Origin of the sequence: Roseovarius sp. M141, from assembly GCF_024355225.1 — a bacterium.
GTDB lineage: Bacteria > Pseudomonadota > Alphaproteobacteria > Rhodobacterales > Rhodobacteraceae > Roseovarius.
This window is the reverse complement of record NZ_VCNH01000008.1, coordinates 2,453,841-2,567,877: the sequence shown is the minus strand read 5'-3', so window position 1 is coordinate 2,567,877 and position 114,037 is coordinate 2,453,841. Positions and strand designations below refer to the sequence as shown.

Below are 114,037 nucleotides of genomic sequence, written 5' to 3'. Positions count from 1 at the left end.
GCATGAACAACGGGTCACCGACTGGCGACGCCCCGAATTCGAAAGAGACGCAGAAACGGGCGCGCAGCACGATGAAGATTGCCCGCCGTATGGGGCGGATGTAACGCAGGTATCGCGTTACTTTCGGGCTACAATGATTTGAAGTGTTTGGATAATTTCAGGCCTTGGCCTTGATAGTTCGAGCTGAGGTCGGCGCCGTATAGCGTGTCTGGAACAGTATCCATGCGCTCGTAGATCAGCCGCCCGACGATCTGGCCATGTTCCAACACAAAAGGCGCCTCGTGGCAGCGGACCTCCAGCACCCCGCGCGAGCCTGTACCGCCAGCGGCGCTGTGTCCGAATCCGGGATCGAAGAAACCGGCGTAATGCACGCGAAATTCGCCCACCATCGCCAGATAGGGCGCCATTTCCGCCGCATATTGCGGGGGGATATGAACCGATTCGCGGCTGACCAGAATGTAGAATGCGCCGGGATCGAGGATGATCCGCCCCTCGCGTGTATGCACTTCCTCCCAGAAATCTGCCTGGTCGTAATGGTCGATATTGTCCAGATCAATCACACCTGCATGCGGTTTGGCGCGGTAGCCGACCAGCGTGCCTGTGGCTGGCCGCAGATCGACGGAAAAGCCCAGCCCGTCGCTGATGACAGGGCTGCAGTCGACAAGCCGGTCAGAGGCATGCAGCGCGACCAGATCGGCGTCATTCAGCACCGCGTCGCCGGTGCTGAACCGGATTTGGTTCAGCCGCATACCGGGCCTTACCAGCACCGAAAAAGAGCGCGGGCAAATCTCGGCGTATAGCGGGCCGCTGTAGCCCGCCGGGATACGGTCGAACTCCGCGCCGCCATCGGTGACAGCGCGCGTCAACAGGTCCAGCCGCCCGGTGGAGGATTTGGCATTGGCCGTTGCCTGAACAGACGCGGGCAGGGCCAGCGATTCCATCAGCGGAACAACATAGACGCAGCCCTTTTCCAGCACCGCCCCGGCGGTCAGATCGATGCGGTGCATCTCAAATTCGCGCAGGCGTTCGGCCACGCTGCGCCCTTCGCCGGCCAGAAACGAGGCCCGAACCCGGTAGGCGATATGGCCCAGACGTAAATCGAGGCTGGCAGGCTGGATCTGAGCGGGCGTGACGGCGGGCTCGGCGGCAATGGCGCCGCTGTCGATCATGCCTTGGATCTGCTGGCTGGAGAGAACCCCGGTCATCGCTGCGCCCCTATGAAAGTCGCGCTGGTTTACCCGCCTTGGCCAGTCTTTGCAATTGCGGGAGAAAACGATGCTGGCAGTGCGATTTTTGGATGTTGGGGAAGGTGTTAATGGTCGGGCTAGCAGGACTCGAACCTGCGACCTTCCGTCCCCCAGACGGACGCGCTACCAGACTGCGCCATAGCCCGACGATTTGGTCGTCATACCTGTTTTTCGGGCAGGGACAAGAGGTAAAACCTTTTTTCAGGCTTGATATCACGAAGATTCCGCGCCCCCGGCCATACGCGCGCGCAGGTCTGCCATGCGCCCGGCAAGATCGGACAGGGCAGGGTGCTGCGCAACCAGAATGGCCGGATCCGGTGTGCCAAAATTGGTAAGGGCGGACGCGGCGGCGGGCACGTTGTCGTCCAGGTCCTCCGGTACAGAGACTTCCGCGACGCGGGGCGAGGGCGGCACAGTCGTGGCGGCGTCGCTGTCTTGCAGGGTCGGCGCGTCGTCCTGCGAGGGGGGCGAAGCGATTTCGACCGCGTCCTCGGCGGCGCTACTTGGGTCAGCGCTGGCAGAAGGCGCAGGCGGGCGCGGCAGATCAGCCTGGGCCGGTGCTGTTGTGTCTTCGGTGTCGGCTGGCTCCGGTTGGACCGTGGTGGCTGCGGTGCTATCCGGCGCCTGCTCGTCCTGACGTTCGGCAGGGGTATCAGCTGCGGTTGTTGCCTCTGGCGCTGTGTCGGGGGACGCGGGGGGCGTATCTGCGTTGGGCACGGGTTTCTGCACATCTTTGGGTGTCGCATCATCTGCAGGAACGCTGGCCTGCGCGCCGCCCCTGGACCGGTCAAAGCTCAGGACAGCGCCGCGCGCCTCTTCGACCTCGGGCACATTCAGTGCGATGCCGGCAATGGTCTCTTTGATATCGTCATCAAGGGGGGGCGACATGGCGGCGACGTGGCGCACGCCATGCTCGCGCATCACCTTTTGTACGCCCTTGATGGTCATGCCCTCGTCATGCAGCAGCTTGCGAATACCGCCCAGCAATTGCATGTCCGCAGGGCGGTAATAGCGCCGCCCGCCGGCGCGTTTGACCGGCTTCACCTGAGTGAACTTGCTCTCCCAGAAGCGCAGGACATGGGCGGGAACCCCCAGCCAGTCTGCGACTTCGCTGATGGTGCGAAAGGCGTCTGCGGATTTCGACATGGTCTGCCTAGCGTTTGTTGCCCGCGGCCACGCGATCCTTCATCAGATGCGAGGGGCGAAAGGTCAGGACGCGGCGCGGATTGATAGGGACCTCTTCGCCGGTCTTTGGGTTGCGGCCCACACGTGCCGATTTTTCGCGTACCGAAAACGTGCCGAAAGACGATATTTTCACCTGCTCGCCGCGGACCAGCGCATCAGACATATATTCAAGAACGCTTTCGACCAGTTGGGACGAATCGTTCCGCGACAGTCCGACCTCGCGAAAAATCGCTTCGCTCAAATCCATGCGCGTCAATGTCTTGTCACTCATTTTCATCCCCCGATTGCGTTTTCCTAACCATAGTGGGGAAGAAATTTGCGAGTCAATTACAATGACTTGGAAAGGGCAGTTTAAGCGGATTGGTGGGCACGGTTACACGGATTTACCAGCGAATCGCGACAGACCCCCACGCCAGGCCTCCGCCGATTGCCTCGCTCAACACCAGATCGCCACGCTTGATCCGCCCATCAGCGACGCCCACGGACAACGCCAGCGGAATCGATGCAGCGGATGTATTGCCGTGATCCTGCACCGTCAGAATGACGCGATCCATCGGAACCCCCATCTTTTTGGCGGTGCCTTGAATGATGCGGATATTGGCCTGGTGCGGGACGATCCATGCGACGTCATCGGCGCTCAGCCCGGCCCGGGCCAGCGTGGTATCTGCGGTTTGCGTCAGTTTTTCCACCGCCTGGCGGAACAGCGGGTTGCCCTGCATGCGCAACTTCCCGACCGTGCCGGTAGAGGACACACCGCCATCGACATACAGCATATCGCGATAACGCCCGTCCGAATTCAGGTCTGTCGCCAGAATGCCGCGATCCTGCGATGTGCCGACGCCGTCCTCGACGCCCAGAATCAGTGCGCCAGCGCCGTCACCGAACAGCACGCAGGTGCTGCGGTCTGTCCAGTCCATGATCCGGCTGAACGTTTCGGCGCCAATGACCAGCAGGCGATCGGCCTGACCCGAAACGATCATCGCATTCGCGTTGCACAGACCAAAGACGAAGCCCGCGCAAACCGCCTGAACGTCAAAGCCGAAGCCGCGCGTCATGCCCAGATTGGCCTGCACAATGGTGCCGACCGACGGAAACGTCAGGTCCGGGGTCGATGTGGCGACGATGATTCCGTCGATGTCGTCCGCTGTCAGCCCGGCATTGTCCAGTGCCGCACGCGCCGCGCGTGTCGCCAGATCGGATGTGGTCTGGCCGTCTGCCGCGAAGTGGCGTTGTTCGATGCCAGAGCGGGTGCGAATCCATTCATCGCTCGTGTCGACCAGCGTCTCGAAATAGGCGTTGGGCACGATGCGGTCGGGCAGGTAGTGGCCGATACCGAGGGGAACGGCGCGTCTGGTCATGTCTTGGCTCCATTGGGCGCGTCGCTCTGGCCGGGTGCGTCATCGTCCGGACCGCCATCCTGCGCCATCAAGGTAGCTTTGGCCACGCGTTCGGCCAGTTTCTCTGAAAAACCCGTCTGGGCCAATTTGAATGCCAATTTGACGGCTGCCGATACACCTGTGGCATCCGCTGCGCCGTGCGATTTGACGACCGTGCCGTTGAGGCCGAGGAAGACGCCGCCATTGACGCGGCGCGGGTCGATCCGCTTTTTCAGGCGGCGAAGGGACGGGTAGGCCAGCAATGCCGCGATACGGGACAGGATGGAATACTGGAACGCCTCGCGAAGAAGATCCGCGATCAGAGTCGCGGTACCTTCGCCGGTTTTCAGCGCGACATTGCCGGTGAATCCGTCTGTGACGATCACGTCCACGGTATCACCGGGCAGATCGCGCCCTTCCACGAAGCCGACGAAATCAAAATCGGCGCCGCGTGCGTGAGCCGAGATCAGATCATGCGCCTCGCGCAATTCAGAGCGGCCCTTATGCTCTTCGGTGCCGACATTCATCAGGCCGATGCGGGGGCGCGAAACGCCCAATCCGCTGCGCGCATAAGAGGCGCCCATCAATGCGTATTGCATCAGATCCTTGGCATCGGCGCTGATGTCTGCGCCGCCATCCATCAGCAGGTTGAACCCCTGAGGATTGCGCGATGGCCACATCACGGCGATGGCAGGGCGGTAGATGCCCGGCAGGCGGCGCAGGCGCAGAACCGACATCAGCATCAGTGCGCCGGTATTGCCGCAGGAGACACACACAGTCGCCTCGCCTGCGCGCACCGATTCCAGCGCGGACCACATCGAGGTATCCTTGCCGTGGCGGGCCACATGGGCGGGCTTGTCCTGCATTGTGACGATGCCGGGGGCATCGCGCAGCTCGCAACATCCCGCAAGTTCCCTGTGACGGGCGACCAGCGGCGCCAGCTCGGCCTTGGGGCCGTGCAGGATGAAGGCAATGTCAGGATTTTTCTGTGCGCTGGCAGCAATGCCTGCAACAACGCTGGCAGGCCCCGCGTCACCACCCATTGCGTCGACGGATATGACCGTCCTGCGGTTGGCGGCAGCAGCACCAGACCCATCAGCGGATGGGCCGGGATGGGCTGCATCCGCCGGTGTGATATCTGGACGCGCGGTCATGCGGGCGGTCTGTCCTTGATTGTGGTCCGGGCCGTGATTCTGGTCCGGACCGAGGGAGGTCAGGCCGCGTCGTCGTCCAGATCAACCTCGTCAGCCATCGCGACGATCTCGCGATCTGCGTAGTGGCCGCACGCCGAGCAGACGTGATGCGGGCGCTTCAGCTCGCCGCAATTGGGGCATTCGTTGGGGTTGGCGCCACTGAGGGCGTCATGTGCGCGGCGATTGTTGCGACGCGATTTCGATACTTTGTTCTGCTGGACGGCCATGTCGCGATCCCGATTCCTGTGGGGCCGGACTGGCCCAGTTTCCATGAGGTTGTGCGGCTCTTAGTCCGCCTTGCGGCGCCGGTTCAACCCCAAATTCCGTGAAAGCGCGAAAATACAGTGAAATACCGGCGCCGCAAGCGATATTTCGCGCTAAATGTGCGCGGCTGCAACGACCGTGCACATAGGTGGGGGCGGGCAGGAGGTGTCAGCCGTCGCTTTCCAATTTGGCTTTCAGCCCGGCTAGCCCGGCAAAGGGTTTCAGATCCTCATCCCGCAGCGGGGCGCTGCCCGGCGGTGCGGCCTGTGCGGCCATGATGCCTGCGCCATCGGCGCGCGGATAGTCCGGCAGCGCCAGCGCCAGCGCCTCGTGCAGGATGCGCGCCAGATCGATGAGGTCGCCCAGCGGCTCTTCGCTGTCGTCCTGGGGTATCTCGATCCCGTCCTCGGGCGTCGCCTCCAGCTCGGCCGGGGCGGGCATGTCCGACAGGAACCGCCGCTCGATGCGGGTATCGATGCGCGTGGTCACAGGCGCCAGCGTGGCGACGCAGGCCTGCACGGCGGTCGCGCCCAGTTCGGCGGTCAGCCGCCAGTCATGACGTCCCAGCGGCGCCAGCGTGCCGCGAAAGGTCAGCTTGCGCAGGGCCACTATTCCCAGTGCATCGGCCAGGGCGGCGCGCGCATCTGCGTCCGGCACGATATCGAAGGGTTGCGTGCGCCCCTTTGGTAGGTCGGCCACGCGCAATGTGGCGGCGTCAGTCAGCAGCTTTGCCATGGGCGGGCGCATCCTTTCTTGAACAAGGGGGTTGGCTTGATATAAGCGGGATAAAAGGCCCGGTGGGCCGATATCAAGAGGACAGTCATGTTCGGGACCGAATATTCGCTTAAAATCGCCTGCATGGCAATCGTCCTTGCCCTGATGACCGCATTGGCCGGTTGTACGGCACTGTACCAGAATCATGGATATGTGCCGCCGGAGGAGGACCTGCTACAGTTGGTTCCGGGCGTCGATACCCGTGCGACGGTTGATGAAGTGATCGGCGCGCCCTCGGTTGCGGGCATGTTGAGCGGGGGCGACTATTATTATGTGCGCAGCCGCTTCAAGGCTTACGGCATGATGCGCCCCGAGGAAATCGACCGGCAGGTGCTGGCCATCAGCTTTGACAGCCGGGGCGTCATCGCGAATATCGAACGATTCGACCTGCAAGCTGGCCGGATGGTGACATTGTCGCGCCGCGTCACCGATAGCACGGTCGCGGGCAAAGGGTTCTTGCAGCAGATGATGGGCAACTTCGGCAACCTCAATCCGGCCGACTTCTTCTAGGGCCTCGGCGGCAGCGCGGGTGTCTGCGGCGGGCACGCAGCCAGCGAACGGACCGCGCTACCTTGCGCGGCGAGCGCGCGGCGCCGACGATCTGGAGGCCGCTTGCGCGATCCGCGCGGCGGCCTTTGGTCTGGGCGCCCCCGACCGTGATCCGTTCGACGACGCCTGCATTCAAATCGTGATCGAGGACCGCCGCGCCAGTTGTCTGGTCGGCTGCTTTCGCATGTTGCCGCTGGCCAGCGGCGCGGACATCGCACGCAGCTATTCGGCGCGGTTCTATGATCTGGCGCGCCTTGCGCTCCACATGGGGCCGATGACCGAGCTAGGGCGATTCTGCGTCCGCCCCGGCTTGCGCGATCCCGATATCCTGCGCGCTGCGTGGGGCGCGGTGACCGCGCATGTCGACACGCAAGGCGTGGGAATGCTGTTTGGCTGCACGTCGTTTCGCGGCATTGATCCTGCACCCTATGCGGCGGCTTTTGCCCTGCTGGCGCAACGTCACCTTGCGCCGCCCGACTGGGCGCCGCTGCCCCGCGCGCCGCAAACCGTGCCGCTGATGCGGCAGCAGGACGCCCCCGATGCGCGCCGCGCGGTGCAGGCGATGCCGCCGTTGCTGCGCACGTATCTGGCAATGGGGGGCAAGGTCAGCGACCATGCGGTGATCGACGCGCAGATGAATACGCTGCACGTCTTTACCGGTCTGGAAATCGCGGCGATCCCGGTTGCGCGCAAGCGGTTGCTGCGCGCGGATGCCAGAGTGCCTGACGGGGGCGCTTGACGGCAGGCGTGCGGCGGGATAGCCCGCGCCCATGGCAGCACGTCCCCCCCTTTTGCAACTCAATGATATCTCCCTCACCTTTGGGGGCGATCCGATATTTTCTGACCTGTCGCTGGTCGTTCAGCCGGGCGACCGTGTCGCGCTGGTTGGCCGTAACGGGTCGGGCAAGTCCACACTGATGAAGGTGATGGCCGGGCTGGTCGAGGCCGACAGCGGCGCCCGCACTCTGGCCCCCGCCGCATCGGTCGGCTACATGGAGCAGGACCCCGACATGGCCGGTTTTGCCACGTTGGGCGATTTCGCGTCCAGCCAATTGGATCCGGCCGAGACATACCGCGTGGAAATGGCGGGCGAGGGGCTGAAATTCGACCCCGCGCGCCCGGTCGAAACCGCCTCGGGGGGCGAACGTCGCCGCGCTGCGCTGGCCAAGCTGATGGCCGAGGCCCCCGAACTGATGCTACTGGACGAGCCGACGAATCATCTGGACATCGAGGCGATCGCCTGGCTGGAGGCCACGCTGAAAGAGACGCGCAGCGCCTATGTTCTGATCAGCCACGACCGCGCGTTCTTGCGTGAACTGACGCGCGCAACCCTCTGGATAGACAGGGGAATGACGCGACGCCAAGAAAAGGGTTTCACCCATTTTGAGGAATGGCGTGACAAGGTCTGGGAAGACGAGGATCAGGCCCGTCACAAGCTGAACCGCAAGATCAAGTCCGAGGCCCGCTGGGCCGTCGAGGGTATCAGCGCCCGACGCAAGCGCAATCAAGGCCGCGTGCGTGCGCTTCAGGAATTGCGCGCCGAGCGGTCGAGTCAGATTCAGCGGCAGGGTGCGGCGGCCATGGCGCTGGATTCCGGGCCGAAATCAGGCAAGAAAGTCATTGAAGCCACAAGCATTTCAAAAGCTTACGGCGACAAGGTTCTTCTGTCGGATTTTTCGATCAAGATCCAGCGCGGCGACCGCGTGGCGCTGGTCGGTCCCAATGGCGTGGGCAAGACGACGCTCCTGAACATGCTCATGGGCACCGAGGCGCCCGATAGCGGCACGGTCAGCCTGGGCACGAACCTGCTGCCGGCGATTTTCGATCAGGCGCGCGCGCAGTTGGACCCGAATATGAGCCTGTGGGACAGCCTGACCGGTGATCCGGAGATGCGTGTGTCGGGCAAGGCGGATCAGATTCTGGTGCGCGGAATGCCGCGCCATGTGATCGGTTACCTCAAGGAGTTCCTTTTTGATGAGGCGCAAGCGCGCGCGCCCGTTCGGTCCCTGTCGGGTGGCGAAAAGGCCCGGCTGCTGCTGGCCAAGCTGATGGCGCGCGAATCGAATATTCTAGTGCTGGACGAGCCGACGAACGATCTGGATATCGAAACGCTGGATCTGCTTCAGGAGCTTCTGGACGATTACGACGGCACGATCATTCTGGTCAGCCATGACCGCGATTTTCTGGACCGCGTCGCCGCCACCACCATCGCGATGGAGGGGGATGGCCGCGCGACCGTCTATGCCGGCGGCTGGACCGATTATCGCTCGCAGCGCCAATCGACGGCGGAATGGGCGGATGCCGGTCGCAAGTCGGCCTCAAAATCCAAGACCAGTAGCGCGTCTAAAAAGGGCAAATCTGGCGCGCTCAGCTTTACCGAAAGGCATCGTCTTGCCGAACTGCCTGAGGTGATCGCCCGGCTTGAGGCCGAAATCACCAAGCTGGAAGGCCTGATGGCCGACCCCGAGCTGTTTACGCGCGAGCCGGTCAAATTCCGCAAGGCGATGGAGGCGCTGACCCATCGGCAAAAGGGACTCGCTGACGCTGAAGGGGAATGGCTGACGTTGGAGGAGAAGGCCGGCAACTGAACGCAGACGGAACCTGCGTGCCGGGGTCAGTATCACAGCCGTATTTGATACGCCTCGCGCTGCCTGCACCCGCACGGCCTGTCCCGCGCTCTGATTAGAGCGCGGACCCGACCCGGAATTGCTGGTCTAGTTGTAGGATTCGAGTGAGGTGATTATCTTTTTCAGGGCCAGTTTGCGCTTTTTGAGTTCCGCTGTTTTCAGTTGATTGGCTCCGGGGCTGCGCTGGCGGGAGGAGATCTGCGCATCAAGTGCTGCGTGCTTTTCCTTCAGGGAATTCAGATGAGCTTGCATGATAGGTAATCCTCTCTGTTAGTGCCGTACCTTCAATCTGTTTGCGGTTCAGAGCGGATTCAAGATCAACCACTGAAGATAAGCAGATACCAGCTATCGATGGGCCCGATTCCGCCGGAGAGCCGCCGCAAGGCGTTGGGGTGCCGAAGCCGACCGCATCGGGAGCGTAGTCGTGACGGGCAGGGCGGAACTGGCAGGCCTGCGCAGAAAGTCAAACCGACCCAACATGTTTTGTCTCCACCGCTTACGACGTCTGGGGGAATGTCTGGGACTCAAGCTCTCCAATGCCCCAGAGGTTTCCGATTCTTCCCAAAGCCGTTTCTTGATCGGCAATATGCAAGATTCTCATTTTCTTAAAAGAAAACGGGTATTTACGTTATAGACCTGATTTTGATTTCTGGAGCGGGTAACGGGAATTGAACCCGTAACTAAAGCTTGGGAAGCTGCCGTGATACCTTTTCACCATACCCGCCGCGACGGTCTGAATAGCATCCGCCGCGCGCCGGGTTCAAGGTGGAATCGCCACCACATGGGCGCGGGCAATGAAAAACCCGCCGAAAAAGGCGGGTCTGTCAGGCGTTGCGGATGCAGCGCTGATTTCAGCCGCCCCAGGAGCGCACCACGCCGCAATCCATATGCACGAAATTAGAGCGGGAGTATCTGCCAACACCGCCTGCACGGCATGCGATTGCCGCCTTGCTTATCTGCCCGACCGAGCGCGAGCCCAGCCGCAGATCTGCGGCCTGACCGTTCAGGTGTAGCGAATGTTTCGCCACCCCCTTGGACCGGCTGCGCAGCATCGCATTGGTCTGCGGCGACCGATATCCGGACAGCAGCGTGTAAGGCTCTGTCGTGCCCATCAGGTTATGAGCCGCGGCCATGATATCGATGGTGCGGGTGTCGATATTCTTGGCCTCGTTCCGGCGCCAATCGCGCATGAACATCGATATTTCCCGAACAGCCTCGGCGATGTATTCGCCCTCGATCCAGTAGATCGTGTCCAATTTTTCGCCCGTCCGGGGGGAAATCATGCGCAGTCGGCGAACATCACCGGCACCGCGCAAGAGGCTGAATGCGTTAGCATATGAGGGGGCCGCCACTACAGCGGTTGCCGCGAATGCGCCTAGCAGCGCACGCCGCGACAGGCCTGCCGGTTTAGATTGGGTCATAGGTTTTTTGCCTGTCCGTCGCTTCAGTTTCTTTCCCGCACAAGGCGGGCGTTCATCTCATCCCCGGATGCAGGTGTACCTATGACATATTAAGAATCGCTAACCAAGACGCGGGTTCCCGAGAAACCTTTGTTCAACAGATTTCGGCATAAATCCGCGCAATCACCGCGAGCTGTGGCATTTTTGCAGTGGCGTGATGCGAAATCGCCGCAGCTTATCCAGCGACCCGTCGCTCGCGCAAAATTCAATGGACATCGGGCCGTGGGGCGGGCTGATTGCGCAAAATTGCGATATGATTGTTCAGGTTACATGAAGCGCGCGATCAGATTACGGGGTATCCGATGAACTTTGCCGCCACTTTGACGTCCAGACTATGCGCGGCGACCGCCGGTAGACTGACCAAGCGCATGCTGATGCCTGCGGCCATCGCCCTGCTGACGTTGGGCGGTCCGCAGGGCGCCGCGGCCGGGGTGACGGCGTTTAAACAGGCGGTCGCCGAGGGTGCTGCGCGCGACGATGATCTGTCGGCCTACTATCGCGCCAACGGTTACGGTGCCATCTGGACCGGAGCGGGCGAGGCGGACCGTGCGCGCCGCCAGGCACTGCTTCAGGCGATTGACGCGGCGGGCGCGCATGGCCTGCCTGCGCGGCGTTATGATGCGGCGGGCCTGATGCAGATGATGCAAGGCGCGCGCACGCCGCGTGATCTGGGCGCGGTCGAGATCGCGATGTCGCGTACGTTCTTGCGGCTGGCACATGATATGCAGACCGGCATGCTGACCCCCGCAAGTATCGACAAGGGGATGGTGCGCAAGGTGCCGACCCGGTCGGCGGATGATCTGCTGAACAGCTTTGCTGCGTCCAACCCTCGGGGCTTCTTCCGCGGGCTTGTGCCCAAGTCGGGCGAATATGCGCGCCTGATGCGCGAAAAGACCCGGCTTGAGGGCTTGCTGGCCACCGGCGGCTGGGGACCGACAGTGCCCGCATTGTCGCTGGCGCCGGGCCAGACGGGGGCGGACGTCGTTGCGCTGCGCAACCGCCTGATGCGCATGGGCTATCTGCCGCGCACGGCGTCGGGCAGCTACGATATTGCGATGCAGCAGGCCGTTCAGCAGTTTCAGGAGGCGCATGGTCTTGTCCCCGACGGGACAGCCGGCGAATCTACGATGGTCGCAATCAACGCTCCGATTTCTCAGCGCCTGCCGATGATTCTGGTCGCGATGGAGCGGGAACGCTGGCTGAGTGGTCCGCGCGGCAAGCGCCACATTCTGGTCAACCTGACGGATTTCAGCGCCCGCATCATGGATGACGACCGCCTGACCTTTGAAACCCGCGCCGTGATCGGCAAGAATCTCAGCACCCATCAAAGCCCCGAATTTTCGGACGAGATGGAGTATCTGGAAATCAATCCGGTCTGGAACGTCCCGCGCTCGATCGCAGTCAGCGAATACCTGCCGCAAATGCAGCGCAATCGTGGCGCGGCGCGGCACCTGAAGCTGTATAATTCACGCGGCCAAGAGGTGAGCCGTGCCAATGTCAACTTCAACGCCTACAACGCGCGCACCTTTCCGTTCGCTCTGAAACAGCCACCGTCGACGCGCAATGCGCTGGGGCTGGTCAAGTTCATGTTCCCGAACAAATATAACATCTACCTGCACGACACGCCGTCCAAAAGCCTGTTTCAGCGCAATGTGCGCGCGTTCAGCCACGGCTGCATCCGTCTGCAGGAACCCTTTGATTTCGCCTATGAACTCCTGTCGCGGCAGGAGGATAACCCCAAGGCGTATTTCGACCGCATCCGGAACTCGGGTCGCCAGACGCGCGTCAACCTGGAGCAGAAGGTGCCGGTGCATATTATCTACCGCACGGCGACCGTTCCCGCCAAGGGGCCGACCCAGTATCGTGACGATATCTATGGCCGGGACGCCAAGGTATGGGATGCCCTGCAAAAGGCAGGGGTTTCGCTGCCTGCGCATCAGGGCTAGATATCGCACCGTCACAAGAGGGTGCAGCATGTCCTACACGATTGATCAGATTGCCAAGGCGCTTGGGGTCGAGGCCCTCGGTGCGACAGATATACGGGTTACGGCCCTGGCCGAGCCTGCCGATTCCGGGCCAGACCATCTGGCGCTGGCCACCCGGCCCGACTATGCCGCTGCGCTGCCGCAGGGCGCCGCCCGCGCGGCCCTAGTGTGGGAGGGCGCGGACTGGCAGGCGCTGGGGCTGGAGGCCGCGATCATCGCGCCGCGTCCGCGCTATGCCATGTCGGGCCTGACCGCGATGATGGATCCGGGCGAAGGATGGGGCGACGGTATCCATCCCAGCGCCGTGATCGACGACACCGCGCAGCTGGGGATCGGCGTGCATGTCGGCCCGCTGACGGTGATCGGCCCGCGCGCACAGATCGGTGCAGGCTGCCGGATCGGCCCGCAGGTCACGATCGGGGCCGATGCGGTGATCGGCGAGAATGGCCTGATCCGTGAAGGTGTGCGCATCGCCGCCCGCGTGCGGATCGGGGCACGCGTCATTCTCAACCCCGGCGCAGTGGTGGGGGGCGACGGCTTCAGCTTTGTCACCCCCGAGAAAAGCAGCGTTGAATCCGTGCGTGAAACCCTTGGCGATCAGGGCGGCGCGGGGGCGCAGTCTTATGTGAGGATTCACAGTCTGGGATCGGTACGGTTGGGCGACGATGTCGAAGTGGGTGCGAATGCGGCCATCGACCGTGGCACGGTGCGCGACACGGTGATCGGTGACCGTACCAAGATTGATACGCTGGTGATGGTCGCCCATAACGTGGTGGTTGGCACCGATACGCTGCTGTGCGGTCTGGTGGGCGTCGCCGGATCGTCACGGATTGGTAACAATGTCGTGCTAGCAGGGCAGGTGGGCGTAGGTGATAACCTGTTCGTCGGGGACAATGTGATCGCCGGCGGCGGCACCAAGATCCTCAGCAACGTGCCCGCCGGGCGCGTCGTACTGGGCTATCCCGCGATGAAGATGGACAACCACATCGACATGTACAAACATATGCGCCGTCTGGGCCGCATGGTTGCCGATGTCGCAGCCCTGAAGAAAGCTGTTTTCAAGCCTGACCAGAGTGACTAAAGCCATGCCGTTATCCCAAGGAGCCACGCCATGACCATACCCGAGCGTGTGATTGCCATCATCGCAAATCAGGCCATGCTGGAGCCGTCCGACGTGACGCTGGACAGCAGCCTTGAGGATCTGGGTATCGATTCCCTTGGTCTTGTCGAAAGCATCTTTGCGATTGAGGAGGCGTTCGACATTACCATTCCCTTCAACGCGAACGAGCCGTCGGCAGGCGATTTCGAAATCTCGACGGTTGGTGCCATTGCGGCCGGCGTTCAACGGCTGGTCGCCGAACAGTCGTGAAACGTGTCGTCATAACCGGCGCGGGTACGATCAACGCGCTTGGCAAAGACGTCGTTACCACGCTAGAGGCGATGCGCGAGGGGCGCTGCGGGATCAGCAATCTGGAGTTCCGCGATGTCGAGCGCCTGTCAATCCGCATTGGCGGTCAGGTCAAGGAATATGACCCCGAGTCTGCTTTCACCCGCCAGCAATTGGCGCTTTATGACCGGTTCACGCAGTTCACCATGGTTGCCGCGCGGCAGGCCGTCGCGCAATCGGGCCTCGAATTCAACGATGAACTGTCGCTGCGGGCGGGCGTCATTCTGGGCAATTCCGGCGGTGGGATGACCACGCTGGATGAAAACTACCGCACCGTTTACGAGGACGGCAAAAACCGCGTGCACCCGTTCGTGGTGCCCAAGCTGATGAACAATGCCGCAGCCAGCCATGTGTCGATGGAGTGGGGGCTGCATGGTCCGTCCTACACCGTGTCGACGGCCTGCGCATCGTCAAACCACGCGATGGCGCAGGCGTTTCAGATGGTGCATGGCGGGCAGTCCCCCGTGATGCTGACCGGCGGATCGGAATCGATGCTGTGCTTTGGCGGGGTCAAGGCGTGGGAAGGTCTGCGCGTCATGTCCAAAGACGGCTGTAGACCGTTCTCGGCCAACCGTAACGGCATGGTGCAGGGCGAGGGGGCCGGCATCTTCGTCTTTGAGGAATATGAACACGCCCGCGCGCGCGGCGCCGACATCATGGCCGAAATCGTCGGCTATGCCATGTCCTCGGACGCGTCGGACATCGTCATGCCCTCCAAGGAGGGCGCGGCGCGCACCATCACCGGGACGCTGCGCGATGCGCGGCTGAATCCCGAGGATGTGGGCTATATCAACGCGCATGGCACGGGCACGGCGGCCAATGACAAGACGGAATGTGCCGCCGTGGCGGCCGTATTTGGGCGCCACGCGGACAAGTTGATGATGTCGTCCACCAAATCCATGCATGGCCATCTGATCGGCGGCACCGGCGCGGTCGAACTGCTGGCCTGCATCATGGCCGTGCGCGACGGAATCATCGCGCCCACGATCAACTACGACGAGCCGGACCCCGAATGCGCGCTGGACGTCGTCCCGAATGAGGCGCGCGAGGCGCATGTCGATGTGGCGCTCAGCAATGCCTTTGCCTTTGGCGGGCTAAACGCCGTTCTGGCGCTGCGCCGGGCGGAGTAGGCGCGGCCCGTTTTCCCAAAGATTGTGTAAATTCGTGGCGCCTTCGGCTGTTCTGGTCGAAATCGACCTCTGGTGCCGAAGCCCTTTTGCAGTGGGTGAGGAGGCGTGCGAAGTTGCGCGACTCTGCCGGTTTGGTGTAATTTCGAGGGACATCAGACCGAAAGGGGCGCGCATGAAACTCATGACACTGATTATGGCGCTTTCGCTGACCTCAGTCGCTGCCGGCGCGCAGCAACTGGATGTGGAGTTCCAAATTGTCGAGGATGGCCACGCGGCCGGATGTCTGGGGGCCATGGTTGTGGGGCTGAATCCGAACGGGGACGGTTTCCTGTCGGTGCGGACCGGGCCGGGGACGAATTACCGCAAGATTGACGAACTGTATAACGGGAACTCGGTTCGGCCCTGCGCCAAGGAAGGGGCATGGTGGGGTGTCTACTATGGCCAGCCACGCCGCAAAGGCTGGGTGCACGGAAACTGGCTTGGAAACTGGGCGGGCTGACATGCCTCTGGGCACGTCTGTCCGTCGACGGCCTCATTCGGTCAGCCATATCGCGCGCGTCGCGCAAACGTCAGGTGCCATAAGTTAGTAAAAAGGGCAGGCCCTTCAGCCCACCCTCCTTGTTAGTTGCGATCGTGATTTTCGATCACTCGGTGAACGTACCGACCGCGTCATACCCGGCGGTGAACCCGTTTAGCGAGATGTTGATCTTGACCTTTTGGTCGGGTGCCTGCGCGGGCACCAACACCATCTGCGCCTTGGCTCCTTTTTTGAAGACGGCGATGTCCTGCTCGGTCATGCCGATCTGCGCGACGCAGCCGGCCTCGGTGCAGACACGGTAGGGATAGCTTTTGGCGGTGCCGCCATCGACGGAGATCTTCAGCTCTTCGGTCAGCAGGGTAATCAGCGGCACGATCGCTGTGGCGCCTGCCACGGCGGGCGCCTGACCCGAGATGCGGAAGATACTGAATTCGGCGACGGGATTGCCGCCCTCTTCGCGCAGCAGCTGATACAGCTGGCAAGGATCGTCCCCATCGGCATTGCGGAAGCAGCGCAGGCTCCAGTCGCCGAACTTTTCCTTGATGTAGACGGGAGGTTCTTTTTCAGCGACTTCGGTTCCGGTCGCAAAGGCCTCGCCCTCGGTGGCAGGCGCATCTGCCGGAGTGTCTGTCGGCGCGTCGGCAGGCGCAGCGGCTGCATCCGTGCCGGTTGCGTCCGTGCCAGCCGCATCCGCAGCACCGGTGTCGGGCGCCGTCTCTTCGGTCGCGGCGGCAGCACCCTCGGCGGCCGCAGCATCGCCCGTGGCAGTGTCTTGTGCGAAGGCCGCGCCGGCCAAGCCAAGCGCTGCTGCCAAGGACAGAATGGAAAGTGAGTTTTGCATGATTTCCCCGTCGTCATTGTAGGTTACAAGGCGACCTAACATGCCGCGCCGCAACTGTCAGGATCAAATCGCAAATCCAGCCACGGCGCATGGCGGAATTCCGCGTGGCCCAGGCACCCGCCAACATATGGGATCGGACGTAGAAAAGGGGCCTTGCGGCCCCCTTTCGCGTCTCCCCGCCGGACTTGGCCGACTTAATAATTGAGGCCGACGCTACGGCAGCAATGAATCATCGTCAACAGTCAAAATGAACGCAAATTCGATGTGAAAATGGCCGCACCCGAAGGCGCGGCCACACTGACAGGAAGGAAGTCACCCCGGCGCCGGAAGGACATGCAGCACCGGGCTGAATTTGATAGTGGCACGAAGAGGTTAAGAATGTATGGTCGCGTGGCACGCAGCAGCATCGGCACAATCGGGGGCGGCATTTTGGGCAACGGCATTTTCATCGGCGGCGGCGGGCCGGACTATTCACAGGGGCAGACCCTCAGCCTGAAATACGCCAACCGGCACGGGCTGATCGCGGGCGCCACTGGCACCGGCAAGACGGTAACGCTCCAGATCCTGGCCGAGGGGTTTTCAAACGCGGGCGTGCCGGTCTTTCTGTCGGACGTGAAGGGCGATCTGTCGGGCCTTGCCAAGGCGGGCAGCGCTGATTTCAAATTGCACGAGGCGTTCACCAATCGGGCGGCCACAATTGGGCTGAAGGATTACAGCTACGCTGCCTTTCCCGTCACGTTCTGGGATCTTTTCGGCGCACAAGGCCACCCGGTGCGCACTACGCTGGCCGAAATGGGGCCGCTGCTGCTGAGCCGTCTGATGGAACTGAGCGAGGCGCAGGAGGGGATCATGAACATCGCCTTTCGCGTCGCGGACGAAGAGGGGATGCCGCTGCTCGACCTCAAGGATTTACAGGCGTTGCTTGTCTGGGTGGGCGAAAACCGCGCCGCGCTGTCGCTGCGCTATGGCAACGTGTCGGTGCAGTCGGTCGGTGCGATCCAGCGTCAGCTGATGGTGCTGGAAAATCAGGGTGGCACGCAGCTGTTCGGCGAGCCTGCACTGGATCTGGCGGATCTCATGCATATCGGCGCGGATGGGCGCGGGCGGATCAACATTCTGGCGGCAGACAAGCTGATGGGATCGCCGCGCCTTTATGCGACCTTCCTGTTGTGGTTGTTGTCCGAACTGTTCGAGACGCTTCCCGAAATTGGCGATCCCGACAAGCCCAAGCTGGTGTTCTTCTTTGACGAGGCGCATCTGCTGTTCGACGACGCCCCCAAGGCGCTGGTCGACAAGGTCGAGCAGGTCGCGCGCCTGATCCGCTCCAAAGGGGTTGGCGTCTATTTCATCACCCAGAACCCCGATGACGTGCCCGAGGATATTCTGGGCCAGTTGGGCAACCGGGTACAGCACGCGCTGCGTGCCTTCACCGCGCGCGATCAAAAGGCGCTGAGCCGCGCAGCAGAGACCTACCGCCCGAATGACCGGTTCAGCACCATCGATGCCATTCGCGATGTCGGCGTTGGCGAGGCCGTGACATCCATGCTGGAGGACAAGGGCGTGCCCGGCATCGTCGAACGCACGCTGATCCGCCCGCCATCGTCGAAACTGGGGCCGATCGATGAGACCGCGCGCCGCGCCGCGATGCAGGCCTCGCCGGTGGTGGGGAAATACGAGACGCTGATCGATCGCGAATCCGCCTATGAGATACTCAAGGCCCGCGCCGAATCTGCCGCCCACGACGCGGCCGAGGCCGAAGAGGCCGCGCAGGAGCAATCGTCCGCCCAGCGGGACTTCAATGCCGGGCGCCGCTACACTGGTGCCCGCGTCGGCCGCTCGACCGCGCAGCCGCGCCGGGGAGGCATCGGCAACGAGCTGGGCAAAGCCGTCGGCAATGCGGTCCTGCGCGAGCTAAAGGGCACGACCGGACGGCGCATTGTGCGTGGTATCCTTGGTGGGCTGTTCAAGGGCCGCTGAAGGCCGCGTTGACGGGGGCGGCTGCCCATCAGGCTACTGGCGTATTCCACGGCAGGCGTCTAATCTGTTGCCAAGTGGGAAAAATTCAGGAGTTCGCCGTCATGGTAAGCCGCAAACCAACAGTCAGCAAACCAAAGCCCAAGGGCACAAAACCCGCCCGCGCCAGCGCAGTGCCGCCCCAGACGTCGGCCACCCGTCGCCCACTAGCGGACGCAGCCCCGGCGACGCCCAAATCGGGCCGCGCGCAACAGTTTGAAGTTGCGGATGACGGCACCGTCCCCCTTAAAAAGCAGGAATTGATCGCCACGGTTGTCGAGCGGTCGGATGTGCCCAAGAAATATGCCAAACCCGTTGTCGAGGCGATGCTGGCCGTCCTGGGCGAAGCGCTGGGCGAGGGGCGCGATTTGAACCTGCAACCCATGGGCAAGATCAAGCGCAAGCGCATGAAGGACACCGGCAAGGCGCGCGTGATCGTCGCCAATATCCGCCAGCCGAATGCGCCCGGGGCAGGCGATGACGCGCTCGTCCGTCCGGCAGCGGCGGTGCATCCGCAAGGGGGCAAGGATCAGGCGAAGAAGCGCGGAAAAGAAGCGGTTGCAGACGACGCCGAGTGACGCTAAAAACCGGCGAAAGGGTGATTAGCTCAGTGGTAGAGCGCTTCGTTCACATCGAAGATGTCAGGGGTTCAAGTCCCTTATCACCCACCATTTTCCATTCGTTTCAGGTGCTTGAAGTATGAGTGTATCGCTGCGCCATGACTGGCCGGATCTGTGGTTCCTGCGGCATGGGCAAACCGAATGGAATGCGGCCGGCCGCATTCAGGGGCGGCTGGATTCTCCGCTGACAGCCATGGGTAGGCTGCAAGCGCAGATGCAGGCAGGTCTGGTTGGCGACGCGCTCGGCGAAGTAGCGGCAGGGCGTGGTGGCATCTACGTCTCGCCACTGGGCCGGGCCCGTCAGACGGCGGCGATCGCGCTGGCAGGGCATCCCGTCATCATTGACCCGCGTCTGGCCGAGATCGGCGCAGGCGCGTGGGAGGGTCGGCAGAAGGCCGACCTGCCGCAGCGCGACAATGATCTGCTGACCTATACATCCGCCCCGCAGGGCGAAACGCTGGAACAATTGATCGCCCGCGTTCAGGGCTTTGCCGACAGCCTTGCCGGGCCTGGCATCGTGGTTGCCCATGGCCTGTGGGGGCAGGTGCTGCGCGGCTTGACCAAAGGGCTGGAGCCGGGCGACATGGGCGCGCAGGATAACGGGCAGGGCTGTATCTATCATCTTAGCCAAGGGCGCGAGACGCGGCTGGATGCGCCTGACTAGAGGTAAGCGGCGTTTGTTCTACGGATCAAGGGGGTCACGGCACGCAATGCCGATACAGACCGCACTTTGCCGGGCGCAGATGTCAAACCACCCTTGCCAGACGCAGCGCTTGACGCTAGAGGGGTCGCGCGGGTGATTAGCTCAGTTGGTAGAGCGTTTCGTTTACACCGAAAATGTCGGGGGTTCGAGCCCCTCATCACCCACCATCCCCGACTCGCCCTGCCACGCCGCGCCGGTCGGTGTCGGCTTTGCATCAAAGGCGCCCTCAAACGATGAGTTCCGGCGCCCGGTTTTCCCCTTCCCCGCAGCATTGCACTAGGTTACACCCGCGCTACTTCGGTCCCGGCTGTCATACGTCTGGATAATAGGGAACTACGATGCGGCGCCCCGGCGCCAATGTCGTGACTGCCCCCGCAACTGTAGGCGGTAAGCGAAGCCGGACACATGTCACTGCCGCACGAAGCGGCGGGAAGGCCCGGCCAAGCGTTGACCCGCAAGTCAGGAGACCTGCCGAAGTGCTCACCCTGTCCGGACGCGGGGCGCGTCGTGGACAACGGAGTCTTCCGGTGTGGTGGCATTTCGCCGCCTGCGGAGGGGCCGTCGTGTCATTCCGCATGCAACTCTTACGACCTGCATCGCCGTATTCCGGCGGCCCGGAGACATATATGAAACGCTCTTTTCTCACTTCCACCGTCCTGACCGCCACGGGCCTGAGCTTTACCGGCGCGCTGATCGCCGCCGCCGCCGCAGCGCAACAGACCTATGATCTGGGCACCATCGTGCTATCGTCCAGCCTCACCCCCGTAGAACTGGGCCGCACCGGCGCCACTGTTGAGGTGCTTGAGGGGGATCAGGTAGGCAAGAATGACATCTCGGTCATCAACCGGCTGGACCGTTTGCCGGGTGTCAGTTCCACCTCGGACGGTGGGCTTGGTGCCAGGGGCGGCATCCAGATCCGCGGACTGCCCGCGCGCTATGTGGGCGTTCGGATCAACGGCATCGACGTGGCTGATCCGGCGAGCACCCAGAATCAGTTCAATTTCGGCGGGTACACCTCGTCAGGCGTTCAGCGTATCGAGGTGCTGAAGGGGTCGCAATCGGCGCTCTACGGCTCCGAGGCGATAGCCGGTGTTGTGAATATCTTGACATATGTACCCGAAGATCTTGGGTTTTCCGGCCAGGCCAATGTCGAGGCGGGTACGTATAATACCTATTCCGGCGCGCTCAGCGTGGGCTATAGATCAGAGCGCGGGTTTGTCGCGCTTAGCTATGGTCGGGTCAAAACTGATGGGTTTTCTTCTCAGAGCTTCAACACCGAAGATGACGGGTTCGAGCAGACAACCATAGATCTGACCGCCGAATATAACGTGACCGCCGCGTTCACCATTGGTGCTGCCCTGCATTACCGTGACAGCACGCTGGATATCGACCGCAGCAGATTTTCCGATGATGCGACCGGCATCAACTATTTCACCGAAAAGGGCGCGCGGTTTTTTGCGACGCTTGAAACCGGCGCAATCACCCACACGCTAAGCTATAGCTATTTCGAGGTCGACCGCGACGATCCGGGCGGATTTACCACCACTTTCACGGGCGAGCGTCAGAATGTGTCCTACTTGGGCAGTGCCGAACTGAGCGCGCGCGCGATTTTGAACTTTGGCGCCGAGTATACGGAGGAAAAATTCACCTCGGGCGCGTCGCGTGGGTCCGAGGATGACACTGCCGTCAATGGCGAGCTGCTGTTCAGCCCGGCGGACAACATCGATATATCTGCCGCCCTGCGACATGACGACGATTCAAGCTTTGGCGGCCAGACGACCGGTAGGCTTGCGGCAGTCTGGCGCCCGATCGAGGATCTGGCATTCCGCGCCGTCTATGGCACCGGCTATCGCGCGCCGTCGCTGTACGAGAGGTTCGGACCATACGGTGTCGCCTCGCTCCAGCCTGAGGAGAGCAGCAGCTATGAGTTGGGCGTCGAGAAAACCTTTGGCGCGGTCGGTTACGTCAAGGCGACATTGTTTTACACCGACATTGATGATCTGATCGACTACGATCCGAACTCCACCGCTTGCGGCAACATGTTCCCCGGCTGTTACAGTCAGGTGCCGGGCACGACGACGTCCAAGGGCATCGAGCTGTCGGGTGAATATGCCCTGACGTCCGGCCTGACCCTGTTTGGCGCCTATACATACACTGACGCCAAGAACGACGGCGCGCGCCTGGAGCGCACGCCCAAGCATGACGTCACGCTGGGTCTGTCGAACGATTTCACCGATCGGTTCTCCGGCTATGTGGACCTGCGCCATGTCGCCGATGTGGTGCCTAGCGCATTCGCCCCTGCGGGTCACAAGGTCGGCGACTACACTTTGGTCGGCGCCGGAGTCTCCTATGACGTCACGGACGACGCCGCGCTGTACCTGCGTGTCGAGAACCTCTTTGACGAGGATTACGAGACGGCGGGCGGCTACAACCAACCGGGTCGCGCGGCCTACGTTGGGCTTCGTGCGAGCTTCTGATCGTATAAGCCGGATCGCTGCGCGCGCCGTATTGGCGGGCGCGGCGGTGCTGTTTTCGGTGCCGCTGTCGGCGGCGCCGCAGCGGGTCGTGTCGATCAACCTGTGCACCGACCAGTTGGCAATGCTGCTGGCCGCCCCCGGCCAATTGATATCGGTCAGCCGCATTGCGCTGGATCCGCGCGTTTCGTCCATGGCTGCCGAGGCTGCGCAGTATCCCATCAACGCCAGCCGCGCCGAAGAGGTGCACGGCATGCGGCCCGATCTGGTCGTGGCGGGCGAATACACCAGCCGCGATACGGTGGCGCTGCTGCGACGGTTGGAAATCGACGTGGTACAGTTCGGCATTGTCCGTTCGCTGGACGAGGTGCGCGCGCGTATCCGGCAGATGGGCGCGGCGCTGGGCCGCGAGGCGGCGGCGCGCGCGATGATCGCGCAGTTCGACGCCGATCTTGCACATCTGCGGGCGGATCTGGACGGTGGGCTTGCACCCGGCCCGGACGCGCCGCGCGCTGCGATGTATTCGGCCAACGGATACACGTCTGGCGACAAAACCCTGTCGGGTGAGATTCTAGCCGCTGCCGGGCTGCGGAACGCGCCGGGCGAAGAGGGCTATGGCTATGGCAAGCTGCCTCTGGAAATGCTGGCGATGCTTCAGCCCGACCTTGTCATCACCGCGCGGCGCTATCCGCGCGGCTCGCGGGCAGAGGAGATCATGGACCACCCCGTCGTCGAAATGCTAAGCGGGCAGGCCGCCCGCGCTGTGATGAGCGATCAGGACTGGGTCTGTGGCACCCCCTTCGTACTGCGCGCGATTGCCGACATGGCCGCCGCCCGCCGCAAGGCAGTGGCTGATTTGAAAACCGGCGTGGAGGCAGACAAATGAACCGTGTGATGATCGCCCTTGCACTGCTGGCCGCGGCACTGTTCTCCGCATCGCTGCTGGTCGGCCCTGCGGGCCTGCCGGTGGGTGATAGTCTGGTCGCGCTCTGGCAGGGGGGCGACGGGCCTGTGGCGATGGTCATGCGCCAGATTCGCCTGCCGCGCGCCATCCTTGCGCTGATGATCGGCGCCAGCCTTGGGCTTGCCGGGGCGGCGATGCAGGGCTATCTGCGCAATCCGCTGGCCGAGCCGGGGCTGATCGGGGTGTCGGGCTCTTCCGCGCTTGGGGCGGTGCTGGCGATCCATACAGGCGCGGCGGCGATGTGGTCGCTGGGCCTGCCTCTGGCGGCGCTTGGCGGGGCACTGGCCGGTGTCGCGCTGGTCATGGGGTTGGCCGGGCCACGTGGTGGATCGCTGACGCTGATCCTGGCGGGGATCGCGATTTCGGCGCTGGCCGGCGCGCTGACGTCGCTCGTGCTGAACCTGTCGCCGAATCCCTTTGCCGCAAATGAGATCGTGTTCTGGATGATGGGGTCGCTGGCGGATCGTTCGATGACGCATGTCTGGCTGGCGGCGCCGCTGATGGCGGTAGGCTGGGTGTTGATCGGCACGTTGGGCAGGGGCCTTGACGCGCTGACGCTGGGCGAGGATGCGGCGGGCGCCATGGGGGTAAACCTGCCCCGGATGCGAATCGTTCTGGTGCTGGGCACGGCTTGCGTCGTTGGGGCGTCCACGGCGGTTGCCGGGGCCATCGGCTTTGTCGGGCTGGTGGTGCCGCATATCCTGCGGCCCTTTGTTGGCGCGCGGCCCTCGCGTCTGCTGTGGGCGTCGGCGCTGGGGGGCGCGGTGATGCTGCTGGTTGCCGACATCGCCGTGCGGATCATCCTGCCGACGCAGGATTTGAAACTGGGCGTGCTGACTGCACTGGTCGGCGCGCCGGTCTTCCTGCACCTGATCTACAAGACGCGGAGGGACGGGATATGAGCCTGCTGTCGCTGTCGGAGTTGGGCGTCATATTGCGCGGGCGCCCGGTGATTTCGGGCGTTACGCTGGACATTGCGCCCGGTGAATTTGTTGGCCTGATCGGTCCCAATGGTGCGGGCAAGACGACACTGATGCGAGCGGCGCTCGGCCTGATCCCGGCGGCGGGGCACAGCGCGCTTGGCGCGCTGCCGCCCGCGCAGCGCGCCAAACTGGCCGCATGGATGCCGCAATCGCGCGAGATCGCGTGGCCCGTGACCGTCGAGACACTAGTCATGCTGGGCCGGGTGCCTCACCTGGGCGCAGGCCAGCGCACGACACCGGCTGATCGCGCCGCCGTCGAATCTGCCATCGCGCAGATGGGGCTGGGGCCGCTGCGCCATCGCGCCGCGACCCGCCTGTCGGGCGGCGAGGCGGCGCGCGCCCTGATCGCGCGCGCATTGGCGCAGGAAACCCCACTGCTGATGGCGGACGAGCCGACCGCCGGGCTTGACCCCGCGCACCAGATTTCCACGATGGAAACATTCGCCGCGCTTGCCGCGCAGGGCAAATCCTGTCTTGTGTCCCTGCACGATCTGGGGCTTGCAGTGCGCCATTGCACGCGTCTGATCCTGCTGGGAAAGCGCGGCGGGCAGGGCTGCGTGGTGGCCGACGGCCCGCCCGCCGACGTGCTGACGCCTGAGCGGTTAGAGGAGGTGTTCGGTATCACCGCAGCCTATCTGCACACTGCCGACGGTCCCCTGTTTCAGCCGCTCCGGATTACGCGATGAGCGCGCTTGTTCTGGATGCGCCTTGGCTGGAGTTTGATCTGGGGGGGCAGATGCGGGTGCTCAGCTGGGCAGTCAATCGCCCCGGTCTGGTGACAGCGCGCCGCATCCTGTGGCGCGAGGTGCGCAATGCGGACCTGCCGCGGGATCTGGACGTGTTGGAGTGGCTGCATGGCCAGCTTACCGCGCGCGGCGCGCTGGACGCGGTGACCTTCCTGACCTCCCGCGACATCCGCTATCACCATATGGCCGAGGCCGAGGTTGGCACCGTGCGCGCCACTGCTATCGCGACTGTGGGTCTGTCGAACGCCGAGCGGATCGGCCAGCGCATGGATCGCGGCGGGCGCGATTGGGGTACGATAAACGTTGCCTTGCAGCTGGACGCCGGGCCGGGCGTGGGCCCGACCGATGCGGCCCTGATCGAGACGCTCAGCATCGCCGCCTCCGCGCGCACGGCTGCGGTGATGGAGGCCGGGCTGGACCTGCCCTCGGGCCGCGCCACCGGAACCGGGACCGACTGTATCGCCGTTGCGGCGCGCGCCGGGGGCATCGCCTATGCGGGCATGCACACCGAACTGGGCGAAGCCGCGGGCAGGGCGGTGCATGACGCCGTCACGGCCGGCGCGCGTGCGTGGATGCAGCAAACGCGCCCGAATCTGGGTATCGACGTTGCCCCGGCAGATTGATGCTATTTTGCGCCAACTGCCGCTTGACGCCCCTGATCTTGCCGACTAAAGACGTGCAACGCTTGGCGGGCAACGGCCCACGGGCGCGCAGTGGGCGGTTGTAGCTCAGTTGGTTAGAGTACCGGCCTGTCACGCCGGGGGTCGCGGGTTCGAGCCCCGTCAACCGCGCCATCACTGCATTTTTCCAGACTGATCGTTGTGCAAATCACTCTCAATCCGGACCCCTGCGGGGCTGTTGGTTGCGGGGAGGAAAATCTTGCAGGCCATGCCGGAAACCGGTCATTTCACCATTGACGGCCCCGGGTGGCTCGACTAATCCAAACCCCACGCGCGGTTGTAGCTCAGTTGGTTAGAGTACCGGCCTGTCACGCCGGGGGTCGCGGGTTCGAGCCCCGTCAACCGCGCCATTTTTTCCTTTACCCGCATTTTTCCCACTCAGGGGCGATACCCACGGTGCAGGGATTTTTCTGGCGTCAGGGCATCGGGCCAGCCGATGAACCGCTCGACCGCATACAGCCCGATACAGACCGCAATGATCGCCAGCACGAATTTCACCCGGCCGGCACTGGGAGGGTTCTGTGCCCAGCGTGTGGCACGAAGTAGCCAGCGGGTGTTCATAGCGGGGCGCCCGAACACTGCATGAAGTTCGGCGCGCAGTGATCTGATTGTAAATCTGAAATACTGCCAATCATAGTGATGCCTCCACAGCCCCGGCGTCAGTAATGCCCTGCGCCCCTTGTCTTTTGCGTGCCAGTCTATGACATAGGGCGTACCTGTCACGTGAAAACACCGGAGCGGTCCTTGCCTATCCATTCCGAAACCCGCCACATGCCCTACACCGCTCAGCAGATGTACGATCTGGTCGCCGATGTCGGGAACTATCCGGAATTTTTACCGTGGAATTCAGCGGCCCGCGTCAAAAGCCGCACCGCGCAGCCGGATGGCAGCGAGGTGATGGAGGCCGATCTTGTCATCAGTTTCAAGGTCTTTCGCGAGAAGTTCGCCAGCCGGGTCGTACTATGGCCTGCAGACCGAAAGATTGATACGAAATATCTGGATGGTCCGTTCAAGCACATGATTTCCAACTGGAAATTTACTGATACCAAAGACGGTTGCGCGGTGGATTTCCACGTCGATTTCGAATTTCGCAATCGTCTGCTGCAATCGGCGGCGGGGCTGTTTTTCTACGAGGCGATGCAACGTATCGTCCGCGCGTTTGAGCGGCGCGCGCACGCGTTATATGGCTGAGCCGTCTTTGAGCGCCGCCATCAGCAGCGCGAGCGCGTGATCACAGGCGGCGCGGCGCACGCCCGAGCGCCCCAATGCGCCGAAATCCTGCATCTCTACGCGAGCCTGAGCGCCTGCGCGCGCGATGCCAAAACAGACGCGCCCTTCCGGCTTTGACTCCGATCCGCCGGGCCCGGCGATGCCGGTGATCGACACTGCCAGTTGCGCCTTGGAATTGCGCAGCGCACCTGCGGCCATTTCCCGCGCGACCTCGGTACTGACCGCGCCATGTGCGCGCAGCGTTTCGGGTACCACACCTAACATTTGGATTTTCGCGTCATTCGAATAGGTTACAAATCCACGTTCAACCACGTCCGAACTACCCGGCACGCTTGTGAGCGCGGCCATCACCATGCCGCCGGTGCAGCTTTCGGCGGCGGCGATCATCACGCCTGCCGCCCGCGCGCGCGCCAGCAGATCGGCGACATTCATATCGCCAAAACCAAATGCGACAGCGCCGCCAGCACGATTACGCAAATGGCGGCGAACACGCCTGCGATCACATCGTCCAGCATGACGCCCAGCGGCGTATGCCGCCGATCTGCCCACCCGATTGGGCCGGGCTTGAATATGTCGAACAGGCGAAACAGAACGAACGCCGCGATCCAGCCGGGCCAGAGCCCAAAGATCGACGCGCCCACATGCCAAGCGCCAAAGGACAGTGGCAGCAGGGCGACCCACTGGCCGACCACCTCGTCAACGACCACGTAGGACGGGTCAGGATCGTCCTGCCAGCGCGTGATCTGCGTGGTCGCCCACAGCCCTTCAAAGAAAATCGCGATGATCGCGATGATCAGCAACCAGGGCCCACCAATCAGATGCAGCAGCGCCGCCATCGGCAGCGCCACCAGCGACCCCCAGGTGCCCGGGGCAGGGCGCAGATACCCGACGCCGCCGATTGTCGCGACAAGGCGCGCGACCCTCATGATTGCACCAGCAGGGCGGTGGCCAAGGCGGCGATGCCCTCCTCGCGGCCGGTGAACCCCAGACGCTCGGACGTCGTCGCCTTGATTGAGATGCGGCCCGGCGCCAGCCCGGTGATTTGCGCAACCGCGGCCTGCATGGCACCGGCATGCGGCCCGATCTTGGGGTGTTCGCACACGAGAGTGAGGTCCATGTTGCTGATCTGAAAACCTTTCTCGGAGGCCAACGCAACGGCGTGGCGCAGGAACACATGGCTTGCGGCGCCTTTCCACTGCGGATCGGAGGGTGGGAAATGCCGTCCGATATCGCCCTCGGCCAGCGCGCCATAGATGGCATCTGATAGCGCGTGCAGGCCGACATCGGCGTCCGAATGGCCTTGCAGCCCGCGCCCGTGCGGGACGGCGACGCCGCACAGCATCACATGATCGCCCGGGCCAAAGCGGTGGACGTCATAGCCATTGCCGATGCGTAAATCCATGGTGCCTCTCACGGTGTCTGTCAGGCGGGCCGCGGCCCGCGCGAAATCGGATGGATGCGTGATCTTGAGGTTATCCTCATCGCCCGGCACGATCATCACGTCAAGCCCGGCCGTCCGGGCCACCGCCACATCATCGGGCGCGTCGCCTGAATGATTGCGGTGGGCGACAAGAATAGACATAAAATCAAATCCTTGCGGCGTCTGCGCGCGGTATAGCCCGTTACGGTCGCGGGTGCCTGTCACGCGGCCCTCCCCCCCCGTCCACAAGGCATCCGTCACCGGCAGTGCCGGCGCGGCGGCGGCGGCGGTATCCAGCGCGCGCAAGACGCGGCGGATCAGTGCCGCGCTGACGCAGGGGCGCGCGACATCGTGGATTAGCACGCGGGAACAGCCCGCACCTGTCAGCGCCTCAAGCCCCGCGCGAACCGAGGCGGCGCGCGTGGTGCCACCCGCCGCGATGCGCACGCCGTCTGGCGCGATAAATCCTGCTATATCATCAGGATGCAGCACAATCATGATGTGCGATACTTCTGGCAAATTCAGAAATGCGCGCAGCGTCCAGTCGATCACGCGCGCGCCTGCCAGCGGCTGCCATTGCTTGGGCCGGTCTCCTCCGGCGCGGGTGCCGCGTCCGGCGGCGACAATCAGTGCGGCGCATGTCATGGGTGCAGCCTAGCGCGGCGCGTGGCGCCCCGCAATTCATTGCGCGCACGCAGCTTGGCGGATAGAAGGATCGCGTGGATTTAGGAACCGACCCATGCCCCTGTCTTTGACCGATGAACCGCTATCGTCGTCCGTCCTTCTGGCGCCCTTGGCGGGTGTCACCGATTTGCCATTTCGCAATCTGGTGTCCCGGTTTGGCGCGGGCCTTGTGGTTAGCGAAATGATCGCCAGCCAGGAAATGGTCGAGGCAAAGCCTGCCATGCGCGACAAGGCCGAGCTGGGATTCGGTGCCGCGGCAACGGCAGTACAACTGGCCGGCTGCGAGGCGCATTGGATGGCCGAGGCCGCCCGCATCGCCGAGGCGAATGGCGCGCGCATCATCGACATCAACATGGGTTGCCCTGCGAAAAAGGTGACGCGCGCGCGCGGATCGGGCGCCGCCGGATCGGCACTGATGCGCGACCCCGACCATGCGCTGCGCCTGATCGAGGCTGTCGTGACTGCCGTTTCCGTGCCTGTGACGTTGAAAATGCGGCTGGGATGGGACGATGCGCTGCGCAACGCGCCCGATATCGCCCGCCGAGCTGAGGCGGTCGGCATCCGCATGGTCACAATTCACGGGCGCACGCGCTGTCAGTTCTACAAGGGCAGCGCCGATTGGTCCGCCATAGCGGCGGTCAAGGAGGTCGTGCGCATCCCCGTCATTGCCAATGGTGACATCACGGATTCAGCCAGTGCACGCCGCGCGCTGGCGCTATCGGGCGCCGACGGCGTGATGATCGGGCGGGGCGCGCAGGGGCGGCCATGGGCGCTGGCCGAGGTGGCGCATCGCCTCTATGGCGTGGCTGCGCCGGATGTGCCGGAGGGCGCAGTGCTGGTCGATATGATCGGCGCACATTACGAGGCGATGCTGGGCTTTTACGGCACCACCGTGGGCGTGCGCGTCGCGCGAAAGCATCTGGGCTGGTATCTGGAGGCCAGCGATCCGGGGGTGCGGCGCCGGGTTTTGACCGCAGCACAGCCGGCGGAGGTCCTGCACCTGCTGCCGGACGCGGTCTGCTCGCAATCGACGCTTGCAGCATGAGCGGGCCGGGCGGCGATAGCGGGCTGGATCGCGCGGTCTGGGGCGCGCTGCCGCTGCCCGCGCTGGTGCTGGATCGTGCAGGATGCGTGACGCGGATAAATCCGGCGGCGGAGGGGTTTCTGAACGTGTCGGCGCGCGCTGCGCAATCCATGGGCCTGTGGGATCTGCTGCGCGTGGGTGCGCCGCCCGATGCGGCGCTGCGGCGCGCCCGTGCCAGCGGTGCGCCGCTTTTTATCAACGATGTCGATATCGGCGCCGGGCGGCACGCGCCCGTGCGGTGCAGCCTGTCCATCGCCCCTCTGGGGAGTGATGAGGACGCCACGCTGGTCGTCGTCACCCCGCGCGAGATGGCCGGCCAGATGATGCAGGACGCGTCGGCCCGCATTGCCACGCGCACGGCCATCGGCATGACCGAAATGCTGGCGCATGAGATCAAGAATCCACTGGCCGGCATCACCGGCGCGGCGCAGCTGCTGTCGACGACACTGGGCGCTGCGGACCGCGAGCTGACCGATCTGATCGTCAGCGAAAGCCGACGGATCGCAGCGCTGCTGGATCAGGTCGAGCGGTTCGGAAACCCTGCGCGCCCCGATCTGCGCGCGATCAACATCCACGACGTTCTGGCGCGCGCCCGGCGCAGCGCGCAGCTGGGCTTTGCGTCCGACATGCGCATCATCGAGGAGTACGATCCGTCGCTGCCCGAGGCGCTGGGTGACCCTGATATGTTGCAACAGGTACTGCAGAATCTGATGAAAAACGCGGCCGAGGCAGCAGGCCCGCAGGGTGGTACCATCCGCCTGCGCAGTTGGTTCGAGCATGGCGCGCATCTGCGCGGCGATGGCGGCGCCGGGGCGCGGCTGCCGTTGCAGATCGAGGTGGTCGATGACGGCCCCGGCGTGCCGGATACCGTGCGCGATGCCCTGTTCGAGCCGTTCGTGTCGGGCCGCGAGAATGGCACCGGGCTGGGCCTTGCGATTGCGGCGCGCATCATGGCCGATCATGGCGGCTGGATTGCTGTCGCTTCGCGGTCGGGGCACACCGTGTTCCGTTTGTCGCTGCCGTTGGCCACCGCTGCGGAGGCGCGCTGATGGACGGTACGGTTCTGGTCGCCGATGACGACCGCAGCATTCGCACGGTTCTGACGCAGGCGCTGACGCGGGCGGGATGCAAGGTGCATGCCACGTCCAGCCTGACGACGCTGATGCGCTGGATCGGCGAGGGGCTGGGCGATGCGGTGATCACCGATGTGATGATGCCCGATGGGAACGGGCTGGAGATGCTGCCGAAAATCGCGCGCGACCGGCCCGGCCTGCCGGTAATCGTGATCTCGGCCCGCAGCACGGTGATGACCGCCATCCGTGCCGCCGAGGCCGAGGCGTGGGATTACCTGCCCAAGCCGTTTGATCTGCCCGATTTGATGGCGCGCACGGCCCGCGCGCTGGACAGCCGCCGCGCGGCGCAAGCCGACCGGCCATCGGCGCAAGTGCAACAGACCGATCTGCCTCTGGTGGGACAAAGCGCTCCGATGCAGGCATTGTTTCGGGTGCTGGCGCAGGTCGTCCAGTCAGATTTGCCGGTCTGGATCGCGGGCGAGCAGGGCGCCGGAAAATCAATGATTGCGCGGGCGGTTCATGACCTATCGGCGCGCCAGGCGCAGCCTTTCGTTATCGTGGCGCCGGGTGATCTGGCGCAGGACGGCGCGCCAGCCGCGATTCTGGCACAGGCCGGGGCGGGTACGATCCTGCTGGACGGGTTGCACGACATGGACGGCGCGACGCAGGCGCGTGCGCTCTATCTGGTTGATGCCGTTGCCGCGCAGCAGACCGGCGCGCGTCCCCGCGTGATCGCCACTGCGCAGCCCGGGCAGGGCGGGCATGAATTGCGCGCCGATCTCTACTATCGTCTGGTAGGCGCGGTGATCGACGTGCCGCCGCTGCGCGCGCGGCGCGAGGATGTGGCGCTGCTTGCCACTCATTTCCTCTATCTGGCCGAAGAGGCGGGCGCGCCGCCCCGTCGGCTGAGCCCCGACGCGCTGGACATTCTGCGCGCGCATGACTGGCCCGGCAATGTGCGCGAACTGCGCCATACTGCCGAGCGGATGGCATGGGCGGGCCGCGCGCCGCTGGTGCCCGCATCCGAGGCGGCAGCGGCGCTGCAATCGGCCCGTGTGCCCGACCGGGCGATCCCGGCCTCCGACACGCTTCCCGATGCGGTGGCGCAGCATGTGCAGCGGTATTTCGACCTGCATGGGCAGGATCTGCCGCCCGATGGGCTGTATCACCGGCTGCTGACCGAATTCGAGGCGCCGCTGCTGCGCATTGCGCTGGACTCGGTCGCCGGAAATCAGGCGCGCTGCGCGGCTCTTCTGGGGATCAACCGGAATACCTTGCGCAAAAAATTGACGACGCTGGATATTGAGGTGACACGTCGCGGCAAGTTGATGTAAAAGCGCAACAGACCTGTGGCGTTTTGGGGCATTGCCCTGATAGGGGCACAGAATATTGTGGGCGCGCAGCCAGTCGCGCCAAGGCGTTGGGGGATGTCAGTGGCCGCAAGGACACGCACAGCGGGCTGGGAGCGCATTTTGCGCCTGCGTCGCGCGAAGCGGTTTCAGAACTTTGCCACCTTCGGGCTGGTCGTGCTGGGTCCGGTGCTGGCACTGGTGACATTCCTCGTCATGGGGCCGCTGGATCAGGGGGCGCAGTCGGACGTGCTGCGGCTCGTCCTGCTGTGCGATCTGGTCTATGTCATCGCCGTGGCCGCGCTGGTGATGCAGCGCGTCGTTCAAATGATCTCGGCGCGCAGGTCACGGTCGGCCGGATCGCGGCTGCACCTGCGGCTGACGGGCGTATTTGCGATCATGGCGCTGCTGCCGACCATCACCGTCGCAGTTTTTGCGACGCTGTCGGTCAATATGGGGCTTGAGGCGTGGTTTTCCGACCGCGTCGGGCGCGTCGTCAGCAATTCGGTCGCCGCCGCCGAGGCCTATGAGGAAGAGCATCGCCGCGATCTGGTGATTGACGCGCGTGCGGTGGCGCAGTTTCTGGAAGCGGTCAAGCAACGCAGCGTGTTCATGGATGATGGCGACATCCGGCAGGTCTTGACCGAAGGCCAGCGCGAAATCCAGCGTGGCCTGCGCGAGGCCTTCGTGATCGACAGCTCCGGCGAAATCCGTGCGCGCGGAGAAAGCTCGTATCTGTTCGATTATGAGGAGCCGACGCCTGCGCAGATCGCCGATGCGCGCAGCGACGGTCTGCTGATCATTCAGGATTGGGACAACAACGAATTTCGCGCCCTGATCCCGCTGGAGGGCTTTGCCGATCGGTTGCTCTATGTGACGCGCAACGTGGATGGTGACATCCTGTCCCTGCTGGACGAGACCAAGGAAACCGCCAATTTCTATCAGCAACGTGAAAGCGAACGGGGCCGCGTCCTGTTTGAATTCGGCCTGCTGTACCTGGGCTTTGCCGTCATCCTGATCCTTGCCGCCGTATGGCTGGGCCTGTGGTTTGCCGAACGCCTTGCGCGCCCGGTGGGGCGCCTGACCAGCGCCGCGCAGCGCATCGGTGCGGGCGATCTGGATGTGCAGGTCCGCGAGGAGGAAGGCGACGACGAGATCGCGCAGCTCAGCACGTTTTTCAACCAGATGACCCGCCAGCTGAAGGGGCAGCGTGCTGCCCTGCTGTCGAACACCGAACAGATCGAGCGCCGCCGCCGCCTGTTTGATTCGGTGCTGGGGTCGGTGTCGTCGGGGGTTGTCGGGCTTGATGCGAAGGGGCGCATCGCCTTTGTGAACCGCGCCGCCGAAAAGCTGCTGGACTGGCAGGAGGACCGCCAGTCGGTTGACCTTATCGTCGCCGTCCCCGAATTTGCCGGGCTGTTCAATCGTCTGCGCAAAAGCGCCGGCGGTTTTGTTCAGGACGAGATTCGCGTCACGCGCGGCGGCGATCAGGAGAGCCTGCTGGTGCGGATGTCGACCCGCCGAACAGATAGCGGAAGGCGTGAGGGGTATGTCGTGGCCTTTGACGATGTAACCGATCTGGTATCGGCGCAGCGCATGGCGGCATGGGGTGACGTCGCGCAGCGCATCGCACATGAAATCAAGAACCCGCTGACCCCGATCAAGCTGTCGGCCGAGCGCACACAGCGCAAGTTCTCCAAGCTGCTGGGTGAAAAGGACGCCGCCGATCTGACGCAGCTGACCAATGTGATCGTGCGCCAGACCGACGATCTGCGGCGCATCGTCGATGAATTTTCGAAATTTGCCCGCATGCCCGAACCGCAGCGCAAGCCCGAAAGCCTGACGCGCCTGGTGCGCGAGGCGGTACTGCTGCAGGAGGCCGGTCAGCCCGATGTGCGCATTGAGGCCGACCTGGACGACGCCCCGCTCTGGGCTGATGTGGACGCGACGATGATCTCTCAGGCGCTGACGAACCTTATCAAGAACGCAGGCGAAGCCACTGAAACCCTTCTGGAAAAGGGCCTTGCGCCCGAAGGGTTCCAGCCCACGATCCGGGTGTCCAGCCAGTTCACGGACGGGCGCGCCGAACTGCGCATCGCCGACAATGGCATCGGCCTGCCCGAGGACCGCTCGCGTCTGTTTGAGCCCTATGTTACGACGCGCGACAAGGGCACCGGGCTGGGTCTGCCGATCGTCAAGAAAATCATCGAAGAGCATGGCGGCACGTTGGCGCTGACCCCTGCCGACCCCTTTGACGAGGGCGCGCATATGGGCGCGATGGCCGTGATCCGGCTGGATCTGACTGCCATAAATATTGACCAAGAAGACGCCGACAAGGCGACGGGAGCACAGGTATGAGCGATATTCTGATTGTGGACGACGAGCGCGACATTCGCGAGTTGATCTCGGATATTCTGGGCGACGAGGGGTACAAGACGCGGATGGCCGGTAATTCTGACGGTGCCATGGCCGCCATAGCGGCCGACCCGCCGGCGCTGCTGATCCTCGATATCTGGCTGAAAGACAGCAATATGGATGGCATCGATATCCTCAAGGCGGTCAAACGCGACTATCCCGAGGTGCCGGTGGTTATCATCTCGGGGCATGGCAACATTGAAATCGCCGTCGCCGCGATCAAGCAGGGCGCGTATGACTTCATCGAAAAGCCTTTCAATATCGACCAGTTGATGGTGGTCATCCGGCGCGGAATGGAAACCAGCCGCCTGCGCCGTGAAAACACCAGCCTCAAGCGGCGCGAGACGACGCCCGCCGAAATGCTGGGGGAAAGCGCCCTGTTTCGCGCGCTGCTGGGGCAGCTCGACAAGGTCACGCGCTCGAACGGGCGGGTGATGCTGTCGGGCCCCGCAGGCAGCGGCAAGGAACTGGCGGCGCGGTATATCCACGTCAATTCGAACCGCGCCGCTGCACCATTCGTCACCGTCGGCTGCGCGTCCATTGACGCGGAGCGCATGGAAGAGGTGCTGTTCGGTCGCGAGAGCAAGGAAAAGGGCGTGGAGCCGGGCCTGCTGGAAGAAGCCGACGGCGGCGTGATCTACTTTGACGAGGTCGCGGACATGCCGCAGGGGACCCAAGGCAAGATTCTGCGCGTGCTGGTCGATCAGCAGTTTCTGCGTGTTGGCGGATCAAACAAGGTGCAGGTGGATCTGCGCGTCATATCCTCCACCTCGCGCGATCTGGAGCAGGAAATCGCCGAAGGCCGGTTCCGCCGCGAGCTGTATCACCGCCTGAATGTTGTGCCGATCTCCGTGCCCTCGCTGGAGGAGCGGCGCGACGATATCCCGCTGCTGGCCGAGTATTTCATCGACATGCTGAACAAGGCCCAGGGCCTGCCGCAGCGCGCGATCGGCAGCGAGGCGCGCGCCCAGCTTCAGACGATGGCGTGGCCGGGCAATGTGCGCCAGCTGCGCAACCTGATCGAACGGGTGCTGATCCTGGGGGATGGCGCGGGCGAGATCGAGGCGCGCGAACTGCCTGACGAGGCAGACAGGGCCTCGGGCGACGGGCGCGTGGTGCTGTCGGGATCGCTGGCCACGATGCCCCTGCGCGAGGCGCGCGAGGCGTTCGAGCGCGAGTATCTGCTGACTCAGATCAACCGCTATGGCGGCAATATCAGTCGCACCGCCGAATTTGTCGGAATGGAGCGCAGTGCGCTGCACCGCAAGCTGAAATCGCTGGGGGTTGCGACATCCGGGAAAACGCCCGCACGGGCAGGGTGATCGGCGCGGCGGGCGGGGACGCAGGCCGGTCGGCGGCGCTCACGTACCCACCTACCATCAGACCATTTGACCGCCCGGTGTTTGTCAGGCACATCAATGCAGCAGCTTTGAAAGGCACGCCATGAAGGTCATCATTTGCGGCGCGGGCCAGGTTGGTTGGCAGATTGCACGCCACCTGTCGGGCGAAAAGAACGACGTCACGGTGGTCGACAATAATCCCGATCTGGTGCGCCGCGCCACCGATACGCTTGACGTGCAGGGCCTGCACGGCTTTGCCAGCTATCCCGATGTTCTGGATCGTGCCGGCGCGCGCGACGCCGACATGATCATCGCCGCGACCCATTCGGACGAGGTGAACATGGTCACCTGCCAGGTCGCGCATTCGGTCTTTGCCATCTCGCGCAAGATCGCGCGCCTGCGCAGCCAGTCCTATCTGGATGCGATCTATTCCGATCTTTACCGGCGCGACCACATGCCCATCGACGTGGTTATCAGCCCCGAAAAGGAGGTGGCCGAGGCCGCGCTGCAACGCCTCGCCGTGCCTGCCGCCTTTGATACCGAGACGTTCATGGGCGGCAAGGCCCAGTTGATGGGCCTGCGGCTGGACGAGGATTGCCCGGTCGTCAACACGCCGCTGCGCCAGCTGTCGGATCTGTTCTCGACGCTGCGGGTGGTGGTGCTCGCGGTGCGCCGGGGCGGCCATTTGTTTGCGCCCGAGGCCGGCGATCAGCTGTTTGTCGGCGACGAATGCTACGTCTTTGCCCCGAACGAGGATATCCCCCGCACGCTGGAGGTGTTCGGCAAGAAGGTGCACAAGCAGGAACGGGTGGTGATCCTGGGCGGCGGCAATGTCGGCCTCGCCGTTGCCAAGGCGCTTGAGGCGAAGGGCCGCGGCCTTCGTGCCAAGATGATCGAGCGGGATCGCGGCAGTGCCGAGCGCGCTGCCGACGCGTTGGAACGTACCATTGTGCTGAACGGCGATGCGTTGAATCGCTCGATCCTGCACGAGGCCGGCATATCACGCGCCGATGCGGTGCTCGCCGTCACCGATGACGACAAGACGAACCTGCTGGCTGCGGTGCGCGCCAAATCCGAAGGCTGCCCCTTTGCCATCGCGCTGATCAACGACCCCACGCTGATACCGCTGCTGGAGCCGATCGGCGTCGACGCCTACATCAACCCGCGCGCCACCACCGTCAGCAGTATTCTGCGCCATATCCGCCACGGACGGGTCCGCGGCGTCTATTCGATCGGCGACGCCGAGGCCGAGGTGATCGAGGCGCAGGTCATGTCGACCTCTTCGATCGCGGGCAGCATGATCCGCGACATCGATTTTCCCGAAGGGGTGCTGGTCGGCGCGGTGCAGAAAGGCGACACGATCCTGAAACCCACCGGCGCCATGCGCGTCGATGAGGGGGATGTGATCGTGATCTTTGCCATGGCATCGGACGTGGAGCGGGTGGAACAGCTGCTTCAGGTCTCGATCGACTTTTTCTAGGCATGGCCGTGCGCACCCAGATTGCGTTGACCGCACCGCTGGCCCGCCTGCCGCTGATCCTGCTGCTGGCCGGGATCGCGTCGCTGGCGATGTTCGTGCCGGCGCTGCACGCGCTGATGCAAGGCGAACACACCGTGTCGCGCAGTTTTGCCTATACCGGCGCGCTGGGGCTGGTGCTGATCGGTCTGATCGCGCTGGCGATGGGCGGCAACGCCCGGCGTGAGGCCAGCGATCTGGACAACCTCCTGTCGCTCTGCCTCGCCTTCGCGGCGCTGCCGGTATTTTTGGCGATCCCGTTCTATGAGGGGCTGCGCACGACAACCTTTCTCAATGCCTATTTCGAGATGGTATCGTCCTTCACCACCACCGGCGCGACCCTGTTTGAAAAACCGGGGCGGCTGGTGGACAGCCTGCATCTGTGGCGTGGCATGGTCGGCTGGATGGGCGGGCTGCTGATGTGGGTCGCCGCCTCGGCTGTGTTGGCACCCCTGAACCTCGGCGGATTCGAGGTGACGGCCACGGCCGAGCCGGGGCAGGTCGAGGATGCGCAGGGCCGCTTTCAGCGTGCCGGATCAGGCCGCCGCGTCGCGCAGGTGACCAGCGCGCTGGCGCCGCTATACATCGGGCTGACGGGTGCGCTGTGGCTGTTTCTGGCTATTGGCGGCGACCGGCCGCTGGTGTCGCTGGTGCATGCGATGTCGACCATGGCGACCAGCGGCATTTCGCCCATCGGCGGGGTGGGCAATGCCGGGTCGGGCATTGGCGGTGAGGTGGTGATTTTCTTCTTCATGATGTTCGCGTTGTCGCGGCTAACCTTTTCATCGGATACGGTCACATCCACGCGTCCGGGCCTGCACAACGATCCCGAATTCCGACTTGGCATGGTGATCGTGCTGGGGGTGCCCCTGCTGCTGTTTTTCCGCCATTGGCTGGGCGCGCTGGAGGGCGAGCAGGTCGAGGATCTGCCATCGGTGCTGAGCGCGCTCTGGGGTGGCATGTTCAGTGTGCTGTCGTTCCTGTCGACCACCGGGTTTGAAAGCGCACATTGGGATCAGGCGCGCAATTGGTCGGGCCTGGGCACTCCGGGGCTGATCCTGATGGGCGCGGCGCTGATGGGCGGGGGCGTCGCCACCACGGCAGGCGGGGTCAAGCTGCTGCGCGTCTACGCCCTCTACCTCAATGGCCAGCGCGAGATGGAGCGTCTGGTACATCCTTCATCTGTGGGCCGCGCCGGCGCGCGCAGTCGGCGTATGCGCCGACAGGGTGCGTTCGTGGCGTGGATCTTCTTCATGCTGTTCGCGATGTCGCTGGCGCTGATCACCATCATCATGGCGGCGCTGGGGATGACGTTCGAGCAGTCCATCATTCTGGCCATCGCAGCGCTGTCCACGACCGGCCCGCTGACCCAGATCGCGGGCGACGCCCCCATCGCGCTGAACCTCATGGGCGCCACAGCCAAGCTGGTGATCTGCGCCGCAATGGTACTGGGCCGACTGGAAACGTTGGCGATCATCGCGTTGATCAGCCCCAGCCTATGGCGCGACTGATACACCCGGCATGGTGGCACAGGGGCGGCAGCAATTTGCCCAATTCTGACAACTATGTGCAACCGTTCGATTTTAGGGCTGGAAACTCGTGTTGTGCCGGATCATATTGGTAACGATACAACCATCCGATGCCGATCCGCGGCACTTGCAAGAAAAAATGAATTTGGGGACCAAATATGGCAACTGACCGGCAGAACCTTCAGGACGCGTTTCTGAATCAAGTGCGCAAGACCAAGACACCGGTGACGGTGTTCCTGATCAACGGCGTGAAATTGCAGGGTGTCATTACCTGGTTCGACAATTTCTGCATCCTGCTGCGCCGCGACGGGCAGTCGCAACTGGTTTACAAACATGCAGTTTCCACGATCATGCCGTCGCAGCCGATCAGCCTGTATGATGGTGATGATGCGGCCTGATCCGCACCATTCCCCAAGGTTCACTTGATGAACGATGATATCATCGACGACGGCGAGGATGGCGACGAGAACGTTCCGCACGCGCGTGATGCCCGCTCCAATGATACCCGTGCCCGCAACACAAGGGCATGGGTCCTGCACCCCGATACCTACAAATCCAGCAGCAACGCGCGTAAACCGGCGCTGGCACTGGAAGAGGCGGTGGCCCTTGGCCACGCCCTGCCGGGGCTTGAGGTGCTGGGTGGAACCGTCGTGCGCCTGCCCAAGATCCACCCCGGCAAGCTGTTCGGCAAGGGCAAGATCGCCGAACTGAAAGCCCAGTTTGCGCAGGCCGAGATCGAGCTGGTCCTGATCGACGGCCCGGTCAGCCCCGTGCAGCAGCGCAATCTGGAAAAGGACTGGGAGGTCAAGATCCTGGACCGTACCGGCCTGATCCTTGAGATTTTCAGCGACCGCGCCGCAACCCGCGAGGGTGTGTTGCAGGTGGAAATGGCCGCCCTCAGCTATCAGCGCACGCGGCTGGTGCGCGCCTGGACCCATCTGGAACGGCAGCGCGGCGGCCTTGGCTTTGTCGGCGGCCCCGGCGAGACGCAGATCGAGGCGGACCGCCGGGCCATCGACGATCACATTGTGCGCCTGCGCCGTCAGCTGGACAAGGTCGCCAAGACGCGCACCCTGCACCGCGCCGCCCGCGCCAAGGTGCCGTTTCCCATCGTTGCGCTGGTCGGCTATACCAATGCCGGAAAATCCACGCTTTTCAATCACCTGACCGGCGCCGATGTGATGGCCAAGGACATGCTGTTCGCCACGCTGGACCCGACGATGCGGCGCATTGCGCTGCCCGGCGGCGGGCCCGAAGTGATTCTCAGCGATACGGTCGGCTTTATTTCCGACCTGCCGACCGAATTGGTCGCCGCCTTCCGCGCCACGCTGGAAGAGGTGCTGAGCGCCGATCTGATCCTGCACGTGCGCGATATCGCCCACCCCGAAACCGAGACGCAGAAAACCGATGTCGAGGACATCCTGACCAGTCTCAAGGTCGGCTCAGACACCCCGCGCCTTGAGATCTGGAACAAGATCGATCTGGTCGACCCCGAGGAACATGACGCGCTCATCACCCGCGCCGAGCGGGATGAGGACGTTCAGGCGCTGTCAGCCGTGACCGGCGAGGGGATGCAGGCGCTGGTTGATCGCATCGCGCAGAAACTGACCGGCGGTGCCCGGCGCGAAGAGGTGTCGCTGCCATTTTCGGCGGGACGTCAGCGCGCATGGCTGCACCAGCATGGCCTGATCGAGGAAGAAGCGCAGGGCGAGGATGGCTATCGCCTGACGTTGCGCTGGACGCCCCGCCAGCGCGCCGAGTTCGACGCGCTTTAATCCGCATCCTGCGGGGGCGCCGCCGGGGTCAGGATTGTCACACCGACAGCCCCCGCGCGGGCCAGTTCGGGATCCAGAGACATCGGAATATATTCGCCACGCCGCCATAACTGCGCCAGATCGTCGTAATACCGGCTGAGAAAATGGCCTGATTGACCGGTCGAAATGATAAAGACGCTGCTGCCCGGATCGGCAAAATCATAGACACCGCGATAGCCCGCTGCGTGCACATTCTGAAACGGGTTCGGCCCGGTGCCACTGGTGCGCCCGCGTTGCAGCGTATTGTCCCCGCCGCCTGTCGATTGGCGTATATTCACGAAATAGCGCAGGCCCGGCACCGTTCCCAGCACCGGGTGATCCTGCACCGCCTGATGCGCGTCGCCCCAACGCAGCGATTCCAGCGCGGTGCCGTAGCGCTCGGAGATCCAGACCAGCGCATCATCCAGTGCTAGCCGCGCGATGTCGGGGCAGGTTTCGATGGGCGAGGACTGCTTGACGTCGCACCACGCGGACGCGCCGTCGATGTTGCGAAAGACGCGTTCGACGAAAACCGGGTCGGTATGGGTGAATTCTTCGGCCAATGGTCCCAGTTCGTCCTGCACCAGACGCTGACCGAGGGCGCGCAGCCACGCGGCATAGATCAGCGGCTCGGGGCGGTGTTCATTCATCTCGCCGTTCCAGTCGGCCAGAAGCTCCAGCGCGCGCTGGCGCAGGCGCAGCGGAGTGCCCTCGGGCGCGCTTTCGCCGGTGAACCACAGATCCGCGCCGATCAGTGGCAGCAGCGAGCGGGCGGTGAAGCTGACCGTATCCAGCTGCGCCTCGACAAAGCTGTCGCGTGTATGAACCTCGCGCCCCTGCATCAGATTTTGCCAGCGATAGACGCGCTGTGTATCACCCCAATGGTAGCTGACATGCAACGGAAACGGGCGATCAACGATCTTGTTGTTGGTGTTGCCCAGAATGCCGCCGGGTGGGTCGATGAATTCGGGGTTGGCGGAATAGGGCGACCGGCCCTGCCAGCGGTTATGCGCGATCCAGCCCCGGCTGGGCAGGCGGCCCTGTGTGTCGTGTTCGGCGTGGCGGCGCGGCATGGCGCCGACCATCTTCATCGCGATCCGGCCTTCGTCGACCACGGTCAGCACCTGCGCAGGCGCGACGAATTTTTCGCCCGCCGCCAGTGCCTGTTCGATGCTACCGGCGCGCATCAGGTCAATGCCCGCGCTCATGGTCGTGTCGCGCGGGCTGAGCGCGGTCCACGATAGCGACGCGACATGCCCCGGCGGGGTGATCGCGGCCAGATCATATTGCGAGCCGGGCAGGACTGGCCCGTTTTCCGTGCTGCGCAGGGTCAGCGTGACGGACTGCGCGCCCTTGACCCGGATAATTGACCCGCGCGTGGCGAATTTGGCGTAGCCGTCCGGCGTGCGGTACTCTTCGGGGTTTTCCGGGTTCAGTTGTTCAATATGGACGTCCTGATCGTCAAGGTAAGCCGAGGTGAGGCCCCATCCCATCGTGTCGCTGCGCCCGCTCAGCACCAACGGCACACCCGGAATGGTGGCACCGATGACGCCGCCGGTGGATAGCTCCAGCCGGGCCAGATACCAGATGGACGGGGCGGTCAGGCCCAGATGCGGATCATTCGCCAAAAGCGTGCCGCCCGAGGCCGAGCGCGACGGCGCAGCGGCAAAGGCGTTGGATGCCCCGGCTAGCGCGAGCGGCCGAACGGGCGATAGCGGATCTGCCGCCGCCTGCGCCGCCTCGGCAAAGCGCGGAAGCGCGCCGGGTGCGAAATAGCTGGCATATTTCGGCAAGGCCGCGATACCGCTGCCGGGCGCGTCGGGCAGGATATCGGCCAGCCGCGCCGGATCGTCCAGCGCCAGCGACGTGCGTGCGCGCAACACTTCGGTCTGCATATGGCCCGATAGCTGCACCGCCATCAGTTTGATGATTGAAATGGAATCGGCGGGCACCCATGGCGCGATGGGCGCGTTGAACAGGAACATCTCGGGCGCGCCGCGGCCCAGGGCACTGTCGTTGATTTCCGTCAGGCGGGCGTTGACGCCGCGGGCATAGGCCTCCAGCGCGGCGCGGGTGGCGGGATCCTGCCAGCGCACGGATGCGCGGGCGGCGCCATAAATGTCAAAGCGGCGCATCAGTTTGTCTATGGCAAGGCTTCGAGGGCCGAACACCTCGGACAGGCGGCCCTGAGCGGTGCGGCGCAGGATCGTCATCTGCCACAATCTGTCTTGTGCATGGGCGTATCCCAGCGCCTGAAACACGTCCGCCTCGGACTGGCCAAAGATATGCGGCACATCGGCATTGTCGCGCACGATCTCGACTGGATCGCCAAGGCCCCCAATGGCAAGCGTCTTGTCATAGTCGGGCAGGGACCGCGCCAGCAGGAAATAAAGGCCGATCACGCATAGCACGGTCAGCGCGATCAGCGCCCCCGCGATCCGCATCAGCCATTTGAACACCTGCGCCATGCCGCCCCGCCTTGCGTTTCCAATGGCGCAGGGGATAGTCAGAAACGGGGCCCGAGACAATGGCCCCGGCGGCAATGTGAACGGGGAGAAGACGCATGGCGAAACTGGCATTTCTGGGACTGGGTGTAATGGGCTATCCGATGGCAGGGCACTTGCGTGCGGCCGGCCATGACGTGACCGTCTATAACCGCACCGCTGCCAAGGCAGATAAATGGGTGGCCCAGCATGGCGGCGCCAGCGCGCCGACTCCGCGCGAGGCGGTGGCAGGCGCCGATTTTGTCATGGCCTGCGTTGGCAATGATGACGATTTGCGCAGCGTTTGTCTGGGCACGGATGGCGCGTTTGCCGGGATGGCGTCAGGCGCGACCTTTGTGGATCACACTACGGTTTCCGCCGCCGTGACGGCCGAGCTATATGCGGCGGCAAACGAGGCTGGGCTGAATTACGTCGATGCGCCGGTATCTGGCGGTCAGGCGGGGGCGGAAAACGGCCAACTATCGATCATGTGCGGCGGCGATGCACCGATCTATGACGCGGCCGAGCCGGTGATGCAGATCTACGCCAAGCTGTGCCGCCGGATCGGCGCATCGGGCTCGGGGCAAATGACCAAGATGTGTAACCAGATCGCCATAGCCGGGTTGGTGCAGGGTCTCAGCGAAGCGCTGCATTTCGCTGAAAAGGCCGGGCTGGACGGGCGCGCGGTGGTCGAAGTGATCAGCCAGGGCGCTGCGGGCAGCTGGCAGATGGCGAACCGGTCCGAGACGATGCTGGACGATCAGTTCGAGCATGGTTTTGCCGTTGACTGGATGCGCAAGGATCTGGGGATCTGCCTCAAAACGGCGGATGAGAACGGCGCATCGCTTCCGGTGACGGCGCTGGTCGATCAATTCTACAAGGATGTGCAAAAGATGGGCGGTAGCCGCTGGGATACATCGAGCCTGTTCAAGCGGTTGCGCGAGATCGGCTGATGCTGCGCCGCGTTGCAGGCGGCGCAGCATGAGTATTTTTTGAACATTGAAAGATCGGGCGCGCGCAAGGATATGGGCGGCGCGCCCTCTTTTCCCGGGTCTATTCGGTCAGGTAGGGCACCGGATCAAGGCTGTCGAAGCCTTTGCGTACCTCGAAATGGACTGCTGCGGCGCCGCTGGTCGGGATCTTGGCCAATGTTTGCCCGCGCGCCACGCTATCGCCGGTCTTGACCGCGACATTGGCCACGTTTGAATAGACCGTCAGCAGGTTGTTCGCGTGCTTGACCACGATGATCGGCGTGCCTTTGGTATCCTTGGTGATGGCGGCGACAGTGCCGCCATCGGCGGCCTTGACGGCGGTTCCGGGGCTGGCGGCGATGTCGATACCGTCATTCTTGCCTTTGGAGTAGGGGCGCACGATGTCACCGCGCACCGGATAGCTCATCCGGGCCTTGGCGTTGGTGGTCTGCTGTTTGCCTAGATCGGGCGCGTCCTTGGGTTTTTCGGCCTTGGCTGCGGCTGCGGGTACGGTATCCTCGGGTGGCAGGGGCTTGGCCGCGCTCGGAGGCTCTGGCGTGGGTGACCCGGCGCCGGGCAGTTCAGTCGCAGTCGAGGGCGCGCGCGCCGCCGTTTGCTGCCCCGGCAGGGTGACGGGAATGATCAGAAACTGGCCCTCGCGCACCGCGAAATCGCTGCCGAGGCCGTTCCAGTCAGCCAGACTGCGGATTGGCACGTTGTAGAGGCGTGCGATGGTATAAGCGGTCTCGCCGCGCTGGACCTGGTGGCGTACAGGCTCGGCGCCGCCTTGGCTGGGGGTGGAGGCGGGGGCCAGCGTGCTGGTTTCGATATGGCTTGGCCCGGCGCTGTCGATCGCGGCGCCGGCGATGTCGGTGATATCGCGGCCTGTCGGCTCGGCCACACGGCCCGGCAGGGCGATCACCTCCCCCTGGCGCAGCGGGTCTCCGGTTTGGATGCCATTATAGCGCGCCAGCTGGTTTGCGTCGACGCCGATGCGCGCGGCAAGGCTGGCGAGCGTATCGCCGCGCTGCGCGATTGCGACCTGGTAGCCGGGGTAGGAGATGATACCGCGTGCGTCGGGTTTCGGTCTGTCGGCGGTGGCCGCGCGCGCCGCGCCCGCCGTGTCCAGGCTGCCGCCGATAGGGCCGCGCAGGTCGAAATCCGGGTTGTCGCCGCAGGCCGCGAGGGCCAGCGCGCAGGTACCGGCCAGCAAAATCGTTATACGGGGCCGGCGTCGCATCTGTGGGCGCTGGATACTGCTCATGTCGGTCTTCGTCCTCATGCTCGGCCCCATATGTATCGGGGCTGGTCTGTAATGTCCTGCGCCCTCAGGCGGTATCGCGGCCCAGCCCCTCGACCAGTGGCACGAAGCGTACCGGGCGCAATTCGTCATAGTCAAAGCCTGCGTCGGTGCGCGTTACGCGGATCAGCCGCTGCACATTGTCCGATTGGCCAACCGGGACCACCATGATACCGCCGATTTTCAGCTGGGCCAAGAGCGGTCCGGGCGGATCCTCGGCGGCCGCCGTCACAAGGATGCGGTCGAACGGTGCCTGTTCGGGCAAACCAAAGCTGCCGTCGGCGGTGAGGGCGGTGATGTTGTTCAGATCCAGCGTCTGAAAGATTGCGCTGGCTTCCTGCACCAGTCGCCTGTGGCGGTCGATCGTATAGACCCGGCGCACCAGCAGGCTGAGGATCGCGGCCTGATATCCCGAGCCGGTGCCGACCTCCAGCACCTTGTCGCGCGGGCTGAGCTTGAGCGCCTGTGTCATCAGCCCCACGATCGATGGCTGGCTGATCGTCTGCCCACAGGCGATGGGCAGCGGCATGTCCTCATAGGCGCGGTCCGAGAAATAGCCGCGGATAAAGGGGCCGCGGTCGATTTTTTCCATCGCGGCCAGCACGCGGTTATCCGTGATCCCCTTCGAGCGTAGCGCGTAGAGAAACTGCATTTTGCGTTCGGCGATATCGGGGTCTTCCTCGGTCATTCGATGGCTTTCAGCGGCTCCAGCATGTCGTGGGCGGTAAGGTCCGCGCGCATCGGCGTGACCGAGATGTAGCCCTCGAGATTGACCGCCGCGTCCGATCCGGGGCTGGTAGGCTGCTGCTGCGGCGCGCCCGTAACCCACAGGAACCGGCGACCCGAGGGCGAAACATGCGGCTCGACACCGAAACCAATGTCGCGGCGAAAGCCCTGCCGCGCGGCGCGCAGGCCTTTGACGGCGTTGCCGGGAACTGGCGGGAAATTGACGTTGTAGAAGATGCCGTAATCGTCCCGCGTCCAGACGCCTTTGTCCAGCAGGCGCTGGACGGTATCGAGGCCATGTGCGCGCGATGCGTCGAACGTATCGTCCAGATCGCGGTTGGCGGGTCCGTAGAACTGGCTGAGGGCGATGGCGCGGATGCCTTGCAACGCGGCTTCCATCGCGGCGCCCAGCGTGCCGGAATAGACCGCGTTTTCAGCGGCATTATTGCCCCGGTTGACGCCGGACAGCACCAGATCGGGGGTCTTGCCCCTGAGGATGTCGTATAGCCCGGCCAGCACGCAATCGGCGGGGCTGCCCTGCACCGCAAATCGGCGTGGGGCCAGTTCGCTGACCATCATTGGCTGGGTGTAGGAAATGGCGTGACCGACGCCCGACTGCTCGAACGCGGGCGCGACGCACCACACCTCGCCATCCGGGCCGGCCAGGGCGTCGGCGATTTCTTGCAGGGCCTGAAGGCCCGGCGCATTGATGCCGTCGTCATTGGTGATCAAGATGCGCAAGATTTCGCCCTCCAGCCTGCCTGCTCTTGTCTAAACGGCACAGCCGACAGCGGCAAGCGCCTATCCCAGAAGGCCGATCAGGCGGCGCGCCGCATCGCGCGGGCTGGCCAGCGCCTCGCGATCCTCGCCGGGATAGAACCGCGCGCGGGTGGCCGTGGCCATGGGGCCGGGGCTGACGATATGCACTTTGGGACCGTGGCGCGCGCTTTCGGCCTGCCACGAGCGGGCCAGCGCGATCTGCGCGGCCTTGGTGGCGCCATAGGCGCCGGCGAATTTCTCGCCTGCCTTGAAATCCTCAAAGAACATGGCGTGCCCCGCCTCGCCCAGAAGCGGCGCGATATAGGGGATCAGATGGCCCGTCGCGGTCACGTTGGTGGCGACCGATTTGTCCCAGTCGCGCGCATCCAGTGACATGGCCGGGCTGAGCGGTGCGGCGTGAACGGCGGTATGCGCCCAGATCGCGATACCGCCCCAACGGTCATGGATGCTGCGGCACAGCTGCGCCATCGCGTCGGGATTGGTGATGTCCATCGGCGCCAGCGTGGCCGAGTGGCCTGCTGCCTGAATGCGGTCGTCCAGTTCTTCCAGCGCGCCGGTGGTGCGCGCGACGGCGACAACGTGGTGCGCGGCGGCGAGTTCTTCGGCGAGGGCGGCACCAAGGCCGCGCGAGGCGCCGGTGATAAGGGCGACGGTTTGCGCTTTGTCTGTCACGGTCTTGGGCCTTTCCTCAGATGATAGCTTTGCGCCAGATGCGCGCAGTGATCGAGTGCCGCTTCGGGCAGCGGCGCGGCCAGCGGCATGAGCAGGCCGCGGCTGCCCTCATGGCGGAATGTCCCCGGATAGATACTGCGCATCGTTTCAGCAAGGTCGGTGCGGCAATTGACGTAAACACCGATATGATCCGGCGCCGCCTTTTGCCATGCGCAGCGCAGGGTCGTGCCACTGCGGCTGGCACCCGTCAGCCAGGCAGGCTCGCCCCATTTGAGGGTTTCGCTCAGTGCACCGACGGGCGGTGTGGATGCTGCCGCGTTCAGGACGATCCGGCGGATGACGTGAAACGCGGCCTGCGCGCGGTCAGGCCACCGGGTAACAACTTTTGCAACGGGGGCGGGCAGGGGCGTCATCGTGCGCTGTCAGTCCGGGCGGAGCCGTCCCTGCCCACCACAGACCCGGCGGCCGGTTCTTTTGCGATTCGCCGCAGGCGACGTTGGCGGGAGGCAGGCGTCACTCTGCTGCCTTCAACTCGAACCCCTGCTCGATCTGGTCCGAGGGACGCACTGGATATTCGCCCGAAAAACACGCATCGCAATATTGCGGGCTGCTGTCGTCGCGGCCCGTTGCCTCGCCCACGGCGCGATAAAGACCGTTCAGCGAGATAAACTTGAGGCTGTCGACGGCCAGATGCTGGCGCATCTCATCCTCGCTCATGGTTGCGGCCAGCAGTTTTTCGCGCTGGGGCGTGTCGACCCCGTAAAAGCAGGGCCACGCCGTGGGGGGCGACGCGATGCGAAAATGCACCTCGGCGGCGCCGGCGTCCAGGATCATTTCCCGGATCTTGCGGCTGGTGGTGCCGCGCACGACGCTGTCGTCGACCAGAATCACCCGCTTGCCCTGAATCAGGGCGCGGTTGACGTTCAATTTCAGGCGCACGCCCATGTTGCGGATCTGGTCCGTCGGCTCGATGAATGTGCGTCCGACATATTGGTTGCGGATGATACCCATGGCGTAGGGAATGCCCGATTCCTGACTGTATCCGATGGCCGCAGGCACGCCCGAATCCGGCACCGGGCAGACCAGATCGGCGTCGACCGGGCTTTCCTTGGCCAGTTCCACCCCGATCTGCCGGCGCGTCTCATAGACGCTGCGGCTGCCGATGATGCTGTCGGGGCGGCTGAAATAGACGTGTTCAAAGATACAGAAGCGCGACTTTTGCTTGCGGAAGGGGAAATGGCTCTCGACGCCGCCCTTGGCGGTAATGACGACCATTTCGCCCGGCGCGATCTCGCGTTCGTACTTGGCGCCGATAATGTCCAGCGCGCAGGTTTCAGAGCTAAGAATCCAGCCATCACCGAGGCTTCCCAGAACCAGCGGGCGCACACCCAGCGGATCACGCACGCCGATCAGCTTTGTGCGGGTCATGGCGACGATGGAAAACGCGCCCTCGACGCGGCGCAGCGCGTCTTCCATCCGGCCGACAATATTGCGTTGCAGCGAGCGGGCCATCAGATGAATGATACATTCGGTATCGGAATTGGACTGAAAGATGCTGCCGCGCTCAATCAGTTCCTTGCGCAGGGCGACGGCGTTGGTGATGTTGCCGTTATGCGCGATCGCCGCGCCGCCCATCGCGAATTCGCCAAAGAAAGGCTGCACGTCGCGCAGCACCGGCATCTTGCCGCCCGAGGTGGAGTAGCGCACATGCCCGATGGCCAATTCGCCCGGCAGCGTTTCCATCAGGCTTTGCTTGGTGAAGTTGTCGCGCACATAGCCGAACCGGCGCTGACTGTTGAACCCCTCGGTGGCGTCATGGCTGACGATGCCGCCGGCCTCTTGGCCGCGATGTTGCAAGGCGTGCAGGCCGAGGGCGCAAAAATTGGCGGCCTCGGGGATGCCGGTCACGCCGTAAACGCCGCACTCCTCCTTCAGCTTGTCGCCATCGGCGGCGTCGCGCAGATAGGTGGTATCAAAGGGATGGGCGGGAGGCATGAGTTTGGCCAAGGGGCAACTCCGAATCCGGGTTTTACATATTCGTCACACATAGGCACTGCGGTCGCATATGTCACGGCATGATCGTGCACTACTGCGTGAGGCGGCGGGTGGCCTGCGGATGCCACGCTACCAGCGCGACAGGATCACGCCGCCCGCCACCAGTGCGGCAGACAACAGGCGCAGGGGGCTGACGCTGTGCTGCGCCACGCCGAACGCACCGATATGGTCCAATAGCAACGCCGCGCCCATCTGGCCAAAGATCATCAGCGTCGTGGTGGTCAGCACGCCCAGTTTCGGCACGCTCCACAGCGCGGCAAAGACATAGACCGCCCCCAGCGCGCCGCCGACCAGCATCCACATCGGCACGCGGGCAAAGCGCAGCAGATTAGGCCCGTCCCCGATCAGCACCGAGACCACCAGCAGAATCACGAAACCGACGCCAAAAGACAGCGTCGCCGCCCCGATGGGGCTGCCGATTCCGCGCCCAAGCGCCGCGTTGATCGGCGCCTGCGTGGCAACCATGCCGCCCGCGATCGCCATCAGGATCGACGCGCCAAGGATCTGGTTTGTCATTGCGGTTACTCGGCGGGGGCGATGGTCGCGTCATCGGTGGCGGCGGGATCAATTGCAGCGGGGGCTGCCGTCTCGCTGCATTTGCCGACCAATGCCTCGTATTGCGCGGTGATCCAGCCCAGTGCCTGCTCGGGGTTTCCGTCCTCGATCTTGCCGGTCATGCGCTGGAACACGCGGGCCGAGCGGCTGTCATCGACCATCTGGATCTGCTGCGATGTCATAATCGTTTCGTAGACGAAATAAGCGATGGCAACCAGCAATATGCCCCGCGCCACGCCAAAGACAAAACCCAGCCCCTGATCGATTCCGCCCAGCGCCGAGCGCTGCACCAGAGACGAGAACAGCGGCACGATCAGCGACGCCACGATCAGCGCGATGGCGAACACGACGGCGAATGCGGTGATCATGCTCAGTTCGCAGCTGTCGGCGATGAATTCGCCGATGACCGGGATCTCCTTGACCAGCGGTTCGACCTGCGGGGCAAAGATGAAGGCGATGATTCCCGCCACGATCCAGCCCGCGATTGCCAGCGCCTCGCGCACGAACCCGCGCGAATAGGCCAGCAGCGCCGACAGAACGATAACCAGCGCTACAACGCCGTCGATGATGGTAAAGCCGTCCATGTCGCCTCGATCCTTATGCGCTAACCAGCGCCAAATGTGTCGCCCACAAAGCCGATCAGATCCGCCGCACGTGTCAGCGTCAGACCGGTTTTTCCGCCGGGCTTGCCGCCCTCGGGAATGATTGCACTGCTGAAACCAAGTTTTTGGGCTTCTTTCAACCTGTTTTCGGTCTGGCCCACGGGCCGCAAGGCGCCTGATAGGCTGATTTCGCCGAAAATGACAGTGTCTGCGGGCAGGGCGGCGTCTTCTCGCGCGCTGAGTAGGGCGGCGGCGACGGCCAGATCCGCCGCCGGCTCGCTGATCTTCATGCCGCCCGCGACGTTCAGATAGACGTCCAGCCCGGCAAACGGGATGCCGACGCGCGATTCGAGCACCGCGAGGATCATCGCCAGCCGCGCACCGTCCCAGCCCACGACCGCGCGGCGCGGCTGTGAATGGGGTGACGGGGCGACCAGGGCCTGAAGCTCGCACAGAACGGGGCGCGTGCCCTCGATCCCGGCGAACACCACCGATCCGGGCGAGGGTTTGCCCCGTTCGCTCAGGAACAGAGCCGAGGGGTTCGTGACCTGCGCCAGCCCGGCGCCTGTCATCTCGAATACGCCGATCTCGTCGGCGGGGCCGAACCGGTTCTTGACGGCGCGCAGGATGCGGAACTGGTGCCCGCGCTCGCCCTCGAAATAAAGCACGGTGTCGACCATATGTTCCACCACGCGCGGCCCGGCGATCTGGCCGTCCTTGGTGACATGACCGACCAGCACGACGCTGACGCCGCGCCGCTTGGCAAAGCTGGTCAGATCATGCGCGGCGGCGCGCACCTGGCTGACGCTGCCCGGCGCGCTGCCGATGGTGTCCAGCCACATGGTCTGGATCGAATCGATGATCACCAGATCGGGCTTTTCGGCCTCCATCGTGGTCAGGATGTCGCGCAGGTTGGTTTCGGACGCCAGTTTCACATTGGCGCCTGACAGGCCCAGCCGTTCAGCCCGCATGCGTACCTGCGCGCTGGCCTCCTCGCCCGAGACGTAGATGGTTTTCAGCCCTTGCCGGTCGAAACTGGCCGCCGCTTGCAACAGCAGCGTCGATTTGCCGATGCCCGGATCGCCGCCGACAAGGATGGCCGAGGCCGGCACCAGCCCGCCGCCCAGCACGCGGTCCAATTCATCCATGCCGGACGAGGTCCGCGGGGGCGGCGCCTCCTTGGCCGACAGATCGGTCAGCTTCATGCCGGTGCCGCGTTTCGCGCCCAGCGTGGCCGTTGACGGCCCGGCGCTGAGGCCCTCATCCTCGTGAATGGTGTTCCACGCACCGCACGCATCGCAGCGCCCGGACCATTTGTTATGGACCGCGCCGCAGGCCGTGCAGGTGAATGTCGGTTGGTTTTTCGCCATAGGCTGCCTGATGCCCCAAGCGGGCAGGGCCGTCAACGGGGCGCTTAACGCACCGCCTCGATGGGCCCCTCGGCGCGGCCATGGATGAACTGATCAAGGTAGGGATCGCCCGACGCATCCATATCCGCGACCGGCCCGGTCCATTTGATCACGCCGTCATGCAGCATCGCGACCTTGTCGGCGATGGCGCGCACGGATGTCATGTCATGGGTGATGGTCATGGCCGTCACGCCCATTTCAACGACGATCTCGCGGATCAGATCGTTGATGACGCCCGACATGATCGGATCAAGGCCCGTCGTCGGCTCGTCAAAGAATATGATCTCGGGCTCGGCGGCAATCGCGCGGGCAAGGCCGACGCGCTTTTGCATCCCGCCCGACAGCTCGGCCGGGAATTTGTCGGCGGCATCGGGGGTCAAGCCGACGCGGCGCAGTTTTTCGATCGCGATCTCGCGCGCCTCGGCGACAGGGCGCTTGGCCGGACCGCGCAGCAGGCGAAAGGCGACGTTCTGCCAGACCGGCAGCGAATCAAACAGCGCGCCGCCCTGAAACAGCATGCCAAAGCGCGCAAGGAACGCATCGCGATCACCGCGGGTAACGTCGGCCCCGTCCAGCGTGATTGTGCCGCTATCGGGCATTTCCAGGCCAAGGATGGATTTCAGCAGGATCGACTTGCCCGTGCCGGACCCGCCGATGATCACCATGGATGATCCGCTGTCCAGCGTCAGGTCGACCCCGCGCAGAACGTGGTTGCTGCCAAAGGATTTACGGACGTCCGTCAGGGTGATCATGCTGAGAAAAACACCTCTGTCAGGACATAGTTGCTGGCCAGGATCAGCACCGAGGCGGTTACGACCGCCGCCTTGGTCGCGCGCCCCACGCCCTGCGCGCCCCGCCCCGAATTCATGCCGTAATAGCAGCCCATCAATGCGACGATAAAGCCAAAGACCGCGCCCTTGATCATCCCGCTCAGCACGTCCCAGCCCTCGAGAAAATTCAGCGTGTTATGCATGTAGGTCGCGGCGTTGAAATCCAGCCGTCCGACGCCCACCAGAAACCCGCCCATGACGCCGATCACGTCGCCCACGCCCACCAGCAGCGGCACGGCCAGCGTCGCGGCCAGAACGCGGGGCAAGGTAAGGTATTTCATCGGATTGGTAGACAGGGTGGTCAGCGCGTCGATCTGCTCGGTCACCTTCATCGTGCCGATCTCGGCGGCAATGGACGAGGCGACACGCGCCGCCACCATAAGGCCGCCCAGAACCGGGCCAAGTTCCCGCGTCAGCCCGATGGCGACGATGGAGGGCACGACCGTTTCGGCGTTGAACCGCGCGCCGCCGGCGTAGATTTGCAGCGCCAGCGCGCCGCCCGTGAACAGCGCGGTCAGCCCGACGACGGGCAGCGACAGCCACCCGATCTGGATCAGCGCATGGGCGAATTCACGCATGTAAAACGGCGGGCGGATCAGGTGCGACACCGTCTGCCCGGTATACAGCGTAACCCGACCAATGCCCGCCAGCGCCGCAAGAACATGACGTCCGATAGCGGCCAAAAAGCCAAGGATCACGGTCATCAGCCGAGATACCGCCGGGTGTAGCGCGCGCTCATCGAAGTGAGTATCTCGTATCCGATGGTACCCGCAGCATCCGCCAACGTATCGATACCTTGCAATGGGCCCAGTAGCGCGACAGATTTGGGGTCTCTGGAGGTGTCCGTCACGTCGATGCCGATCAGGTCCATCGAAATCCGCCCCACGACGGGGCAGCGCACATCGTCGGCCCAGACAGCGGCGCGATCACCCAGGCAGCGCAGGATGCCATCGGCGTAGCCGGCACTCAGCGTTGCAATGCGGCTGGGACGGCGCGCAGTCCACGCGCGACCATAGCCCACGGCATCGCCCGGCGCGACGTCGCGGCACTGTATCACCGGGATATCCAGCGATACGACAGGGCGGGCCTTTTCGAACGGCATACCGCCATACATGCCGATACCGGGGCGCGTCACATCGAAATGATAGGCCCGGTCCAGCAGGATGCCGCCGGTATTGGCCAGACTCAGCGGGCAGTCGAGGCCGGCAGTCATCTGGCGGAACGTCGCCAATTGGTCCGTGTTCATCGCCGCGCCCAAATCGTCGGCGCAGGCCAAGTGGCTGATGATCAACTGCGGGCTTTGGGCCAGCGCGATGTCGCGCACGGCGGTCCATTCGCTGGGCTCCATACCCAGCCGGTGCATGCCGGTGTCCAGTTGCAGGCCAAAGGGATGGCCCGGCAGGGCTTCCAGATGACGGATCAGCTGGTCCAGCGAATTCAGGATCGGCGTCAGGTCCATGTCGCCCAGCATGTCGGCATCACCTGCCATGTGGCCCGACAGGATGTAGATCACCGGACCGGGGCCAAGCGCCTGACGCAATGCCGCGCCTTCCTCGGTGACGGCGACGAAAAACGTGCGCGCGCCAGCCTTGGCCAAGGCCCGGCCCACCCGCGCGGCGCCCAGGCCGTAGGCGTCGGCCTTGACCACGGCGGCGGCTTCGGCGCGGCCCATTGCGGCAAGCGCGCTCCAGTTGGCGGTCAACGCGCCGAGATCTACGGTAAGGGTGGCTGTACTCATGACCGGGGTTTTGACACGGGTGCGCGCCGCGTCAAGCCCAAAGCGCCCCGGCAGGCAGCGCCGCCGGGGGTGTGTGAAAAGGGCGCCATCAGAACTCCTGCTCGTTGCCGCCATTCTGCCAAGGCTGCACAAGGTTGCCAAAGCGGGTAAAGCGCCCCTCGAAGCTGAGGTCGATCGACCCGATGGGCCCGTGGCGCTGTTTGCCGATGATGACCTCGGCCTTGCCGTGCAGACGCTCCATCCGTTCCTGCCAGGCGGCCATTTCGTCCAGCCTGTCATCCGACGGTTTCTCGCGCTCGACATAATATTCCTCGCGGAACACGAACATGACCACGTCCGCGTCCTGCTCGATCGAGCCCGATTCGCGCAGATCGCTGAGTTGCGGGCGCTTGTCCTCGCGGTTTTCCACCTGACGGCTAAGCTGCGACAGGGCGATGACGGGGATGTCCAGCTCCTTGGCGATGGCCTTGAGGCCCATGGTGATCTCGGAAATCTCGTTCACGCGGTTTTCAGAGCGTCCGGTGCCGCGCACCAGCTGAAGGTAGTCGATGATCAGAACATCGAGGCCATGCGTCCGTTTCAGACGCCGGGCGCGTGCCGCCAGCTGGCTGATCGGCAGGGCGGGCGTGTCGTCGATATATAGCGGGCAGGATTCCAGCTGTTTGGCGGCGTCGACAAAGCGGCGGAATTCGCCCTCGGTCATGTCGCCGCGGCGAATCTGTTCGCTGGGCACTTCGGAGGCTTCGGACAGGACGCGCGCGGCCAGCTGTTCGGCGCTCATCTCCAAGGAGTAGAAGCCGACGACGCCGCCTTCGATGGACCCTTCGGTGCCGTCGGGCAGCGTGCCGCGCTTGTAGGCCTTGGCGATGTTGAACGCCAGGTTAGTGGCCAGCGACGTCTTGCCCATCGACGGGCGCCCGGCGAGGATCAGAAGGTCGGATTTGTGCAGCCCGCCCAGTTTCTTGTCCATGTCGATCAGGCCGGTTGAGATGCCGGCCATGCCGCCCTCGCGCTGATAGGCCGCGTTGGCCACATTAACAGCGTCCGTTACTGCCCTGAGAAAGCTTTGAAATCCGCTGTCGGTCTGGCCTTGCTCGCTGAGCTTGTAGAGCTGCTGTTCGGCCTCGACGATCTGGTCCTTCGGCTCGCTGTCCACATTCATATGCGCGGCCTTGCCGGCGATGTCGTGGCCCAGCGCGATCAATTGGCGGCGGATCGCCAGATCATAGATCATCTGCGCGTAGTCGCGCACCGCATAGGTGCTGATTGCCGCGCCGGCCAGATTGACCAGATAGGCGGGGCCGCCCAGCTCCTTGAGGCCCTCGTCCTCTTCCAAAAACGCCTTGAGCGTGACGGGGGATGCCAGGTTGTTCTTGGCGATGCGCGCGGCTGCCGTCTCGAAGATGCGGGCGTGGACGGGGTCGTAGAAATGCTGCGGCCCGATGATGCTGGCGATGCGGTCAAAGACGTCGTTGTTGGTCAGGATCGCGCCAAGGAGCTGCTGCTCGGCCTCGATCGAGTGGGGCATGGTGTCGGCGGCCTGAATTTCGGTCCCGGCAGCGCTGCCGCTTGCGTTGAATTTGATGATCTCGTTCATGTCGCTCTCCGGCTGCCCTGCGTTGCCGTCATAGACGGATGCCCCCTGCGGGTGCAAATTGTATAAACCTGTGGGTGGTTTCAAGCACGGCCCGCTTGCACGTCATCTTGCGCCGCTAAGGGGCGCCGCGTCAACATCTGGTGGTCGTGCGGTAGATTGCCGCGCTTGCTATTGGCTGAATTCCGCAAGCGGCCCAAGTCTGTTGCCGGGAAGTGGCAGCCTTATGTGCTGCCGCTCAGGCGCGGGCGTCCTGCCATGCACGAGGGGCCTTGAGAAACGCCTCGACTTCGCGCAGCGTGGCGTCATCGAAGGTGCCTTGGGCGCGCGCCTCGGCCAGAACGTCCCACCATGTGCACAGGTGATGCAGCGCGACGCCGTGATTCTCAAGCGTCTGCACGGTGTCCGGGAAAATGCCGTAGTAGAAGATGACGGCAGTATGCGCGCAGGTCGCCCCCGTTTCACGAATGGCATCGACAAAGCCGATTTTCGAGCCGCCATCGGTGGTCAGATCCTCGACCAGCAGCACGCGCTGCCCCTCGGTCATGGTGCCTTCGATGCGCGCGCCGCGGCCATGCCCCTTGGGCTTTTTGCGCACATAGGTCATTGGCAGGGCCATCCGCTCGGCCATCAGGGCAGCAAACGGAATGCCGGCCGTTTCGCCGCCGGCGATATTGTCGAAGGCCTCCAGCCCCGCATTGCGCATGACCGTGACCGCCAGAAAATCCATCAACGTACTGCGGATGCGCGGGTACGAGATCAGCTTGCGGCAGTCGATATAGGTCGGGCCGGGCAGGCCGGAGGAGTAGATATAGGGTGTTGTCGCGTTGAAATGGACAGCGCCGATTTCCAGCAGCATGCGCGCGGTCAGACGGGCGATTTCTTCGGCGGGGGGGTAGGTGCTGGGAATCATGCGGGCGGTCCTTGTGACGGGTTGGGACTTATTTCGCCTTCGGCGAGGATATTTTTAGCAAGAAGAACGGGCGGTAACGTGCCAGTCGGGGGTGAAACCCGGATCGAAGATGGTGACAGGGCCATCGTCGGTGTCGATATGTGTGGGCTGGTCCGGGGCGCCTTTGGTCAGCGTGATGGTGCTGGAATTTGGCGGCAAGCCGTAGAAGGCCGGGCCGTTCAGGGAGGCAAAGGATTCCAGATTGGCCAGCGCGCCGTCCTGCTCGAATACATGCGCGAGGATCGGCATCGTATTGGGTGCGGTAAAGCAGCCGGCGCAGCCACAGGGCTGTAGTTTGGCCGGGTCGGTATGCGGCGCGCTGTCCGTGCCGAGGAAGAAGCGCGCATCGCCTGAGGTGGCGGCGGCGCGCAGGGCCAGGCGATGCTCTTCGCGCTTGGCCACGGGCAGGCAATAATAATGCGGGCGGATGCCACCGGCCAGAATGTGGTTGCGGTTTATGACCAGGTGATGCGTTGTGATCGTGGCGCCAAGGCCGGTGTCATGCGTCTTGACGTAATCCACGCCCTGGGACGTCGTGATATGCTCCATAACCACCTTGAGGACCGGCACGCGGCGGCGCAGCGGATCGAGGATGCGGTCGATGAACACTGCCTCGCGGTCGAAGATGTCTACGGTCGGATCGGTCACTTCGCCATGCACACAAAGGGGGAGGCCGATCTGTGCCATCCGCTCCAGCACGCCTTGCACGCGGTCGAAATTTGCCACGCCGCTGGCAGAGTTGGTGGTGGCGCCGGCCGGGTACAGTTTGACCGCGTGGATCAGACCGGACGCATGCGCGGCGGCGACGTCGTCGGGGTCCGTGTCTTCGGTCAGATAGAGGGTCATCAGCGGTATGAAATCCGCGCCCTCGGGCAGGGCGGCCATGATGCGCGCGCGGTAGGCGGCGGCATCGGCGCCGGTGACGACGGGCGGCACGAGGTTGGGCATGATGATCGCGCGCGCGAAATGTGCCGCGCTATGGGGCAGCACCGCGCGCAACATGGCGCCGTCGCGCAGATGCAGGTGCCAGTCGTCGGGGGTGCGGAGGGTCAGATGTGTCATGCGGGCGCTTTACCCGATCGGCGCGCGCCGCGCCAGTGGGATCGGTTCGTTCATCCGGGCCCGCCACCTTCGGCGTGAGCGGTGGCAGATGTGTGCCGCCCTGCTTTGCTGCCTTGTAAGCGGCGTGTCGAAGTTGACTGGTGTATTCTACATCATGATGGTTCTCGAATGGATTGCGGTGCATAAGTCTGAGCATGTCACTCCTGCGATACCCGGCGGTTCTGTCAAAACTTTGGTAAATGCGTGCGGTTTGCTGGACAGGCTGACCGAAGCGTTTCAGGGTGCAACGGCAGGACAGCAAAACGAGGCGCTCATATGAGGCAACCGGGCAATATCGATGACGTGCAGCATATGCTGGCGCAAGAGGGGTACGTCTGCGGGCGCGCGCTGGCTACCGCGCTGTTCCTGTCGCTGCGTCTGGGGCGGCCCCTGTTTCTGGAAGGCGAGGCTGGCACCGGCAAGACCGAAATAGCCAAGGCCGTCGCCACGGCGCTTGGCCGTCGCCTGATCCGCCTGCAATGCTACGAGGGGCTGGATGCCTCCAGCGCGGTGTATGAATGGAACTTCGCCGCACAGATGATTGCCCTGCGCGCCGCCGAGGCAGGCGGAAGCGCCGACACGGCCGCCCTGACAGACCATGTTTTCACCGACGCTTTCCTGATCGAGCGCCCCCTTTTGCAAGCCATGCGCCCGCAGGCTGGCGGCCCCCCCGTTTTGCTGATCGACGAAATGGACCGCACCGATGCCCCATTCGAGGCGTTTTTGCTGGAGGCACTCAGCGATTTTCAGGTCACCATCCCCGAACTGGGGACGATCAAGGCGCCCGAGCCACCCATCGTCATCCTGACCTCCAATCGCACGCGCGAAGTGCATGACGCGCTGAAGCGCCGCTGCCTCTATGCGTGGGTCGACTACCCCGATTTCGAACGCGAGGCTGAGATTCTTGCCGCCCGCGCGCCCGAGTTGTCTGAAACACTCAGCCGCGAGGTCGTCGCGTTCGTGCAGGCCCTGCGTACCGAGGATCTGTTCAAGAAACCCGGCGTCGCGGAAACCATCGACTGGGCCAAATGCCTGCTGGCGCTGGACGCCGTCGCGCTCAGCCCGCAGGTCGTGGCTGATACACTCGGCGCGCTGCTGAAATATCAGGATGACATCGCCAAAATGCAGGGCAGCGAGGCGACCCGCATCCTCGATAATGCCCGCGCCGCGCTGCCGCCCGCATGATCTTTCAATGTTCCGCAAATACTCCGGGGGTCCGGGGGTAGAACCCCCGGCGCGACATATGCATGAATACCCCGACCTCGATCTGCCCGATAACCCGAAATTGGCGCAGAATATCACCCATTTCATCCGCGCCCTGCGCCGGGCGGGCCTGCCCGTGGGGCCGGGTCGTGTGATCGATGCGGTGCGCGCGGTGACCGATGTCGGTTTTACCTCGCGGCGCGATTTTTACTGGACGCTGCATGCGCTCTGCGTGACGCGCCCCGAACATCGCGCGGTTTTTGCGCAGATCTTTCGTCTCTACTGGCGCGATCCGCGCTTTCTGGAACACATGATGGCGATGCTTCTGCCTGCCATGCACGGCCTGAATGAAAGCCCGCCCGCCAAACCCGCCGAGAAACGCGCGGCCGAGGCGCTGCTGGACGGCGCGCAGGCGCCTGTGCCTGACATGCCCGAGGGCAAGGACGAAGACAGCCTTCTTGAAATCGACGCCAGCGCCACAGCTTCGGCGCGCGAGCGTCTGCGCAGCCTCGATTTCGAACAGATGGGCACCGCCGAGATTGCCGAGGCGCGGCGCATGCTGGCGCGTCTGACGCTGCCGGTGCCGCCGATGCCGTCGCGGCGGATGGCTTCAGACGCCCGTGGTCGGCTGATCGACGCGCGCCGCACCATGCGCCTTGCCCTGCGCCGGGGCGGCGAGATCACGCAGCTGGCCCGCCGTGCCCCCCGTATCAAGGCGCCGGATCTGGTGGTGCTGTGCGACGTTTCCGGTTCGATGAGCCAATATAGCCGGATGGTTTTGCATTTTGTCCATGCCGTCGCCAACAGCCGGGGGGCGGATCGCGCAGGCGGCTGGGGCCGGGTGCATGCTTTTACCTTCGGCACGCGGCTGAGCAACATCACCCGCCATCTGGACACGCGCGACGTCGATGCGGCGCTGGCCGCCGCCGGGCGCGAGGTGCAGGATTGGGAGGGCGGCACGCGCATCGGTGACTGCCTTGCCGCGTTCAACCGCGACTGGTCGCGCCGGGTGCTGGGGCAAGGTGCCGTGGTGGTGCTGATCAGTGATGGCCTGGACCGGGGCGCGCCCGATTTCCTTGCGGCGCAGATGCAGCGACTCCATTTGAGCGCCCGGCGGCTGATCTGGCTGAATCCGCTTTTGCGATGGGACGGCTTCGCGCCGCGTGCGCAGGGCATTGCTGCGATGCTGCCACATGTCGATAGCCTGCTGGCCTGCCATTCCGTTGCCTCGATCGAAGATCTGGCAGCAGCCTTTGCCGCCCCGCTACAGGCAGGCGAGAAAACCCGCCTGATGGCCGCGCGCGGAACCCCGCCGATCTAGGGCCATCTTGCGGAACAATCCGGGCGTGGGGGCGTTGTTGCGTCAATAATCCGCGTATCGCGCGCGGCGGCTGGTCCAATGTGCGCCCGGATAACGTTTTAAACAGGAGAACTTACATGCGTCGCACTTGGCTTACATCCACCACGGCACTTGCCCTTGTACTGAATGCCGCCGCCCCCATGCCCGGCGTCGCGCTGGGCGCTACCGACGTGTCCCGCAATGACGCTGCGCCGCAACTGATGCGTTTGGCGCAAAGCGAAGCGGAAGCGTTGCAGGATGACACTGCGACCGACGCCATTGAGGGTGCCGTAGACGGCGCAGTCGACGAGGCCGCGCAGCAAGCCGCCCAAGCCGAAGCCGAAGCCGAAGCGCTGGCAGCCGAAAATGCCGCCAACGCTGCGGCTCAGCAGGCCGAGGACGAGGCCGCAGCCGCACAGCAGCAGGCTGCTGACGATGCCGCCGCCCAACAAGCTGCAGAAGCGGAGGCAGCAGCCACAGCAGAAGCAGACGCGGCGGCCGAGGCGCAGGCACAAGCGGACGCCGCCGCCGCGCAGCAAGCGGCCGACGAGGCCGCAGCGGCCGAACAGCAGGCAATTGACCAACAGGCAATCGACGCCGCCGCCGCTGAGGCCGAACAACAAGCGGATGAAGCAGACGCGGCGGCCACGGCAGAAGCAGAAGCAGACGTAGAGGCAGCCACCGAGGAACAAGCCACCGGGGAGGCTGCGCCCGAGCCCGAATCCGCGCCGCAGGCCGAGAGTACGGCTGAGGAGCAAGCGGCACAGGACGCCGCGACAAGTGACGACGTCGCAGATCCTGCTGTCGCAGAGGATGCCGCCACTGCAGAGCCTGCGGATCAGACCGCTACAGGCGAGGACGACGCCCCCGCCACAGATCAAGCCGCTGAGGAGCTACCCGAAACAGGGGCCACTGACGTCGGCGCCACCGAGACAACTGTGGAAACCACAACCGACACCGCCGAGGCCCCGGAGGTCAGCGCCGAGGCACAGGCCGATGCCCTGGCCGAGGAAACCGGCGATGCGCCCGCCGCTGCCGCCGCCAGCGGCGAGGGCGAGGTGGTCGACTCGCAAGAAGGCACCGTGACCGAAGATCAGGCGCGCGCCTCGGACGAAGAGTTCGAGACGACCGCCGGCGGTCAACAGACGGTCTTTACTCAGGCGCCGACTGCAAAGGAGAAGGATAACGATCTGCTGAAAGCGGTCGGCATTGTCGCCGCAGCGGGCCTCGGCGCCTACGCGGTCGGCAAGATGCTGAACAATGGCGGGGAAGTCGTGTCCAACACCGGCGACCGGGCCGTGGTGCGCGACCCGAACGGGCAGTACCGTATCATCAAGGATGATGACACGCTGCTGCGCCAGCCCGGCAGCAATGTGGCGACTCAGACCTATACCGATGGCTCGACCCGGACCGAGGTCGTCGCGCGTGACAATTCCTCGACCGTCACCATCCGCGCCGCCGATGGCCGCGTCCTGCGCCGCACGCGCATTTTGCCCGATGGGCAGGAGGTGCTGCTGTTCGACGACACGCGCAACTTTGACCGCGTCGATGTGACCAATCTAAGGCCCGCCCGCGAAAGCGATTACGACTACAGCACCGCAGATGAGGAAGGCCTGCGCGCCGCGCTCAGCGCCAAGAACGAGGCGCTTCCTGAGCGGACATTCTCGCTGAACCAGATCCGCCGGATCGACGCAGTGCGCAAACTGGTTCCGGTGATCGCGCTGGATGCGATCAACTTCCGCACAGGTTCGGCGGTGATCGAGGCCGGTGAGGCAAAATCGCTGTCGGCTCTGGGCAATGCCATGCTGGCGGCGATCGACAACGATCCGGCGCAGGTGTTCCTGATCGAAGGACACACCGACACGGTGGGCGACGCGAGCTACAACCTTGCGCTGTCTGACCGCCGGGCCGAATCCGTCGCTCTGGCCCTGACCGAGTATTTCGACGTCCCGCCGTCGAACATGATCGTGCAGGGATACGGCGAGGCGGATCTGAGGATCAAGCAGACCGGCGACATCCGCGGCAACCGGCGCGGCGCTGTGCGCAATATCACGCCACTGCTGACCGGCAACCGCTAGGGCGCCTTTGCGCCGCGAATCCGGTGCGGATTTGCATTGAGTGTCTCGGTCCTCCGTCACATAGTAATGGCGGAGGGCCTTTTGATGTCTGAGATCGACGATATTCCACGCATTGCGCTGGGCTGGCACCAATCGGGGCAGGGCGCTGCGCTGGCTACGGTGGTGCAGACGTGGGGCAGTGCGCCGCGCCGCGTGGGGGCCATGCTGGCGGTGTCCGGCAGCGGTGCCATGGCCGGGTCCGTGTCGGGCGGCTGCGTCGAGGGCGCCGTGATGGCCGAGGCGCTGGAGGCGATTGCCGATGGCGCACCCCGTATGCTGGAATATGGCGTCAGCGACGGGGATGCCTTTGCCGTCGGGCTTGCCTGCGGCGGCACGATCCGGGTGCTGGTGCAGCCCATCGGATCGGCGTTGCCGGAGGACGTTCTGGAGGCGCTGGTCACCGCCCGCGCCGCTCGCCAGCCTGCCGCGTTGGTGACGGCGCCGGGCGCCGCGCCAAGGCTGGAGATGTCCGGGCATGAGGAGCGCTTTCGCATGGATCGCTCGGGGTTTCAGGAGGATGGCGAGACTTTTGTCGCCATCCACAACCCACCCTTGCGACTGATCGTGGTGGGCGCCGTGCATATCGCGCAGGCGCTGGTGCCGATGGCGCGGATTGCCGGATACGATCCGGTCATCATCGATCCGCGCGCCGCGTTTGCGTCGGACACGCGGTTTCCGGGGGAAACCCTGCTGGACGACTGGCCCGATGACGCGGTGCGCGCGCTGGGGCTGGATGCCCGCACGGCGCTGGTGCTGCTGACGCATGATCCCAAACTGGATGATCCTGCCTTGACCGAGGCGCTGCGCAGCGATGTGTTCTATATCGGCGCGCTGGGGTCGACCCGCACCCACGCCAAGCGGCTGGACCGGATGCGCGAGGCTGGGTTCACGGAGACCGATCTGGCACGCATCCACGGCCCTGTAGGTCTGGATATCGGCGCCGCTGGCCCATCCGAGATCGCGCTGAGCATCCTTGCGCAGATGACGCAGGTGCTGAGGCAGGGGACGTGAAGTTCGGGCCTGTGCCGTTGGACGAGGCGGCGGGCGCGATCTTGGCCCATTCCATGCGCGCGCCTTCGCCGGACGGCTATGCCAGCCTGACCTACAAGATCGCCAAAGGCACGGTTTTGACGGTGCAACACCTGCGCGATCTGGCCGAGGACGGGGTCACGCAGGTCGTTGCCGCGCGGCTGGAACCGGGCGATGTGCATGAGGACGCCGCCGCCGAGCAACTGGCCGCCGCCATGCTGGCCTCGGGCGTCGGGCTGCGCGCTCGGCGCGCCAGCACAGGGCGGGTTAATTTGGTTGCAGAACATACCGGCATCGTGTCGCTGGACGCCGCCGCGATTTTGGCTGCCAACCTGGTGGACCCTGGCATCACGATCGCCACCGTGCCTTGCTGGCAAAGGATCGCCGCCGATGGGCTGGTCGCGACGATCAAGATCATCCCCTATGCGGTGCCCGGTGACCGGCTGGCCCAAGCCTGCGCCGCCGCGCGCGGCGCGATTGGTCTGCATGGTGCCCAGATCGCGACCCTCACTCTGATCGAGACGCGCATCGGGCCAGACACGCCGCCGGACAAGGGGCGCCGTGCAATGGCGGCGCGTGCGGCGAATTTCGGCGCGCAATTGTCGCCGCGCATCGTCGTTGCGCATGATGCGCAGGCCATATCGGCTGCACTGGCAGATGCCCCCGGCGAGGTGCTGATGATCCTCACCGGATCGGCAACCTCCGATATCTGCGATGTTGCGCCGCAGGGCGTGCGCCACGCTGGCGGACAGGTCGACCATTATGGAATGCCCGTCGATCCGGGCAATCTGCTGTTCCTCGGCCGGATAGGCGGCAAGCCGGTGATCGGCCTGCCGGGATGCGCCCGGTCCCCCGCGCTGAACGGCGCTGACTGGGTGCTGGAGCGGGTGATATGCGGCGTGCCGGTCACATCGGCGGACATTGCGGCGATGGGCGTCGGCGGTTTGCTGAAAGAGATCCACAGTCGCCCGATGCCGCGCCGCGGCAAGAATTCGGCGTAAAAACAGGCTTCTCAAGTCACCTATGCCGTGCTTAACTCTGCCTCAGACAGCGATACTTGAGGGAGGCGCCCATGTCCGAAGTCAGCATGACAGTGAACGGCAAGCCAGCGAGCGGCACTATCGAGGGCCGCACGCTACTGGTCGACTTCCTGCGGGAAACCCTAGGCCTGACCGGCACCCATGTCGGCTGCGACACCAGTCAATGCGGCGCCTGCGTCGTGCATGTGGATGGCAAGGCCGTCAAAGCCTGCACGATGTTCGCTGCCGAGGCGGAGGGTGCCACGGTTGACACCATCGAGGGGCAGGCAGCCCCTGATGGGACGCTGAACACCATCCAGCAGGCGTTTCAGGATTACCACGGCCTGCAATGCGGGTTCTGCACCCCCGGCATGGTGATGAGCGCCTCGGCGCTGCTAAAGGACAACCCCCAGCCGACCGAGGCCGAGGTGCGCAGCTATTTGCAGGGCAATATCTGCCGCTGCACCGGCTATCATAATATCGTCAAGGCGATCATGGCGGCCAGCGGTCAGGATGTGACCGGCATCGCAGGAGGCATCGCCGCCGAGTAAGCCTGTCCATGCATCGCCAACCCAGGGAGACACGACATGCCCAAGGACACCCCACCCGATCATGGCGGAATCGGCGCCAGCCCCAAGCGGCGCGAGGATGTCCGCTTCCTCTCCGGCACCGGAAATTACACCGACGATATCAATCTGCGCGGGCAGGCCTATGTGCATTTCCTGCGCTCGGACGTCGCCCACGGCAAGATCAACGGGCTGGACCTGAGCGAGGCGGAAAAGATGCCCGGCGTGCTGCGCATCTTCACCGGCGAGGATTTCAAGACGGTCGGCTCCATCCCCTGCGGCTGGCAGGTCACCGACCGTTTCGGCCAGCCGATGCAAGAGCCGCGCCACCCCGTTCTGTGCGAGACGCACGTGCGCCATGTCGGTGATCCCATCGCCGCCATCGTGGCCGAAACACGTGAGCAGGCCCGCGACGCCGCCGAGGCGATCATCCCCGACATCGAAGATTTGCCCGCCGTTGTCGATATGCGCGCCGCGCTAGCGGATGGATCGACCAAGGTGCATGACGAGCTGACCAGCAACCTGTGCTTTGACTGGGGCTTTGTCGAAGAAAACAAACAGGCGGTGGACGACGCGATCAGATCAGCGGCCCATGTCACCACGGTCGAGCTGATCAACAACCGCCTTGTCCCCAACGCGATGGAGCCGCGCGTCGCCATCGGTGACTACAACCGGGGAACGGGCGATTCCACGCTGTACACCACATCGCAGAACCCGCATGTGATCCGCCTGCTGATGGGGGCGTTCGTGCTGAACATCCCCGAACACAAGCTGCGCGTCGTGGCGCCCGATGTGGGCGGGGGGTTCGGCTCGAAAATCTACCATTACGCCGAAGAGGCATTCTGCACCTTTGCCGCCAAAGCGCTGAACCGGCCCGTCAAATGGACCTGCACCCGGTCCGAGGCATTCCTGAGCGATGCGCAGGCGCGCGATCACGTCACCAAGATCGAGCTGGCGCTGGACAAGGACAACAACTTTACCGCCGTGCGCACCGATACGCTGGCCAATATGGGCGCCTATCTGTCGACCTTTGCGCCGTCGATCCCGACATGGCTGCACGGCACGCTGATGGCCGGCAACTACAAGACGCCGCTGGTCTATGTGAATGTGCGCGCGGTGTTTACCAACACGGTGCCCGTCGACGCCTATCGCGGCGCCGGGCGGCCCGAGGCAACCTATCAGCTCGAGCGCGTCATCGACAAGGCCGCGCGCGAGCTGGGGGTCGATCCTATCGCGCTGCGCAAGCAGAATTTTGTCACCGAGTTTCCGTATCAGACGCCCGTCGCAGTGGAGTATGATTCAGGCGATTTCAATCGCTTGGTGGACAAACTTGAAGCGCAGGCCGATCTGGGCGGGTTCGAGGCGCGCCGCAAGGAAAGCGAGGCCAAGGGCAAGCTGCGCGGCCTTGGCGTCAACTGCTTTATCGAGGCCTGCGGCATCGCGCCGTCCAATCTGGTCGGGCAACTGGGCGCTCGCGCGGGGCTGTATGAAAGTGCAACGGTGCGCGTCAATGCCACCGGCGGCATCACGGTCATGACCGGCAGCCACAGCCACGGGCAGGGCCACGAGACGGTTTTCCCGCAGGTGGTGGCCGATATGATCGGCATCGACGCAAACATGATCGAAATCGTGCATGGCGACACCGCCAATACGCCGATGGGCATGGGCACCTACGGTTCGCGCTCTATTGCCGTGGGGGGCAGCGCCATGGTGCGCGCCACCGAGAAGATCATCGCCAAGGCCAAGAAGATCGCGGCCCATATCATGGAGGCCTCCGACGGCGATATCGAGCTGAAGAACGGCAAGTTCACCGTTGCGGGCACCGATAAATCGCTGGCATGGGGCGACGTGACGTTGGCAGCATATGTGCCGCATAACTACCCGCTTGACGAGGTCGAACCGGGGTTGGAGGAGACGGCGTTTTATGACCCGAACAACTTCACCTATCCTGCCGGTGCCTATGCCTGCGAGGTCGAGGTCGATCCCGAAACCGGCAAGGTGACGATCGAAAAGTTCACGACGGCGGATGATTTCGGCAACGTGGTCAACCCGATGATCGTGGACGGGCAGGTGCATGGCGGGCTCACGCAGGGCATCGGTCAGGCGCTGATGGAGAATTGCACCTATGATGCGGACGGGCAGTTGTTGTCGGCCAGCTACATGGATTACTGCATGCCGCGGGCGGACGATGTGCCGTTCTTTCGTGTCGACCACAGCAATGGCACACCCTGCACGCACAATCCATTGGGTGTCAAAGGGTGTGGTGAGGCGGGCGCGATCGGGTCGACGCCCACGGTGATCAATGCGGTCGTCGATGCATTGCAATCGGGGGGGCACAAAGTGGACCACGTGGATATGCCCGTGACACCGTCGCGTGTCTGGGCGGCGATGCAGCAAGGCTGAGGCCGGGGATTTCGGGGCGCTGCCCCGGAGCCCCGGGATATTTGAGGCAAGAAGAAACGATTGCCGAAATGTGGGAGATGTCGGGATGTATGCATTCGAAATTGAGCGGCCTGCGACCATCGAGGATGCGGTCAAGGCGCTGGCCGCAGACGAGGCGCAGCCACTGGGCGGAGGGCAGACATTGATCCCGACGCTTAAACAGCGCCTGGCGATGCCGTCGGTTCTGGTCAGCCTTACCGGCATACCGGGGATGCGCGGAATTTGCACGGACGATGCCGGACGGTTGTGCATCGGCGCCGGGACGACGCATGCCGAGGTGGCGGCGGGCGCGGGCGATTTTTCGGGCCTCGCGGCCATGGCGGCCAAGATTGGAGATCCGGCAGTGCGCAATCGCGGCACTCTGGGCGGGTCGCTTGCCAATAACGACCCGTCCGCTTGCTATCCGGCGGCGGCGCTGGGAGCGGGCGCGACAATCGTGACGAACAAGCGTGAAATTGGTGCGGATGATTTCTTTCAAGGCATGTTCGATACGGCGCTGGACGAGAGCGAGATCATTACCGAGGTCAAGTTTCCTGTGCCCGGCAAATCGGCCTATGCCAAGTTTGAACAGCCTGCCTCGCGTTTTGCGCTGGTCGCGGCGTTCGTGGCGAAGTTCGAAGACGGGGTGCGCGTGGCCATTACTGGCGCGTCCGAAAGCGGCGTGTTTCGCTGGAGTGAGGCCGAGAACGCGTTGAGTGCTGATTTCAACGCGTCGGCACTGGAGGGGCTGACCGTTCCGGCAGATGGTATGATCGGCGATCTGCATGGGACGCCGGAATATCGAGCTCATCTGACCGGCGTCATGACGCGGCGGGCGGTTGCTGCGGCGGGCTAATGCGCCATGACAAGAGCGCGGAAAAGGAAATCGGCGCCATTTCCGGCGCCGATTTTTACGGTGTATTCATTAGATGGATACCTAAAGCGTCCCGCCTTAAACCTGAGATGCTCGGCTATGGCGAACCGCGTGCAACGCTCATATGTCGCGCTGCGTTTCGCGAAACGCTTTAGTTTGGCATCGGGCCGACAATCATGATCATCTGGCGGCCTTCCATCTTGGGCATATTTTCGACCTTGCCGGTGCCCTCGACATCGGCGGCGATGCGTTGCAGCAGTACGCGACCCAGATCCTGGTGGGCCATTTCACGGCCGCGAAAACGAAGCGTGATCTTTACCTTGTCGCCATTTTCCAGGAACTTGAAGACGTTGCGCATTTTGACGTCATAGTCATGCGTATCGGTGTTGGGGCGAAACTTGACCTCTTTCACCTCGATGATCTTCTGCTTTTTGCGGGCTTCGGCCTCGCGTTTTTGCGTTTCGTACTTGTACTTGCCGAAATCCATGATCTTGCACACGGGCGGCTTGGCATTCGGCGAGATTTCGACCAGATCCAGGCCCGCTTCTACGGCCATTTCCAAGGCGCGCGCACCTGACACGACACCGACGTTATCGCCATCGGCCCCGATCAGCCGAATTTCGGGATCACGGATGCGGTCATTTACTCGGGGTCCAGTGTCGCGCGTGGGGGGTGCGTTGTGCGGTCTGCGGGCTATGGCTTTGATCCTTTGATTGTTGGGATGTCTTTCGGAACAGCAACCTAGACGCCGCCCCTTGATGTTTCAAGCCGCAAAATAGGCCGATCTGTGCCGATCCGGGGGGAATCGGCCTTGCGCCTTGCGGGTACGGCGGGCATGACGTCAGATGGAACGTGGCCGTGCCATGCCAATTAGGTTGGGCGGATCGCGGTTGCTTTGGATTATTGGGGATGACCAAATGAAAAACCTGCTTTGGATCGCGCTGGCTGCAATCGTTTTGATTGGCGGCTACGTATTGGTGACAGGAAAGACGCCTGCCGATATGATCGACACCGCCGATGAGACGATCGAGGCCCCTAGCGTGTCGGATGAAGCTGCGAGCGATATGGCCGATACCGCTGATGCTGCCGGCGATGACGTCGAAGCTGCGGCAGATGACGTCGCTGTCGAGGTGGACGCAGCTGCCGATGAGGCCGCCGATACGGTTGAGACCGCGACAGATGACGTTCTGGACAGCGCGGACGACGCAATGAACGTGGTAGAGGGTACCGCCGAGGATGCTGCCGCCACGGCTGCGGCAGGTGCCGAATCCGCTGTCGATGCGATGGCTGAAGAGGGCAGTGATGCGATGCAAGTCGTCGACGAGGCTGCGCAGGACGCAACCCAAGATGCGGCTGATGCGGCATCTGATGTAGGCGATGCGGCGTCCGATACTGTGGACGCGGTTGAGGGGACCTTGGAAGACGCTACCGATACAGCAACGGGCGCAGATGCGGCGACAGCAGCCGATGCGACAGACCCGCTGAGCGAGCAGAATTTCGACATGCAGGCGGCAGCCGACATGATCGACAATTCCGAGATCAGCGATACGCAGAAGACCCTTCTGAAAGCCAGCCTCAGGGAGGCACAGAACAACCCCGATCTGCTGAAAGCGGCGATCGCGCAGACCCGCGCCGCGCTGGGGAAGTAAGGCTTCTTCAGTATGTAAGCTTGCCCCAAGGGCCTCGGTGCGAAATGCAGCCGGGGCCCTTATTGTTTGTGTACATCCTCTGACCGGAGCATCTTACTCCGGATGGGGCGCCGCAATTTCCGGACCGATCAGCTCAACCCGTTTGCGTGGCGCAACGTCGCCGATTTGGCGCAGCGCGTTGTCGAGCAGGCTGTACACTTCGTCACGGCAGTCGACATCGCGGTCGAACCGGGTCAGCCAGTACCGCAAGGCATAGGCGATGCCGCCTTCCTCGTAGGACAGTACACGCACATCTGGCGGCGGATCCTGCTGGATCAGCTTCGCCTCCTTGACGGCGGCCAGCATCGTCTTGCGGGCCAGGTCGATCGGGATGGAATGATCCAGAATGATGGCCACCTGCGCGCGGTATTGGGGCCTTGGCGCGGAATAGTTGGTGATGCGCTGGCGCGCGATTTGACTGTTGGGCAGGATCAAATAAGTTGAATCGCGCGTGAGGACGCGGGTGGTGCGCCAGCCGATTTCGATCACCTTGCCGCGGGCCAGCCCGTCGATGTCTATCCAGTCACCGATGCGAAACGGCCCTTCGATCCCGAGCGCGATACCCGACAGGGTGTCGGCAACCACATTGCGGATCGCAAAGCCCAGCATTGCCAGCACCAGCCCCGATCCGGCCAGTGCGCCCACAGCGCCCTGACCCATGAACATCGCCACAGATGCAGCAAAGGCCAGCAGGAACAAGACGGCAGCGATTAGATCCTTGAGCAGACGTGGATAGGGACGTCTGCGGGTGGTCGCTTGGTCCAGCACCATGGCCAATAGTCGGCTGGCAAGCCACGCAAGCGAGAAATAGACCGCCACCGTGACGCCCATCGACAGGGCTTCAACGTCTTCGACGGCGCGGCTCAGGTCGACATGGGGCAGGGTCAGGATCAGCCCGAGGCTGAGGACAACTGAGGCGACAGGCCATATCAGCCGACGGGCGTGCTGTTTGGGACTCATGCAATGGGCCTTTCAAACGTGGGGGGGGCTGTGCGGTGCTGTCGTCGCGCCCGCGCTGTGGGCGCGCGGACTCGGGCTGATGCATCTGGTGCAGACCGCGCAGATGATGCGGGCAGAACGCAGTGACATCGCAAAGGCTCCGGTCGAAAATGGCGGACTGAAACGGTGTGCAATCGGCAACGGCGCACGACACCCGCAGACCCCTATGGGCCGCGAGTGGCGACGACCTAAGCGCGGTGCGCGGAACGTATCAAGATGCGTTCGGTGGGTCCTGAACTGGCGCCGCGACAGACTCGGGCTGCTGAACGCTGATCACGGTCAACATGCGGCGCTGATCGTCCCGCGTATCCCAGTAGAAGGCCGCACCCTCGGCCAGGCCCAGCAGGGACACGCCAATAGGAGTCATCAGCGAAACCCGGTTGCGCGAGATATCGGCATTTTCGGGATAGACCAGCGTGACGTTTTTTTCCTGTCCCGTCGTCTCGTCGCGGTAGACAACACTGCTGCCGATCGAAACAACATCGGCGGGCATCTTGGCTGCAGCGACGATACGCGCGCGGCCAATTTCGTCCAGCAGGCGGTCGGCCAGAACTGGATTTCGCTGATAACCACCTTCGGCGAGCGCCTCGATATGGGTCAACTCATCCTCGTTGATGACCAGCTTGGGCGCGCGTGTGCGGGGCTTTTTGACGGTGTCCGTGGTCTGGGCTGTCATGTGTCTGGCTCCTAATTAGAGGACGGTGAAAAAAAGGGATGCGATGATCGTGCCCATATCAGGGGTGCGTCAGCATTTTGTTGCGCGGCGCAGCCACGACTGCGTTTCCCGCGCGGGGATTTTGGGGTTCGTCATATCCGTGCTGCGCGCGGACAGGCTGGCCGTAGCCAAATCTTCGGACGTAGGGCCGCCCTATGGTAAGTTTGCGTGGAGAGTTGGTGTTGAATTCTGGTATGCAGGTAAGCCCGGGAGGCTCGCAGGCGCGCGCGCGCCTAGTCCGCCCGGGGCGGCAGGCGGTTCAGCAGGGGAAACCCGTAATGATCTGCGTGTACATTCATATCCTTCATGTAGGCACGCGCCGGTCATCTGTCAATCGGCAGCCCGTACATGCCTGAAATGACGTTGAATTCGGTATCGCAATTGACGCTTTTGCGCCGATAGTTTGCCGACGGGCGGCACGGACTGAAACCGGCTACAACAAGGCCCATCTGAGATGCATGACGCGCTTTTGCTTGTATAAGAGGTTTCGCCCGGCGCAGGAAGACTGCTGAACCGTCCTTAGACTTGGGCGGGGCAGGCGTATTTTACCCCGACGCCGGTCTTCGGGGCCGCGATGGCGCCAGATCGGCCTGCGCATACAGCGAGATGTTCGCGATCCCCTTGCCGAAGACACCCGTCGGCGCATCGACCATGGCCAGTTTCGGTTCGATCCAGAATCAGCCGTGATCATGGAGGGTATCCTCGGATCGGAGCACTATGTTGCATCAATGGCACTGCGTCGCGCTGAAACGCGAAAGGGCGGACCGAAACCGGCCCGCCCTTCCTGATGTCACGCCTGACGGATCACTTCAGATCAAAGCGGTCCGCGTCCATCACCTTGGTCCAGGCGGCGATGAAATCGCGCACGAAACGCGGGCCGGCATCGTCCTGGGCGTAAACTTCGGCAACGCTGCGCAGTTGCGAGTTGGAGCCGAACACCAGATCGGCGCGCGTGCCGGTCCAGCGGATCTGGCCCGTCCTGCGGTCCTGCGCCTCGAATTCGTCCTGATCGTCGCCGACGGATTTCCACTCGATATCCATGCCCAGCAGGTTGACGAAGAAATCATTCGTCAACTGGCCGGGACGATCCGTCAGAACGCCGTGTTTGCTGGTGCCATGGTTGGCGTCCAGTGCCCGAAGGCCACCGACCAGTACCGCCATTTCCGGCGCGGACAGCCCCAACAGCTGCGCCCGGTCGATCAACAGCTGTTCGGCGCGCACGCTGAATTTTTGCTGCTGATAGTTGCGAAAGCCGTCGACGATGGGCTCCAGCACAGCAAAGCTGTTCGCGTCGGTCTGCTCGGGCAGCGCATCGGTGCGGCCCGGATGGAAGGGAACGTCCACCTTATGACCCGCAGCCTCGGCGGCGGCCTCAACGGCGGCGGCCCCGCCCAGCACGATCAGATCGGCGATCGACACCTTCTTGGCGCCGGATCTGGCGTCGAAATCGGCCTTGATCGCCTCGTATTTCTCCAGAACCGAGGCCAGACGCGCGGGGTCGTTGCCCTCCCAGTCCTTCTGCGGTGCCAAGCGAATACGCGCCCCATTGGCGCCGCCGCGATTGTCCGAGCCACGGAACGTAGACGCCGAGGCCCAGGCCACAAAGACCAGATCGGAGCGTGGCACGCCGCTGTCCAGAATCTGCGTCTTGAGCGCCGCGATGTCGCCTGCGTCGATCACGTCGTAATCGGCTGCCGGGATCGGATCCTGCCAGATCAGGTCTTCGGCCGGTACGTCGTTGCCCAGATAGCGCGCCTTGGGGCCCATGTCGCGGTGGGTCAGCTTGAACCACGCGCGCGCGAACGCCTCGCCGAACGCCTCGGGGTCCTTGTGGAACTTGCGCGCAATCGGCTCGTATTGCGCGTCAAAGCGCAGGGCCAGATCGGCGGTCGTCATCATCGGCGGATGCATTTTTTCCGGATCATGCGCGTCAACGACCATATGCTCGGGCTTGGGGTCTTTGGGCGTCCATTGCTGCGCGCCTGCGGGGCTTTTGGTCAGTTCCCACTCGTTATCGAACAGAACGTCGAAATAACCCATGTCCCATGTCGTCGGCTTGGGTTTCCACGCGCCTTCGACACCGCTGGTGGTGGTGTGCAGGCCACGCCCGCTTTCCCAGCTGTTTTTCCAGCCCAGACCCATCTGCGCCATGTCGCCGGCTTCGGGCTCGGGACCAACATAGATCGGATCGCCCGCGCCGTGCGCCTTGCCGAAGGTATGCCCGCCAGCGATCAGCGCGACGGTCTCCGCGTCATCGACGCCCATGCGCGTGAATGTCTCGCGGATGTCGTGGCCCGAGCCGACGGGATCGGGGTTGCCGTCCGGTCCCTCGGGGTTGACGTAGATCAGGCCCATCTGGACGGCGGCCAGCGGGTTGTCCATCTCGCGGTCGCCCGAATAGCGGCTGTTTTCCATATCCGAGGTGGCCAGCCACTCGGACTCGGCACCCCAATGCACGTCTTCCTCGGGGGCATAGATGTCGGCGCGGCCGCCACCAAAGCCATAGATTGGCCCGCCCATCGATTCGATGGCGACATTGCCCGCCAGAATCAGCAGGTCTGCCCAGCTGAGATTGTCGCCGTACTTCTTCTTGATGGGCCACAGCAGGCGGCGCGCCTTGTCCAGATTGCCGTTATCGGGCCAGCTGTTCAGCGGGGCAAAGCGCTGGTTGCCGGTGCTGGCGCCGCCGCGCCCGTCCGCTGTGCGGTAGGTGCCCGCTGAATGCCATGCCATGCGGATGAAAAGCGGGCCGTAATGGCCGTAATCTGCCGGCCACCAGTCCTGACTGTCGGTCATCAGCGCGTGCAGGTCAGCCTTGACCGCATCCAGATCAAGTTTCTTGAATGCTTCGGTGTAGCTGAAATCGGGATCCATCGGATTGGGGCTGCGGCCATGTTGGTGCAATACGCCGACATTCAGCTGATCGGGCCACCAGTCACGATTGGTGCGCTTGGCCTTGTTTGTAACGGGGCATTTCAGATTACCGTCCATTTGGCGTCTCCTTGGATTGTTTGGCGTGCGCGCCGCGCGCCAGAATAGGGTCATGAGTCCGCTGCCTTTTCAAGGCGTTTGGAATCGTTCCAAATTGAACATGAGGCTTCACGGCGATAAATGCAAATTGCAGTTTCTTCTGATTGCTATAATATTTTATTATGAGCATCACCCTCCGCCAACTGACCTATTTCCGGGCGCTGGCCGCCCATCGCCATTTCGGGCGGGCAGCGGCGGCTGTGTCTGTCTCGCAGCCGGCCCTGTCGGTGCAGATCCGCGATATGGAGGCGGCGCTTGGCCAGCCGTTGGTTGAACGGCGCGCGCGCGACGTGGTGCTGACGCCCTTTGGCAGGCTGATTCTGGGCCATGCCGATCAGGTCGACAGTGCGATGCGCAATCTGGAGGAGGCGGCGCGCTGGCATGGCGGACTGTCGGGCCTGCTGCGCATCGGACTGATCCCGACGCTGGCGCCCTACATGCTGCCCGGCACGTTGGAGGCGTTGCGCAGCGGCGACATTTCCATGGACGTGCAGGTGCAGGAGGCCAAGACCGACCGGCTGACAGAGGATTTGCTGGCCGGGCGGCTGGATGCTGCCGTCATGGCGCTGCCGGTCCTGACGGTTGGGCTGATCGCCGAGCCGCTGTTCGAGGATCGATTCCTGTTGGCGGGCAGCGCCGTAAGGCTGGCAGCGATCGGCGCCGGGGCCGAGACGCTGCGTCCCGATGGGCTGGGCGCCCAACAACTTCTGCTTCTGGAGGATGGCCACTGCCTGACAGATCAGGCGCTGGAGGCATGCCGCCGGGGCAGGGGCCATGCGCAGATCGACATGGGCGCGTCATCGCTGGCAACACTGACCCAGCTGGTGGCGGCGGGGTTTGGCCTGACATTGATGCCGGAAATTGCGGCGGCGGCAGAGGTGCGCGGTGCGTCCCGCGTACATCTGAGGCGGTTTGACGCGCCTGAACCTGCGCGCACAATCTGCCTCGTGCGGCGTAGTTCGACGCTGGGCGACGGGTGGTTCTTGCAGTTGGCCAAGATCCTGACCGGCGTTGGCACAGGGCTGACGCGGGCGGCGCGTAGCGGCTGATAGATGTGTTTGGTTGGGGGGCACTGGTGAAACATCGCATCCTGAAACCGGTCGGGCGCTTGTACTGGCAACTCCCCCCGGGAATCCTTATAGTCGGACAAAGTTACCAAACCATTCGCGGGGACAAAATTCGTGCGTGATCTCAAGATACCGGCGCAGCGCCATCCCGAAAAGGCCCGGCGCCCCGACAACGCGCAGCCCAAGAAACCCGACTGGATTCGCGTCAAGGCGCCGGGCGGGCAGGGCTATGCCGAAACCGCCCGCATCATGCGTGACAACAATCTGACCACCGTCTGCGAAGAGGCGGGATGCCCGAACGTCGGTGAATGCTGGTCCCAAGGCCACGCCACCATGATGATCATGGGCGAGATCTGCACCCGCGCCTGCACATTTTGCAACATTGCCACCGGCAAGCCGACCGAGGATCTGGACGCGTTCGAGCCCGGTCGCGTGGCCGATGCCGTGCAAAAATTGGGGCTGAACCATGTCGTCATCACGTCGGTCGACCGCGACGATATCGCCGATGGCGGCGCCGAGCATTTCGCCCAGACCATCCGCGCCATTCGTCACCGCAGCCCCGGCACCACGATCGAAATCCTGACGCCCGACTTTCTGAATTGCGACCCGAAGGTATTGGAACTGGTGGTCGCCGCCAAACCCGACGTGTTCAACCACAACCTCGAAACCGTGCCCGGCCTCTATCCTTCGGTGCGCCCCGGCGCGCGCTATTTCCACAGCTTGCGCCTGCTGCAACGGGTCAAGGAGATGGACCCGACGATTTTCACCAAATCGGGCATCATGGTCGGGCTGGGAGAGGAACGGCCAGCCGTGCATCAAGTGATGGATGACATGCGCGCCGCCGATATCGATTTTCTGACCATCGGCCAGTATCTGCAACCAACCCCCAAGCATCACAAGCTGGACCGTTTTGTCACCCCCGAAGAATTCGCGGCCTACGAAAAGGCGGCCTTCGGCAAGGGGTTCCTGATGGTGTCGGCCACCCCATTGACGCGGTCCTCCTACCATGCGGGCGATGATTTTGCCCGCCTGCGCGCCGCCCGTCTGGCACGGCTTGCCACGGCTTAGACGGGGCGGTCGGTATCTGTTTTGTCGGCCCTGACCTCTAGTCTGGGCCTGCGCTGTCGGTATGGTCCTGATGTCACTGTCGAACTGTGCCCAGCTGCCTTCAGACGGTCGTGATCGCCTCTAGTGCGGTGCCCTCAAAGGACGCGAGGCAGACCTTGATCTCGGCCCGTGTCTGAAACAGGCACGCCGCCGTCGATAGCGCATCGGCCAGCGCCGCAGAGGGGGCCGATACCGTGATCTCACGCCAACTTGCACGGGTCGGCGCACCTGTCACCGGGTCGAGGATATGACCGACCTGCGCGCCCTCATCAAAGGTCGTGCCGAGCGGCGCAGAGGTGGCCAGCGCGCGCGCTGCCAGCGGCACTTTGCCGCCCGCGGCCAGTTTGACCGGCCAAGCCCCGCCATTGGGGTGCCCGCCAAGCGCGCGGAATTCACCTGTGTCGATCAGGATATTCGTCAGGCCCTCGGCGGCCAGCAGGGTCGCCACACGGTCCGCGATATAGCCCTGCGCGATGCCGTTCAGCGTCAGCGCCATACCGGGCGCCATGGAAATGCCCGAGGGATCCAGCGTGACGCGGTTCCAGCCAGTCAAAGCGCGGGCACGTGTCAGGTCGGAGTTGTTCGGCATTTGTCCAAGGGCAGACGCCTCGGCATAGATGGCCCAGAGCGGTTGGATGGTGGGGTCGAAGCGGCCGCCGCTGGCGGTATGGACGGTGCCTGCCATCGACAGGCATTCCAGCAGTTCGAACGGTGGCGCCAGCAATTTGCCGGTGCGGTTAAGCTGCGACAGCGCGCTGTCGGCGCGGTAGAGGCTGAACACATCCTCGAGCCGTGAAATTTCAGCCGCGACACGCGCGCTGATCGCCGCTGCATCGGGGTGGGCCAGTCGCAGCGTGGCGCGCGCGCCAAGGGCGGTGCCCTGCCATGTATGGACCGGTTGCGCAGACAAGGCACCGGGCAAGGCGATGGCGGCGGCGCTGATGGCCAGAAAACGGCGGCGATTGGTCATGGTGTCATTCTCCCACTGTGCGCGACAGGCTGCGCAGGCGATCTTGAAAATCCGTATCGTCCGTGTCGCCGTCCAGCTCGACGGGGGCCAGAACGGCAGAGTCGGGTATTTCGTCCAGTTCCAAAACCCGCCCACCATTTATGCCGGCAAACTCGGCGGCATCTGCGGGGTCCGAGAAGGGGACGATCTCGGGCGCACCCATGCCGCCGATGGCGCGGCCGCCGACGACATAATGTGCATCCTTGGCGTCGATCCAGTTGGCCGCGCCGGGCGCGTCCCACGCAGCGCCCGGCGCGCCCATGTCGTTGACCCAGATGGCCAGCACCGCGTGGCTCTGCTCGGGCATGCGCAGATAGGCGATGACGTCACGAACCTGGCTGAAGAACAGCGGCGCGCCGGGCAGTCCGGCCAGATGGGCCTGCGCCTTGGGGCCATCATGCTCCAACAGGTTCATCTGGCAATAATGCCCGACGGCAGCCGGGGTCAGCGGCAGCGGCGATGTGTCTTGCGCGGTCTCTTCCTTGCAGGCGGTCAGGGCCAGCAATGCGGCGGCGATCAGCAGCGCTTTCATGGCTCGACCTTTCGGAATGCCAGCGCGGCCAGCAGGAGCGAGATCAGCGGCCAGACCGCGACGGACATTAACGATTGCCACATCGGGATGGCATTCGCTGCGCCGCCAACACCCGAGGCGGCGGTTGTGGCCTGCGCGGCGGTCAGGTTGAACAGACGGAACGCATCGGCGGGGTTGGCCAGCAGGAGCGAGGGGAAAATCCGGGTGGTGAAGGTGCCACCATCATCGGCGACAACCGCCGCCAGCAGGCCCAGATCATAAAGCACGACCAGCCCCAGCCACAGTCCGATCGCCAGCCCCGCAGCCCCCGACACGCGCCGCGCCAGCGACGACAGCGCATAGCCGATCCCGAGGAAGGTGGCGCCCAGCAGCACCGAGGTCCATGTCAGCCGCCACAGCGCGCCAAGGCCCGCCATCGCCGCCGGATCAGCCGCAATCGTCACTGCCGCCGCCGCGCCGTAACCCGCGACGATGGCGACAATCAGGATGGCCGTATGCGCCACCAGCTTGCCTGCCAGCACTTCCCAGCGGGCAACGGGGTAAGTCAGCAGCAGGGGCAGCGTGCCGCGCTCGACTTCGCCGGCGACAGCGTCGAAGGACATCAGCAGCGCCACGAGCGGCACCAGATAGACCGATAGCGACGTCAGCGAGGCCACGACGACCGACAGCCGGTCAGCCCCCAGCGCGCCGGTCGGCGCCGATCCCGCCGCCGACAGTACCAGCGAAAAGACCACCATCAGCAGCACCGCGATCAGCACCCAGCGATTGCGCCGCGCGATGTGGATTTCGGTTGTGGCCGTGGCAAGGATGCGGGCGATCATTGGCCGTCCCTCCGGCTGAAATGGCTGTAGATGTCTTCTAGGCTGGGCGGGATGACCTCCAGATCCGCGACTTTGCCCTCCAGCGCGGTGATCCGGCCAAGCGTGGCCAGCTTGTCGTCCTGCGTGCAACTCAGTTGCAGCGCGCCGTGGATGCGGATCGCGCCGGGCAGGGCCGCCAGAATATCGGACTCATAGCCGTTATGCGCGGTGACATGCATCGCCACGGGCAGGGCTGCCTTGCGCCGCAACTCGGGCAGTGTGCCTTCTGCGACCATGCGCCCGCCGGACAGGATCAGCAGGCGGTCGGTACGCGCCTCGACCTCGGTCAGGGCGTGGCTGGACAGCAGGATCGACGCGCCATCAGCAGCCAGCCCGTCCAGCAGTTCATAGAAATCGCGGCGCGAGACCGGGTCCAGCCCGCTGGTCGGCTCGTCCAGCACCAGAAGGGCCGGGTGCCCGATCAGCGCCTGCGCCAGCCCGACGCGCTGGCGCATCCCCTTGGAATAGGTGCCGATCCGGCGCTTGGCGGCAAAGCCCAGCCCGACGCGCCCCAGTAGATCCATCGCGCCGGACGGATCCTCGTTTCGCAGGCGCATGTAATGCGTGATCTGCTCCAGTCCGGTCAAGGCCGGATGAAAGGTCGCGTTTTCGGGCAGATAGGCCACCTTGGCGCGCGCGTTGGGATGCCCCGGCCCGGCGCCGCAGACGGAAATCTGGCCGCTATCCGGCGCGATCAGGCCCAGGATGATCTTCATCAACGTGGATTTGCCGGCGCCATTATGGCCCAGCAGTGCCACACGCTCGCCCGGCGCAACGACCAGCGAGACATCGGTCAGGGCCTTTGTGTCGCCGAACGTCCTAGTGAGTTGTGAGATTGTTAACGTCGAAGTCATCTAGGTCTCTTTCATCCCGGTTGGCGGCCGCTTCGACCTCCATCGCGGTGTATTCGGGGGGCACGTCAAACGGGGGCGCCGCCATCAGCGGAAAGCTGTCGACAACCCCGCCCGGCAGCGTCGCGGGAAAGCTGGATTGCGCCCAGCGGATCAGTTGCACGGCGGGGGCGCCGGTCAGCAGGGCGGCGGCAGGTTGGGACCACAGGATATGGTCCATCAGATCGTTGGGGCGGAACACAGCGTCGGCGATGCCATCACCGCCCAGATCGAAACCCGGATGGTCCGACCAGTAATTGCCGCGTCCCTCGAAGCTCCACTCGATGTCGCGGGTGCCGACATATTTCACCTGCGTGCGGTTGCCGATGAACGCGTTGCCGGTCAGCACGTTGCGCTCGGACCCGGCGGTGAAGTGGATGCCGATAGCGCAGCCCTCGAAATGGTTGTCATAGATCAGGTTCTTGTGCGCGTTGTAGATGAAGGTGCAGCGATCCGCGCCGCCGCGCACCAGATTGCCGGACACGTCGGCATTGTTGGCATAGTTCAGCATCACGCCGTGGCTGATGTCCGACAGGCTCAGGTTGTCCTTCACGATCACCTTGTTCGAGAACATGATGGCATAGCCCAGATGGTTGCCGATGGACACGTTGCCGGACACTTCGGAATCGTTGGTATACATGTAATGCACCGCAAAGCGCAGGTCGCGGAACAGGTTGTTTTTGTAAATGCCAGTGCGCGATGCGTTGGAAAAGATCCCGTCGCGTCCCCAGCGGACCGAATTGCCCTCGACCAGCGTGCCGGGTGAATTCCACACATAGATGCCGTTGCCGCGGTCGTTCATGCGTGGGTTGCGGGTGCCCTCGATAATGTTGCTGCGCACCTGCGCGTCACGCCCGCCATGCACGTCGATGCCGTGCAGATTGCCCAGCACGCGGTTGCCGTTAACCATGGCGCGGTCGGCTTTTTTGAGGATCTTGATGCCGGCGTCCAGCGCCGCGCTGTCCATGCCCGATCCGGTCACGGTCAGATCCGATATGGTGACGTCGGAGGCGTTGATGGTGACGACAGTGCCGGCGCCCATCCCGTCGATGATCGCATCTATGCCGCCTGTCACGGTCAGCGGTCGGTCGATGGTAATGCTGCCCTCATGGCGTCCGGGCGCGAGGATCAGTACATCGCCGGGGCTGGCCCCGGCGATGGCATTGGCAAGGCTCCCCGGTCCCGGCTGAACGCGGACCTGCGCCGCCCAAAGGGGCAGGGCGATCAGCATGGACAGCGCGAGGATCAGGGAGCGCAGCATGGCTCAGGCAGACTTCGGTTCGACGAACATCCGGCCGCGCATCTCCATGTGGAGCGCGTGGCAGAACCACTGGCAATAGTACCAGAACACACCCGGCTGCGCCGCGACGAACGTGATGGACGCGGTCGCCTGCGGCCCCACTTCCATCGCGACGCCGTGGTTGCCCATGGTAAAGCCGTGGGTCAGGTCGTCGATATCATCGAGATTGGTGACGATGATCGTGACCTCGTCGCCCTGCTGCACCGTGAACTTCTCAATCGAGAAGCTGGGCGCGTTGGAGGACATGTAGACGCGCACCTTGTTGCCGTCGCGGATGATCTCCTCCTGCCAGTCGTCCAGATCGACACCGTCCTCTTCGGCCTGCGCGCGCACGTCGGCCCACATCGGATCGTTGCGATCCCAGACCGATTTCGGGTTCACCTTGCTGGGGTCTACAAGGATGGAATCGTGCGGCTCGGCGAAGGTGGGGCCGTCGTGGATCAGCGTCATCTTATCGCCGTCGATCGCGAACAACTGTTCGTTCTCGGGCTTCAGCGGCCCCACGTTGAGGAACCGGTCCTTGGAGAACTTGTTCATCGTCAGATAGTACTTGCCGCTCGCCTCCAGCGTTTCGCCCATCACGGTCGAGTTGTGGCCGGGCTGATAATGCACGTCCTGTTTGGTGATGATCGGATCGGCATCCTCGCCATTGTAGAGCTGGATCGCCTTTTCGAGGTTCCACTTCACGACCTGGCTGTCCAGGAACAGCGTCGTAAACGCGTTACCCTCACCGTCAAAGCAGGTGTGAAGCGGCCCGAGGCCCAGTTGAGGCTCGGCCACCACGACGCTGCGCGGATCGGCGTCTTCGTTGAACACGGCGTCCAGCTTGCGCACGTCGATCACCGACACGGTGGGCGACAGTTTGCCCGCGATGCACAGGTGGATCTTGTCGGGGGCCATGTTGCATCCGTGGGGGTTGTTGGGGATCGGGATGTAGCGGGTGTATTTCTTGTTCTGGCCCTTGCGGCCATCCAGAACCTTGACGCCGTTCAGCTCCTGATAGTCGCCGGCTTCGATGCCTGCCTCGATCTCCTTGATGTTGAAGACGACGACATGATCCATGTCGGCTTCGGTCATGTCGGCCAGATTCATGCCCATTTCCGAGTTATACGAGGTCGAGAAGGCATATTTGCCCTCATAGTCGCAATCGGTGTTATCCAGATTGCCAGTGACCATCACCTGCCATGCGACGGTCATCTCGTCGGCATTCACGGCGGTGTAGAAGTTCACGTACTTTTCCGGCTCGTCCAGAATCTGGCCATCATTGACCATCGGCACTTCGTCTTCGCCGTTGCAGAAGACATAGTCGGTGCGCGGCCATTTCTGTGGGCGCAGGCCGTGGATCGCCTTGGCGTTGGGGATCTCGATGATCTTGTCGCACTTCATCACGTCGCAGCGCACACGGGCGACGCGGGTGTTGGCCTTGTCGTTCATGAACATGTAGCGACCGTCATATGTGCCCTCGGTGAAGGACATGTGCGGGTGGTGCAAATCGCCGTTGGGCGGGAATTCGTGGCCGTTAGCGGCCAGATATTCCTTGGTCTTGGGCAGAAGGCCTTCGGTCAGGATCTTCTTGGATTCGTTGGTGATGCCCCAGCCGGTGGCCGAGCAGGTGTTGAACACCGGAATACGCATCAGCTCGCGCATGGACGGAATGCCCAGAATGCGCATTTCACCGCACTGGCCCGACGACCAGAAGCCATAGAATTCGTCCAGCTGGCCCGGTCCGACCTCGGCCCCGGCAGCGGCGCGGGCGCTTGTGGTGCCTGCCAGTGTGGCGGCGCCGACGACGGCGGTGCCGGTCAGCATCGCGCGGGTGCCGAATGCACCGGCAAGCGCGGCGCCCCCGGCGGTCGCGCCCAGCAGGCTGCGGCGTGAAATCGGCAGTTTTTTCCCCTCAGACATCATAAGTCCTTTCATGTTGCAGTTTGGGTTTTGGGTTGGTTCGGGTGCCCCGAAATATCGCGGCCAAGGTTTGGCACGGCGCCGGTTGTGGTGCGGCGCTTCATCTTCTTGATGACGACGGGGCAGGTGGTCTTGGACTGGTACAGCACCTGGCAATGCATGCAGTTGATACATTCGTTGGGGTTGATTTCCCCGGTCGGATGGATCGCCTGCACCGGGCATTGATGTGCGCATGTCTGGCACGGATTACCGCATTCGTGATACCGCTTGAGCCAGTCGAACATGCGCAGCCTTGCCGGAATGGCCAGCGCCGCGCCCAGCGGGCAGAGATACCGGCAGAAGAACCGCTCGACAAACAGGCCCGCGACCAGCAGCGCCACAGCATAGGCGACAAAGGGCCACGCGCGCACGAAATTCAGGATGATCGCTGTCTTGAACGGCTCGACCTCGGCCAGACGCTCGGCCTGCTCGATGCTGGTCAGGGACACGCCGAAAAGGCCGAGGAAGATCATGTATTTCAGTGGCCACAGCCGTTCGTGCAGGCCCCATGGCAGCGTCCATTGGGGGATGTGCAGCGCCTTGGCCACGCGGTTCAGCAGCTCCTGCAAGGCGCCGAACGGGCACAGCCATCCGCAATAGGCACCGCGCCCCCAGAACAGCAGCGCCGCCGCCACCGCAAACCACAGGATGAACGTCATCGGGTCCAGCAGGAAGGCCTGCCAGCTAAAGCCGGACACGAGCGAGCCGAACAGCGCCATCAGGTTGACCACCGACAGCTGGGCGTTGGCATACCAGCCCAGATAGACCAGCGTGACGGTCAGGAACGCGATGCGGAACCAGAAAAACCCACGCTCGTTTATGGTCGCGAAGGACTGGAAGAAGAACACGCCGGTCAGGATGGTCAGCATAACGCCCAGCACGGTGATCTCGACCGTCTTGCTGGCCCAGATCCGTTTCCACAGCGCCTGATGCGCGTCCTTCTCCGTTTGCGAGGTGACTTCCGCAACACCGGCGGGCACATCGGCAGGGGGCGGCGGCGCAACCGGGCGCAGGTAATTTTCGGGCAGCTGATAGCCCAGATCGAACGTGGTAAAGACCTTCTCGATCGCTGCCACATCGCGGTGCACCAGCAACTGGATGCGGAACGGCTGGGACGGATCGAACCCGCTCTCTGCGGGGATCTTGAATATGTCCGATTCATTGAAAACGGGCGCGCCATTTGCGGCGATGGTGTTGATCCGCTTGTGCATCCGGTCGCGGAAGCGGACCGAAATATCGTTCTGGATCAGTACGATCCGGTCAAAGATGCCGCCCCGCACATAGCCCGACCCCTTGAAGGAATAGAGCCCCCGGCCAAAAATGGCGACCGCGTTATCGCCCTCGTCCAGCCACTCGTCCAGATTGGCGGCGACCGCATCGCCCAGTAGCGCCTGTGCGATGGCAGGAACGGATACCAGCGCCGTCTGCATTTCGATAAACGTGGTCTCGGGCGCTTCGGTCAGCGCCCGTTTGGCGGCTCGGGGGTCGTCCATCGCGGCGAAGGCGGCATTGACCTGGCCAACATCCAGTGACAAGCGGCGTAGGGTGCCGTCGCCCTCCAGCGTCATCCAGTCGGTGGCGGCGGTCGCGTCCGGGTTGATCTCAAACTGCGGTCCGGTGCCCTTTTCCTCGACCGCCAGCCCGCCAAGGCCCAGTTGGCGGGCGACCTTCAGACCGGCGCGAATGATCGAATCGTCGATCACCATGATCGTCACGGTCGCGCCTGAAATGATGTCCAACTCGTGCGACGAGCCGCCGGATTCCGCCTCGGCCACCAGATCGAGGCCGCGATATCCGGCAACCAGCGTCTTGACCTTGGAATCCGGGATACCGATCAGAACGATCGGTTCGGAGTGTTTGACAAGCTCGACACCGATGACCTGCGCGGCCTCATCGACGGCGACCATGGTGTGGATGGGTTTGCCTGAATACCCCGTGGTCGAGACGAAATCGGACGTGACGAACGCCCAGCCGATCTGCTGCCCGCCCTTGAGGACCTGCACCGCAGGTATGTCCGGATGAATTGCCCCGAACGCATCGGCGCCCTCCACCAATTGCCCCACCTCGACATCATCGATGAGCTGGGACAGGACAGATTGCGCCGCCGCCGGTAGCCCGAAAAGGGACATCAGGCTGAACAGGGCTAAAGTTTTCAGGAGGGAGCGGAGGGTCGTCATGCGTCGGCGTCCTTTGAAAGAGGTCGCCCGTTGCAGTGCATGACTTGACCGGTGTCGGAATGATCAGGCTCGATCACATCTTGGGTGGTCATTATCGCGATGTGCGCCAGCGGGGGCGCACGCGGCAACGGGCGAATAATGGATATCCGGGTGAGGGATGTCCCGCTAAGGGTAAAGTTGAGCGGCATTTCATGAGTGTGCAGGACGCGCATCACACGCGGTTCCCGCGGCTCGTCGCCTGCAATGTGGCAGCAGCCGACGCAGACGCAGCAGTCATCTGTCGGCTCTTCGGAGGTGCCGCCGGTGTCGATACGCACTGTTTCGACCGCGCCGTTGGCGCAAATCTCCATTGTCAACATGCCGTTGGCATAGCCTGTTCCAGCCATGGCAAATGGGCCGTACCAGATAAGGCACAGGACAAGCAGCATGCGTGGAATACGGGCGTAAGCGGTCTTCATTTCACCTGCTAACAAGATATTCGGGCGCAGGTCTTTGCGTTAAATCAATAACGGCGGGGGGTTTCTGCACGGTTGGCTGCGTCGAGTGGGGAGGCTTACTATTATGGCTGGCGGACCACAAGGCAGGGTGGGTATGCAGGATTCAAACCTTGCATCAAGCAATGGGTACCGCATAATGGGCATTGCAAATGCTTATTATCATTTTGAACATTGGTGCGCCTGATCTTCATCACCGATTGCGGATATCGCGTATCGTGCCCGGGTGGCGGGCAGGCTAATCCTTTTGCCACAACAGGAGAGACCCACAATGGAAAACTGGCTTCCCAGTCTGATCACAGAAACCCCGACCGAGGGCTATGACCTTGCGATAAAGCTGGCCCGCATGACGATAAAGAAGACCCAAGGCGATGCGGATGTGCGTGGCCGGTTGCGGCCCGATTATGCCGAAAATGCCGATTCCCTGATTGCTGTCAGCGCGGTTGTCGCCACACATTTCGCCACGGTCGCGGCCGCCAACGGATACTGGAAGGGCTAGCCATCCAGACGCGGGGACCAGTCTTCGACATTGAGGGTTTCCAGACGCCGCGCGGCCAGCCTTTGCCACGAAGCTGAAAGGCCCTCAAGCGCGGCGAATGCCTGCAATGTCACAGCGTCTGGCGCCTCGCGATACAGCAGACGCCAGACGCGATCCAGCGGCCAGTCAGGATTTGGTCGCTGGACCAGTTTCAGCGTGTCTCCTGCGCCGATATCGCCCGGTTCCAGCACGCGAAAATACCACCCGGTGCGGCCCGTGTCCTGCACCAGACGCGACATGTCCCGGCGATCGAACCGGATGTTCAGCTTCCAGCATGGCTGGCGCGCCTGAGTGACCTGCAACCGTACCGGGCCGCAGGCAAAGACGTCCCCGATGCAGATGTCACGTTCGGTCAGGTGGTTCAGTGTCAGGTTCTCGCCAAAGGATCCATCGACCAGCAACGCCGCAGTTTTCGGCAGATCGCGGCGCCAATCGACGTAATGCGCCCGCGGATAGGCGTGAACCGCCTTGTCCGGGCCGCCGTGAAACACCGGATCTCCGACCCGGTCGCCCTCGAACCCCAAGGCGCGGACGGCGACGCGGTCGGCCGTTTGCGCACGACCCATGCTGCTGGGCACACCGTTCGGCCCAAAGGGGCGGGGCGTCCCGATCTGTAGCAAGGCCACCTTGGCAGAAACGGCCTGTTCCATCTGCATCTCCATTGCGGCCCGCCTGCAACGCGGCACTGTACTGCGCTCGTTGCGGAAGGCTTGGGATTTGGAATATAGCACCCCTAGAGCGCCCTCAGAGGGCGGCATTGTCGATCAGCGGCGATGGTTTGGCCAGACCCAGCAGGGCTTTGGCATCCGAGATCTTCACCTGTGCACCATCAAACGACACGCCATAAGGCTGCAAGGCCTTGATTGCGCGCGACAGGTTCTCAGGCGTCATACCCAAATATGAGGCCAGAAGCCGTTTTTCGATATCAAGCATGAAGGATTGCGCACTGCCTGTATTGGCCTGCTTGCGGATCAGGTAATTGGCAAGCCGTTCGATCGCTGTTCTCAGTTTGAGGTTTTTGGTGTTCTTGACCAGCGTCCGGTAGCAGCGTGACAGCTCGGTAACGACGGCTTGCGCAAACCCCTTGTCGATTGTGAAAAGGGTTCTGACATCCTCGGAAGGCAGCAGGACAAGGCGGGATTTTTCGAGCGTGCGCGCCGACATCAGGTAAGGCGACTGCATGATCGATGCCGCCACAATGAAGGTGCCCGGCGATCTGACCGTTGCCATCGTCGTTTCACGGTCGTTCCACTTGGCAAATAATTCCACGGTGCCGTCCACAACGATATGCAGAAAATCGCTTGGCTCGCCTTCGCTGATCAATTCGATCTGCGGCGGAAAGTTCTGGATATAGGCCGCGCGCGTCAACAAATCGAAATTCTCATCCGCCATGCCGCAGAGCAGGGGCAGGGACCGGATGTCGGGTATGTCGGATTCTTTCAACGGACCTAATCCTGATGATTGCTTGATATTTGTCAAGTTCCGGAATGGCCTCTGTCAAGGCGACCGGATTGTTCTGGTAGTTGGAGGGCGGAAATCCACCGGCGCGGCGCCATGCATTTTCCCCCCAGTTACTTGTTTCACACGGTTGGACCTGTGGATTTGATCCAGATCAAGCACCCCGGTGGATCTGAGTTCCAGTTTTCACCCAAGCCAATCCTGGCATCAAACGACACGCATTTTAAAAGAGGCTCAATGATGGACAGTATCGAGGGCGTCCGCAGCTCTGATCAGAACCGGGCGCTTGCGCTCAGCACCATCGCCTTTACCGCATGTTTTGCGGTTTGGACGATCTTTTCTATCATCGGCGTCGCCATCAAGGCAGAGCTTGGGCTGACCGAATTCCAGTTTGGACTGCTGGTCGCCACGCCTATCCTGACCGGATCGGTCACGCGGCTGTTTCTGGGTGTCTGGACCGAGAAATACGGCGGACGTCTGGTATTTACGGCGCAGATGCTGCTGACGGCGGCGGCCACCTGGATGCTGACCTTTGCGACGACCTATACGATGTATCTGGTCGCGGCCTTGGGGATCGGTCTGGCGGGGGGCTCGTTTATCATCGGGGTCGCCTATGTGTCGCGCTGGTACGATGCAGGGCGCCAGGGGACCGCGCTGGGGATATTCGGGGCCGGCAACGTCGGCGCGGCGGTCACCAAATTTGTCGCGCCCTTTGTGATGGTGGCCTATGGCTGGCACGGTGTCGCCCATGTCTGGGCGGGGGCGCTGGCGGCGTTGGCGATTGCGTTCTTCGTGTTCGCCAAGGACGATCCGGCACTGGTCGCGCGCCGCAAGAGCGGGGCCCGCGCGCCCAGCTTGGCCGAACAGTTCGCGCCGCTGGCCAATCTGCAAGTCTGGCGCTTTTCGCTGTATTACTTCTTTGTCTTCGGGGCCTTCGTCGCGCTGGCACTGTGGATGCCGCACTATCTGGTGGATGTGTACGGGCTTGATATCCGCGTGGCCGGCATGTCGGCGGCGGCGTTTTCGCTGTCGGCCTCGGTGTTTCGGGCCTATGGCGGGCAATTGTCGGACCGCGTCGGTGCGCGGACGGTGATGTACTGGTGCTTTGGCTTCAGCATGGTGCTGCTGCTGATGCTGTCCTATCCGCCGACCGACTATGTGATCCAGGGCAAGAACGGACCTATCGCGTTTTCAACGCAGTTGGATGTGTGGCCCTTTGTGATGATCCTGTTCGTGCTGGGCTTCTTCATGAGCCTCGGCAAGGCGGCGGTGTTCAAGCATATCCCGGTCTACTATCCGCGGCATGTCGGCGCGGTGGGCGGATTGGTGGGCATGATCGGGGGCCTTGGCGGGTTCATTCTGCCGATCATCTTCGGCGCGCTTCTGGATCTGACGGGCATTTATACAAGTTGCTTCGCGCTGCTGCTGGGCATTGTCGCCGTATCGCTGGTGTGGATGCACATGTCGATCCGCACCATGGAACGCGCCGCGCATGGTCAGGCGCTGGATACGTTGCCGGAATTGCCCGAAATGGCGCCGATCCACGTCCCCGGTCGCACGGTCGTGCCGCGCACCCTGACAGAGTGGAAACCCGAAGATGCGGCATTCTGGGCCGACAAGGGCAGGGCGATCGCGCGGCGCAACCTGTGGATTTCGATCCCCGCGCTGCTGCTGGCATTTTCGATCTGGATGGTATGGTCGGTCGTGGTTGCACGCCTGCCGGCGATCGGGTTCGGCTTCAGCTCGGGCCAGTTGTTCTGGCTGGCGGCGCTGCCGGGCCTGTCCGGCGCCACGCTGAGGATCTTCTACAGCTTCATGGTGCCGATCTTCGGCGGGCGCCTTTGGACCACGCTGTCGACCGCTTCGCTGCTGTTTCCTGCCATCGGCATTGGATACGCTGTGCAGGACCCGGGCACACCCTATCTGATCTTTCTCGTACTGGCGCTCTTGTGCGGCCTCGGGGGCGGCAACTTTGCCTCGTCGATGGCCAATATCGCGTTCTTCTATCCCAAAGCTGAAAAGGGCAACGCGCTGGCCCTGAACGCGGGGCTGGGCAATCTGGGCGTGTCGGTCATGCAGTTCCTGGTGCCGATCGTCATCACGGCGGGCGTGTTCGGCGCGCTTGGCGGTCAGCCGCAGACGATGTCGGACGGTGGTCAGCTGTGGATGCAGAATGCCGGTTTTGTCTGGGTACCGTTCATTATCATTGCAACAGTCGCTGCCTGGCTGGGGATGAACGATATTGCCGATGCCAAGGCCAGTTTCCGCGATCAGGCTATCATTTTCACCCGCAAGCATAACTGGCTGATGTGCGTCCTCTACACTGGCACATTCGGCAGTTTCATCGGGTATTCGGCAGGCTTTCCGTTGCTGACCCGGCTGATGTTTCCTGAAATCAACGCGCTGCAATACGTGTTTCTGGGGCCGCTGGTCGGTGCGCTCAGCCGTGCCGGTACGGGCTGGATCAGCGACCGTTTCGGCGGCGGGCGGGTCACGTTCTGGACGTTTCTGGGCATGATTGCCGCCGTGTTCGGTGTGATCGCGTTCCTGCCGGTCGGCGGGACCGGGGGCAGCTTTGTCGGGTTCTTTGCCTGCTTCATGGCGCTGTTCCTGCTGACCGGGATCGGCAACGCGTCGACGTTCCAGATGATCCCCGCGATCATGGGCCGCGAGATCCCGCGCCTGATGCCCCAGCTCAACGCTGCGGAAGGCCGTAAACAGGCAGGGCGCGAAAGCGCGGCGATCATCGCCTTTACCTCGGCCATTGCAGCCTATGGGGCGTTCTTCATCCCCAAGGCCTACGGCACCTCGATTGCGATGACCGGCGGGCCGGTGATGGCGCTCTGGGCGTTCCTCGGGTTCTACGCGATCTGCGTGGTCATCACCTGGGCCTTCTACACAAGGCCAGGCGGCCTTTTGCACGACATCGAACGTGGCAGATCCGCAAATGCGGCCACCCAACCAGCACAATAAGAAAGGACGCATGTCATGAGCCATCTGCTCGACAGACTGAACTTCCTCCAGCCCAAAGAGTTGGAGAAATTCTCGGACGGCCACGGCCAGGTCACGCGCGAAAACCGCGACTGGGAGGAGACGTATCGCAACCGCTGGCGGCATGACAAGATCGTGCGCTCGACCCACGGGGTGAACTGCACCGGGTCGTGTTCGTGGAAGATCTACGTCAAATCCGGGATCGTCACATGGGAGACGCAGCAGACCGATTATCCGCGCACGCGGGCCGATCTGCCCAACCACGAACCGCGCGGCTGCGCGCGGGGGGCGTCCTACAGTTGGTATCTCTATTCGGCCAACCGGGTGAAGAACCCGCTGATCCGGGGCAGGTTGATGAAGGTCTGGCGTGAGATGCGCAAGACCATGACGCCAATCGAGGCCTGGACCAAATTGCAAAACGATCCGGTCCTGCGGGCGTCCTACGTTCAGACCCGCGGCAAGGGCGGGTTCGTGCGCGCCACATGGGATGAGGCGACCGAGATCATCGCGACCGCCAACGCCTACACAGCCAGGACATACGGCCCGGACCGGGTGTTCGGATTTTCGCCGATCCCGGCGATGTCGATGGTCAGCTACGCAGCCGGATCGCGGTATCTGAGCCTGCTGGGCGGCACCTGCCTGTCATTTTACGACTGGTACTGCGACCTGCCGCCGGCCAGCCCCCAGACCTGGGGCGAGCAGACCGATGTGCCGGAATCGGCTGACTGGTACAACGCCGGTTTCCTGCTGCTATGGGGGTCGAACGTGCCGCAGACGCGCACACCGGATGCGCATTTTTACACCGAGGCCCGTTATCGGGGGACAAAATCGGCGGTGATCTGCCCCGACTATTCCGAAGCGGCAAAATTCGGGGACATCTGGCTGGCGCCCAAGCAGGGCACGGATTCCGCGTTGGCGATGGCGATGGGCCATGTGATCTTGCGTGAATTCCACCTCGACCGGCAGGCCGAGTATTTTGAGGATTACGCGCGCAAGTATTCGGACATGCCGATGCTGGTGCGGCTGGAAGAAAAAGACGGCAAGCTGATCCCGGGCCGGTTCGTGCGGGCGGACGAGTTCTCTGACAAGCTGGGCGAGTCGAATAACCCCGACTGGAAGACGGTGGCCTTTGACGAGGTGTCAAAATCGGTTGTCGCGCCGAACGGGACGATCGGATTTCGCTGGGGCGAAAAGGGATCGTGGAACTTGGAGGAGCGTGCAGGCGCCGCCGAGACACGGCTGAAGCTATCGCTGATCCTCGAGTCGGACCATGACGACGTCGTCGGCGTAGATTTCCCGTATTTCGGCGGTGCGGCGACGCAGGACTTCGTCAAATGCGAGCATCCCGACGTGCTGACGCGCAATGTGCCCATCAAGCGCATCGCGCTGGGTGATGGCGACGCGATGGTTGCGACCGTGTTCGATCTGTTCTGCGCCAATTACGGTCTTGACCGGGGACTTGGCGGCGACTGGGTGTCCAAGGATTTTACCGAGGACAAACCCTACACCCCCGCCTGGGCCGAAAAGATCACCGGCGTCGCCGCAGATAAGATCATCACCGTCGCGCGCGAATTTGCCCGCAACGCCGAAAAGACCCAAGGCAAGTCCATGGTCATTCTGGGGGCCGGTTTGAACCACTGGTATCACATGGACATGAACTATCGCGGCATCATCAACATGCTGGTGATGTGCGGCTGTGTCGGCCAGTCCGGCGGCGGCTGGAGCCATTATGTCGGGCAGGAAAAACTGCGCCCGCAGACCGGCTGGCTGCCGTTGGCCTTTGCGCTGGACTGGAACCGCCCGCCGCGGCAGATGAACGGTACCAGCGCCTTTTACGCCCATACCGATCAGTGGCGCTACGAGACGCTGACAGCGGAAGAGATCCTGTCGCCCACGGCCCCCGCAGGCGATTGGGACATCTCGCTGATCGACTACAACATCCGGGCCGAACGCATGGGTTGGCTGCCCTCGGCGCCGCAGTTGAAGCAGAATCCGCTGGAGGTGGCCAAGGCCGCCAAGGCGGCAGGGGTCGAGCCGAAGGATTACGTGACGGCCGGGCTGAAGGATGGGACGATCCAGATGTCCTGCGAAGATCCTGACGCCCCTGAAAACTGGCCGCGCAACATGTTTGTCTGGCGCTCGAACCTTCTGGGATCCAGCGGCAAGGGGCACGAATACTTCCTCAAGCATCTTCTGGGCACGCAGCACGGCGTGCTGGGTCACGATCTGGGTGAGGAGGGGCGCACCAAGCCCAAGGAGGCCGCATGGCACGACAAGGCGCCGCAGGGGAAACTGGACCTGCTGGTGACCATCGATTTCCGGATGAGCACGACATGCGTCTATTCCGATATCGTTCTGCCAACGGCCAGTTGGTACGAAAAGAACGACCTGAACACCTCGGACATGCACCCCTTCATCCACCCGCTTCAGGCCGCCGTCGACCCCGCCTATGAAAGCAAATCCGACTGGGAGATATTCAAGGCAATCGCCAAAAAGTTTCAGGAGGTCGCGCCCGAGGTGCTGGGCAAGGAGACGGACATCGTTGCCGTGCCGATCCTGCACGACACCGCCGGGGAGCTTGCCCAGCCAGACGTCAAGGACTGGAAAAAGGGCGAATGCGATCTGATTCCCGGCAAGACGGCGCCCGCCTATGTGGCGGTCGAGCGCGATTATACCGCGCTTTATGACCGGTTCGTCGCGCTGGGGCCGCTCTTGGACAAGCTGGGCAATGGCGGCAAGGGCATCGGCTGGAACACCAAGCACGAGGTCCAGCACCTGCGCGATCTGAACGGCGAATGGCTGGACGGTCCGGCCAAGGGCTGCCCGAAGATCGAAACCGATATCGACGCAACCGAAGTCATCCTGATGCTGGCGCCCGAAACCAACGGCGAGGTCGCGGTCAAGGCATGGGACGCGCTGAGCGTCGCCACCGGCCGCGAACACGCCCATCTGGCCCATAGCAAGGAAGACGAAAAGATCCGCTTCCGCGATATCGCGGCCCAACCCCGCAAGATCATCTCGTCCCCCACTTGGTCGGGGATCGAGTCCGAGACGGTGTGCTACAACGCGGGCTATACCAACGTGCACGAACTGATCCCGTGGCGCACGCTGACCGGGCGTCAGCAGCTCTATCAGGACCATCTGTGGATGCGCGCCTTTGGCGAAGGGTTCTGCCAGTATCGCCCGCCGGTAGATCTGAAGACGATCACCAAGGACGTCAACCATGACGCCCGCGACAACCAGCCTCATGTCGTTCTCAACTTCATCACGCCCCACCAGAAATGGGGCATCCATTCAACCTATAGCGACAACCTGCTGATGCTGACGCTGAACCGCGGCGGTCCGGTGGTCTGGATGTCCGAAGTGGATGCGAAAAAGGCGGGTCTCGTCGATAACGACTGGGTCGAGGTCTACAACACCAACGGCGCGCTGACCGCGCGCGTAGTGGTCAGCCAGCGCATGAAGGAGGGCACGCTGTTCATGTATCACGCGCAGGAAAAGATCGTGAATACACCGGGATCGGAGCGCACCGGCAACCGGGGCGGCATCCACAATTCGGTAACGCGCGCGACGCTGAAACCGACCCACATGATCGGCGGCTACGCGCATCTGTCCTACGGCTTCAACTATTACGGCACCGTCGGATCGAACCGCGATGAATTCGTGATCGTCAGAAAGATGCGCAAGGTCGACTGGCTCGATCAACCCGCCGACAACAAGGAGGCCGCAGAATGAGAATTCGCGCACAAATCGGGATGGTTCTGAACCTCGACAAATGTATCGGGTGCCACACCTGTTCCGTCACCTGCAAGAACGTCTGGACCAGCCGCGAGGGTGTCGAATACGCGTGGTTCAACAACGTCGAAACCAAGCCGGGCACAGGCTATCCGACCGACTGGGAAAACCAGAAGAAATGGAATGGCGGCTGGGCGCGGACGAAATCCGGCAAGCTTCAGCCAAAGCAGGGCAGCAAATGGCGGATCCTGTCGAATATCTTCGGCAACCCGGACCTGCCAGAGATCGACGATTATTACGAGCCGTTCACCTTTGACTATGACCACCTGAAATCGGCCCCTGAAATGCAGGCCTTTCCCACCGCGCGGCCGCGCTCCATCATTACCGGCGAGCGAATGGAAAAGATCGAAAAAGGCCCGAACTGGGAGGAAATCCTGGGCGGCGAATTCTCCAAGCGGTCGGCGGATTACAACTTTGAAGGCATCCAGAAGGAGATCTACGGCGAGTACGAAAACACCTTCATGATGTATCTGCCTCGGCTGTGCGAACACTGCCTGAACCCGACCTGCGCGGCGTCCTGCCCATCGGGCGCGATCTACAAGCGCGAAGAGGACGGCATCGTCCTGATCGATCAGGAAAAATGTCGGGGCTGGCGGATGTGCGTGTCGGGCTGCCCTTACAAGAAGGTTTATTACAACTGGTCCTCGGGCAAGTCCGAGAAATGCACGCTGTGCTATCCCCGCATCGAATCCGGTAACCCGACGGTCTGTTCGGAAACCTGCGTCGGGCGGATCCGCTATATCGGCGTAATGCTCTATGACGCCGACAAGATCGCCGAGGCCGCGAACGCGCCCGATGAGACGGATCTGTATGATGCACAGCTGGGCGTCTTCCTGGATCCGCGCGATCCGGCGGTGATCGAAACGGCGCGCGCCGACGGCATCCCCGAGGATTGGATCAAGGCCGCACAGGAAAGCCCGATCTGGAAAATGGCGATGGAGTGGAAGGTCGCATTTCCGCTGCACCCCGAATACCGGACCCTGCCGATGGTCTGGTATATCCCGCCGCTCAGTCCCATTCAGAACGCCGCCGCAGCGGGCAAGATCGGGGTGGACGGCGACATGCCGGACGTCCGCTCGCTTCGGATCCCGGTCAAGTATCTGGCCAACATGCTGACAGCGGGCGAAGAGGCGCCGGTCGTGACCGCGCTGGAGCGGATGCTGGCGATGCGCGCTTATATGCGCGCGAAAACCGTGGACGGCGTCATCGACGAAGGCATCGCCACCCGTGTCGGCCTGACCGGGCGCGTGATCGAGGACATGTACAAGATCATGGCCCTGGCCGATTACGAGGATCGTTTTGTCATCCCGACGACGCACCGCGAGCAGGTCGAAGAAGCCTACGATCTGCGCGGCGAATGTGGATTTACCGACACGAACGGATGCTCGCCGGGGATCAGCAAGGGATCGCTGTTCGGTGGCAAGAAGCGCCCGCTCATAATGCCGACGGAGGCGATGTGATGACACTTGTCCTGAACGACCGTACGCTCAAGGCGATTTCGCTGGTCCTCAGCTACCCGACCGAGGCCCTTCAATCGGCCATGCCCGAAATCGGAGGCGTGCTTGCCTCCGATACGCGGCTGACGGCTGCGGTGCGGCGGGCCTTGCGGCCCTTGGTGACGGCCCTTGGCGGCGGCGATATTTACGAGCTGCAAGAACGGTTCGTGATGCTGTTCGACCGCTCGCGCACCTTGTCGCTGAACCTGTTCGAGCATGTCCACGGCGAAAGCCGCGACAGGGGCGGTGCTATGGTGTCGCTGGTGGAAACCTACCGCGATGGCGGGTTTGATCCGGCCACGTCCGAGCTGCCGGATCACCTGCCGGTATTGCTGGAGTTTCTGGCGACACGCCCCGCCGCCGAGGCGGCAGACACGCTGGCAGACGCGGCGCATATCTTTGCGGCGCTGTCCGAAAGGCTGAGCCGCCGCGAGAGTGTCTATGCGCCGGTCTTTGACGCCTTGGGGCAACTGTCACGCGCCCAGCCGGACGCCGAGGCCGTGAGCGCATTGCTGGGGCAGGAGGACGACGACCCCACCGATCTGGCCGCGCTCGACGCGGTCTGGGACGAGGCTCAGGTCACTTTTGGCCCCGACCCCAATGCCGGCTGCCCGCAGGTCCGCGACATGCTGTCCAATATGGAAACCCCCAAGACACCCGCGCCGAAACCCCGGCACGCGGCGGAATAAAGGAGGCTCAGATGCACAATTTCATTTTCGGGATCTACCCCTACATCGCCCTGTCCGTTCTGCTGATCGGCACAATTGCCCGCTACGAGCGCGATCCGTTCACATGGAAATCATCGTCCAGCCAGTTTTTGCGCCGCAAGCAGCTGATCCTGGGATCGGTCCTGTTCCACGTCGGAGTTCTGACGATCTTTTTCGGCCACCTTTTTGGCCTGCTGACGCCACTCTGGCTGGTCGAGGGGCTGGGCATCAGCCATCAGGCGAAACAGATCCTCGCCGTTGTCGTCGGCGGCGTGGCGGGAATTGCCGCGCTTGTCGGCGGGATCATCCTGATCCACCGGCGCCTGACCGATCCGCGTATCCGCGCCACATCCAGCACCATGGACATCGCGATCCTTGGCCTTTTGCTGCTGCAACTGTGCCTTGGGCTGCTGACCATTATCGTTTCGCTGCAACATATCGACGGCGGCGAGATGGTGAAATTCATGCTGTGGGCGCAGGCGATCTTTACCCTTGATGGCCGCGCTGCGTCCTATGTCGAGGGGGCGCCGGTGCTGTTTCAACTGCATATCCTGCTGGGCCTGACGATCTTTGTGCTGTTTCCCTTCAGCCGCCTTGTCCACATGATCTCGGCCCCTGTGCGATACCTCTGGCGGCCCGGATATCAGGTCGTCCGTTCGCGCCGCCAGACCCCCTTGCCGCACCGAACGGCACTGGTCGCGCCCAAGGCGTCCGTGTCCGCACGCCGCGCCGCCGCCAAACCTGCGGAGTAAACCATGTCAGTTGCCCTTTTCCCGGATATGATCGTCAACGGCATCACCATCCCTTCGGCGGCCATCGCCGCCGAAGCCCAGAACCACCACGCCCCGAAGGGCAAGCCGGGCCTTGCCTGGCGCATGGCCGCCCGCGCCCTGACCGTACGCCAGCTGTTGCTGGAGGAGGCGCAGCGGCGCGGGGTTGCGGCGGTGCCCGAAGAGGTCGGCGCCGGGCGCAGCGAAACCGAAGACGAGGCGCAAATCCGCGCCCTGCTAGAGACCGCCATCGACGTGTCGACCCCGCCGGAGGAGGCCGTGCGCGCCGAATGGGTCAAGGCGCCGGACCGGTATCGCGCACCCCCGCTCTGGGAGGTCTCGCATATCCTGTGCGCCTGCGATCCGGGCGAAAACGAAGGTGCCATCGGTGCTAAGGCGCGGGCGGACATACTGGCTGACGCGGCGCACAAGGGCTTGCGCCGTTTCGCGGATCTTGCCGCAAGCGACAGCGATTGCGGGTCCAAGGCCAACGGCGGCGCGCTGGGACAATTGGGGCCGGGGGACACGGTGCCCGAATTCGAGGCGGCATTGCGCCTTCTGGGCGAGGGCGAAATGACGCCCGCTCCCGTGCGTACACGCTTTGGCTGGCATGTTGTCCGGCTTGATGCCTGCGCCGAGGGCCAAGTCCTGCCCTTCGACACCGTCCGCCCCAAGCTGGCCGAAGCGATGGAGAAGGCGGCCTGGACCAAAGCCGCGCGAAGTTTCGTTGACGGGTTGATATCTGCCGCGCAGATATCCGGCCCTGACATTCGTACCATCTGACACGGCAGACTGGCCGGTAGGGCGTCAGTCTGCCTTCTTTTCCGGCGCCAGCAGGTTTTCACCGGCGCCGGTCATGTCCGCGGCATCTGCCTGACGTTCCAGTTCGTCGCGCTCAGAGGTCAGATCGCCCTCGCCGGATGTGACCATTGCCGCATCTTCCGACCGCAGGTCGGGGGGCGGCGGCGTGGTCTGGCGCCCATCCTCGGACGCGGGCGCATGACGCACCAGAACACCGTCGGGAAAGATGATTTCCCGCGACTCGTCGGGCATCGAAATGCCAGCGTTCTGAAGTGCCTGCTTGACCTGCCGCATCAGCGCCGAGCGAATCTTGAACACTGAATACGCCTTGCCGTCGAACCAGAACTGCACCCGGATATTGACGGTCGAGGCACCCAGTTGATCGACCAGTGCGTTCGGTTCAGGATCGTTCAGGACGGCGGGGTGCTGGTGCAGCGCGGCGATGATGACGCTCTGCGCTTCCAGCACGGAATCGTCGTACCCGATGCCGACAACGAATTCTGATCGCCGGTTGGGATTGGTCGAGAAATTCTCGATAATACTCTTGAAAACGACGGCGTTGGGTATCTGCACGTGGTTCCCGTCCAGCGTCAGCAGGACGGTCGTGCGCATGTTCAGATTCTGGACGATTCCCTGATGGTCGGCCACGCGTATCTGATCGCCCACGCGAAACGGGTTGCGCATACTGAGCAGGATACTGGCCAGCGAGTTTTCCGCAATCTCGCGAAAGGCAAGGCCCAGAATGATACCGATCAGGCCCGTGCCGCCCAGAACGGTGACGGCCAGCCGGGTGAGGCCAGCGACCTGAAGCACAAGGTAGATACCGATCAGGATCACTGGGATCGACAGCGCGCGTGCCACGAATTGCAGCAACAGGGTCGACGGAATGCGCCGCCGCAACCAGTGACGCGCCAGCGCCGTCACACCGCGCGAAATGATCCATGTGAACAAAAGGATGAACAGCGACACAACGGTGAGAGGTGCGAACCACTGTGCGCGCTCGGCCAGCCGTTCGACTTCGCGCCAGGTCGGGGTCAGATCCCAGCTGATCTGCGGTTTGACCTCGATCCGGTCGACGACGGCGACGACACCTTCGGTCCTGAGCGCCAGCTGACGCGCCCATTCCTTGTGCTCGTCCGTTTCGGCATCGCCGTCGAGGAAAACGATGCCCTCGCTTACCGAAACGGCAAGGGACTTGAACCACTGACTGGCGGTCAGAATACGCTGCAACCGGTCTGCGATCTCGGAATCGCGCACATCGGGGGCGACAGCAATCTCTTTTTGCGAGGCGCTGGCTGCCGGATCCTGCGCGGCCGGATACGTCTGAGCCGTCACAGGCGCGCCGACCGACAGGACCGCCAGCGCGCACAGCATCGCGGCATATCCGAAATGTCGCAGACCGCCGCGATTGCGGTAGGTGTAGATGCGCCTCATGCGTTTCCCCGTCATGACCCGATCGCGGCCCATATCCGCTGCGCCGCCCACCTTAGTTTAGTTGCGATATGCGGGTTGACCAGAAAATAGGCGATTTGCCTACCCGATCAGGGATCGGGCGATGCGCGCGCGCACCTGCTCATCCTCAGCAGCCAGCGCAGTCATCACGGCGTCCAGCCGGGCGCGGCTTCCGTGTAGCTGGTCAAGCAGGTTCATCACCACGACCAAAGCGTCCTCGTTCAGATCCATGTCGTCGGCCAACTCGCACAGCAGGGTGACGCGCCGCAGGTCGATCTCGCGGTAGCGGGCACCGTGTTCTGTCTGGACTGGCTGCACGATGCGCAGATGGACATAGTGCAGCAGCCGGTCGCGGGTCAGGGGGGCGATAGTTTCGATCAGGTCGGTTTCTGTGTATTGTTCGGTCATGTCCGGCCTCCCCGCGGGTCATAGGCATGGGTTTCGCGCCAGCCCTCGATGAAGCTGCGCAGATCATCGTCGATATTGGGGGGCAGGGCGATGCGCAGTTCGATCAGATGATCCCCCCGCGCATCGCTGCCGCGCCGTTTGACGCCCCGCCCGCGCAGCCGCAGAACACGGCCCGAACTGGCGCCGGCGGGCACGGTCACATTGACCTCGCCGTCCACGGTGCGCGCGGGCACCTTGGCGCCCAGCACCGCCTCGTCCAGCGAGATGTCCAGCCGGGTGTGGATGTCATCGCCCTGCCGCTCGAAGGCTGGATCGTCCGCGACCGCCAGCGTTACATAGGCGTCGCCCGGTGGGCCGCTGCCATAGCCAGCACCGCCCTTGCCACGCAGGCGCAGTGTCAGGCCATCCGTGGCGCCGGCGGGTATGGTCACCGCCAGATCGCCGCCGCCGGGCAGGCTTATGCGGGTCTTGGTGCCGCGCACGGCATCCAGAAACGGCACCTCCAGCGTATAGCGCTGATCCTGCCCCGGCATGTCGAACCGCGCGCCACCTGCATAGCCGCCGCGAGGGTCGCCGCCGCCCGCGCCGCGCCCGTGCCGGGCGAAGGCGGCAAAGATATCCTCGGGGTCGATGCCGCCGAAATCGCCCTGCGCGCCGCCGCGCCCGGCATCAAATCCTGACCTGCTGTAGCTGTCCTGTGGTCCGCCCGCCGCGTCGCGGTAATACCCGCGCGGTGCCTGTTCGGTTCCGTCGGCGCCGATTTCGCCCCGGTCAAAACGCGCGCGCGTTTCGGGGTCTTTCAGCAGTTCGTAAGCGGCATTCGCGGCCTTGAACCGGGCCTCGGCGGCGGGATCGTCCGGGTTCAGATCAGGATGCGATGTGCGCGCAATCTTGCGATACGCCTTCTTGATCGCGGCGGCATCTGCGGTCTTGTCCAAGCCAAGCGCGGCGTAGGGGTCATTGGCCATGATGTTCATCCGGTTGATAATGGAGTCCGGCGCAGCTTAGTCATCCCGCGGCGTTCCGGCAACTGGCGCCAGCGTCATGGAATGTCCCGGTAAGTGATCGTCTCCAACGGGATGAGATTACCGCGTTCGCGGTCAAATGATCGCGTTTGGCCCGGGGCTTTGGATGAAATTCAAGGATGTGTCGCTATATCGTGTTGGGAATGTTCAGATCTCCTGATCAGGTTGCTGCGAGGATGCTCTGAAAGGCGGCTTCGGGCTTGATTTTGGCGCGAAGGAGGAACCAGCGCAGATAGCGGTAGAGATATTTCGTCGCTGGTCCGCAGAACGGTCGAATGAAAGCATCGTATCGCGCGTGCAACGCATTGACGTTCTGGATGTGGAACGCGCCGGCGACAACCCGTTTCCCAAGTTTGTTCGAGACCTCGTAGTGTGTGAGGCTGTGCTTTTTGCAGAAAGAGCGATATGGTCTCAAGCCATCGCTACATAGCACCGCATCATCTGGAATGATCGGTGCCAGGGCGATTTCGATTGTCCGGTTTCGGCGGTTTGCGATCGGTGCGAAGAGACGCCTGCCGCCCCGATCCATCACAGTCAGCAAGGGGATCTGCCACTGCGAGAGGCCGCGCGCCATCTTGATCCGTCCGCTGCGATAAACATACCACTGCGGCCGAGGTGGAGCGGGATACTGGTTGGAGTTAGCCGCGTGATTTGCCCACTCACGAGAGCCTTTCCGGCTTTCTCGCTGATAGGTCTCATCGACCTCCACAACGCCGCTAAAATCCTTGTCGCAAGCCTCTGCAAGTGATTCCAGAATAATCATCCGCCACCGCCATATCGTATCTTTTGTAAGTCCGAGACGCGCGGCGAGTTTGCGACACGAGAGAGGCGTGTCCGACAGCATATTCCGGATAACCTCCAAGAAAAGATCGTGCCGGTGCAGTCCGCAAATCTCGGTTCCGGTGAGACCAGAGTAAGTTCGCAGACAGCAGTCGCAGCGATAACGCTGCACACCGGTTCGCGTTTGTCCCCATTTCTGGCGCCTCTCTTCGTTGCAATGTGGGCACTTGCGTTCTTGTTCTGTTCGTGTTTCTATTTCTGCCAATGCAGCCCGCCTCTGGCGGACATCGTGCGCCCGCGAAAGCAGATCCTCAATCTGTCGCGGGGTAAGCTGGATGATCCGATCGAGGAACTGACGGAACGCGTGCTGGCTGATATTCGTGGCTTGCTTCAATGACACGGAGGCCTCCGGTTTATTGCGACCAGAGTGGAATATTGGCCATTTCTGGCAAAACGAACGCCGACCAACACGATATCAAGACACAGCCAAATTCAATGCGGGTTCGGCGGCCCTGATGCCTGGGCCGACGGTTTGGGGGCAGGGTGGGAGAAACCAAACAGAGGGATGATCCATAATGCGGCAAGCGCGATCGCTGCCAGCAGGAACATCTCACCCAGACGCTGCTGGTCGTCCAGCAGATAGGCATTGCACAGCCGCCCGGGTGCATGCGTGTATAGAAAGGCGAGAATACCAAGCATCGAAATCGCCTGTGCCTTGAGAACCGCGCGAAGCAATGGGTGCGCGCGCGGCCAGCCCAGACGCAAGCCGCCACCGATCAGGGCAGCAAGACTTGCCGCCTTGAGAAGGTCCGCCGACAGTGCGGCGACAGAAGCATCCAGCATGCGGGGCAGCATCCAGAACGCCATGGCGAAGATCGCGGTCAGCACACTGGCCACCCCGCCGCGATTCCATGCGCCCGCGCCGAACTGCACCAATGACCCGGCAATCAGGGCCCCGGCCGCGATGAGCATCGGATATTGCACCAGCATGTGACGTGTCGGCGTCGCTTCTAGCCAGCCGCGCGCCAGCAACGCCAGTGCAAGCAGACCGGCCCCGGTCAATATCTGCGCCGCGCGGCTCATCTCAAAATCTGTCTGGCCGCAGCGAGCGCGCCGTCAATATCGTCAGTGTCGACGATTGCCGCCAATCGTCCCCGGTCATCCAGAAGGTGGATCGCCGTATTGTGGATATAGCCGCCCCAGCCATCGGGGATCACGGTAACCCCGAAACTGTCCAGAAGTCCGGGCAAGTCCGCACGCGAGGGGCGCGCCACTGTCCAGATGTCGCCATCCGCACCGTGCCAGTTGCCGTAGATCGCAAGGTGTTCGGGATCGTCGGTCTCGGGATCGAATGACAGGGATATCAGCCGCAGTTGTGGCGCAATGGCGGCCGCCGCGTCCCGCAAGCGGGCAAAATCCGCGCCTGCGCTTTGGCAGATTGTAGGGCATGTGGTGTAGATGAATTCAACCGCCGTGATCTGACCCGGCCCCGGATGGAGCTGCAGATGCGCGCCGGTCATGGTTTCCAGGGCTGCGTCGGGAACGCGCGGCAAAGTCTCGGCCACGTTGATCCGCCGCGCGGTCTCGGTGGTTAGCGCGCGTCCCTCGTCGGTCGCGTGCCATAAAACGCCGACGCCCGTCGCCAGGACAAGCGTCGACGCGATCAGCGCAACGCGCATCTCAGGCCCTTTTGCGGGCCGTCAATCCGCGCAAATAGAGCACCACGATCAACAGCGCCCCGAGGATGGTCAGAACGGCGAAGCCCGACGCGATGACAGCCTGAGGTTGCCATTCCGGCGCGTGGTCCGCCCAGCGGCGCGGGATCGACATGGCACCGGAGATCAGAAACATCAGCGTGAACCCTGCGCCACCTGTCAGGAAAACGCCGACCCCCAGACGATCAAGGGTGCCAAACCCTGCCGTGCGTGCGTCTCGCACCAGCCAGGCCATGAACCCGAAGCCCATCGCGACGACGCCGAGCAGGAGGTAGATATGAAAATGCCCCGGCACCCACTGGGTATTGTGCATCACCCGGTTGACCATGATCATCCCGTCAAGGACCGCCGGAACCACCCCCACGGTCCACCCGGCCACGCCCAGAACCAGAAGCGCTGACGCCAGATCCCATTTGACCGGCCCCGCGCGCAGATAGACCAGCAATGAAAAGGCCGTGACCGCCAGAAGCGGGATACCCGACAGGTATGAGATGATTTGCCCCATGACCAGCGCCCAGGCTGGCATCGCGACGTCCTGTAGCAGGTGGTGCGGATAGATGATGACGACAAAGAGCAGGATGACGCTCCACGAAATTGCAAAGACACGCGATGCTCTCCACGGTTTGCCGGTATATTCCGGCACAATCTCGTAAACTGCGATCACCGCCATGTAGATCGCGGCGTTGATGAAGATATGGCCAAAGATATAGATCATGTTCTTGGCCAAGAGCGCGTTTACGGCGAACCCGGGCACCAGCAGGTTGACGATGCTCGCCACCAGAACTGCCGCGCCGACGACAATTCCGAGCACGTTGAATATGGTCGAGGCCATGGCCGCGATCACCGACGCAGGCGGCGCATCCTCGGGCTTGCCCTTGCCGAAAATCAACGGCCAGGCCAAGGCCCCGCCGACGCCGCCATAGGCGCGAATGAGTTGGCGACCGACCTCAAGATGCATCAGCAAGAAGCCGACGCCGATTGAAATGTACCCCAACAGGAAAATCGCCGCGGCGCCGCCCGACCAAAGGCCGCCAGACATTGCGGGAAGAGGGTAGAGAAACGTCCAGGCGCCGGCGTAACCTCCCACGAAAATGGCGCCAAGGATCAGCACAACGCCCAACAGGAAAAGGCCCAGAAAGATTGCGTAGACAGCGCCGACAAGCGGCACGTAGCGGCCCATGAAATACCACATGATCGCCGCGCCGGTCAGTCCGGCGGTGCCAACCATGCCGGCGCCATGGGCGGTAAGAATTTCGTAAAACAGAATCGGGTCGATTTCGATCATGCCGGATTGGTTGAGCCGCATGATCAACCCGAAGGTCATCATCAGGATCAGCACGACACCGACCAGGATCATCGTGAACTTCACCATCGCCGTCTGTGGCGCATACCTTGCTTCAGCCATTGTCGTCGCCCCCCTGGTTTGTCACCACTGTAAAGTCGGTAATCATCGCGTGATGGGCAACGCCGCAGTATTCGAGGCAAACCACCGTGTACTCGCCCGGTGTGTCAAAGACATACTGGACCTGATTGACATATCCCGGCATCACCTGAACCTGGAACAACAGTCGGCCGACGTCGTTCATCACGCCAAAGCCATGGGTCACGTCCTCTGTGTGCGCGTTGAATATGACCGGAACACCCTGTGGCAGTTCCGTGTTATCGATTTCCCAGTACCATTGCCCGCCTGTGACATTGATGGTGGGGGTATCCGCTGTCATTGCGACGGCTTGTGGCCAAGGCCGCAGGGACGCGATCGTAACCACGATGCCGACCGCCAGCATCGCCAGTATCAGCGCCAAGCGGCGACGTTCGACACTTCCCGGCGCCTGTGCCCTGCCGCCTGACCGGATCGCACCGATAAAGACAAGGCTGATCAATGCCATCACAACGAGGCTGATGGCCAGAACCGTCATCTGCATAGCGTCTCCTCTGCGCTTGATTTAATCGGTATTTAAGATACCTATTTCGACGGAAACTGATGACCTGTCAAGACAGTTCAGAATTTTCATGCAAATGCAGATTTCGGCCTTCTCCAGCCCCGGATTCCAGCAAGAAATAGACGCTGACGCTACTTTCGCAGGTCATCTGAATTCCGCAGACGGATTCGATTACGCATGGCGCTGACTTGTGGGGCGCCGTGCATATGGTTTTCGTTTGATTTCAGGATCCTGCATTTTGAATCTCGCCTCAAATTCCGTGATGTCGGCATCGCTGAGTTTCGCGCGGTCCACCTGCAACGTGGATTTTTTCAGTTTGATGGTCGAGGCAAAGAGCAGCGTGTATACGAACGCGTTTTCCTTAGGTTCGCCGCAGAGCGGGTTCGTTTCCACGAAAATCCGTAACCAATTGATGTAAATCTTAAGATTTGACATCTTAAACTGATAAGATATTCAAGCTCACAGGTGATCAGGCATCCACCCCCAAGGAGAAAACATGCGAGATTTTTTTATTCACTCCCTTGAGAAGCTTATCGGCGTCATCATCGTTTTGATGGGCATCGGTATCATCATCGGGTTTTTCGGAATTGCCTTTGGCGGAGGTTACGGACCTTACGGACAGTCCGGGGGGATCTTCGCTGCTTTGATTTTCCTCTTTGTCGGCGCGATTTACGTCGTCTTGATGGGAGGATTTATGTATCTGGGTGTTGGCATTTATCAGAACACTCTGCGCACTGCGAATGCGGTCGAGAAATTGACCGCGGGAAAGTAATCTCTCGGGCTCTGGGCTTGCAGGGCTGTAGTGCGGCACGAAACGGGCATGTTAAGGCGTCCAGAGGTGCCTTTTGAACTGTTATCGGCAGAAATAGACGGCGCCGCCCACCCCGACCAGCGTCACCGCACCGGCGGCAACGACGGCGGGCGCGGTCAGAGCTGCGCCAATCGAGGTTCCCGAAGTCCCCAATACGCCGGAGATGAAGCTGCCGGAGCCTTTCATGATCAGCGCCCCGGAACTGTGGCTGATGATCTCTCCAACATCGGGTGACAGCGCGGATTGCGCCGTGTTCATCGCCATATCAAGGCCCGTTTGCGCGTAGGACCGCGCTTCGTCCTTGGTGGCGTTCACGCGTTCGCAGAATGTCTTTGGGTTGTTGCAGATCAGATAGGCATTGCGATCCCCCTCAGAGAACCCCGTATAGGTATCGGCATCCTTGTCGTAGACAAGGCAGAACGGCTTGCGCTCTGCATCGGTCAGGCCGGGCGTAAATTCCCGCAGCGTCAGATAGGCGGGGCAATCCACTTTGCCCCAACGCCCGAACAGCCTTTCGCGGACCGATGTATTACCCTTCATTTCCTTTTTCAGGATGTACTGGCCGGTGCCGCTCAGATCCCTCTGCGACACGGTGTAGTCAATCTGATGAAGTGTCCCGTTTAGCGAGGTTCTGCAACTGGCCGCCCACGCAGGGGCAACGATCGCCCACTGAACTAAGGCGATGATTGAGATGCGCAGCAACATTCAGGGCTTTCTCCTTTGGTCAGTCATCCGGACTGGTGGGTGTCCGCAGCGCAGTGATGGGCCGGACGCGGTCATTTGTCCACTGCATGCGCTATCAACAAGTGCCGCCGAACCCATTTGTGATGCGCTCCACGCGGGATGTCGCCAGCGGGGACAATGGCGCGCTTTCGCCGTGAACCTAAGTCAGCACATGGTTCGTCGCGCTCAAGGGTTCCGGGGGCTGGCGGTCCAGTGCTTCTGACGCGGAAATCTCAATCGTGCGACACATCGCATCGAGCGGCAGGCCGTTCTGAACATTGCGAAACGGCAGTTCCAGCTCATTGGTCACTGCTTGGAGGCCAAAGAACACGTAGGCCACCACCGCCGAAAATACCGGGGCGAACCAACTGGTGGATTCGATCAGCGCGAAGGGCAGCAACCAGCAGTAAAGGTAGGTCGTTCGGCGCACCAGCAGGGAATACACGAAGGGCAGCGGCGTCGTCACGATCCGCTCGCATCCCGCTTGTGCCAGTGCCAATGAGGACAGTGTCTGCGAGATGGTCATCTGGCCAAAACCGCTGATGGCGTCTTTCTCACTCAGTTTGCCAATTTGATCGGCCATGGACCGTAGTGCCGCATCTGCAGGGTTGTTGCGCGCAATCATCGCTGTAGATTTCGCCTCGCCGATCCAGGGAACTATGTCAGAGCGTACGTCGACTTTTCGCAAAAAACCGCGATGAAGATGGGCAAACGCGACGGCGCAGGACAGGATATGCTCGCGGTCTGACCCCTTCCCGACAAAGACACACATGTGTCGCCCCAGATTGCGCACATCGGCGATCATTGATCCCCAAAGTTTGCGGGCCTCCCACCAACGGTCATAGGCTGCGTTGTTGCGAAACCCAAGGAACAGCGACAGCGCGACGCCAAATATCCCCATGGCGCCTATCGAAATATGCGGCAAGGTGACGACGCGTTGATCGATTACCAGGATAGTCGCCGACAACAGGGCGACCCCGATGATCCTGCCGATGATTTTCGGCACAACCGATCCTTGCATCACAAAGAAAAGTTGGAGTGAAGACGGGTGCTCTCTGACGATCATCTGATTTTCCCCATCGATTGCAGCTTCAAAAAGCGCAAGATCAGTCCAGCCCTTGGCTCAGATGGTCTAGCAGCAGCACCTCGGGCGGCAGGGGCTGGTTTTGTGGATGGATCGCGTCCGGTGCATGATGCCAACCGCGCTTCAGGTGCCCCGATCTGACGGCTGACCTGCGCTGTGGAAATCCCCAGCCGGTTGGCGGCTGTAAGGCTTGCGGTCTCTGCGTCGGCGACAAATTCGGACACTCCTTCCCAACTGGAAATCGACGCCTCCCTTGCGAACAGACGCGCCTCCATTGTTACGCTAACCTCATACTGATTTGTAAAGATATATGATTATGGCGGGATAGAAATACAGGGTGTCCCGCATATTACCCGCTGCACGAGCGACATCCCCATCAACCAAAGCGACGCGAGCCCCCTGGGACCTAGCAGTATACACACCACTTGACCCCGTTGAACCGCGACATGCGGTTCGCTATCTACCTGCCGTCGCAGACTGCGAAGGGGCAATAGGTGCCGGTGCTCTATCGGCTGTCGGTGCCGACCTTCGCCAATGAGAATTTCATGCAGAAAACCGGCGCGCAGAGCATGGCCGCAAAGCTGGGTGTTGCAATTGTCGCCCTTGATACCAGCCCGCGTTCCATTTTTCCTGTGCTGGATTTTAGCGCCATAGATGGGCGCCACGGCAAGGTTTTTTCGCAATTTTCCACCGTTTGGTGTTAGATTATGCCTGAGGCCGAGCGAAATATTCACACAAGGAGAAGAGACAATGTCCAGTTCCTATAAAGGTGGATGCGATCACGTCCACGTCAGTGCCAACGCGGAGCCGATCGACAATCACGTCTGCCATTGCAATGTCTGCAAGGGCGTGACCGGCCAGCAGACCACCCATGTGGCCTTCTTCAATTACGGCGACCTGTCGGTCGACCACCCGGAAAAGATGAATCGCCAGCCGTTCAACAAGGATAACCCCGACGGCCCGCTCGAGCTTTGCACTTGTGCCGAGTGCGGCGCCGCCCTGATGCTTGACGACAAGCAGAAACGCATCCGCGTCGCCGTGCCGAATGTCATGGGCTACAATGACTCGTCGTTCCCCGAGGCCACCTATCACGCATTTTACGACGGTTCGAAAGATTACGCCAAACCATCGGACGGTCGCCCGGTCTATGAGGGCCTGCGCCCGGAATTTGTCTGGCCCGAACCCGCCTGAGCGGGCGGTCCCATTCTTGATCTTGGCATCATCGGTCATTGTGGGCGACTGACAGACGTCACGCTGAAGCGCGCGTTACGGAAACAGGAAGGGCGCGGTTCGGCTGGCTTTTGACGTTGCCACACTGGCCGGTGGCCCTTGCGCGACGACGGCGCCGCCTTCGTCGCCAGCACCGGGGCCGATGTCGATGATCCAGTCGCTGGTTCGGGCGACCAGCATATTGTGTTCGACCAGGATGACGGAGTTGCCTGCCTCGACCAGCCCGTTCAATTGTGCCATCAGCATAGTCACATCCGCGGGGTGCAGGCCGGTGGTGGGTTCGTCCAGAACATACAGCGTGTCGCTTCGACCCGCGCGTTGCAATTCCGTTGCGAGCTTGATCCGTTGTGCTTCGCCGCCCGAAAGCTCGGTTGCGGGCTGACCGAGGCGCAGATAGCCGAGGCCGACTTGCAGCAAAGCTTCTAGGGCACGCGAAACCGCAGGTTCATCGCGGAAAAATGCGTGGGCCATGTCGACCGTCAGGTCCAGCACTTCGGCAATGTTCTTGTCGCGGTAGGTGATCTCCAGCGTCTTGGCGTTGTACCGTTGGCCGTGACATACGGGGCAGGGCGCGTAGACACTGGGAAGAAACAGCAGCTCCACGCTGACAAAACCGGCGCCTTCGCAATTCGGGCAACGACCCTTTGCGACATTGAAAGAAAAGCGCCCCACATCGTAGCGGCGTGCCTTCGCGTCGCGGGTCGCGGCGAACAGCCTGCGAACGTGGTCAAACAAACCGGTATATGTGGCAAGGTTGGAGCGCGGCGTGCGCCCGATGGGCTTTTGGTCAACGGTCACCAAACGGCGAACATGCACCATCCCACCAACAATCCGCCCGCCGGTGGCTGCCTCCAGTTCGCGCTCCAGCAACTCGGCGTCACCGCTTGGGGCTTCAAGAGGCTTCTTTTGCCCCAACGCGTCGCCAACGAGTTCGACGAGCGCCTGACTGACAAGGCTGGATTTGCCCGAACCTGATACACCTGTGACGGTTGTCAAAACCCCGAGCGGGAATTCGACGTCCAGACTCCGCAGGTTGTTTCGGTCGATCCCTTCCAGCTTTAGCCAGCCTGACGGGTGTCTTGGCGTGCGATCCGCAGAGATATCAGGCGAGAACAGATAGCGCCCGGTATGGGACTCCTGCACGCCGCGCAGGCCGTCTATCGGGCCATTGTAGACAACTTGCCCGCCATGCGTTCCGGCATCCGGCCCGATATCCACGATCCAGTCGGCATGTCGAATGACGCTGTCATCATGTTCGACAATGAACAGGGAGTTGCCGGCGCCTTTGAGTTCATCCAGCGCACCCAGCAATGCCAGCGTGTCCGATGGGTGCAGCCCCGCAGACGGCTCATCTAGAACATAGATCACACCGAACAGTTGCGAGCGGATTTGCGTGGCCAGCCGCAGGCGCTGCAACTCGCCCGGAGACAAGGTTGGCGTGCTGCGTTCCAGCGACAGGTATCCAAGCCCAAGGGCTGTTAGCGTCTCGACGCGGGCCAGAATATCGCTGGCAATGCGCTGTGCCACGATGGTTTTCTCCGGGTGCAAATCGCTCTCTTCCGGTTTTGCAGTGGCAGCACCTCGCAGCCGCCCGGCTAGCTCGCTCAGCGTGAGTTGCGACAATTCCCCAATATCCAGTCCGGCAAATTTCACCGACAGCGACTCGCGCTTCAGCTTCTTGCCGTTGCAGTCCGGGCACTCGGAAATCTGCATGAACTGTGACACACGTTTCTTGGTGCGATGGCTTTGCGTCGTTGCAAACGAGTGTAACACGTAGCGCTGCGCGCTGGTGAATGTCCCCATGTAACTGGGCGACAGGTTGCGCTGCCGCGCGATGCGCGTCTCATCTGGGTCGAACCCGGCGTAAACCGGCTCGACCGGCGTTTCGTCGGTAAACAGGATCCAGTCGCGCGTTTTCTGGGGCAGATCCTTCCACGGGATATCGATGTCATGGCCGAGCGAAACAAGGATGTCGCGCAGGTTTTGACCCTGCCACGCGGGCGGCCACGCAGCGACGGCGCGCTGCCGGATGGTTTTCGTATCGTCGGGCACGAGCAGCTTTTCTGTCACCTCAAACACGCGCCCGATGCCATGGCATCGCGGGCAGGCGCCGTCAGGTGTGTTGGGCGAGAACGCATCCGCGTAAAGCATCTGCTGCCTGCGCGGATACTGCCCGGCGCGCGAATACAGCATGCGCAGGCCGTTGGATATCGTCGTGACGCTCCCGACCGAGGATCGCGCAGACGGCGCGCCCCGTTGCTGTTGCAGCGCGACCGCTGGCGGAAGGCCGTCGATGGCATCGACGTCCGGTTCACCAACCTGATCAATCAACCGGCGCGCATAGGGCGACACGGAATCAAGATACCGGCGCTGCGATTCCGCAAACAGCGTCCCAAAGGCCAGCGAGGATTTTCCAGACCCCGAAATACCCGTAAAAACGACCAGCGCATTGCGGGGCAGATCAATGTCGATGTTTTTCAGATTGTGGACACGCGCGCCGCGCACCTGAATGCAGTGGTCAGGGTCGCAGGCGACAGTCTCAGGTTTATTTTGGGTAATTGTTCAGGTCTCGTCTGGCTATGGCAACAATATGGTCGAGCCGGTCGTTCTGCGACCTTCCAGATCCTGATGTGCCGTGACGGCATCCGCCAGTGCATAGGTTTGGTTGACCTCGATCTTGACGGCGCCCGACCCGACAACCTCGAACAGGTCAGCCACGTTGGCCTGCAATGCCTCATCCGAGGCCACATATGTGTTCAGCGATGGGCGCGTCAGATAAAGCGACCCTTTCGCCGCCAGAACGCCAGTGTCAAAATCCTTTACCGGACCGGAGGCAGAGCCAAAACTGGCCAGCAGGCCAAACGGGCTGAGGCTGTCGAGCGATGCATCTAGCGTGGCCTGACCGACACCATCATAAACCACCGGCACCCCCT

Annotated in this window: 107 protein-coding genes, 6 tRNA genes and 1 riboswitch (2 of these 114 only partly in view); of the genes, 54 read left to right on the top strand and 59 right to left on the bottom strand. The window is 63.0% G+C overall.

What is annotated here, in order from left to right; all coding sequences use genetic code 11:
* Positions 1 to 104: the 3' portion of a hypothetical protein gene (locus FGD77_RS16500; protein WP_255011285.1), read on the top strand. 97 nt of this gene lie to the left of the window's left edge; the window shows 104 of its 201 coding nt (coding positions 98–201); the start codon falls outside the window, past its left edge; its stop codon occupies positions 102 to 104.
* A 24-nt stretch (positions 105 to 128) separates the two neighbouring features.
* Here FGD77_RS16500 and FGD77_RS16495 read toward each other — a convergent pair whose 3' ends face one another.
* From FGD77_RS16495 to FGD77_RS16460, 8 genes are all read right to left on the bottom strand, one after another.
* Complete coding sequence (locus FGD77_RS16495; RefSeq protein ID WP_255011284.1) at positions 129 to 1,205, bottom strand: 2'-deoxycytidine 5'-triphosphate deaminase; 1,077 nt, start codon at positions 1,203 to 1,205, stop codon at positions 129 to 131.
* Between the two features lie 111 nt (positions 1,206 to 1,316).
* Positions 1,317 to 1,393, bottom strand: a tRNA-Pro gene (locus tag FGD77_RS16490).
* 67 nt (positions 1,394 to 1,460) lie between these two features.
* A complete protein-coding gene (locus FGD77_RS16485) occupies positions 1,461 to 2,393 on the bottom strand; it encodes a MerR family transcriptional regulator (RefSeq protein WP_255011282.1) in 933 nt (310 codons plus the stop codon).
* Positions 2,394 to 2,400: 7 nt separating this feature from the next.
* Positions 2,401 to 2,703 (bottom strand): integration host factor subunit alpha, encoded by a 303-nt coding sequence (gene ihfA / locus FGD77_RS16480; protein ID WP_255011280.1) that lies wholly within the window; start codon positions 2,701 to 2,703, stop codon positions 2,401 to 2,403.
* 112 nt (positions 2,704 to 2,815) lie between these two features.
* On the bottom strand, positions 2,816 to 3,790 hold the full coding sequence (locus FGD77_RS16475; protein WP_255011279.1) for a beta-ketoacyl-ACP synthase III: 975 nt from the start codon (positions 3,788 to 3,790) through the stop codon (positions 2,816 to 2,818).
* Positions 3,787 to 4,962: a phosphate acyltransferase PlsX gene (gene plsX / locus FGD77_RS16470; protein WP_255011278.1), complete on the bottom strand. Its 1,176-nt coding sequence runs from the start codon at positions 4,960 to 4,962 to the stop codon at positions 3,787 to 3,789. Before plsX ends, FGD77_RS16475 begins: the two co-directional genes overlap by 4 nt.
* Positions 4,963 to 5,021: 59 nt before the next feature.
* The gene (rpmF, locus tag FGD77_RS16465) at positions 5,022 to 5,228 is read right to left on the bottom strand and encodes a 50S ribosomal protein L32 (protein WP_108690258.1); all 207 of its coding nucleotides are present in this window, start codon (positions 5,226 to 5,228) and stop codon (positions 5,022 to 5,024) included.
* Positions 5,229 to 5,433: 205 nt separating this feature from the next.
* On the bottom strand, positions 5,434 to 6,000 hold the full coding sequence (locus tag FGD77_RS16460; RefSeq protein ID WP_255011277.1) for a DUF177 domain-containing protein: 567 nt from the start codon (positions 5,998 to 6,000) through the stop codon (positions 5,434 to 5,436).
* Between the two features lie 87 nt (positions 6,001 to 6,087).
* Here FGD77_RS16460 and FGD77_RS16455 point away from each other — a divergent pair, with 87 nt between their 5' ends.
* Genes FGD77_RS16455 through FGD77_RS16445 form a run of 3 tightly spaced genes read left to right on the top strand, consistent with a single transcriptional unit; the run spans position 6,088 to position 9,176 of the window.
* Positions 6,088 to 6,549: an outer membrane protein assembly factor BamE gene (locus FGD77_RS16455; protein WP_255011276.1), complete on the top strand. Its 462-nt coding sequence runs from the start codon at positions 6,088 to 6,090 to the stop codon at positions 6,547 to 6,549.
* A gap of 19 nt (positions 6,550 to 6,568) precedes the next feature.
* Positions 6,569 to 7,327, top strand: coding sequence for a GNAT family N-acetyltransferase (locus tag FGD77_RS16450; RefSeq protein WP_255011275.1), 759 nt, complete (start codon positions 6,569 to 6,571; stop codon positions 7,325 to 7,327).
* 31 nt (positions 7,328 to 7,358) lie between these two features.
* Positions 7,359 to 9,176, top strand: a complete 1,818-nt coding sequence (locus FGD77_RS16445) for an ABC-F family ATP-binding cassette domain-containing protein (protein WP_255011274.1) — start codon at positions 7,359 to 7,361, stop codon at positions 9,174 to 9,176.
* A gap of 126 nt (positions 9,177 to 9,302) precedes the next feature.
* Here the strand turns inward: FGD77_RS16445 and FGD77_RS16440 are convergent, their stop codons facing one another.
* From FGD77_RS16440 to FGD77_RS16430, 3 genes are all read right to left on the bottom strand, one after another.
* Entirely contained in the window at positions 9,303 to 9,467 is a 165-nt protein-coding gene (locus FGD77_RS16440; protein ID WP_255011273.1) for a DUF465 domain-containing protein, read from the bottom strand.
* 398 nt (positions 9,468 to 9,865) lie between these two features.
* A tRNA-Gly gene (locus tag FGD77_RS16435) sits at positions 9,866 to 9,939 on the bottom strand.
* A 127-nt stretch (positions 9,940 to 10,066) separates the two neighbouring features.
* Positions 10,067 to 10,636, bottom strand: coding sequence for a DUF882 domain-containing protein (locus FGD77_RS16430; RefSeq protein WP_255011271.1), 570 nt, complete (start codon positions 10,634 to 10,636; stop codon positions 10,067 to 10,069).
* A gap of 407 nt (positions 10,637 to 11,043) precedes the next feature.
* Between FGD77_RS16430 and FGD77_RS16425 the strand changes: the two genes are divergently transcribed.
* The 5 genes from FGD77_RS16425 (at position 11,044) to FGD77_RS16405 (ending at position 15,736) form a co-directional block, all read left to right on the top strand.
* Positions 11,044 to 12,621 (top strand): murein L,D-transpeptidase, encoded by a 1,578-nt coding sequence (locus FGD77_RS16425; RefSeq protein WP_255014292.1) that lies wholly within the window; start codon positions 11,044 to 11,046, stop codon positions 12,619 to 12,621.
* A 28-nt stretch (positions 12,622 to 12,649) separates the two neighbouring features.
* Positions 12,650 to 13,741, top strand: a complete 1,092-nt coding sequence (gene lpxD / locus FGD77_RS16420) for a UDP-3-O-(3-hydroxymyristoyl)glucosamine N-acyltransferase (RefSeq protein ID WP_255011269.1) — start codon at positions 12,650 to 12,652, stop codon at positions 13,739 to 13,741.
* A gap of 30 nt (positions 13,742 to 13,771) precedes the next feature.
* Positions 13,772 to 14,029 (top strand): acyl carrier protein, encoded by a 258-nt coding sequence (locus FGD77_RS16415; protein WP_255011267.1) that lies wholly within the window; start codon positions 13,772 to 13,774, stop codon positions 14,027 to 14,029.
* Complete coding sequence (locus FGD77_RS16410) at positions 14,026 to 15,237, top strand: beta-ketoacyl-[acyl-carrier-protein] synthase family protein (RefSeq protein WP_255011265.1); 1,212 nt, start codon at positions 14,026 to 14,028, stop codon at positions 15,235 to 15,237. Before FGD77_RS16415 ends, FGD77_RS16410 begins: the two co-directional genes overlap by 4 nt.
* Positions 15,238 to 15,409: 172 nt before the next feature.
* On the top strand, positions 15,410 to 15,736 hold the full coding sequence (locus tag FGD77_RS16405) for an SH3 domain-containing protein (protein WP_255011263.1): 327 nt from the start codon (positions 15,410 to 15,412) through the stop codon (positions 15,734 to 15,736).
* A gap of 145 nt (positions 15,737 to 15,881) precedes the next feature.
* Here FGD77_RS16405 and FGD77_RS16400 read toward each other — a convergent pair whose 3' ends face one another.
* Entirely contained in the window at positions 15,882 to 16,616 is a 735-nt protein-coding gene (locus tag FGD77_RS16400; protein ID WP_255011261.1) for an invasion associated locus B family protein, read from the bottom strand.
* Between the two features lie 429 nt (positions 16,617 to 17,045).
* Here FGD77_RS16400 and FGD77_RS16395 point away from each other — a divergent pair, with 429 nt between their 5' ends.
* The 12 genes from FGD77_RS16395 to FGD77_RS16340 all read left to right on the top strand — a co-directional run bounded on the left by FGD77_RS16395 (position 17,046) and on the right by FGD77_RS16340 (position 26,149).
* Positions 17,046 to 18,593: a helicase HerA-like domain-containing protein gene (locus FGD77_RS16395; RefSeq protein ID WP_255014289.1), complete on the top strand. Its 1,548-nt coding sequence runs from the start codon at positions 17,046 to 17,048 to the stop codon at positions 18,591 to 18,593.
* A 101-nt stretch (positions 18,594 to 18,694) separates the two neighbouring features.
* A complete protein-coding gene (locus tag FGD77_RS16390) occupies positions 18,695 to 19,207 on the top strand; it encodes an HU family DNA-binding protein (protein WP_255011260.1) in 513 nt (170 codons plus the stop codon).
* An 18-nt stretch (positions 19,208 to 19,225) separates the two neighbouring features.
* Positions 19,226 to 19,300 (top strand) — tRNA-Val (locus FGD77_RS16385).
* A 28-nt stretch (positions 19,301 to 19,328) separates the two neighbouring features.
* Positions 19,329 to 19,913 (top strand): histidine phosphatase family protein, encoded by a 585-nt coding sequence (locus FGD77_RS16380; RefSeq protein ID WP_255011258.1) that lies wholly within the window; start codon positions 19,329 to 19,331, stop codon positions 19,911 to 19,913.
* A 130-nt stretch (positions 19,914 to 20,043) separates the two neighbouring features.
* Positions 20,044 to 20,119 (top strand) — tRNA-Val (locus FGD77_RS16375).
* 114 nt (positions 20,120 to 20,233) lie between these two features.
* A riboswitch (cobalamin riboswitch) is annotated at positions 20,234 to 20,443 on the top strand.
* Positions 20,444 to 20,578: 135 nt separating this feature from the next.
* A complete protein-coding gene (locus FGD77_RS16370; RefSeq protein WP_255011256.1) occupies positions 20,579 to 22,429 on the top strand; it encodes a TonB-dependent siderophore receptor in 1,851 nt (616 codons plus the stop codon).
* Positions 22,416 to 23,312 carry an ABC transporter substrate-binding protein gene (locus tag FGD77_RS16365; RefSeq protein ID WP_255011255.1) on the top strand — a complete coding sequence of 299 codons (897 nt, stop codon included), beginning with the start codon at positions 22,416 to 22,418 and terminating at the stop codon, positions 23,310 to 23,312. Before FGD77_RS16370 ends, FGD77_RS16365 begins: the two co-directional genes overlap by 14 nt.
* Positions 23,309 to 24,292, top strand: a complete 984-nt coding sequence (locus FGD77_RS16360; RefSeq protein ID WP_255011254.1) for an iron ABC transporter permease — start codon at positions 23,309 to 23,311, stop codon at positions 24,290 to 24,292. Before FGD77_RS16365 ends, FGD77_RS16360 begins: the two co-directional genes overlap by 4 nt.
* On the top strand, positions 24,289 to 25,059 hold the full coding sequence (locus tag FGD77_RS16355) for an ABC transporter ATP-binding protein (protein WP_255011253.1): 771 nt from the start codon (positions 24,289 to 24,291) through the stop codon (positions 25,057 to 25,059). The genes FGD77_RS16360 and FGD77_RS16355 overlap by 4 nt, the downstream gene beginning before the upstream one ends.
* Positions 25,056 to 25,742, top strand: a complete 687-nt coding sequence (locus tag FGD77_RS16350) for an adenosylcobinamide amidohydrolase (protein ID WP_255011252.1) — start codon at positions 25,056 to 25,058, stop codon at positions 25,740 to 25,742. Before FGD77_RS16355 ends, FGD77_RS16350 begins: the two co-directional genes overlap by 4 nt.
* A 94-nt stretch (positions 25,743 to 25,836) precedes the next feature.
* Positions 25,837 to 25,913: transfer RNA gene (locus FGD77_RS16345), tRNA-Asp, on the top strand.
* Between the two features lie 159 nt (positions 25,914 to 26,072).
* Positions 26,073 to 26,149: transfer RNA gene (locus FGD77_RS16340), tRNA-Asp, on the top strand.
* Positions 26,150 to 26,177: 28 nt separating this feature from the next.
* Here the strand turns inward: FGD77_RS16340 and FGD77_RS22480 are convergent.
* Positions 26,178 to 26,522, bottom strand: coding sequence for a hypothetical protein (locus tag FGD77_RS22480; RefSeq protein ID WP_369682729.1), 345 nt, complete (start codon positions 26,520 to 26,522; stop codon positions 26,178 to 26,180).
* Positions 26,523 to 26,543: 21 nt separating this feature from the next.
* Here FGD77_RS22480 and FGD77_RS16330 point away from each other — a divergent pair, with 21 nt between their 5' ends.
* The gene (locus FGD77_RS16330; RefSeq protein WP_255011251.1) at positions 26,544 to 26,990 is read left to right on the top strand and encodes a type II toxin-antitoxin system RatA family toxin; all 447 of its coding nucleotides are present in this window, start codon (positions 26,544 to 26,546) and stop codon (positions 26,988 to 26,990) included.
* On the opposite strand, the gene FGD77_RS16325 is transcribed toward FGD77_RS16330, so the two are convergent.
* From FGD77_RS16325 to FGD77_RS16315, 3 genes are read right to left on the bottom strand one after another with little or no spacing between them, the layout of a single operon-like run.
* The gene (locus tag FGD77_RS16325; protein WP_255011250.1) at positions 26,979 to 27,461 is read right to left on the bottom strand and encodes a CinA family protein; all 483 of its coding nucleotides are present in this window, start codon (positions 27,459 to 27,461) and stop codon (positions 26,979 to 26,981) included. The genes FGD77_RS16330 and FGD77_RS16325 overlap by 12 nt on opposite strands.
* A complete protein-coding gene (locus FGD77_RS16320) occupies positions 27,458 to 27,955 on the bottom strand; it encodes a phosphatidylglycerophosphatase A (protein WP_255011249.1) in 498 nt (165 codons plus the stop codon). The genes FGD77_RS16325 and FGD77_RS16320 overlap by 4 nt, the downstream gene beginning before the upstream one ends.
* On the bottom strand, positions 27,952 to 29,094 hold the full coding sequence (locus FGD77_RS16315) for a bifunctional 2-C-methyl-D-erythritol 4-phosphate cytidylyltransferase/2-C-methyl-D-erythritol 2,4-cyclodiphosphate synthase (protein ID WP_255011248.1): 1,143 nt from the start codon (positions 29,092 to 29,094) through the stop codon (positions 27,952 to 27,954). Before FGD77_RS16315 ends, FGD77_RS16320 begins: the two co-directional genes overlap by 4 nt.
* Before the next feature lie 94 nt (positions 29,095 to 29,188).
* On the opposite strand from FGD77_RS16315, the gene dusB reads away from it, so the two are divergent.
* The 9 genes from dusB (at position 29,189) to hflX (ending at position 41,214) form a co-directional block, all read left to right on the top strand.
* Complete coding sequence (dusB, locus tag FGD77_RS16310) at positions 29,189 to 30,178, top strand: tRNA dihydrouridine synthase DusB (protein WP_255011246.1); 990 nt, start codon at positions 29,189 to 29,191, stop codon at positions 30,176 to 30,178.
* Positions 30,175 to 31,266 carry a nitrogen regulation protein NR(II) gene (locus FGD77_RS16305; protein ID WP_255011245.1) on the top strand — a complete coding sequence of 364 codons (1,092 nt, stop codon included), beginning with the start codon at positions 30,175 to 30,177 and terminating at the stop codon, positions 31,264 to 31,266. The genes dusB and FGD77_RS16305 overlap by 4 nt, the downstream gene beginning before the upstream one ends.
* On the top strand, positions 31,266 to 32,624 hold the full coding sequence (locus FGD77_RS16300; RefSeq protein WP_255011244.1) for a sigma-54 dependent transcriptional regulator: 1,359 nt from the start codon (positions 31,266 to 31,268) through the stop codon (positions 32,622 to 32,624). The genes FGD77_RS16305 and FGD77_RS16300 overlap by 1 nt, the downstream gene beginning before the upstream one ends.
* Before the next feature lie 93 nt (positions 32,625 to 32,717).
* A complete protein-coding gene (locus tag FGD77_RS16295) occupies positions 32,718 to 34,997 on the top strand; it encodes a PAS domain-containing sensor histidine kinase (protein ID WP_255011243.1) in 2,280 nt (759 codons plus the stop codon).
* Entirely contained in the window at positions 34,994 to 36,376 is a 1,383-nt protein-coding gene (locus tag FGD77_RS16290; RefSeq protein ID WP_255011242.1) for a sigma-54 dependent transcriptional regulator, read from the top strand. Before FGD77_RS16295 ends, FGD77_RS16290 begins: the two co-directional genes overlap by 4 nt.
* 121 nt (positions 36,377 to 36,497) lie before the next feature.
* Positions 36,498 to 37,874 carry a Trk system potassium transporter TrkA gene (trkA, locus tag FGD77_RS16285; protein WP_255011241.1) on the top strand — a complete coding sequence of 459 codons (1,377 nt, stop codon included), beginning with the start codon at positions 36,498 to 36,500 and terminating at the stop codon, positions 37,872 to 37,874.
* A gap of 8 nt (positions 37,875 to 37,882) precedes the next feature.
* Positions 37,883 to 39,421 carry a potassium transporter TrkG gene (locus FGD77_RS16280; protein ID WP_255011240.1) on the top strand — a complete coding sequence of 513 codons (1,539 nt, stop codon included), beginning with the start codon at positions 37,883 to 37,885 and terminating at the stop codon, positions 39,419 to 39,421.
* Positions 39,422 to 39,597: 176 nt separating this feature from the next.
* Entirely contained in the window at positions 39,598 to 39,837 is a 240-nt protein-coding gene (gene hfq / locus FGD77_RS16275) for an RNA chaperone Hfq (protein WP_076533031.1), read from the top strand.
* Between the two features lie 27 nt (positions 39,838 to 39,864).
* The gene (gene hflX / locus FGD77_RS16270) at positions 39,865 to 41,214 is read left to right on the top strand and encodes a GTPase HflX (RefSeq protein ID WP_255011237.1); all 1,350 of its coding nucleotides are present in this window, start codon (positions 39,865 to 39,867) and stop codon (positions 41,212 to 41,214) included.
* Here the strand turns inward: hflX and FGD77_RS16265 are convergent.
* Complete coding sequence (locus tag FGD77_RS16265) at positions 41,211 to 43,700, bottom strand: penicillin acylase family protein (RefSeq protein WP_255011236.1); 2,490 nt, start codon at positions 43,698 to 43,700, stop codon at positions 41,211 to 41,213. The two genes, hflX and FGD77_RS16265, sit on opposite strands and share 4 nt — an antisense overlap.
* Before the next feature lie 95 nt (positions 43,701 to 43,795).
* On the opposite strand from FGD77_RS16265, the gene FGD77_RS16260 reads away from it, so the two are divergent.
* Entirely contained in the window at positions 43,796 to 44,668 is an 873-nt protein-coding gene (locus FGD77_RS16260; protein WP_255011235.1) for an NAD(P)-dependent oxidoreductase, read from the top strand.
* A 100-nt stretch (positions 44,669 to 44,768) separates the two neighbouring features.
* Here FGD77_RS16260 and FGD77_RS16255 read toward each other — a convergent pair whose 3' ends face one another.
* The 15 genes from FGD77_RS16255 to pyrC form a co-directional block, all read right to left on the bottom strand.
* Positions 44,769 to 45,968: a peptidoglycan DD-metalloendopeptidase family protein gene (locus tag FGD77_RS16255; RefSeq protein WP_255011234.1), complete on the bottom strand. Its 1,200-nt coding sequence runs from the start codon at positions 45,966 to 45,968 to the stop codon at positions 44,769 to 44,771.
* Between the two features lie 46 nt (positions 45,969 to 46,014).
* Entirely contained in the window at positions 46,015 to 46,674 is a 660-nt protein-coding gene (locus tag FGD77_RS16250; RefSeq protein ID WP_255011233.1) for a protein-L-isoaspartate(D-aspartate) O-methyltransferase, read from the bottom strand.
* The gene (gene surE, locus FGD77_RS16245; RefSeq protein ID WP_255011231.1) at positions 46,671 to 47,453 is read right to left on the bottom strand and encodes a 5'/3'-nucleotidase SurE; all 783 of its coding nucleotides are present in this window, start codon (positions 47,451 to 47,453) and stop codon (positions 46,671 to 46,673) included. Before surE ends, FGD77_RS16250 begins: the two co-directional genes overlap by 4 nt.
* 60 nt (positions 47,454 to 47,513) lie before the next feature.
* Positions 47,514 to 48,164: an SDR family NAD(P)-dependent oxidoreductase gene (locus FGD77_RS16240; protein ID WP_255011230.1), complete on the bottom strand. Its 651-nt coding sequence runs from the start codon at positions 48,162 to 48,164 to the stop codon at positions 47,514 to 47,516.
* The gene (locus tag FGD77_RS16235) at positions 48,161 to 48,577 is read right to left on the bottom strand and encodes a hypothetical protein (RefSeq protein WP_255011229.1); all 417 of its coding nucleotides are present in this window, start codon (positions 48,575 to 48,577) and stop codon (positions 48,161 to 48,163) included. Before FGD77_RS16235 ends, FGD77_RS16240 begins: the two co-directional genes overlap by 4 nt.
* A gap of 100 nt (positions 48,578 to 48,677) precedes the next feature.
* The gene (gene purF / locus FGD77_RS16230; protein ID WP_255014285.1) at positions 48,678 to 50,159 is read right to left on the bottom strand and encodes an amidophosphoribosyltransferase; all 1,482 of its coding nucleotides are present in this window, start codon (positions 50,157 to 50,159) and stop codon (positions 48,678 to 48,680) included.
* Between the two features lie 129 nt (positions 50,160 to 50,288).
* Positions 50,289 to 50,735: a DMT family transporter gene (locus tag FGD77_RS16225; RefSeq protein ID WP_255011227.1), complete on the bottom strand. Its 447-nt coding sequence runs from the start codon at positions 50,733 to 50,735 to the stop codon at positions 50,289 to 50,291.
* Between the two features lie 5 nt (positions 50,736 to 50,740).
* Complete coding sequence (locus FGD77_RS16220; RefSeq protein WP_255011225.1) at positions 50,741 to 51,358, bottom strand: CvpA family protein; 618 nt, start codon at positions 51,356 to 51,358, stop codon at positions 50,741 to 50,743.
* Positions 51,359 to 51,378: 20 nt separating this feature from the next.
* Positions 51,379 to 52,746 carry a DNA repair protein RadA gene (gene radA / locus FGD77_RS16215; protein WP_255011223.1) on the bottom strand — a complete coding sequence of 456 codons (1,368 nt, stop codon included), beginning with the start codon at positions 52,744 to 52,746 and terminating at the stop codon, positions 51,379 to 51,381.
* Between the two features lie 44 nt (positions 52,747 to 52,790).
* The gene (locus FGD77_RS16210; RefSeq protein ID WP_255011221.1) at positions 52,791 to 53,537 is read right to left on the bottom strand and encodes an ABC transporter ATP-binding protein; all 747 of its coding nucleotides are present in this window, start codon (positions 53,535 to 53,537) and stop codon (positions 52,791 to 52,793) included.
* The gene (locus FGD77_RS16205) at positions 53,534 to 54,319 is read right to left on the bottom strand and encodes an ABC transporter permease (RefSeq protein WP_255011219.1); all 786 of its coding nucleotides are present in this window, start codon (positions 54,317 to 54,319) and stop codon (positions 53,534 to 53,536) included. The genes FGD77_RS16210 and FGD77_RS16205 overlap by 4 nt, the downstream gene beginning before the upstream one ends.
* Positions 54,319 to 55,353: an alanine racemase gene (gene alr, locus FGD77_RS16200; RefSeq protein ID WP_255011217.1), complete on the bottom strand. Its 1,035-nt coding sequence runs from the start codon at positions 55,351 to 55,353 to the stop codon at positions 54,319 to 54,321. Before alr ends, FGD77_RS16205 begins: the two co-directional genes overlap by 1 nt.
* A gap of 88 nt (positions 55,354 to 55,441) precedes the next feature.
* Positions 55,442 to 56,950 (bottom strand): replicative DNA helicase, encoded by a 1,509-nt coding sequence (locus FGD77_RS16195; protein ID WP_255011215.1) that lies wholly within the window; start codon positions 56,948 to 56,950, stop codon positions 55,442 to 55,444.
* A 235-nt stretch (positions 56,951 to 57,185) separates the two neighbouring features.
* Positions 57,186 to 57,860, bottom strand: coding sequence for an orotate phosphoribosyltransferase (locus FGD77_RS16190; RefSeq protein WP_255011214.1), 675 nt, complete (start codon positions 57,858 to 57,860; stop codon positions 57,186 to 57,188).
* Positions 57,861 to 57,914: 54 nt separating this feature from the next.
* Positions 57,915 to 58,961, bottom strand: coding sequence for a dihydroorotase (pyrC, locus tag FGD77_RS16185; RefSeq protein WP_255011213.1), 1,047 nt, complete (start codon positions 58,959 to 58,961; stop codon positions 57,915 to 57,917).
* Between pyrC and FGD77_RS16180 the strand changes: the two genes are divergently transcribed.
* The 9 genes from FGD77_RS16180 to FGD77_RS16140 all read left to right on the top strand — a co-directional run bounded on the left by FGD77_RS16180 (position 58,960) and on the right by FGD77_RS16140 (position 69,550).
* Entirely contained in the window at positions 58,960 to 59,280 is a 321-nt protein-coding gene (locus tag FGD77_RS16180; RefSeq protein ID WP_255011212.1) for a hypothetical protein, read from the top strand. The two genes, pyrC and FGD77_RS16180, sit on opposite strands and share 2 nt — an antisense overlap.
* Positions 59,277 to 60,185 (top strand): MoxR family ATPase, encoded by a 909-nt coding sequence (locus tag FGD77_RS16175; RefSeq protein ID WP_255011211.1) that lies wholly within the window; start codon positions 59,277 to 59,279, stop codon positions 60,183 to 60,185. The genes FGD77_RS16180 and FGD77_RS16175 overlap by 4 nt, the downstream gene beginning before the upstream one ends.
* 58 nt (positions 60,186 to 60,243) lie before the next feature.
* A complete protein-coding gene (locus FGD77_RS16170) occupies positions 60,244 to 61,524 on the top strand; it encodes a VWA domain-containing protein (RefSeq protein ID WP_255011210.1) in 1,281 nt (426 codons plus the stop codon).
* A gap of 116 nt (positions 61,525 to 61,640) precedes the next feature.
* A complete protein-coding gene (locus FGD77_RS16165) occupies positions 61,641 to 63,620 on the top strand; it encodes an OmpA family protein (RefSeq protein WP_255011208.1) in 1,980 nt (659 codons plus the stop codon).
* A gap of 84 nt (positions 63,621 to 63,704) precedes the next feature.
* Positions 63,705 to 64,670 (top strand): XdhC family protein, encoded by a 966-nt coding sequence (locus tag FGD77_RS16160; RefSeq protein WP_255011206.1) that lies wholly within the window; start codon positions 63,705 to 63,707, stop codon positions 64,668 to 64,670.
* On the top strand, positions 64,667 to 65,689 hold the full coding sequence (locus FGD77_RS16155) for a molybdopterin-binding protein (RefSeq protein WP_255011204.1): 1,023 nt from the start codon (positions 64,667 to 64,669) through the stop codon (positions 65,687 to 65,689). Before FGD77_RS16160 ends, FGD77_RS16155 begins: the two co-directional genes overlap by 4 nt.
* Before the next feature lie 71 nt (positions 65,690 to 65,760).
* Positions 65,761 to 66,258, top strand: a complete 498-nt coding sequence (locus FGD77_RS16150) for a (2Fe-2S)-binding protein (RefSeq protein ID WP_255011202.1) — start codon at positions 65,761 to 65,763, stop codon at positions 66,256 to 66,258.
* Positions 66,259 to 66,294: 36 nt separating this feature from the next.
* The gene (locus FGD77_RS16145; protein ID WP_255011201.1) at positions 66,295 to 68,676 is read left to right on the top strand and encodes a xanthine dehydrogenase family protein molybdopterin-binding subunit; all 2,382 of its coding nucleotides are present in this window, start codon (positions 66,295 to 66,297) and stop codon (positions 68,674 to 68,676) included.
* A gap of 85 nt (positions 68,677 to 68,761) precedes the next feature.
* Positions 68,762 to 69,550, top strand: a complete 789-nt coding sequence (locus FGD77_RS16140; protein ID WP_255011199.1) for a xanthine dehydrogenase family protein subunit M — start codon at positions 68,762 to 68,764, stop codon at positions 69,548 to 69,550.
* Between the two features lie 169 nt (positions 69,551 to 69,719).
* On the opposite strand, the gene infC is transcribed toward FGD77_RS16140, so the two are convergent.
* Positions 69,720 to 70,265, bottom strand: a complete 546-nt coding sequence (gene infC / locus FGD77_RS16135; protein WP_369682766.1) for a translation initiation factor IF-3 — start codon at positions 70,263 to 70,265, stop codon at positions 69,720 to 69,722.
* 220 nt (positions 70,266 to 70,485) lie between these two features.
* On the opposite strand from infC, the gene FGD77_RS16130 reads away from it, so the two are divergent.
* Entirely contained in the window at positions 70,486 to 71,217 is a 732-nt protein-coding gene (locus FGD77_RS16130; protein ID WP_255011198.1) for a hypothetical protein, read from the top strand.
* Positions 71,218 to 71,310: 93 nt separating this feature from the next.
* Here FGD77_RS16130 and FGD77_RS16125 read toward each other — a convergent pair whose 3' ends face one another.
* The 3 genes from FGD77_RS16125 to katG all read right to left on the bottom strand — a co-directional run bounded on the left by FGD77_RS16125 (position 71,311) and on the right by katG (position 75,961).
* Entirely contained in the window at positions 71,311 to 72,216 is a 906-nt protein-coding gene (locus FGD77_RS16125; RefSeq protein ID WP_255011196.1) for a mechanosensitive ion channel family protein, read from the bottom strand.
* Between the two features lie 250 nt (positions 72,217 to 72,466).
* On the bottom strand, positions 72,467 to 72,931 hold the full coding sequence (gene rnk, locus FGD77_RS16120) for a nucleoside diphosphate kinase regulator (protein ID WP_255011195.1): 465 nt from the start codon (positions 72,929 to 72,931) through the stop codon (positions 72,467 to 72,469).
* Positions 72,932 to 73,774: 843 nt separating this feature from the next.
* Positions 73,775 to 75,961, bottom strand: a complete 2,187-nt coding sequence (gene katG / locus FGD77_RS16115) for a catalase/peroxidase HPI (protein ID WP_255011194.1) — start codon at positions 75,959 to 75,961, stop codon at positions 73,775 to 73,777.
* A gap of 161 nt (positions 75,962 to 76,122) precedes the next feature.
* Here katG and FGD77_RS16110 point away from each other — a divergent pair, with 161 nt between their 5' ends.
* The gene (locus FGD77_RS16110) at positions 76,123 to 77,049 is read left to right on the top strand and encodes a hydrogen peroxide-inducible genes activator (RefSeq protein WP_255011193.1); all 927 of its coding nucleotides are present in this window, start codon (positions 76,123 to 76,125) and stop codon (positions 77,047 to 77,049) included.
* A gap of 132 nt (positions 77,050 to 77,181) precedes the next feature.
* Positions 77,182 to 78,135: a lipoyl synthase gene (gene lipA / locus FGD77_RS16105; protein ID WP_255011192.1), complete on the top strand. Its 954-nt coding sequence runs from the start codon at positions 77,182 to 77,184 to the stop codon at positions 78,133 to 78,135.
* Between the two features lie 100 nt (positions 78,136 to 78,235).
* Here the strand turns inward: lipA and FGD77_RS16100 are convergent, their stop codons facing one another.
* From FGD77_RS16100 to FGD77_RS16065, 8 genes are read right to left on the bottom strand one after another with little or no spacing between them, the layout of a single operon-like run.
* Entirely contained in the window at positions 78,236 to 79,144 is a 909-nt protein-coding gene (locus FGD77_RS16100; protein WP_255011191.1) for an FAD:protein FMN transferase, read from the bottom strand.
* Positions 79,145 to 79,148: 4 nt separating this feature from the next.
* On the bottom strand, positions 79,149 to 79,715 hold the full coding sequence (locus tag FGD77_RS16095; RefSeq protein ID WP_255011190.1) for a nitrous oxide reductase accessory protein NosL: 567 nt from the start codon (positions 79,713 to 79,715) through the stop codon (positions 79,149 to 79,151).
* A complete protein-coding gene (locus FGD77_RS16090) occupies positions 79,712 to 80,536 on the bottom strand; it encodes an ABC transporter permease (protein ID WP_255011189.1) in 825 nt (274 codons plus the stop codon). Before FGD77_RS16090 ends, FGD77_RS16095 begins: the two co-directional genes overlap by 4 nt.
* On the bottom strand, positions 80,533 to 81,429 hold the full coding sequence (locus tag FGD77_RS16085; RefSeq protein ID WP_255011187.1) for an ABC transporter ATP-binding protein: 897 nt from the start codon (positions 81,427 to 81,429) through the stop codon (positions 80,533 to 80,535). Before FGD77_RS16085 ends, FGD77_RS16090 begins: the two co-directional genes overlap by 4 nt.
* Complete coding sequence (locus FGD77_RS16080; RefSeq protein WP_255011186.1) at positions 81,395 to 82,726, bottom strand: nitrous oxide reductase family maturation protein NosD; 1,332 nt, start codon at positions 82,724 to 82,726, stop codon at positions 81,395 to 81,397. The genes FGD77_RS16085 and FGD77_RS16080 overlap by 35 nt, the downstream gene beginning before the upstream one ends.
* 3 nt (positions 82,727 to 82,729) lie before the next feature.
* On the bottom strand, positions 82,730 to 84,670 hold the full coding sequence (gene nosZ / locus FGD77_RS16075; protein ID WP_255011185.1) for a TAT-dependent nitrous-oxide reductase: 1,941 nt from the start codon (positions 84,668 to 84,670) through the stop codon (positions 82,730 to 82,732).
* Between the two features lie 11 nt (positions 84,671 to 84,681).
* Positions 84,682 to 86,886: a NosR/NirI family protein gene (locus FGD77_RS16070; protein WP_255011184.1), complete on the bottom strand. Its 2,205-nt coding sequence runs from the start codon at positions 86,884 to 86,886 to the stop codon at positions 84,682 to 84,684.
* Positions 86,883 to 87,344 (bottom strand): hypothetical protein, encoded by a 462-nt coding sequence (locus FGD77_RS16065; RefSeq protein ID WP_255011183.1) that lies wholly within the window; start codon positions 87,342 to 87,344, stop codon positions 86,883 to 86,885. Before FGD77_RS16065 ends, FGD77_RS16070 begins: the two co-directional genes overlap by 4 nt.
* Before the next feature lie 307 nt (positions 87,345 to 87,651).
* On the opposite strand from FGD77_RS16065, the gene FGD77_RS16060 reads away from it, so the two are divergent.
* Positions 87,652 to 87,879: a hexameric tyrosine-coordinated heme protein gene (locus tag FGD77_RS16060; RefSeq protein ID WP_255011182.1), complete on the top strand. Its 228-nt coding sequence runs from the start codon at positions 87,652 to 87,654 to the stop codon at positions 87,877 to 87,879.
* On the opposite strand, the gene FGD77_RS16055 is transcribed toward FGD77_RS16060, so the two are convergent.
* A complete protein-coding gene (locus FGD77_RS16055) occupies positions 87,876 to 88,568 on the bottom strand; it encodes an MOSC domain-containing protein (RefSeq protein WP_255011181.1) in 693 nt (230 codons plus the stop codon). The genes FGD77_RS16060 and FGD77_RS16055 overlap by 4 nt on opposite strands.
* 94 nt (positions 88,569 to 88,662) lie before the next feature.
* Positions 88,663 to 89,361: a cyclic nucleotide-binding domain-containing protein gene (locus FGD77_RS16050; protein ID WP_255011180.1), complete on the bottom strand. Its 699-nt coding sequence runs from the start codon at positions 89,359 to 89,361 to the stop codon at positions 88,663 to 88,665.
* A 252-nt stretch (positions 89,362 to 89,613) separates the two neighbouring features.
* Between FGD77_RS16050 and FGD77_RS16045 the strand changes: the two genes are divergently transcribed.
* From FGD77_RS16045 to FGD77_RS16020, 6 genes are read left to right on the top strand one after another with little or no spacing between them, the layout of a single operon-like run.
* Positions 89,614 to 92,349, top strand: coding sequence for an MFS transporter (locus FGD77_RS16045; protein ID WP_303626378.1), 2,736 nt, complete (start codon positions 89,614 to 89,616; stop codon positions 92,347 to 92,349).
* Positions 92,350 to 92,364: 15 nt separating this feature from the next.
* Positions 92,365 to 96,102, top strand: coding sequence for a nitrate reductase subunit alpha (locus FGD77_RS16040; protein ID WP_255011174.1), 3,738 nt, complete (start codon positions 92,365 to 92,367; stop codon positions 96,100 to 96,102).
* On the top strand, positions 96,099 to 97,622 hold the full coding sequence (gene narH / locus FGD77_RS16035) for a nitrate reductase subunit beta (protein ID WP_255011172.1): 1,524 nt from the start codon (positions 96,099 to 96,101) through the stop codon (positions 97,620 to 97,622). Before FGD77_RS16040 ends, narH begins: the two co-directional genes overlap by 4 nt.
* Complete coding sequence (narJ, locus tag FGD77_RS16030) at positions 97,622 to 98,347, top strand: nitrate reductase molybdenum cofactor assembly chaperone (RefSeq protein ID WP_255011171.1); 726 nt, start codon at positions 97,622 to 97,624, stop codon at positions 98,345 to 98,347. The genes narH and narJ overlap by 1 nt, the downstream gene beginning before the upstream one ends.
* An 11-nt stretch (positions 98,348 to 98,358) precedes the next feature.
* Positions 98,359 to 99,117, top strand: coding sequence for a respiratory nitrate reductase subunit gamma (narI, locus tag FGD77_RS16025; RefSeq protein WP_255011169.1), 759 nt, complete (start codon positions 98,359 to 98,361; stop codon positions 99,115 to 99,117).
* A gap of 3 nt (positions 99,118 to 99,120) precedes the next feature.
* The gene (locus FGD77_RS16020) at positions 99,121 to 99,918 is read left to right on the top strand and encodes a peptidylprolyl isomerase (RefSeq protein WP_255011167.1); all 798 of its coding nucleotides are present in this window, start codon (positions 99,121 to 99,123) and stop codon (positions 99,916 to 99,918) included.
* Between the two features lie 24 nt (positions 99,919 to 99,942).
* Here the strand turns inward: FGD77_RS16020 and FGD77_RS16015 are convergent, their stop codons facing one another.
* The 9 genes from FGD77_RS16015 to FGD77_RS15975 all read right to left on the bottom strand — a co-directional run bounded on the left by FGD77_RS16015 (position 99,943) and on the right by FGD77_RS15975 (position 107,649).
* Positions 99,943 to 101,370, bottom strand: coding sequence for a mechanosensitive ion channel family protein (locus FGD77_RS16015; RefSeq protein WP_255011165.1), 1,428 nt, complete (start codon positions 101,368 to 101,370; stop codon positions 99,943 to 99,945).
* 99 nt (positions 101,371 to 101,469) lie between these two features.
* Positions 101,470 to 101,796, bottom strand: a complete 327-nt coding sequence (locus FGD77_RS16010) for a hypothetical protein (protein WP_255011164.1) — start codon at positions 101,794 to 101,796, stop codon at positions 101,470 to 101,472.
* On the bottom strand, positions 101,793 to 102,764 hold the full coding sequence (locus tag FGD77_RS16005) for a DnaJ C-terminal domain-containing protein (RefSeq protein ID WP_255011162.1): 972 nt from the start codon (positions 102,762 to 102,764) through the stop codon (positions 101,793 to 101,795). Before FGD77_RS16005 ends, FGD77_RS16010 begins: the two co-directional genes overlap by 4 nt.
* A 217-nt stretch (positions 102,765 to 102,981) precedes the next feature.
* A complete protein-coding gene (locus FGD77_RS16000; RefSeq protein ID WP_255005374.1) occupies positions 102,982 to 104,001 on the bottom strand; it encodes an IS1595 family transposase in 1,020 nt (339 codons plus the stop codon).
* Between the two features lie 92 nt (positions 104,002 to 104,093).
* Complete coding sequence (locus FGD77_RS15995) at positions 104,094 to 104,684, bottom strand: hypothetical protein (RefSeq protein WP_255011161.1); 591 nt, start codon at positions 104,682 to 104,684, stop codon at positions 104,094 to 104,096.
* Entirely contained in the window at positions 104,681 to 105,280 is a 600-nt protein-coding gene (locus FGD77_RS15990; protein ID WP_255011159.1) for an SCO family protein, read from the bottom strand. The genes FGD77_RS15995 and FGD77_RS15990 overlap by 4 nt, the downstream gene beginning before the upstream one ends.
* Position 105,281: 1 nt before the next feature.
* The gene (locus FGD77_RS15985; protein WP_255011157.1) at positions 105,282 to 106,721 is read right to left on the bottom strand and encodes a cbb3-type cytochrome c oxidase subunit I; all 1,440 of its coding nucleotides are present in this window, start codon (positions 106,719 to 106,721) and stop codon (positions 105,282 to 105,284) included.
* On the bottom strand, positions 106,714 to 107,238 hold the full coding sequence (locus tag FGD77_RS15980) for a cytochrome C oxidase subunit I (RefSeq protein ID WP_255011154.1): 525 nt from the start codon (positions 107,236 to 107,238) through the stop codon (positions 106,714 to 106,716). The genes FGD77_RS15985 and FGD77_RS15980 overlap by 8 nt, the downstream gene beginning before the upstream one ends.
* Positions 107,239 to 107,427: 189 nt before the next feature.
* Positions 107,428 to 107,649, bottom strand: a complete 222-nt coding sequence (locus FGD77_RS15975; RefSeq protein ID WP_255011153.1) for a hypothetical protein — start codon at positions 107,647 to 107,649, stop codon at positions 107,428 to 107,430.
* Between the two features lie 103 nt (positions 107,650 to 107,752).
* Here FGD77_RS15975 and FGD77_RS15970 point away from each other — a divergent pair, with 103 nt between their 5' ends.
* The gene (locus FGD77_RS15970; RefSeq protein WP_255011152.1) at positions 107,753 to 108,028 is read left to right on the top strand and encodes a hypothetical protein; all 276 of its coding nucleotides are present in this window, start codon (positions 107,753 to 107,755) and stop codon (positions 108,026 to 108,028) included.
* A gap of 81 nt (positions 108,029 to 108,109) precedes the next feature.
* Here the strand turns inward: FGD77_RS15970 and FGD77_RS15965 are convergent, their stop codons facing one another.
* Entirely contained in the window at positions 108,110 to 108,772 is a 663-nt protein-coding gene (locus FGD77_RS15965) for a hypothetical protein (protein WP_255011151.1), read from the bottom strand.
* Positions 108,773 to 108,950: 178 nt separating this feature from the next.
* Positions 108,951 to 109,856, bottom strand: a complete 906-nt coding sequence (locus FGD77_RS15960; RefSeq protein ID WP_255011150.1) for a bestrophin family protein — start codon at positions 109,854 to 109,856, stop codon at positions 108,951 to 108,953.
* A gap of 512 nt (positions 109,857 to 110,368) precedes the next feature.
* Between FGD77_RS15960 and FGD77_RS15955 the strand changes: the two genes are divergently transcribed.
* Both FGD77_RS15955 and FGD77_RS15950 read left to right on the top strand, forming a co-directional pair.
* Complete coding sequence (locus tag FGD77_RS15955; RefSeq protein WP_255011149.1) at positions 110,369 to 110,578, top strand: hypothetical protein; 210 nt, start codon at positions 110,369 to 110,371, stop codon at positions 110,576 to 110,578.
* Between the two features lie 46 nt (positions 110,579 to 110,624).
* Positions 110,625 to 111,065 (top strand): GFA family protein, encoded by a 441-nt coding sequence (locus tag FGD77_RS15950; RefSeq protein WP_255011147.1) that lies wholly within the window; start codon positions 110,625 to 110,627, stop codon positions 111,063 to 111,065.
* A gap of 75 nt (positions 111,066 to 111,140) precedes the next feature.
* Here the strand turns inward: FGD77_RS15950 and FGD77_RS15945 are convergent, their stop codons facing one another.
* Together FGD77_RS15945 and FGD77_RS15940 are read right to left on the bottom strand one after the other, a co-directional pair.
* Positions 111,141 to 113,609, bottom strand: a complete 2,469-nt coding sequence (locus FGD77_RS15945) for an excinuclease ABC subunit UvrA (protein ID WP_255011145.1) — start codon at positions 113,607 to 113,609, stop codon at positions 111,141 to 111,143.
* A gap of 72 nt (positions 113,610 to 113,681) precedes the next feature.
* Positions 113,682 to 114,037: the 3' portion of a quinone oxidoreductase gene (locus tag FGD77_RS15940; RefSeq protein WP_255011144.1), read on the bottom strand. The gene runs 616 nt beyond the window's last position; only the last 356 of its 972 coding nucleotides appear in the window; its start codon lies beyond the right edge, outside the window; its stop codon occupies positions 113,682 to 113,684.

Coding starts and splice junctions, on each gene's coding strand:
- FGD77_RS16260 (WP_255011235.1), top strand. CDS start 43,796: ATGGCGAAACTGGCATTTCTGGGACTGGGTGTAATGGGCTATCCGATG.
- rnk (WP_255011195.1), bottom strand. CDS start 72,931: ATGACAGCCCAGACCACGGACACCGTCAAAAAGCCCCGCACACGCGCG.
- FGD77_RS16055 (WP_255011181.1), bottom strand. CDS start 88,568: ATGGAACAGGCCGTTTCTGCCAAGGTGGCCTTGCTACAGATCGGGACG.
- FGD77_RS16305 (WP_255011245.1), top strand. CDS start 30,175: ATGAGCGGGCCGGGCGGCGATAGCGGGCTGGATCGCGCGGTCTGGGGC.
- FGD77_RS16095 (WP_255011190.1), bottom strand. CDS start 79,715: ATGAAAGCGCTGCTGATCGCCGCCGCATTGCTGGCCCTGACCGCCTGC.
- FGD77_RS16125 (WP_255011196.1), bottom strand. CDS start 72,216: ATGAGTCCCAAACAGCACGCCCGTCGGCTGATATGGCCTGTCGCCTCA.
- FGD77_RS16445 (WP_255011274.1), top strand. CDS start 7,359: ATGGCAGCACGTCCCCCCCTTTTGCAACTCAATGATATCTCCCTCACC.
- trkA (WP_255011241.1), top strand. CDS start 36,498: ATGAAGGTCATCATTTGCGGCGCGGGCCAGGTTGGTTGGCAGATTGCA.
- ihfA (WP_255011280.1), bottom strand. CDS start 2,703: ATGAGTGACAAGACATTGACGCGCATGGATTTGAGCGAAGCGATTTTT.
- FGD77_RS16350 (WP_255011252.1), top strand. CDS start 25,056: ATGAGCGCGCTTGTTCTGGATGCGCCTTGGCTGGAGTTTGATCTGGGG.
- FGD77_RS15950 (WP_255011147.1), top strand. CDS start 110,625: ATGTCCAGTTCCTATAAAGGTGGATGCGATCACGTCCACGTCAGTGCC.
- FGD77_RS16425 (WP_255014292.1), top strand. CDS start 11,044: ATGCTGATGCCTGCGGCCATCGCCCTGCTGACGTTGGGCGGTCCGCAG.
- narI (WP_255011169.1), top strand. CDS start 98,359: ATGCACAATTTCATTTTCGGGATCTACCCCTACATCGCCCTGTCCGTT.
- FGD77_RS16175 (WP_255011211.1), top strand. CDS start 59,277: ATGAGGCAACCGGGCAATATCGATGACGTGCAGCATATGCTGGCGCAA.
- FGD77_RS16145 (WP_255011201.1), top strand. CDS start 66,295: ATGCCCAAGGACACCCCACCCGATCATGGCGGAATCGGCGCCAGCCCC.
- hflX (WP_255011237.1), top strand. CDS start 39,865: ATGAACGATGATATCATCGACGACGGCGAGGATGGCGACGAGAACGTT.
- FGD77_RS16020 (WP_255011167.1), top strand. CDS start 99,121: ATGTCAGTTGCCCTTTTCCCGGATATGATCGTCAACGGCATCACCATC.
- FGD77_RS16320 (WP_255011249.1), bottom strand. CDS start 27,955: ATGAGGGTCGCGCGCCTTGTCGCGACAATCGGCGGCGTCGGGTATCTG.
- FGD77_RS16220 (WP_255011225.1), bottom strand. CDS start 51,358: ATGGACGGCTTTACCATCATCGACGGCGTTGTAGCGCTGGTTATCGTT.
- FGD77_RS16080 (WP_255011186.1), bottom strand. CDS start 82,726: ATGCTGCGCTCCCTGATCCTCGCGCTGTCCATGCTGATCGCCCTGCCC.
- FGD77_RS16010 (WP_255011164.1), bottom strand. CDS start 101,796: ATGACCGAACAATACACAGAAACCGACCTGATCGAAACTATCGCCCCC.
- FGD77_RS16085 (WP_255011187.1), bottom strand. CDS start 81,429: ATGACTTCGACGTTAACAATCTCACAACTCACTAGGACGTTCGGCGAC.
- pyrC (WP_255011213.1), bottom strand. CDS start 58,961: ATGACACATCTGACCCTCCGCACCCCCGACGACTGGCACCTGCATCTG.
- FGD77_RS16110 (WP_255011193.1), top strand. CDS start 76,123: ATGAGCATCACCCTCCGCCAACTGACCTATTTCCGGGCGCTGGCCGCC.
- FGD77_RS15965 (WP_255011151.1), bottom strand. CDS start 108,772: ATGTTGCTGCGCATCTCAATCATCGCCTTAGTTCAGTGGGCGATCGTT.
- lpxD (WP_255011269.1), top strand. CDS start 12,650: ATGTCCTACACGATTGATCAGATTGCCAAGGCGCTTGGGGTCGAGGCC.
- FGD77_RS15995 (WP_255011161.1), bottom strand. CDS start 104,684: ATGAGCCGCGCGGCGCAGATATTGACCGGGGCCGGTCTGCTTGCACTG.
- FGD77_RS16165 (WP_255011208.1), top strand. CDS start 61,641: ATGCGTCGCACTTGGCTTACATCCACCACGGCACTTGCCCTTGTACTG.
- FGD77_RS16130 (WP_255011198.1), top strand. CDS start 70,486: ATGAAAAACCTGCTTTGGATCGCGCTGGCTGCAATCGTTTTGATTGGC.
- FGD77_RS16355 (WP_255011253.1), top strand. CDS start 24,289: ATGAGCCTGCTGTCGCTGTCGGAGTTGGGCGTCATATTGCGCGGGCGC.
- FGD77_RS16170 (WP_255011210.1), top strand. CDS start 60,244: ATGCATGAATACCCCGACCTCGATCTGCCCGATAACCCGAAATTGGCG.
- FGD77_RS15990 (WP_255011159.1), bottom strand. CDS start 105,280: ATGCGCGTTGCGCTGATCGCGTCGACGCTTGTCCTGGCGACGGGCGTC.
- FGD77_RS16405 (WP_255011263.1), top strand. CDS start 15,410: ATGAAACTCATGACACTGATTATGGCGCTTTCGCTGACCTCAGTCGCT.
- FGD77_RS16190 (WP_255011214.1), bottom strand. CDS start 57,860: ATGATTCCCAGCACCTACCCCCCCGCCGAAGAAATCGCCCGTCTGACC.
- FGD77_RS16160 (WP_255011206.1), top strand. CDS start 63,705: ATGTCTGAGATCGACGATATTCCACGCATTGCGCTGGGCTGGCACCAA.
- FGD77_RS16205 (WP_255011219.1), bottom strand. CDS start 54,319: ATGACCGTGATCCTTGGCTTTTTGGCCGCTATCGGACGTCATGTTCTT.
- FGD77_RS15985 (WP_255011157.1), bottom strand. CDS start 106,721: ATGGCTGAAGCAAGGTATGCGCCACAGACGGCGATGGTGAAGTTCACG.
- FGD77_RS16140 (WP_255011199.1), top strand. CDS start 68,762: ATGTATGCATTCGAAATTGAGCGGCCTGCGACCATCGAGGATGCGGTC.
- FGD77_RS16440 (WP_255011273.1), bottom strand. CDS start 9,467: ATGCAAGCTCATCTGAATTCCCTGAAGGAAAAGCACGCAGCACTTGAT.
- katG (WP_255011194.1), bottom strand. CDS start 75,961: ATGGACGGTAATCTGAAATGCCCCGTTACAAACAAGGCCAAGCGCACC.
- FGD77_RS16090 (WP_255011189.1), bottom strand. CDS start 80,536: ATGATCGCCCGCATCCTTGCCACGGCCACAACCGAAATCCACATCGCG.
- FGD77_RS16315 (WP_255011248.1), bottom strand. CDS start 29,094: ATGACATGCGCCGCACTGATTGTCGCCGCCGGACGCGGCACCCGCGCC.
- purF (WP_255014285.1), bottom strand. CDS start 50,159: ATGCCTCCCGCCCATCCCTTTGATACCACCTATCTGCGCGACGCCGCC.
- FGD77_RS16250 (WP_255011233.1), bottom strand. CDS start 46,674: ATGACCGAGGAAGACCCCGATATCGCCGAACGCAAAATGCAGTTTCTC.
- FGD77_RS16040 (WP_255011174.1), top strand. CDS start 92,365: ATGAGCCATCTGCTCGACAGACTGAACTTCCTCCAGCCCAAAGAGTTG.
- hfq (WP_076533031.1), top strand. CDS start 39,598: ATGGCAACTGACCGGCAGAACCTTCAGGACGCGTTTCTGAATCAAGTG.
- dusB (WP_255011246.1), top strand. CDS start 29,189: ATGCCCCTGTCTTTGACCGATGAACCGCTATCGTCGTCCGTCCTTCTG.
- FGD77_RS16195 (WP_255011215.1), bottom strand. CDS start 56,950: ATGAACGAGATCATCAAATTCAACGCAAGCGGCAGCGCTGCCGGGACC.
- FGD77_RS16455 (WP_255011276.1), top strand. CDS start 6,088: ATGTTCGGGACCGAATATTCGCTTAAAATCGCCTGCATGGCAATCGTC.
- FGD77_RS16390 (WP_255011260.1), top strand. CDS start 18,695: ATGGTAAGCCGCAAACCAACAGTCAGCAAACCAAAGCCCAAGGGCACA.
- FGD77_RS16300 (WP_255011244.1), top strand. CDS start 31,266: ATGGACGGTACGGTTCTGGTCGCCGATGACGACCGCAGCATTCGCACG.
- FGD77_RS16485 (WP_255011282.1), bottom strand. CDS start 2,393: ATGTCGAAATCCGCAGACGCCTTTCGCACCATCAGCGAAGTCGCAGAC.
- FGD77_RS16060 (WP_255011182.1), top strand. CDS start 87,652: ATGGAAAACTGGCTTCCCAGTCTGATCACAGAAACCCCGACCGAGGGC.
- FGD77_RS16070 (WP_255011184.1), bottom strand. CDS start 86,886: ATGACGACCCTCCGCTCCCTCCTGAAAACTTTAGCCCTGTTCAGCCTG.
- FGD77_RS16370 (WP_255011256.1), top strand. CDS start 20,579: ATGAAACGCTCTTTTCTCACTTCCACCGTCCTGACCGCCACGGGCCTG.
- nosZ (WP_255011185.1), bottom strand. CDS start 84,670: ATGTCTGAGGGGAAAAAACTGCCGATTTCACGCCGCAGCCTGCTGGGC.
- alr (WP_255011217.1), bottom strand. CDS start 55,353: ATGAGTACAGCCACCCTTACCGTAGATCTCGGCGCGTTGACCGCCAAC.
- FGD77_RS16045 (WP_303626378.1), top strand. CDS start 89,614: ATGATGGACAGTATCGAGGGCGTCCGCAGCTCTGATCAGAACCGGGCG.
- rpmF (WP_108690258.1), bottom strand. CDS start 5,228: ATGGCCGTCCAGCAGAACAAAGTATCGAAATCGCGTCGCAACAATCGC.
- narJ (WP_255011171.1), top strand. CDS start 97,622: ATGACACTTGTCCTGAACGACCGTACGCTCAAGGCGATTTCGCTGGTC.
- FGD77_RS15970 (WP_255011152.1), top strand. CDS start 107,753: ATGCGAGATTTTTTTATTCACTCCCTTGAGAAGCTTATCGGCGTCATC.
- FGD77_RS16290 (WP_255011242.1), top strand. CDS start 34,994: ATGAGCGATATTCTGATTGTGGACGACGAGCGCGACATTCGCGAGTTG.
- FGD77_RS16265 (WP_255011236.1), bottom strand. CDS start 43,700: ATGGCGCAGGTGTTCAAATGGCTGATGCGGATCGCGGGGGCGCTGATC.
- FGD77_RS16210 (WP_255011221.1), bottom strand. CDS start 53,537: ATGATCACCCTGACGGACGTCCGTAAATCCTTTGGCAGCAACCACGTT.
- radA (WP_255011223.1), bottom strand. CDS start 52,746: ATGGCGAAAAACCAACCGACATTCACCTGCACGGCCTGCGGCGCGGTC.
- FGD77_RS16460 (WP_255011277.1), bottom strand. CDS start 6,000: ATGGCAAAGCTGCTGACTGACGCCGCCACATTGCGCGTGGCCGACCTA.
- FGD77_RS16495 (WP_255011284.1), bottom strand. CDS start 1,205: ATGACCGGGGTTCTCTCCAGCCAGCAGATCCAAGGCATGATCGACAGC.
- FGD77_RS16400 (WP_255011261.1), bottom strand. CDS start 16,616: ATGCAAAACTCACTTTCCATTCTGTCCTTGGCAGCAGCGCTTGGCTTG.
- FGD77_RS15960 (WP_255011150.1), bottom strand. CDS start 109,856: ATGATCGTCAGAGAGCACCCGTCTTCACTCCAACTTTTCTTTGTGATG.
- plsX (WP_255011278.1), bottom strand. CDS start 4,962: ATGACCGCGCGTCCAGATATCACACCGGCGGATGCAGCCCATCCCGGC.
- FGD77_RS16235 (WP_255011229.1), bottom strand. CDS start 48,577: ATGACGCCCCTGCCCGCCCCCGTTGCAAAAGTTGTTACCCGGTGGCCT.
- FGD77_RS16415 (WP_255011267.1), top strand. CDS start 13,772: ATGACCATACCCGAGCGTGTGATTGCCATCATCGCAAATCAGGCCATG.
- FGD77_RS16065 (WP_255011183.1), bottom strand. CDS start 87,344: ATGAAGACCGCTTACGCCCGTATTCCACGCATGCTGCTTGTCCTGTGC.
- FGD77_RS16225 (WP_255011227.1), bottom strand. CDS start 50,735: ATGACAAACCAGATCCTTGGCGCGTCGATCCTGATGGCGATCGCGGGC.
- FGD77_RS16255 (WP_255011234.1), bottom strand. CDS start 45,968: ATGAGGACGAAGACCGACATGAGCAGTATCCAGCGCCCACAGATGCGA.
- FGD77_RS16180 (WP_255011212.1), top strand. CDS start 58,960: ATGCGGGCGCTTTACCCGATCGGCGCGCGCCGCGCCAGTGGGATCGGT.
- FGD77_RS16380 (WP_255011258.1), top strand. CDS start 19,329: ATGAGTGTATCGCTGCGCCATGACTGGCCGGATCTGTGGTTCCTGCGG.
- FGD77_RS16100 (WP_255011191.1), bottom strand. CDS start 79,144: ATGACCAATCGCCGCCGTTTTCTGGCCATCAGCGCCGCCGCCATCGCC.
- narH (WP_255011172.1), top strand. CDS start 96,099: ATGAGAATTCGCGCACAAATCGGGATGGTTCTGAACCTCGACAAATGT.
- FGD77_RS16295 (WP_255011243.1), top strand. CDS start 32,718: ATGTCAGTGGCCGCAAGGACACGCACAGCGGGCTGGGAGCGCATTTTG.
- FGD77_RS16475 (WP_255011279.1), bottom strand. CDS start 3,790: ATGACCAGACGCGCCGTTCCCCTCGGTATCGGCCACTACCTGCCCGAC.
- FGD77_RS16015 (WP_255011165.1), bottom strand. CDS start 101,370: ATGAGGCGCATCTACACCTACCGCAATCGCGGCGGTCTGCGACATTTC.
- FGD77_RS15980 (WP_255011154.1), bottom strand. CDS start 107,238: ATGCAGATGACGGTTCTGGCCATCAGCCTCGTTGTGATGGCATTGATC.
- FGD77_RS16360 (WP_255011254.1), top strand. CDS start 23,309: ATGAACCGTGTGATGATCGCCCTTGCACTGCTGGCCGCGGCACTGTTC.
- FGD77_RS16430 (WP_255011271.1), bottom strand. CDS start 10,636: ATGACCCAATCTAAACCGGCAGGCCTGTCGCGGCGTGCGCTGCTAGGC.
- FGD77_RS16325 (WP_255011250.1), bottom strand. CDS start 27,461: ATGAATGTCGCCGATCTGCTGGCGCGCGCGCGGGCGGCAGGCGTGATG.
- FGD77_RS16150 (WP_255011202.1), top strand. CDS start 65,761: ATGTCCGAAGTCAGCATGACAGTGAACGGCAAGCCAGCGAGCGGCACT.
- FGD77_RS16005 (WP_255011162.1), bottom strand. CDS start 102,764: ATGGCCAATGACCCCTACGCCGCGCTTGGCTTGGACAAGACCGCAGAT.